General features: G+C 60.0%; 101 protein-coding genes, 1 tRNA gene and 2 riboswitches (2 of these 104 only partly in view). Of the genes, 49 read left to right on the top strand and 53 right to left on the bottom strand.

What is annotated here, in order from left to right; genetic code table 11:
• Positions 1 to 372: the 3' portion of a hypothetical protein gene (locus tag V8J85_RS08870; RefSeq protein WP_339953367.1), read on the top strand. The gene continues 96 nt to the left of window position 1, outside the view; 372 of the gene's 468 nt are visible here — the last part of the coding sequence; its start codon lies off the left edge, out of view; its stop codon occupies positions 370 to 372.
• Between the two features lie 169 nt (positions 373 to 541).
• Entirely contained in the window at positions 542 to 1,192 is a 651-nt protein-coding gene (locus tag V8J85_RS08865; RefSeq protein WP_339953366.1) for a hypothetical protein, read from the top strand.
• Here the strand turns inward: V8J85_RS08865 and V8J85_RS08860 are convergent.
• On the bottom strand, positions 1,158 to 2,018 hold the full coding sequence (locus V8J85_RS08860) for an SDR family oxidoreductase (protein WP_339953365.1): 861 nt from the start codon (positions 2,016 to 2,018) through the stop codon (positions 1,158 to 1,160). The genes V8J85_RS08865 and V8J85_RS08860 overlap by 35 nt on opposite strands.
• A gap of 320 nt (positions 2,019 to 2,338) precedes the next feature.
• On the opposite strand from V8J85_RS08860, the gene araD reads away from it, so the two are divergent.
• From araD to preA, 4 genes are all read left to right on the top strand, one after another.
• The gene (gene araD, locus V8J85_RS08855) at positions 2,339 to 4,093 is read left to right on the top strand and encodes an L-arabinonate dehydratase (RefSeq protein ID WP_339953364.1); all 1,755 of its coding nucleotides are present in this window, start codon (positions 2,339 to 2,341) and stop codon (positions 4,091 to 4,093) included.
• Positions 4,093 to 4,998 carry a Gfo/Idh/MocA family protein gene (locus V8J85_RS08850; RefSeq protein ID WP_339953363.1) on the top strand — a complete coding sequence of 302 codons (906 nt, stop codon included), beginning with the start codon at positions 4,093 to 4,095 and terminating at the stop codon, positions 4,996 to 4,998. The genes araD and V8J85_RS08850 overlap by 1 nt, the downstream gene beginning before the upstream one ends.
• A gap of 271 nt (positions 4,999 to 5,269) precedes the next feature.
• The gene (locus V8J85_RS08845; RefSeq protein WP_339953362.1) at positions 5,270 to 6,601 is read left to right on the top strand and encodes an NAD(P)-dependent oxidoreductase; all 1,332 of its coding nucleotides are present in this window, start codon (positions 5,270 to 5,272) and stop codon (positions 6,599 to 6,601) included.
• 1 nt (position 6,602) lies between these two features.
• Positions 6,603 to 7,907 (top strand): NAD-dependent dihydropyrimidine dehydrogenase subunit PreA, encoded by a 1,305-nt coding sequence (gene preA / locus V8J85_RS08840; protein WP_339953361.1) that lies wholly within the window; start codon positions 6,603 to 6,605, stop codon positions 7,905 to 7,907.
• Between the two features lie 54 nt (positions 7,908 to 7,961).
• Here the strand turns inward: preA and V8J85_RS08835 are convergent, their stop codons facing one another.
• The 4 genes from V8J85_RS08835 to V8J85_RS08820 are packed head-to-tail and all read right to left on the bottom strand — an operon-like array spanning position 7,962 to position 11,292.
• A complete protein-coding gene (locus V8J85_RS08835) occupies positions 7,962 to 8,207 on the bottom strand; it encodes a hypothetical protein (protein ID WP_339953360.1) in 246 nt (81 codons plus the stop codon).
• A 24-nt stretch (positions 8,208 to 8,231) separates the two neighbouring features.
• Positions 8,232 to 9,350, bottom strand: a complete 1,119-nt coding sequence (gene nagA, locus V8J85_RS08830; protein ID WP_339953359.1) for an N-acetylglucosamine-6-phosphate deacetylase — start codon at positions 9,348 to 9,350, stop codon at positions 8,232 to 8,234.
• On the bottom strand, positions 9,347 to 10,240 hold the full coding sequence (locus V8J85_RS08825) for a BadF/BadG/BcrA/BcrD ATPase family protein (protein WP_339953358.1): 894 nt from the start codon (positions 10,238 to 10,240) through the stop codon (positions 9,347 to 9,349). Before V8J85_RS08825 ends, nagA begins: the two co-directional genes overlap by 4 nt.
• 53 nt (positions 10,241 to 10,293) lie before the next feature.
• Positions 10,294 to 11,292, bottom strand: a complete 999-nt coding sequence (locus tag V8J85_RS08820; RefSeq protein ID WP_339953357.1) for an AraC family transcriptional regulator — start codon at positions 11,290 to 11,292, stop codon at positions 10,294 to 10,296.
• 199 nt (positions 11,293 to 11,491) lie between these two features.
• On the opposite strand from V8J85_RS08820, the gene V8J85_RS08815 reads away from it, so the two are divergent.
• The 3 genes from V8J85_RS08815 (at position 11,492) to V8J85_RS08805 (ending at position 13,444) form a co-directional block, all read left to right on the top strand.
• Positions 11,492 to 12,319: an NmrA family NAD(P)-binding protein gene (locus tag V8J85_RS08815; RefSeq protein ID WP_339953356.1), complete on the top strand. Its 828-nt coding sequence runs from the start codon at positions 11,492 to 11,494 to the stop codon at positions 12,317 to 12,319.
• A gap of 16 nt (positions 12,320 to 12,335) precedes the next feature.
• Entirely contained in the window at positions 12,336 to 12,764 is a 429-nt protein-coding gene (locus tag V8J85_RS08810) for a DUF4345 domain-containing protein (protein ID WP_339953355.1), read from the top strand.
• Between the two features lie 62 nt (positions 12,765 to 12,826).
• The gene (locus V8J85_RS08805) at positions 12,827 to 13,444 is read left to right on the top strand and encodes an anthrone oxygenase family protein (RefSeq protein WP_339953354.1); all 618 of its coding nucleotides are present in this window, start codon (positions 12,827 to 12,829) and stop codon (positions 13,442 to 13,444) included.
• Between the two features lie 5 nt (positions 13,445 to 13,449).
• Here V8J85_RS08805 and V8J85_RS08800 read toward each other — a convergent pair.
• Positions 13,450 to 13,526 (bottom strand) — tRNA-Met (locus tag V8J85_RS08800).
• Between the two features lie 60 nt (positions 13,527 to 13,586).
• Complete coding sequence (locus V8J85_RS08795; protein WP_339953353.1) at positions 13,587 to 14,492, bottom strand: LysR family transcriptional regulator; 906 nt, start codon at positions 14,490 to 14,492, stop codon at positions 13,587 to 13,589.
• Positions 14,493 to 14,598: 106 nt separating this feature from the next.
• On the opposite strand from V8J85_RS08795, the gene V8J85_RS08790 reads away from it, so the two are divergent.
• Both V8J85_RS08790 and V8J85_RS08785 read left to right on the top strand, forming a co-directional pair.
• Positions 14,599 to 16,137: a trimethylamine methyltransferase family protein gene (locus tag V8J85_RS08790; protein WP_339953352.1), complete on the top strand. Its 1,539-nt coding sequence runs from the start codon at positions 14,599 to 14,601 to the stop codon at positions 16,135 to 16,137.
• Positions 16,138 to 16,256: 119 nt separating this feature from the next.
• Positions 16,257 to 17,453 carry a hypothetical protein gene (locus tag V8J85_RS08785; RefSeq protein WP_339953351.1) on the top strand — a complete coding sequence of 399 codons (1,197 nt, stop codon included), beginning with the start codon at positions 16,257 to 16,259 and terminating at the stop codon, positions 17,451 to 17,453.
• A gap of 27 nt (positions 17,454 to 17,480) precedes the next feature.
• Here V8J85_RS08785 and V8J85_RS08780 read toward each other — a convergent pair whose 3' ends face one another.
• Positions 17,481 to 18,398 (bottom strand): alpha/beta fold hydrolase, encoded by a 918-nt coding sequence (locus V8J85_RS08780; RefSeq protein ID WP_339953350.1) that lies wholly within the window; start codon positions 18,396 to 18,398, stop codon positions 17,481 to 17,483.
• 146 nt (positions 18,399 to 18,544) lie between these two features.
• On the opposite strand from V8J85_RS08780, the gene V8J85_RS08775 reads away from it, so the two are divergent.
• Entirely contained in the window at positions 18,545 to 22,906 is a 4,362-nt protein-coding gene (locus V8J85_RS08775; RefSeq protein ID WP_339953349.1) for an ExeM/NucH family extracellular endonuclease, read from the top strand.
• Between the two features lie 5 nt (positions 22,907 to 22,911).
• On the opposite strand, the gene V8J85_RS08770 is transcribed toward V8J85_RS08775, so the two are convergent.
• The 9 genes from V8J85_RS08770 to V8J85_RS08730 all read right to left on the bottom strand — a co-directional run bounded on the left by V8J85_RS08770 (position 22,912) and on the right by V8J85_RS08730 (position 33,184).
• Positions 22,912 to 23,694, bottom strand: a complete 783-nt coding sequence (locus tag V8J85_RS08770) for a hypothetical protein (RefSeq protein ID WP_339953348.1) — start codon at positions 23,692 to 23,694, stop codon at positions 22,912 to 22,914.
• Between the two features lie 32 nt (positions 23,695 to 23,726).
• Entirely contained in the window at positions 23,727 to 24,089 is a 363-nt protein-coding gene (locus tag V8J85_RS08765; RefSeq protein ID WP_339953347.1) for a hypothetical protein, read from the bottom strand.
• An 86-nt stretch (positions 24,090 to 24,175) separates the two neighbouring features.
• On the bottom strand, positions 24,176 to 25,030 hold the full coding sequence (locus V8J85_RS08760; RefSeq protein WP_339953346.1) for a dynamin family protein: 855 nt from the start codon (positions 25,028 to 25,030) through the stop codon (positions 24,176 to 24,178).
• Positions 25,030 to 27,111, bottom strand: a complete 2,082-nt coding sequence (locus V8J85_RS08755) for a dynamin family protein (protein WP_339953345.1) — start codon at positions 27,109 to 27,111, stop codon at positions 25,030 to 25,032. Before V8J85_RS08755 ends, V8J85_RS08760 begins: the two co-directional genes overlap by 1 nt.
• A gap of 160 nt (positions 27,112 to 27,271) precedes the next feature.
• A complete protein-coding gene (locus tag V8J85_RS08750; protein ID WP_339953344.1) occupies positions 27,272 to 28,567 on the bottom strand; it encodes a hypothetical protein in 1,296 nt (431 codons plus the stop codon).
• Positions 28,567 to 29,661, bottom strand: a complete 1,095-nt coding sequence (locus V8J85_RS08745) for a PP2C family protein-serine/threonine phosphatase (protein WP_339953343.1) — start codon at positions 29,659 to 29,661, stop codon at positions 28,567 to 28,569. Before V8J85_RS08745 ends, V8J85_RS08750 begins: the two co-directional genes overlap by 1 nt.
• Positions 29,645 to 30,445, bottom strand: coding sequence for an FHA domain-containing protein (locus V8J85_RS08740; protein WP_339953342.1), 801 nt, complete (start codon positions 30,443 to 30,445; stop codon positions 29,645 to 29,647). The genes V8J85_RS08745 and V8J85_RS08740 overlap by 17 nt, the downstream gene beginning before the upstream one ends.
• 62 nt (positions 30,446 to 30,507) lie before the next feature.
• Positions 30,508 to 32,772 (bottom strand): protein kinase domain-containing protein, encoded by a 2,265-nt coding sequence (locus V8J85_RS08735; RefSeq protein WP_339953341.1) that lies wholly within the window; start codon positions 32,770 to 32,772, stop codon positions 30,508 to 30,510.
• Between the two features lie 82 nt (positions 32,773 to 32,854).
• Positions 32,855 to 33,184 carry a hypothetical protein gene (locus V8J85_RS08730; RefSeq protein ID WP_339953340.1) on the bottom strand — a complete coding sequence of 110 codons (330 nt, stop codon included), beginning with the start codon at positions 33,182 to 33,184 and terminating at the stop codon, positions 32,855 to 32,857.
• 45 nt (positions 33,185 to 33,229) lie between these two features.
• Here V8J85_RS08730 and V8J85_RS08725 point away from each other — a divergent pair, with 45 nt between their 5' ends.
• The 7 genes from V8J85_RS08725 to uvrC all read left to right on the top strand — a co-directional run bounded on the left by V8J85_RS08725 (position 33,230) and on the right by uvrC (position 40,062).
• A complete protein-coding gene (locus V8J85_RS08725; RefSeq protein ID WP_339953339.1) occupies positions 33,230 to 34,207 on the top strand; it encodes a type I glyceraldehyde-3-phosphate dehydrogenase in 978 nt (325 codons plus the stop codon).
• A 248-nt stretch (positions 34,208 to 34,455) separates the two neighbouring features.
• A complete protein-coding gene (locus tag V8J85_RS08720) occupies positions 34,456 to 35,382 on the top strand; it encodes an ABC transporter ATP-binding protein (RefSeq protein ID WP_339953338.1) in 927 nt (308 codons plus the stop codon).
• Positions 35,379 to 36,140, top strand: coding sequence for an ABC transporter permease (locus tag V8J85_RS08715; protein WP_339953337.1), 762 nt, complete (start codon positions 35,379 to 35,381; stop codon positions 36,138 to 36,140). The genes V8J85_RS08720 and V8J85_RS08715 overlap by 4 nt, the downstream gene beginning before the upstream one ends.
• 38 nt (positions 36,141 to 36,178) lie before the next feature.
• Positions 36,179 to 36,970, top strand: coding sequence for a S49 family peptidase (locus tag V8J85_RS08710; RefSeq protein ID WP_339953336.1), 792 nt, complete (start codon positions 36,179 to 36,181; stop codon positions 36,968 to 36,970).
• Positions 36,967 to 37,134, top strand: coding sequence for a hypothetical protein (locus tag V8J85_RS08705; protein WP_339953335.1), 168 nt, complete (start codon positions 36,967 to 36,969; stop codon positions 37,132 to 37,134). Before V8J85_RS08710 ends, V8J85_RS08705 begins: the two co-directional genes overlap by 4 nt.
• The gene (locus V8J85_RS08700; RefSeq protein ID WP_339953334.1) at positions 37,131 to 37,907 is read left to right on the top strand and encodes an SDR family oxidoreductase; all 777 of its coding nucleotides are present in this window, start codon (positions 37,131 to 37,133) and stop codon (positions 37,905 to 37,907) included. Before V8J85_RS08705 ends, V8J85_RS08700 begins: the two co-directional genes overlap by 4 nt.
• Positions 37,908 to 38,193: 286 nt before the next feature.
• The gene (uvrC, locus tag V8J85_RS08695) at positions 38,194 to 40,062 is read left to right on the top strand and encodes an excinuclease ABC subunit UvrC (protein WP_339953333.1); all 1,869 of its coding nucleotides are present in this window, start codon (positions 38,194 to 38,196) and stop codon (positions 40,060 to 40,062) included.
• Here uvrC and V8J85_RS08690 read toward each other — a convergent pair.
• The 14 genes from V8J85_RS08690 to cobN all read right to left on the bottom strand — a co-directional run bounded on the left by V8J85_RS08690 (position 40,059) and on the right by cobN (position 56,664).
• Positions 40,059 to 41,039: a 2-dehydropantoate 2-reductase gene (locus V8J85_RS08690; protein ID WP_339953332.1), complete on the bottom strand. Its 981-nt coding sequence runs from the start codon at positions 41,037 to 41,039 to the stop codon at positions 40,059 to 40,061. The genes uvrC and V8J85_RS08690 overlap by 4 nt on opposite strands.
• A 3-nt stretch (positions 41,040 to 41,042) precedes the next feature.
• A complete protein-coding gene (locus V8J85_RS08685) occupies positions 41,043 to 42,572 on the bottom strand; it encodes an acyl--CoA ligase (protein WP_339953331.1) in 1,530 nt (509 codons plus the stop codon).
• Positions 42,573 to 42,587: 15 nt separating this feature from the next.
• A complete protein-coding gene (locus V8J85_RS08680; protein WP_339953330.1) occupies positions 42,588 to 44,111 on the bottom strand; it encodes a tripartite tricarboxylate transporter permease in 1,524 nt (507 codons plus the stop codon).
• Entirely contained in the window at positions 44,111 to 44,602 is a 492-nt protein-coding gene (locus V8J85_RS08675) for a tripartite tricarboxylate transporter TctB family protein (RefSeq protein WP_339953329.1), read from the bottom strand. The genes V8J85_RS08680 and V8J85_RS08675 overlap by 1 nt, the downstream gene beginning before the upstream one ends.
• Positions 44,603 to 44,659: 57 nt before the next feature.
• Positions 44,660 to 45,637: a tripartite tricarboxylate transporter substrate binding protein gene (locus V8J85_RS08670; RefSeq protein ID WP_339953328.1), complete on the bottom strand. Its 978-nt coding sequence runs from the start codon at positions 45,635 to 45,637 to the stop codon at positions 44,660 to 44,662.
• 431 nt (positions 45,638 to 46,068) lie between these two features.
• Positions 46,069 to 47,493 carry a type IV pili methyl-accepting chemotaxis transducer N-terminal domain-containing protein gene (locus tag V8J85_RS08665; RefSeq protein WP_339953327.1) on the bottom strand — a complete coding sequence of 475 codons (1,425 nt, stop codon included), beginning with the start codon at positions 47,491 to 47,493 and terminating at the stop codon, positions 46,069 to 46,071.
• A gap of 235 nt (positions 47,494 to 47,728) precedes the next feature.
• Positions 47,729 to 49,318, bottom strand: coding sequence for a phosphate ABC transporter substrate-binding/OmpA family protein (locus tag V8J85_RS08660; RefSeq protein ID WP_339953326.1), 1,590 nt, complete (start codon positions 49,316 to 49,318; stop codon positions 47,729 to 47,731).
• Between the two features lie 219 nt (positions 49,319 to 49,537).
• Entirely contained in the window at positions 49,538 to 50,161 is a 624-nt protein-coding gene (gene bluB, locus V8J85_RS08655; protein ID WP_339953325.1) for a 5,6-dimethylbenzimidazole synthase, read from the bottom strand.
• Positions 50,161 to 50,523: a Lin0512 family protein gene (locus tag V8J85_RS08650; protein ID WP_339953324.1), complete on the bottom strand. Its 363-nt coding sequence runs from the start codon at positions 50,521 to 50,523 to the stop codon at positions 50,161 to 50,163. The genes bluB and V8J85_RS08650 overlap by 1 nt, the downstream gene beginning before the upstream one ends.
• Entirely contained in the window at positions 50,520 to 50,864 is a 345-nt protein-coding gene (locus tag V8J85_RS08645) for a Lin0512 family protein (protein ID WP_339953323.1), read from the bottom strand. The genes V8J85_RS08650 and V8J85_RS08645 overlap by 4 nt, the downstream gene beginning before the upstream one ends.
• A 47-nt stretch (positions 50,865 to 50,911) precedes the next feature.
• Positions 50,912 to 51,580, bottom strand: a complete 669-nt coding sequence (locus V8J85_RS08640; RefSeq protein ID WP_339953322.1) for a YrbL family protein — start codon at positions 51,578 to 51,580, stop codon at positions 50,912 to 50,914.
• A 56-nt stretch (positions 51,581 to 51,636) separates the two neighbouring features.
• Positions 51,637 to 52,245 carry a cob(I)yrinic acid a,c-diamide adenosyltransferase gene (gene cobO / locus V8J85_RS08635; RefSeq protein WP_339953321.1) on the bottom strand — a complete coding sequence of 203 codons (609 nt, stop codon included), beginning with the start codon at positions 52,243 to 52,245 and terminating at the stop codon, positions 51,637 to 51,639.
• Positions 52,245 to 52,886 carry a nucleotidyltransferase family protein gene (locus tag V8J85_RS08630; RefSeq protein ID WP_339953320.1) on the bottom strand — a complete coding sequence of 214 codons (642 nt, stop codon included), beginning with the start codon at positions 52,884 to 52,886 and terminating at the stop codon, positions 52,245 to 52,247. The genes cobO and V8J85_RS08630 overlap by 1 nt, the downstream gene beginning before the upstream one ends.
• A gap of 1 nt (position 52,887) precedes the next feature.
• Positions 52,888 to 56,664 carry a cobaltochelatase subunit CobN gene (gene cobN, locus V8J85_RS08625; protein ID WP_339953319.1) on the bottom strand — a complete coding sequence of 1,259 codons (3,777 nt, stop codon included), beginning with the start codon at positions 56,662 to 56,664 and terminating at the stop codon, positions 52,888 to 52,890.
• A 68-nt stretch (positions 56,665 to 56,732) separates the two neighbouring features.
• Between cobN and V8J85_RS08620 the strand changes: the two genes are divergently transcribed.
• Entirely contained in the window at positions 56,733 to 56,921 is a 189-nt protein-coding gene (locus tag V8J85_RS08620) for a hypothetical protein (protein WP_339953318.1), read from the top strand.
• Positions 56,922 to 56,923: 2 nt separating this feature from the next.
• On the opposite strand, the gene V8J85_RS08615 is transcribed toward V8J85_RS08620, so the two are convergent.
• The 3 genes from V8J85_RS08615 to V8J85_RS08605 all read right to left on the bottom strand — a co-directional run bounded on the left by V8J85_RS08615 (position 56,924) and on the right by V8J85_RS08605 (position 59,151).
• Complete coding sequence (locus tag V8J85_RS08615) at positions 56,924 to 57,376, bottom strand: GNAT family N-acetyltransferase (RefSeq protein ID WP_445285886.1); 453 nt, start codon at positions 57,374 to 57,376, stop codon at positions 56,924 to 56,926.
• Positions 57,373 to 58,431, bottom strand: a complete 1,059-nt coding sequence (cobW, locus tag V8J85_RS08610; RefSeq protein WP_339953317.1) for a cobalamin biosynthesis protein CobW — start codon at positions 58,429 to 58,431, stop codon at positions 57,373 to 57,375. The genes V8J85_RS08615 and cobW overlap by 4 nt, the downstream gene beginning before the upstream one ends.
• 78 nt (positions 58,432 to 58,509) lie before the next feature.
• A complete protein-coding gene (locus V8J85_RS08605; RefSeq protein ID WP_339953316.1) occupies positions 58,510 to 59,151 on the bottom strand; it encodes a HupE/UreJ family protein in 642 nt (213 codons plus the stop codon).
• Positions 59,152 to 59,261: 110 nt separating this feature from the next.
• A riboswitch (cobalamin riboswitch) is annotated at positions 59,262 to 59,478 on the bottom strand.
• Between the two features lie 235 nt (positions 59,479 to 59,713).
• On the opposite strand from V8J85_RS08605, the gene smc reads away from it, so the two are divergent.
• Positions 59,714 to 63,169, top strand: coding sequence for a chromosome segregation protein SMC (gene smc, locus V8J85_RS08600; protein WP_339953315.1), 3,456 nt, complete (start codon positions 59,714 to 59,716; stop codon positions 63,167 to 63,169).
• 147 nt (positions 63,170 to 63,316) lie between these two features.
• Positions 63,317 to 63,718: a hypothetical protein gene (locus V8J85_RS08595; protein WP_339953314.1), complete on the top strand. Its 402-nt coding sequence runs from the start codon at positions 63,317 to 63,319 to the stop codon at positions 63,716 to 63,718.
• A 46-nt stretch (positions 63,719 to 63,764) separates the two neighbouring features.
• On the opposite strand, the gene V8J85_RS08590 is transcribed toward V8J85_RS08595, so the two are convergent.
• On the bottom strand, positions 63,765 to 64,928 hold the full coding sequence (locus V8J85_RS08590) for a lytic murein transglycosylase (protein WP_339953313.1): 1,164 nt from the start codon (positions 64,926 to 64,928) through the stop codon (positions 63,765 to 63,767).
• Between the two features lie 505 nt (positions 64,929 to 65,433).
• Here V8J85_RS08590 and V8J85_RS08585 point away from each other — a divergent pair.
• Positions 65,434 to 66,399: a hypothetical protein gene (locus V8J85_RS08585; protein ID WP_339953312.1), complete on the top strand. Its 966-nt coding sequence runs from the start codon at positions 65,434 to 65,436 to the stop codon at positions 66,397 to 66,399.
• A gap of 165 nt (positions 66,400 to 66,564) precedes the next feature.
• On the opposite strand, the gene cbiB is transcribed toward V8J85_RS08585, so the two are convergent.
• The 3 genes from cbiB to V8J85_RS08570 are packed head-to-tail and all read right to left on the bottom strand — an operon-like array spanning position 66,565 to position 68,818.
• A complete protein-coding gene (cbiB, locus tag V8J85_RS08580) occupies positions 66,565 to 67,458 on the bottom strand; it encodes an adenosylcobinamide-phosphate synthase CbiB (RefSeq protein ID WP_339953311.1) in 894 nt (297 codons plus the stop codon).
• The gene (locus V8J85_RS08575; protein ID WP_339953310.1) at positions 67,455 to 68,450 is read right to left on the bottom strand and encodes a threonine-phosphate decarboxylase; all 996 of its coding nucleotides are present in this window, start codon (positions 68,448 to 68,450) and stop codon (positions 67,455 to 67,457) included. Before V8J85_RS08575 ends, cbiB begins: the two co-directional genes overlap by 4 nt.
• The gene (locus V8J85_RS08570; protein WP_339953309.1) at positions 68,447 to 68,818 is read right to left on the bottom strand and encodes a DUF1636 domain-containing protein; all 372 of its coding nucleotides are present in this window, start codon (positions 68,816 to 68,818) and stop codon (positions 68,447 to 68,449) included. The genes V8J85_RS08575 and V8J85_RS08570 overlap by 4 nt, the downstream gene beginning before the upstream one ends.
• A 199-nt stretch (positions 68,819 to 69,017) precedes the next feature.
• Between V8J85_RS08570 and V8J85_RS08565 the strand changes: the two genes are divergently transcribed.
• Positions 69,018 to 69,419: a response regulator gene (locus V8J85_RS08565; protein WP_339953308.1), complete on the top strand. Its 402-nt coding sequence runs from the start codon at positions 69,018 to 69,020 to the stop codon at positions 69,417 to 69,419.
• Here V8J85_RS08565 and V8J85_RS08560 read toward each other — a convergent pair.
• The gene (locus V8J85_RS08560; protein ID WP_339953307.1) at positions 69,325 to 70,350 is read right to left on the bottom strand and encodes a glutathione S-transferase family protein; all 1,026 of its coding nucleotides are present in this window, start codon (positions 70,348 to 70,350) and stop codon (positions 69,325 to 69,327) included. The genes V8J85_RS08565 and V8J85_RS08560 overlap by 95 nt on opposite strands.
• A 95-nt stretch (positions 70,351 to 70,445) precedes the next feature.
• On the bottom strand, positions 70,446 to 70,739 hold the full coding sequence (locus V8J85_RS08555) for a hypothetical protein (RefSeq protein WP_339953306.1): 294 nt from the start codon (positions 70,737 to 70,739) through the stop codon (positions 70,446 to 70,448).
• Positions 70,740 to 70,925: 186 nt separating this feature from the next.
• Here V8J85_RS08555 and V8J85_RS08550 point away from each other — a divergent pair, with 186 nt between their 5' ends.
• The 6 genes from V8J85_RS08550 to V8J85_RS08525 all read left to right on the top strand — a co-directional run bounded on the left by V8J85_RS08550 (position 70,926) and on the right by V8J85_RS08525 (position 78,422).
• The gene (locus V8J85_RS08550) at positions 70,926 to 72,335 is read left to right on the top strand and encodes an RtcB family protein (RefSeq protein ID WP_339953305.1); all 1,410 of its coding nucleotides are present in this window, start codon (positions 70,926 to 70,928) and stop codon (positions 72,333 to 72,335) included.
• 117 nt (positions 72,336 to 72,452) lie between these two features.
• Positions 72,453 to 73,232 (top strand): hypothetical protein, encoded by a 780-nt coding sequence (locus V8J85_RS08545; RefSeq protein ID WP_339953304.1) that lies wholly within the window; start codon positions 72,453 to 72,455, stop codon positions 73,230 to 73,232.
• Between the two features lie 3 nt (positions 73,233 to 73,235).
• The gene (locus V8J85_RS08540) at positions 73,236 to 73,373 is read left to right on the top strand and encodes a hypothetical protein (protein WP_339953303.1); all 138 of its coding nucleotides are present in this window, start codon (positions 73,236 to 73,238) and stop codon (positions 73,371 to 73,373) included.
• Between the two features lie 97 nt (positions 73,374 to 73,470).
• Positions 73,471 to 74,013, top strand: a complete 543-nt coding sequence (locus tag V8J85_RS08535) for a hypothetical protein (RefSeq protein WP_339953302.1) — start codon at positions 73,471 to 73,473, stop codon at positions 74,011 to 74,013.
• Complete coding sequence (locus V8J85_RS08530) at positions 74,010 to 74,405, top strand: hypothetical protein (RefSeq protein WP_339953301.1); 396 nt, start codon at positions 74,010 to 74,012, stop codon at positions 74,403 to 74,405. The genes V8J85_RS08535 and V8J85_RS08530 overlap by 4 nt, the downstream gene beginning before the upstream one ends.
• A gap of 96 nt (positions 74,406 to 74,501) precedes the next feature.
• Entirely contained in the window at positions 74,502 to 78,422 is a 3,921-nt protein-coding gene (locus V8J85_RS08525; RefSeq protein WP_339953300.1) for an AAA family ATPase, read from the top strand.
• Here the strand turns inward: V8J85_RS08525 and V8J85_RS08520 are convergent.
• The 3 genes from V8J85_RS08520 to V8J85_RS08510 are packed head-to-tail and all read right to left on the bottom strand — an operon-like array spanning position 78,419 to position 82,903.
• Positions 78,419 to 79,441: a hypothetical protein gene (locus V8J85_RS08520; protein ID WP_339953299.1), complete on the bottom strand. Its 1,023-nt coding sequence runs from the start codon at positions 79,439 to 79,441 to the stop codon at positions 78,419 to 78,421. The genes V8J85_RS08525 and V8J85_RS08520 overlap by 4 nt on opposite strands.
• A 2-nt stretch (positions 79,442 to 79,443) precedes the next feature.
• Positions 79,444 to 81,075, bottom strand: a complete 1,632-nt coding sequence (locus tag V8J85_RS08515) for a flavin monoamine oxidase family protein (protein WP_339953298.1) — start codon at positions 81,073 to 81,075, stop codon at positions 79,444 to 79,446.
• Position 81,076: 1 nt separating this feature from the next.
• On the bottom strand, positions 81,077 to 82,903 hold the full coding sequence (locus tag V8J85_RS08510) for a thiamine pyrophosphate-binding protein (RefSeq protein WP_339953297.1): 1,827 nt from the start codon (positions 82,901 to 82,903) through the stop codon (positions 81,077 to 81,079).
• Positions 82,904 to 83,024: 121 nt separating this feature from the next.
• Between V8J85_RS08510 and V8J85_RS08505 the strand changes: the two genes are divergently transcribed.
• The 8 genes from V8J85_RS08505 to V8J85_RS08470 all read left to right on the top strand — a co-directional run bounded on the left by V8J85_RS08505 (position 83,025) and on the right by V8J85_RS08470 (position 92,554).
• Positions 83,025 to 84,158 carry an SGNH/GDSL hydrolase family protein gene (locus tag V8J85_RS08505; protein ID WP_339953296.1) on the top strand — a complete coding sequence of 378 codons (1,134 nt, stop codon included), beginning with the start codon at positions 83,025 to 83,027 and terminating at the stop codon, positions 84,156 to 84,158.
• Between the two features lie 131 nt (positions 84,159 to 84,289).
• On the top strand, positions 84,290 to 84,817 hold the full coding sequence (locus V8J85_RS08500; protein ID WP_339953295.1) for a serine acetyltransferase: 528 nt from the start codon (positions 84,290 to 84,292) through the stop codon (positions 84,815 to 84,817).
• A 73-nt stretch (positions 84,818 to 84,890) separates the two neighbouring features.
• A complete protein-coding gene (locus tag V8J85_RS08495; protein WP_339953294.1) occupies positions 84,891 to 85,127 on the top strand; it encodes an acyl carrier protein in 237 nt (78 codons plus the stop codon).
• Positions 85,127 to 86,353, top strand: coding sequence for a type III PLP-dependent enzyme (locus V8J85_RS08490; protein ID WP_339953293.1), 1,227 nt, complete (start codon positions 85,127 to 85,129; stop codon positions 86,351 to 86,353). The genes V8J85_RS08495 and V8J85_RS08490 overlap by 1 nt, the downstream gene beginning before the upstream one ends.
• 40 nt (positions 86,354 to 86,393) lie before the next feature.
• Positions 86,394 to 86,480, top strand: a riboswitch (glycine riboswitch).
• Positions 86,481 to 86,632: 152 nt separating this feature from the next.
• Entirely contained in the window at positions 86,633 to 87,733 is a 1,101-nt protein-coding gene (gene gcvT, locus V8J85_RS08485; RefSeq protein ID WP_339953292.1) for a glycine cleavage system aminomethyltransferase GcvT, read from the top strand.
• 15 nt (positions 87,734 to 87,748) lie between these two features.
• Positions 87,749 to 88,108: a glycine cleavage system protein GcvH gene (gene gcvH, locus V8J85_RS08480; protein WP_339953291.1), complete on the top strand. Its 360-nt coding sequence runs from the start codon at positions 87,749 to 87,751 to the stop codon at positions 88,106 to 88,108.
• A 12-nt stretch (positions 88,109 to 88,120) separates the two neighbouring features.
• Positions 88,121 to 90,964, top strand: a complete 2,844-nt coding sequence (gene gcvP, locus V8J85_RS08475) for an aminomethyl-transferring glycine dehydrogenase (protein WP_339953290.1) — start codon at positions 88,121 to 88,123, stop codon at positions 90,962 to 90,964.
• A gap of 60 nt (positions 90,965 to 91,024) precedes the next feature.
• The gene (locus V8J85_RS08470; RefSeq protein WP_339953289.1) at positions 91,025 to 92,554 is read left to right on the top strand and encodes a malonate--CoA ligase; all 1,530 of its coding nucleotides are present in this window, start codon (positions 91,025 to 91,027) and stop codon (positions 92,552 to 92,554) included.
• Positions 92,555 to 92,716: 162 nt separating this feature from the next.
• Here the strand turns inward: V8J85_RS08470 and V8J85_RS08465 are convergent, their stop codons facing one another.
• A complete protein-coding gene (locus tag V8J85_RS08465) occupies positions 92,717 to 94,273 on the bottom strand; it encodes a hypothetical protein (protein WP_339953288.1) in 1,557 nt (518 codons plus the stop codon).
• A gap of 144 nt (positions 94,274 to 94,417) precedes the next feature.
• Between V8J85_RS08465 and V8J85_RS08460 the strand changes: the two genes are divergently transcribed.
• The 8 genes from V8J85_RS08460 to V8J85_RS08425 all read left to right on the top strand — a co-directional run bounded on the left by V8J85_RS08460 (position 94,418) and on the right by V8J85_RS08425 (position 100,434).
• A complete protein-coding gene (locus V8J85_RS08460) occupies positions 94,418 to 95,542 on the top strand; it encodes a phosphatase PAP2 family protein (protein ID WP_339953287.1) in 1,125 nt (374 codons plus the stop codon).
• Positions 95,533 to 95,736 carry a hypothetical protein gene (locus V8J85_RS08455; protein ID WP_339953286.1) on the top strand — a complete coding sequence of 68 codons (204 nt, stop codon included), beginning with the start codon at positions 95,533 to 95,535 and terminating at the stop codon, positions 95,734 to 95,736. Before V8J85_RS08460 ends, V8J85_RS08455 begins: the two co-directional genes overlap by 10 nt.
• A complete protein-coding gene (locus tag V8J85_RS08450) occupies positions 95,736 to 97,526 on the top strand; it encodes a S8 family serine peptidase (protein ID WP_339953285.1) in 1,791 nt (596 codons plus the stop codon). Before V8J85_RS08455 ends, V8J85_RS08450 begins: the two co-directional genes overlap by 1 nt.
• A gap of 70 nt (positions 97,527 to 97,596) precedes the next feature.
• Positions 97,597 to 98,046 carry a hypothetical protein gene (locus tag V8J85_RS08445; RefSeq protein WP_339953284.1) on the top strand — a complete coding sequence of 150 codons (450 nt, stop codon included), beginning with the start codon at positions 97,597 to 97,599 and terminating at the stop codon, positions 98,044 to 98,046.
• The gene (locus tag V8J85_RS08440; RefSeq protein ID WP_339953283.1) at positions 98,043 to 98,612 is read left to right on the top strand and encodes a hypothetical protein; all 570 of its coding nucleotides are present in this window, start codon (positions 98,043 to 98,045) and stop codon (positions 98,610 to 98,612) included. Before V8J85_RS08445 ends, V8J85_RS08440 begins: the two co-directional genes overlap by 4 nt.
• Positions 98,609 to 99,157: an SCO family protein gene (locus tag V8J85_RS08435; RefSeq protein ID WP_339953282.1), complete on the top strand. Its 549-nt coding sequence runs from the start codon at positions 98,609 to 98,611 to the stop codon at positions 99,155 to 99,157. The genes V8J85_RS08440 and V8J85_RS08435 overlap by 4 nt, the downstream gene beginning before the upstream one ends.
• The gene (locus V8J85_RS08430) at positions 99,154 to 99,615 is read left to right on the top strand and encodes a rhodanese-like domain-containing protein (RefSeq protein WP_339953281.1); all 462 of its coding nucleotides are present in this window, start codon (positions 99,154 to 99,156) and stop codon (positions 99,613 to 99,615) included. The genes V8J85_RS08435 and V8J85_RS08430 overlap by 4 nt, the downstream gene beginning before the upstream one ends.
• Positions 99,616 to 100,434: a prolyl oligopeptidase family serine peptidase gene (locus V8J85_RS08425; RefSeq protein ID WP_339953280.1), complete on the top strand. Its 819-nt coding sequence runs from the start codon at positions 99,616 to 99,618 to the stop codon at positions 100,432 to 100,434.
• 2 nt (positions 100,435 to 100,436) lie between these two features.
• Here the strand turns inward: V8J85_RS08425 and mdoH are convergent, their stop codons facing one another.
• From mdoH to V8J85_RS08390, 7 genes are all read right to left on the bottom strand, one after another.
• Complete coding sequence (mdoH, locus tag V8J85_RS08420) at positions 100,437 to 102,311, bottom strand: glucans biosynthesis glucosyltransferase MdoH (protein WP_339953279.1); 1,875 nt, start codon at positions 102,309 to 102,311, stop codon at positions 100,437 to 100,439.
• On the bottom strand, positions 102,299 to 103,831 hold the full coding sequence (locus V8J85_RS08415) for a glucan biosynthesis protein (RefSeq protein ID WP_339953278.1): 1,533 nt from the start codon (positions 103,829 to 103,831) through the stop codon (positions 102,299 to 102,301). The genes mdoH and V8J85_RS08415 overlap by 13 nt, the downstream gene beginning before the upstream one ends.
• Positions 103,789 to 105,012: an OpgC family protein gene (locus tag V8J85_RS08410; RefSeq protein ID WP_339953277.1), complete on the bottom strand. Its 1,224-nt coding sequence runs from the start codon at positions 105,010 to 105,012 to the stop codon at positions 103,789 to 103,791. Before V8J85_RS08410 ends, V8J85_RS08415 begins: the two co-directional genes overlap by 43 nt.
• A gap of 23 nt (positions 105,013 to 105,035) precedes the next feature.
• Positions 105,036 to 106,406, bottom strand: a complete 1,371-nt coding sequence (locus V8J85_RS08405; RefSeq protein WP_339953494.1) for a tetratricopeptide repeat protein — start codon at positions 106,404 to 106,406, stop codon at positions 105,036 to 105,038.
• Between the two features lie 120 nt (positions 106,407 to 106,526).
• Complete coding sequence (locus V8J85_RS08400; RefSeq protein WP_339953276.1) at positions 106,527 to 107,717, bottom strand: CaiB/BaiF CoA transferase family protein; 1,191 nt, start codon at positions 107,715 to 107,717, stop codon at positions 106,527 to 106,529.
• Positions 107,701 to 109,314 (bottom strand): thiamine pyrophosphate-binding protein, encoded by a 1,614-nt coding sequence (locus V8J85_RS08395; protein ID WP_339953275.1) that lies wholly within the window; start codon positions 109,312 to 109,314, stop codon positions 107,701 to 107,703. The genes V8J85_RS08400 and V8J85_RS08395 overlap by 17 nt, the downstream gene beginning before the upstream one ends.
• A 21-nt stretch (positions 109,315 to 109,335) precedes the next feature.
• The gene (locus V8J85_RS08390; protein WP_339953274.1) at positions 109,336 to 109,800 is read right to left on the bottom strand and encodes a DUF302 domain-containing protein; all 465 of its coding nucleotides are present in this window, start codon (positions 109,798 to 109,800) and stop codon (positions 109,336 to 109,338) included.
• Positions 109,801 to 109,976: 176 nt separating this feature from the next.
• Here V8J85_RS08390 and V8J85_RS08385 point away from each other — a divergent pair, with 176 nt between their 5' ends.
• From V8J85_RS08385 to V8J85_RS08375, 3 genes are all read left to right on the top strand, one after another.
• Positions 109,977 to 111,188 carry a GTP-binding protein gene (locus tag V8J85_RS08385; RefSeq protein WP_339953273.1) on the top strand — a complete coding sequence of 404 codons (1,212 nt, stop codon included), beginning with the start codon at positions 109,977 to 109,979 and terminating at the stop codon, positions 111,186 to 111,188.
• Positions 111,185 to 111,838: a DUF1826 domain-containing protein gene (locus tag V8J85_RS08380; protein ID WP_339953272.1), complete on the top strand. Its 654-nt coding sequence runs from the start codon at positions 111,185 to 111,187 to the stop codon at positions 111,836 to 111,838. Before V8J85_RS08385 ends, V8J85_RS08380 begins: the two co-directional genes overlap by 4 nt.
• Positions 111,839 to 111,921: 83 nt before the next feature.
• Positions 111,922 to 112,602: a cupin domain-containing protein gene (locus V8J85_RS08375; protein WP_339953271.1), complete on the top strand. Its 681-nt coding sequence runs from the start codon at positions 111,922 to 111,924 to the stop codon at positions 112,600 to 112,602.
• 6 nt (positions 112,603 to 112,608) lie between these two features.
• Here V8J85_RS08375 and V8J85_RS08370 read toward each other — a convergent pair whose 3' ends face one another.
• Together V8J85_RS08370 and gspD are read right to left on the bottom strand one after the other, a co-directional pair.
• Entirely contained in the window at positions 112,609 to 113,025 is a 417-nt protein-coding gene (locus V8J85_RS08370) for a VOC family protein (protein ID WP_339953270.1), read from the bottom strand.
• An 88-nt stretch (positions 113,026 to 113,113) separates the two neighbouring features.
• Positions 113,114 to 115,343, bottom strand: the 3' portion of a protein-coding gene (gene gspD / locus V8J85_RS08365) for a type II secretion system secretin GspD (protein WP_339953269.1). 134 nt of this gene lie beyond the right edge of the window; the window shows 2,230 of its 2,364 coding nt (coding positions 135–2,364); the start codon falls outside the window, past its right edge; it ends in the stop codon at positions 113,114 to 113,116.

Below are 115,343 nucleotides of genomic sequence, written 5' to 3'. Positions count from 1 at the left end.
GGTTCCATCAAGAAATTCTCTGGCAAGACGTCAGAGGCAACGATCAAATCGGCCCTGCAATGGGGAACCAAGCCGGATATCAAGCTGGTCAACAATCTGATCTGTGCATCGCAGAAGGCTTACGGTTGCTATCGCTGGGGATCGGACGTTCTCGAAATCGAAGAGCAACTCGTCGTTGATTTTGAGGCGGGCAAAGGTGTCAAACGCAGAACGACCAGCGGCGATTATGTCTATCTCCTGGGCGCGACCATCCTGCACGAACTGACCCATTGGGCCGATGCCCATGACAAAGTCGATGACCCCGTTCCGGGCGATCCCTCGAACGAAGAAGGCAATGCCTACGAAAAGGCAGTTTATGGCAAGGTGATGTAAACCGATCCGTGTCTGAATCGCGCAGGCGCGCAAGCACAGCTTTGCGAGCCACGGAACGTGTGTTGGTGAGGGCGGCGAAGGCACCCGACTTTCACTGATTGGTAACGCAAGGTCACTGTCGACCGCCGATATATCCGCAGTGCAGGCTGTAGACAATCGAAGGAGACCCATGCGCCCTGTCCTGATTTATCGGTGGATCGTGTTTTTGCTCGCGGCAGGCTATCTGCTGCGCACCTTCATTTTTGGTGATTTCAGCGATTTCGGTGGCCCGTACCGTTACCTGACGATCTGGGCACTGACCGCGTCGTTCTTTGCCGCCAGTCGCATGATGGCGCTTGAGGAAGGGCGCAGCACACACCGCTGGGATGGGTTCGTCGCGATGACCGCCGTCCTCAACACGATGGTCGTGTTCCTCTATTGGCGGCTTTACTTCGGCGACCCGGCCTCGGTCACCCGCGACGGGGAACTGGCGGCCTGGCATCTTGAAATGTACCTGCACCTGGTCGGGCCTCTTTTGCAATGGATCGACAGCATGTTCATACACCGCAGCTATCGCAGGCTCTGGCCGGCGGTGCTGTGGCTGGTCGGGGTGATCACGGCCTATCTGACATGGGCGGAATTGCTGGTCGGCCCCAACAACGACAGCCCTGTCGGCACGGTCACCACTGGCCTGCCGTATCCATTCCTGAACAATCTGGAATTCAGCGACAGGCTGGTGTTTTACGGCACCAACCTCGCCACCGGGCTGGTTTTGCTGCTGCTCTTCACGTGCCTCGCCTGGGGCGTCAGGCGCCGATTTCCTGCGCCAGTAGCGCCCTGAGCCCGGTCTTGTAATTCGGGTAAAGCAGATCAACCCCAAGTTCGTCCTTGATGCGATCATTCCGCACTTTCTTGCTTTCGGCATAGAAAGACCGGGCCATCGGGCTCATATCGGCTGTCTCGAAATCGACGGCGGGTGGGATCGGCATGTTCAGCAATTCGGCGGCATATGCGATGACGTCCTCCGGCGGTGCCGGGTCGTCATCACACACATTATAGACAGCCCCCGGATCTGGTCGCGCAATCGAGGCCGCAAGGACTCGCGCAATGTCCGCCACATGAATACGGCTGAACACCTGGCCCTCCTTGATGATCCGCCGCGCTGTGCCCTTGCGGACTTTGGAGAACGGGCCGCGACCCGGGCCATAGATCCCGGCAAGACGAAAGATATGCAGAGGCAAGTCGGGGATCGCAGCCCATGCGGCCTCGGCCTCGACCCGGGCGATGCCGCGTTTGGTTGCGGCCGTCAGGGGCGTCGTTTCGTCCACCCAATCGCCACCATGATCGCCGTAGACACCGGTGGTCGACAGATAGCCGACCCATTCAAATTGCCTGGCCCGCGCGGCAATCTCGTCGCGTAATTCGGCGAGCACGGGATCGCCATCCTCTCCCGGAGCCGCCGAAATCAGCACATGCGTCGCCGCATTTAGCGCTGGGTCCATATCCGCACCGGGCCAAATCCGCGGCTCGACACCCTCGTTCATCAGGCGCGGTGCCTTATCCTCGGACCGGGTCGTGCCGATCACGCGCCAGTCTTGGGGCAGCAACAGACGAGACAATGCACGGGCCGAAAAGCCGTGGCCGAAGGAGAGGAGTGTCTTTGTCATAGAGTCTTGGTGGCTGACTCGGGAATGAGAGGCAAGCCCCGGTATATTTGGAGAATGCTGATGCCTCCGGCGGGGATATTTTTAGCCAAAAGAGGTAATGGAATATCAACCATGTCTTGCGAACATAGTCGAGCGGTACAGGCGGGGACGCCGATGGCCGTGCCTGAAGAGGCCCCTCTTCGCCGATGGTGGGGAGGGGTCCATCCTCTTTTGGCTAAAAATATCCCCGCCGGAGGCATAGAATCTATTTGCCTGACCATCCCTCCCTTGGCTTCATCTGGACTGCGCGCTAATCAAGCCGCAACAACAGGAGGACGATCATGGCATTCACCCCCGCCAAATGGCCCCGCAAATTGCGGTCACAGGAATGGTTCGGGGGCACCGAAAAGGATGCGATCTATCACCGGTCCTGGATGAAAAACCAGGGCCTGCCAGCCGACCTGCTGGATGGGCGCCCGGTCATCGGTATCTGCAACACGTGGTCCGAACTGACCCCATGCAACGCGCATCTGCGCGATCTGGCCGAGCGGGTGAAGTTCGGTGTGTACGAGGCGGGGGGCTTCCCCGTCGAATTCCCTGTCTTCAGCCCATCGGAAAGCACGATCCGCCCCACCGCCATGATGTACCGCAACCTGTGCGCCATGGATGTGGAGGAAGCGATCCGCGCCAAATGCATCGACGGCGTCGTCCTGCTGGCCGGTTGTGACAAGACCACCCCCGCCCTTCTGATGGGCGCAGCCTCCGTCGATCTGCCTGCCATCGTCGTGTCGGGCGGGCCGATGCTGAACGGGCATTTCCGGGGGGAGCGGGTCGGATCCGGCACCCATCTTTGGAAATTTTCCGAAGCCGTCCGGGCGGGGGAGATGACCGCCGAGGAATTTGTCGAAGCCGAGGCGTCCATGTCTCGCTCCCCCGGGTCGTGCAACACCATGGGAACCGCCAGCACGATGGCGTCGATGGCCGAGGCGCTGGGCATGGCCCTGTCCGGCAACGCCGCGATCCCCGCCGTCGACAGCCGCCGTCGCGCCATGTCGCACATCACCGGTCGCCGTATCGTGCAGATGGTCAAGGATGACCTGAAGCCGTCCGACATCATGACAACGGAAGCGTTCGAAAACGCGATCCGCACCAACGGCGCAATCGGTGGGTCCACCAATGCGGTGATCCACCTGCTCGCCATGGCAGGCCGTGTCGGCATCGACCTCACGCTGGATGATTGGGACCGCTGCGGGCGCGACGTGCCGACCATCGTGAACCTCATGCCGTCAGGCAAATACCTGATGGAAGAATTCTTCTACGCCGGTGGCCTGCCCGTCGTGATCAAACGGCTGGGCGAGGCGGGCATGCTGCACAAGGACGCGCTGACCGTCTCGGGCGGGTCCATGTGGGACGAGGTCAAGGACGTTCAGAACTGGAACGAGGATGTCATCCTGCCCGTCGAAAAGGCCCTCACCCAATCCGGCGGCGTCGCCGTCCTGCGCGGCAATCTCGCGCCGAAAGGTGCCGTCCTGAAACCCTCCGCCGCCACACCCGAACTGATGAAGCATCGCGGCCGTGCGGTCGTGTTTGAGGATATCGATGACTACAAAGCGCGTATCAATGACGACGATCTCGACATTGATGAGACCTGCGTCATGGTCCTGAAAAACTGCGGCCCGCGTGGTTATCCGGGCATGGCCGAGGTTGGGAATATGGGCCTGCCGCCCAAGATCCTGAAAAAGGGGATCACCGATATGGTGCGCATCTCGGACGCGCGGATGTCGGGTACGGCCTTTGGTACTGTCGTTCTACATACGTCACCCGAGGCTGCAGTGGGCGGGCCTCTCGCCGTCGTGCAGAATGGCGACATGATCGAACTCGACGTAGAGGCCCGGCGCATTCATTTGGATATCCACGATGACGAACTGCAATCACGCCTCGATGCATGGAGCGCCGACAATTCCGGCGCAAATCCACGCCCTGAAAGCGGTTATGCTCAACTTTATCATGACCGGGTTTTGGGCGCCGATACAGGCGCCGATTTCGACTTCCTCGTCGGATGCCGGGGCAACGCGGTCGGCAAGGAAGCGCATTGATGACACCCGTCTGCCTTGTGGGGATCGGCAAGATCGCCGTCGATCAGCATGTCCCCTCTATCGCCGCCAGCGATGACTGGGAACTGGCCGCCACGGTCAGCCGGTCAGGTACGGTCGAAGGCGTCCCCGCCTTCACCGATTTCGACCGGATGCTGGCGGAAACCGATATCCCCGTCATCTCCCTCTGTCTACCGCCCGTGCCGCGTTTCGCCTATGCGGCCAAGGCCATCGCGGCGGGTCGTCATGTGATGCTGGAAAAGCCGCCCGGCGCGACGCTCGCCGAAGTCCACGCGCTGCAAGACATGGCCACTGCGAAGGGCGTCACCCTTTTCACCACTTGGCACAGCCGGATGGCGCGTGGGGTCGCCGGGGCCAAGGCCTTCCTCGCGGACAAGACGGTCACCGAAGGCCACATCACCTGGAAGGAAGATGTCCGCCGCTGGCATCCCGGCCAGGAATGGGTGTTCGAACCCGGGGGCATGGGCGTGTTCGACCCTGGTATCAACGCGCTGTCGATCCTGACAGAGGTGCTGCCCGCCGCTGTCCATCTGAAAGAGGCGACGCTGCACTTCCCCGAAAACCGGCAGACGCCGATTGCCGCACAGCTGCAATTCTCGGGCGGGATCAGCGCCGATTTCGACTGGCGTCAGGAAGGCGACCAAATCTGGGAAATGACCCTGCACGCCGGGGCTGACCGGGTCGATCTGAAGGATGGCGGCAACCGCTGCCTGATCAACGGGGAAGAGGCCGCACAGGCGGCGCTGGACGAATACCCGGCGCTGTACGCGCGGATGGCGGAACTGATGGAAACGGGCGGATCGGATGTGGACCTGACACCGATGGTGCATGTCTCCGACGCAATGACGCTTGGGCGGCGTGAAACCGTCGCGGCCTTCGATTTCTGAACAAACGTTAACCTTTTGCGGCGCGCGATAGGTTAATACATGGTCTTGGGCCAAAGCGTATGCACGCGATCTGCACGCTGTGTGTACGGTGTGTGTACGCAAAACATACCCTGAAATCAGGGCGTTAACTTTTGATTCCTCCAGATTTCATGGCGCTGAAGGTCAATCCGGGCCCGCCAGAGCGATGTTCGCCAACTGCCAAAAATTTACCGTTTGATAAAAAAACAAACTGTGGCAGACTTTTCGGATATCGCCACGACAGGAATTGCCCATGTCCAGCCCCATGACCCCCGGCATCGCCGCCGGTCGCCTGCCCGCTGATACGCTGGCCGAAAACTTCGACGACCTGCACGCCCCCTACGCCCCGCATGAGGCCGCAGTGGCCGCCGACCGCTGCTATTTCTGCCACGACGCGCCCTGCGTCACGGCCTGCCCGACCGGCATCGATATACCACTGTTCATCCGGCAAATCAGCACCGGCACGCCGGAAGCTGCTGCAAAAACGATCTTTGACAGTAACATCTTAGGCGGCATGTGCGCCCGTGTTTGTCCGACAGAGGACCTATGTGAACAGGCCTGCGTCCGCGAACTGGCCGAGGGTAAACCGGTTGAGATCGGGCGCCTCCAACGGCACGCCACCGATGCGCTGATGGCCCGCCAGGGGCACCCTTACGAGCGTGGGCCATCCACCGGTAAATCGGTCGCCGTGGTCGGCGCCGGACCAGCGGGCCTTGCCTGCGCGCACCGGCTTGCCATGCACGGGCACGACGTGAAAATCTACGATGCCGCCGATAAACCCGGCGGCCTCAACGAATTCGGCATCGCCGCCTACAAGACCACCGATGATTTCGCCGCGCGCGAGGTTGAGTGGTTGTTAGGGATTGGTGGTATAACCATGAAATACGGCGAACGGCTGGGCGATAACCTCTCGCTCGACTCATTGGTCGATGCCTATGACGCGGTGTTCCTTGGCGTTGGCCTCGGCGGGGTGAACGCCCTGCGGGCTGAGGGCGAAGATAAGACCGGCGTCCGCGACGCCGTTGATTTCATTGCAGAATTACGCCAGACAAGCGACCTTTCAACCCTCCCTGTCGGTCGCGATGTGGTGGTGATCGGCGGCGGCATGACCGCCGTCGACGCCGCCGTTCAATCCAAGCTGCTTGGCGCGCAGAACGTCACCATCGCCTACAGGCGTGGACGCGATGCGATGAGCGCGAGCCGCTATGAACAAGACCTCGCGGCCTCCAAAGGCGTGAACCTGATGTTCAACGTCCAACCCGTCGCGGTGCATGGCAACGGCGCGGTGCGCGAGATCGAACTGGAATACACGGTTGACGATGGCGGCCTGAAAGGCACCGGCGAAACCGTGCGGCTGAAGGCCGATCAGGTGTTCAAGGCGATTGGACAAACCCTTGAAACTGTTGCCGGATTGGACCTTGACGGACGCAAGATCGCGATCACCGACGCCGGTCGGACTAGCCGCGATGGCGTCTGGGCGGGGGGCGATTGCGCGAGTGGCGGGGATGACCTGACCGTGACGGCTGTTGCCGAAGGGCGCGATGCGGCGGAGGATATTCATGCAACCTTGATGGAGGGCGCGTAAAATGGCTGATCTCACAACAGATTTCCTGGGCATCAAAAGCCCGAACCCGTTCTGGCTGGCCTCTGCGCCACCGACGGATAAGGAGTACAATGTCCGCCGCGCGTTCGAGGCCGGATGGGGTGGTGTCGTGTGGAAAACCCTCGGTGCGGAAGGTCCACCGGTCGTTAACGTCAATGGGCCACGCTACGGCGCGATCTATGGCGCGGATCGGCGTCTTTTGGGTTTGAACAATATCGAACTGATCACCGACCGCCCCTTGGAAACCAATCTGGAGGAAATCAAGCGGGTCAAGGCCGATTATCCTGATCGCGCGGTGATCGTCAGCATCATGGTGCCGTGCGAGGAGCAGGCTTGGAGGGCCATCCTGCCCCGCGTGATGGACACCGGCGCCGACGGGATCGAACTGAATTTCGGCTGTCCGCATGGGATGTCCGAACGCGGCATGGGCTCTGCCGTGGGTCAGGTGCCCGAATACATCCAGATGGTCACCGAATGGTGCAAGCAGTATTACGACAAACCGGTGATCGTGAAGCTAACGCCGAACATCACCGATATCCGCAAACCTGCTGCCGCGGCCAAGGCCGGAGGCGCCGACGCGGTCAGCCTGATTAATACAATTAATTCAATTACGTCCGTCAATCTCGACACCATGTCGCCCGAACCGTCGATTGACGGTAAAGGCTCCCACGGCGGGTATTGCGGCCCGGCGGTCAAGCCGATCGCGATGTCGATGGTGTCCGAGATTTCGCGCAACCCCGATACCTATGGCCTACCGATCAGCGGCATTGGCGGCATAACGACTTGGCGCGATGCTGCAGAGTTCATGTCGCTGGGCTGCGGCAATGTGCAGGTCTGCACGGCGGCGATGACCTATGGCTTCAAGATCGTACAGGAAATGATCAGCGGCCTGTCGCAATGGATGGATGACAAGGGATATCGCTCGACATCCGACTTCATCGGCATGGCGGTGCCGAATGTGACCGACTGGCAGTATCTCAACCTCAACTACGTGGCCAAGGCACGGATTTCGCAGGATGATTGTATCAAATGCGGGCGTTGCTATGCGGCTTGTGAGGATACGAGCCATCAGGCCATCGCGATGTCGGAAGACCGTACCTTCACCGTCATTGATGAAGAATGCGTGGCCTGCAACCTGTGTGTTGATGTTTGTCCTGTCGAAGGCTGCATCACGATGGAGCCGATGAAACCCGGGGAGGTCGATCCGCGGACCGGTAAGGTGGTCGAAAGGGAATATGCTAACTGGACGACGCATCCGAATAATCCGGGGGCGGTCGCGGCGGAATAGGAGACTTTTCGTCACGAAAAGTCTGCGGCGTTTAAAGTCTTCGTCACGAAGACTTTAGCGATGGACCGTCAGGTGATCCGAGCGGCAGATGACGATGAACTGCCCGGCGCATTCCAAAAGGTGAAAGCCCCGGCGTTCGACCTCTGCAATCATGGCATCCCGCCCGACTTCGCGTTCAACGTCATGCACCGCGCGCCGGACGATACCGCCTTTCTGCGCCGCCTTCGCGCGAAACAGGTGATGGAAGAACGCGGGATTGCCACGGTCGAATCGGGTCGGTCGCAGTTGAACTTGTCTCATACGCCACCCTCTCACAGGTATGGTTTACAACGGCTTACACCTGCCATTGCGGCTAAAATGAACGCCGTGCCATGGCGCGCCCGGGGTGAACGCGCCAAATCCAAGCGGATCGTTCAGAACGCTTGCAGGTAAGGATGTCGCCATCCGCAACGCGCGTTGATGTGAAACACCGACCGCATCGATCAGGGTCGTGACCGCTTTGGCCATATGCAGATCGGCCCCCGCCAAGGTGCCGTCTTCCAGGGTCAATCGCCCGTCTTTGCGCAGAATGGTCCGGCCATTCAGCTGAAATGACGACAGATCGGTTCCTGTGGTCGCCATGGCATCGCTGACCAGAAAGATCCTGTCATTGGCCGCCAGTGCGGCTTCCATGGTCATCGGATGCACATGGATCCCATCGGCGATGAGGCCCGCTGCAATCGTCCTATCTGCCAAAGCGGCCCCGACAAGCCCGGGCGCGCGACTTTGCATCTGGCTCATGGCGTTGAACAGATGGGTGACGCAAGTCGCGCGGGCCGCAAAAGCGGCGCGCGCCGTGTCGCCGTCGCAATCCGTATGACCCAGCGATACGATCACACCGGCATTGGTCAGACGGGTGATCTGATCCAGCCCGACATTTTCCGGGGCCACCGTGACCATGACGTTGGGTATTCTCATCGCGGCGTTGCATAAAAAGTCTTCGTCTTCAGCCGTCATGGGCCGGATCAGGTCGGCCCGGTGGGCGCCCTTCCGTGCAATGGAAAGATGTGGCCCTTCGAGGTGGATGCCGAGAATTCCGGGAATACCTCGCGCGATGGCTATTTCGACGGCGTCGATTGCGGCGCGGGTGCGGTCCGGCGTATCGGTGATCAATGTGGGCATGATTGCACATGTTCCCATCCGCCGATGCGCGTCAGCGATGGTTTTGATGCCGTCCAGTGTCGTCTGATCATTCAACATGACGCCGCCGCCGCCATTGACCTGCAGATCGACCAATCCGGGCGCAATGGTACCGCCATCGACCTGTGTGACGACAAAGCCCGGGAGGATGGCGTCTTTGGGAATGATCTTATCGAAGTGCCCATCTTCGATCAGGATTGCACAACCTTCGTGGATCGCCGTCCCATCAAAGATATCCGCCCCGATATAGGCGTGACCGGTCATTGCGCTATCCCCGTTTCGTCCAGCGATTTCCGCGCAAGTTCAAGGGCACCATCCAGCGGGGTGCCTTTGGGTGATGTGATCTGCGGTTTCCACCGTTTGTCAACATAACGTTTGTAAAAGCCTCCTAATCCTTCACTGAAGCAAATAAGAACACTTTCATTCCAAGTGGTCAGTGATATGCAGCGTTGCAGGAAGTCGGCACCTTCGTGCATCAGACGCAACCCATGATCGTCGTCGGCTTCGGCCGCCTGCACGATCCGCGGCGCGAACGTCGCATAGTCCGCGGGCGTCGCTTGTGCGGCGAATGCGACGATTTCTGTCGGGTCATGGCTGAATCCGTCCATAACCTCGGTGCTCAGATCACTTGGGTCAACAAGGCCGTCATGAACCAGCAGGACGGTCTCAAGAAGTCGCCGTCCCAGCCATGCACCAGAGGCTTGATCCGACAGACGAAAACCCCATCCCCCAAGAAAACGGGTTTGCTGACCTCGTTTCACGCCGACGAAGGTGCCGGTTCCAACGGACAAAAGGACGCCATCATCCTCACCCAAGGCACCGGCGATGGCGGTCACCCGGTCTTCGGTCACGGTACAGTGCATCAGCGGCAATGCCTCGGCAACCGTCATGGCATGTTCGGCCCGCTGCACGCCGGCCAGACCCGCATGTGCCGCGCAGCGTGCCAGTTCATCGGGGCCTAACCCGGCTGCTTTGGCGGCCTGATCCATTGCATTGCGAATATGCGTGATCGTGCCATCGGGATCGCTGGTAAAGTTGGCTGGGCCGCCTTCGCCGTGCGCGATGATCACCCCATCGGGCCTCGCGATCGCCACACGACAACCTGTGCCGCCGCCATCTATGCCCATGATCCAATGTGCTGTCACGTCGCTCATGGCGCATTTAGACCGCAAGTCCGGTCCAAGGTGAACCGCAAAATAGGCTGACCCTAAGTGTGCGACTTGCGGTAGCTGGCCGGTGTCGTGCCAAGCCATCTTTTGAACGCGCGGGTGAATGAGCTTTGCTCGGAAAAACCGGTCAGAAAGGCGACCTCGGCCAGGGAAAGCTCTTCATCAAGCAAGAGACCCTTTGCCAGGTCGCGGCGCGTTTCTTTGGTCAGTGTCTGGAAGCTCAGACCATGTTCGGAAAGACGCCTGTGGAAAGAGCGTGCGCTGAGCCCGAGACTTTTGGAAATGTCCGCCATATGTGGCGCCCCCTCACTCAGCGCCTGTGCGATTGCGTCCTTGGCCTGACGTACGATCGCGGGCGGGCCTTCGACTTGGGCCAGCTCTGCATCAAGATGCGTGGCCAGGTAGCGTGATATGCCCTCATCACCCAGGATGTTCTGTCGTTCCATTGCCGCGTCCGAGATCAGGACTGCGTCAATATCGGCGTCGAAGGTGACAGGGCAGCCGAACCATTCTTCGTGAAAGACTTTGGACCGGGGCGGACCATGTTGCAGGAAAACCTCCAGCGGCGAAAACGGGACCGGGCAGACCTGCCTGCTGAGCGACACGCCACTGGCCAGCGTCGCCTCGTTCGACAGGCGCAGGCCAAGGCGGCGTTCACCCGACCGGTGCAGGATGAAAAGCGTCCCGCCTGCGACCTTGCGCAGTTCGTAGGTTACGACACCTGTCCAAAGCCGCGCATAGCGTTCGATGCGCGTGCATGACCCGAACAGCGTCGGTGCGGCCTTCCAGGCAAGGCCGAGTGCGCCGTATTCGTCGCATCGCATCGATGCGCCAACGTGGATGGGCAGCTCGGTCACGTCGACCTGTTCGGCCATGGTTTCAAGCATGTCGTAGTAGGCGACAGCGGGGATCATGACCTTGGGATCCCAAGGTGCGTCATGGTCGATGCCAACGGTCGCAAGCATGGCCTCTTGGTCGATGGCGGCACCGGCCGCCGCGACCATCTTGCGCGGGAAAAGAGAGGTTACATAGGCCATCGTGAGACGCAATTCATTGAATGAACCATTCGCATAACTGGATAATATGCACGACCCGCCTTGATGCCAAAGCGAACTGGACGTGGCCCCATGCGGCGTTCTTTGGCGGGCGCAGTCAAATTCTTGGCATTGACGGTCAATATCTACGTCTCCGGCACGGTCTATCCTTTGGTTACGAAACTGAACCAAGGAGATGAAAATGACGACCCCGCCTATTCTCGTGATCGGCGCCACTGGCAAAACCGGTTCGCGCGTCGCCACCAAGCTCGAAGAAAAGGGTGTCGCGGTTCGCCGCGGCTCGCGCCGTTCGGACATACCCTTTGACTGGGATGCGCCGGCTACCTGGGCGCCCGCGTTGCGCGGCGTGGCCAAGGCTTACGTGACATACTTCCCTGACCTCGCCTTCCCGGGTGCTGTCGAGACACTCGAATCCTTCACCAAAATCGCCGCAGCCAGCGGATTGCAACATCTTGTCCTTCTGTCAGGGCGCGGAGAGCATCACGCACGCCTGGGGGAGGAGGTGGTTCGCGCCTCCGGCATCCCGTTCACCATCGTTCGTGCGGCCTGGTTCGCGCAGAACTTCAGCGAAGGATATCTGCGTGACCCGATCCTGGCAGGTGCTCTGCCCATGCCGGGCGGTGATATCGCCGAGCCGATCATCGACATCGACGACATCGCGGATGTTGCCGTTGCGGCCCTGACCGAAAATGGTCATGTAGGTGCGCTTTACGAAGTGACCGGGCCGCGTCTGATGACATTCGCCGAAATGGCTGATGTGCTGTCGAACGCGACAGGTCGGTCCATCCAGTACATCCCGATCACGTTCGAGGATTTTCATGCCAACGTGGCGAAATCGGGGGGTGCGTTCGTCGCTGACGTCTTCACCGCGATTGCCCGCGAAACGCTTGATGGGCGGAATGCCCATACGACCGACGGCGTCATGCGGGCGCTTGGCCGAAAGCCGCGTGATTTCGTCGAATTCGCGATGACGGCCGCGGCTGGCGGCGCCTGGAATACGGCTGCCTGAAAAGAAAGGGCTTACCATGTCTCTTACACTTCTTGAAAAAGTCGTGCTTGGCCTCTCTGGCCTGACTTCTGTTGGTGTCGGTGGGTTCATCCTTGCAGCACCGCATGCCTTTTACGCCAGCTATGGGATCAGCCTTGGCGATGACCCAAATCTGTTGAGCGAGCTGCGTGCGCCTGCTGCGGGTCTGTTCGCGTTGGGTGTTCTGATGCTTGCCGGAATCTGGCGGGCAGCGATGGCGCAAATCTCCATCGTTTCGGCGCTGGTTGTCTTTGTGGCCTTCCCGGCGGGTCGGCTGATCGGCCTTGCCGTGGATGGGATGCCTTCGCAGGGGATCATCGGGGCCTTTGTGATCGAAATGGCCATTGCGGCGCTTTGCGTCTTTGCCTTCCGCGGACGCATCACGCGCGCCAACCGCGATCTTGCTGAAAGCTATGCCCAATCGTGATCCATGGGTGGTGGCACGTGGTCCCAATGTGCCACCGCTATGATCCAAAAGGAGAAATTCCAATGTCACCTGCCATTTTGGCACTTTTTCAGTTCTCGATCATCGCCTATGCGCTGGTCGGCGGTGTATTCTTGGCATTTTCCGACTTCGTCATGCGCTCGCTCGCCCGCACCGGCGGGGTGGGTGGTGTCGAAGCAATGCAAGTGATCAATCGTGAGGTCTTTCGGTGGGTCTTTATGACCCTCTTTCTTGGCATGGCGGCCATATCGGTCTTCATTGCCATCTATGCCGTGGTGAACCTGACCGGTGGACCGGCGACAATCATTCTGCTTGGCGCGATTATCTATCTGCTTGGCTGTTTTGCCGTTACCGTATTTTGCAATGTGCCGATGAACGCAGCACTGGCGGGAATGGACCTGTCATCCGACGCGACCAAAGACTACTGGTCCGGCATTTATATGCCACGCTGGACGATGTGGAACACAATACGGACGATCGCCTGTATCGTCTCTGCTGCGCTCATGCTCATCGGGCTGACCTGGTTGCCGCAGACAGAGCTGAAGCAAGGCCTGATATCGGATGATCGCCTCCCGCACTCATCCGCATCGATAAGTCACGACAATCGTCACATAAATGCAAAAAGCCCCCGAACGGGGGCTTTTGCACGACATCAGCGATAGTTTGTTGGTTGCGGGAGTAGGATTTGAACCTACGACCTTCAGGTTATGAGCCTGACGAGCTACCGGGCTGCTCCATCCCGCGCCAAGTTCGCATCGTTTAGAACCTTGTCCGGGGGACTGCAAGACCTGAGGCACAAATAATTTAGAGACCCGGCGTCACCGGTACGCCCCCTGTGCGCCGTTGCCGCGGCACGTTGCTCCGCGCGGTGAAATGGGCCTGTATCACGCGGGCGAGTTGTCGATAGACGGGGCGGTGCCGGTTCCGCAGGTGGACGCCGATGACCGACGGCTGCGTGATCACCGGGGCGTCTTGCACCAAGGCGCATGGACCATCCGATACCAACCGCGCGGCAGCCTGTTGCAGCACGTATCCCGTACCGCCCATCGACGTCAGCATGTCGATCATCGCCGTGTTCTGTCCCACAATCAGTGGCGCGTTGGTCAGATGCGGCAGCTGGGCGGCGTGGGATTGTGCAAAGGCCGGCGCGTAATTGGCAAGGATATAGCGTTCCGGCGCGATCTTTGCACATTCGGTCACGTCGGTCGATACCATCACGTAGCGGATCTCGCCCAGTGTCGCGTAATGCAGATCGGGGTGCGCGATGGGGGAATAGAGCACGGCGATGTCCTGCGTTCCCGCTGCGAGGTCGCTGCGCATTTGGACAGAGTAGTCCGCCTCGACATAAAAAATCGTGTCGGGCAGTGCCGCACGCAGGTTCGCGATCAGCAGATCGATATCGAGGCTGATCAGATCCTGTTGCAATCCGATCCGCATCGAAACGCCGGCCATCCCCGCATCTCGCGTCGCGGTAAGCGCCTTTACCCAGCTATGCATCAGGCTGCGGGCGTGGGGTTCGAAACGCAGGCCTTCGGTCGTCAATGCGGTTCCCGCGCGGGATCGTCGGAACAACTGGCGTCCGACGTTGGCCTCGAGCGTCCTGATCCGGCCTGAAACGGTGGACTGGGTGACACCAAGCCGTTCGGCGCTTTGATTGAAGCTGCGCGTTTCGCACAGGTCAAGAAAGGTTTCGATCAGTTCGATCTGCATGAAAGGCACCTGCTAATCGGTTTCCACGATCAATATCACATCGTGTGGCGAATTGAACGACCTGCGCATCGGCGCGATACTATCGCGTATCGGGGAGGATTCCGGCATGCCAGACACAGTTCGCCGCAAGGGCCGTAGTGGCGGTCGCGCCGCGCGGGTCGCTTTGCGCAATGCGCCGTTGGCCGAGGATTTGCGGCCCATCCGCCCCGGTTTGCCGGGTGGGCAATACAAACCACTCTCAGAGGCTGATGTGACCCGTATTCACCATGCTGCGTTGGATGCGCTCGAACAGATCGGGCTGGCCGACGCGCCGCCTTCCGGTGTCGAGATCATGAGGCAGGCCGGGGCTGTTCTGGGTGATGACGGTCGCCTGTGCTTTCCCCGTGCGCTGGTCGAGGACATGCTGGCCGTTGCTGCGCGCGATATCACGTTGCATGGACGTGACCCCAGGCATGACCTGCATCTGAGCGGCACGAATGTTCATTTCGGAACGGCGGGTGCCGCGGTCCATATGGTGGATGTGGAAACGAGCACCTATCGCGATTCGACTGCACAGGACCTTTATGATGCCGCCCGGATCACACAGGTGCTCGACAACGTTCACTTTTTTCAGCGTGCGCTGGTCGCCCGCGATATCCCCGACAATCTGCACCTTGACCTGAACACAATCTTTGCATGCTGTTCGGGCACCACCAAGCATATCGGCACCAATTTCAGCGAACCGCATCACGTGGCACCCTGTCTGGATCTGATCCATCGGATTGCGGGGGATGAGGCCACCTATCGCGCGCGCCCGTTCATCTCGAACACCAACTGTTTTGTCGTCCCCCCGATGAAATTCGCCGAGGAAAGCTGCGTCGCGATGGAACATTGCATTCGCGCAGGCATGCCGGTGCTGCTGTTATCGGCAGGGCAGGCGGGGGCGACGGCACCTGCACCCATCGCGCTGGCGATCGTGCAGGCGGTGGCCGAATGCCTGGCGGGTGTCGTCTATGTCAACGCGGTTGCGCCGGGTCATCCGGCAGTGTTCGGCACCTGGCCTTTCGTGTCCGACCTGCGCACGGGTGCGATGTCGGGCGGGTCGGCGGAACAGGCCCTCCTGACGGCGGGCTGCGCACAGATGCATCAATTCTACGGCCTGCCCGGTGGGGCGGCAGCGGGGATCACCGACAGCAAACTGCCCGACATGCAGGCCGGGTGGGAGCAGGGGATCACCAATGTCATGGCGGGCCTGTCAGGGCTGAACATGGTTTATGAGGCCGCGGGTATGCATGCCTCATTGCTTGGGTTTTGCCTCGAATCGTTAATTCTGGGTGATGACATCATCGGGCAGGCGATGCGCTGCGTCCGCGGGATCGATGTGACCGAAGACAATACGTCGATCGACGCAATGAAGGCGGTCTGTCTGGATGGGCCGGGCCATTATCTTGGTTCTGAACAAACGCTGAACCTGATGCAGACGGAATATGTCTATCCCACGCTCGGCAATCGGATGAGCCCCAAGGAATGGGGTGAGGCAGGTCAGCCGATCCTGATCGACCAAGCCGTTGCGCGAAAGCGGGAAATCCTCGCACGGACCAAGTCGTTGATCGATCCGGCCCTGGATGCGGCGATCAGGGCCGAATACAGTATTTACTTCCGCTGATTTGTTACGCTGCGTCGCAGCATTATGACGTTACGTCAATATGACCTTACGTCATCCGCGGAAATCAACCTTCTGTCGTTAGGCTTCCCTTTACGTCAATCAAGTAGGGAGGATGCGACGTGGGATGGTTTAGCTGGCTCAGGAAAAAAGTCGTCGAACCGGTGGTCGAAGCGGTAGAGGAGGCCGCAGAGACCTTTGTGGAAAAGGTTATCGAACCGGTTGTCGAGGTGGTGACAACTGTCGTTGATACGGTTGTGCAAACCGTTACAGCGACTGTGGATAAGGTTGTGGACGCGGTGACCGAGGCGGTCGGTGGGGCGATCGAAGGCGCAAGCGAAGCGGTGTTCGAGGCCACGTTGAACGTGGCCGACAACATCTTTGAAAACGACTATCAACCTATCAATCCGGATCTGAGCCGGTTCGAACCCGTGGCAGCGCTCGAAGATCAGGTGCAAAGCGTCACGATCGACAGCAACAACATGTCGGCAGCTGAAATCGTGGAATTGCGCGACGCGACTGTCGCGGCCCAAATCGGCTATGCCGATTATTCGGATCTGTTCGAGGCCGGTGCGGTCAATATTGACGGTTATGTCACCGATCTGGACCTGTTCTATGCTGAAAACGGCTGGCTCGACGGGCTGGTGAATTGGGCAAGCGACCGGTTCGAGATTATCCGCGTGCTCGAGGATGCAAGTTCCAGCCTGCTGGGCGGGTTCGAGGCGAATGTCACTTTGACCCAGAACACGGAAACCGGCGAATACTTCATCGGGATCGGCGGAACGGCGTCCTTGGGCGACGTGATCAGCGATATCAGCCTTGTCTTGGGCGAAGACACCGGCAGCAGCGAAGATGCGATCACCGGCATGATCGCGCAGTTCTTCGAAGACGACATTGCCGATGGTGCCATTGTCAACCTGACCGGTCATTCGCTGGGCGGGGCCGAGGCAGTGCTGCAATATCGGGATGACCCCGACCTGTTCGATCATGTCTATGCCATTCAGGCGGTCGGCATCGGTGGCTTCGATGGTACCTTCTATGACCGCAATATCTGGGACGGAGTGGGCGACGCAAACATCACCGAGCTGACAGGCGATGATGCAGGCACCGATTTCAACGATCTGGTCACGTCCTGGGGCCATATCGGCGCTGGCACGACATATCACATCGCTGACGTGATCACGGCAGAAGATGACGGAGGTTTCTTCCGCGATCTGGAAGTCGCGGATTCGCACCTGATCGACAATGTCTGGGCCTCGCTCCCCGGTGGGCAGGATCCGGTGGTGCCGACCACATCGGACATGTTCGACTTTGCCTGAACAAATGGCCGCCGCTTCGGTGGCGGCCTATTCCGGCGCGTTGGCAAAGAATTCGCGCCATGCCGCGATCACCAGATCGGGGCATTCCTCGGCCAGAAAATGACCGCCCGGCAGCGCCCATCCGGTCACATCATCGGCACGTTCACGCCATAGCGCGAGACAATCGAAATGCCGCTCGATCGCGCCATCCTTGCCCCACAACGCCAGCAACGGCATCGACAGCTTTGACCTATCCGCATCATCATGCGCGATGTCGATATTGACCGCCGCACGGTAATCCTCACATGCGCAGTGGATCAGCACGGGATCATCAAAACAGGTCAGGTATTCGTTCAACGCTTGCTGGACAAAGGGCGACGGGCGCTTCGCCCAACCCGACGCCTTGGTCAGCCAGAAATAGGCCGGGTCGGCACCGATCAGCTTTTCAGGAAAAGGTGCAGGCAAGGTCAGCCAATACCAATGCCAATAGGTATGGGCAAAGGCGCTGTCGCCCTCGCGATACATCTCGCGGGTGGGCGCGATGTCCAACACCGACAACGCCCGCACCCGATCCGGGTGATCCGCAGCCAACCGATGCGCCACCCGCGCGCCACGATCATGGGCACCCACCAGGAACCGATCATGGCCCAACGTGTCAATGACGGCGATAACATCCGCAGCCATCGCGCGTTTCGCCATCTGAGCATGCTCGGCGATGGTTTCAGGCTTCACCGACCGCCCATAGCCGCGCAAATCCATGCAAATCACGCGGTAATCCCGAGCCAGATCAGCGGCCACCGCATGCCACATGGCAGATGTCTGCGGATAACCGTGCAACAGGACCAACGGCGGACCATCCCCACCGATCCGGCAAAAAATCGGACCTGCGGGACCGTCGATAAAACGTTCCTCGAACCCGTCGAAAAAGTGGGCGGCAATGGACGCCTTTGCTGCTTCTGAATGCATGTTTTCCCCTCGTTGCCGCCTACTGACCCAACGTCAGAGCCCGGCGGTCGAACGCGCAGCTTGTATATTCGCGGATGCGCTGTCCAAAATAATGCTGTTACAAACTTCGCAGAGACAACAACAAAGTCCGACGATTGGGGGAAGACATGACATTTCAACGCACAAAATTTCAATTCGGGACATCCGGAGACGATGATCTGACCGGCACGGATGGCCGCGACATTGTATTCGGATTTTCCGGCGATGACGTGATTTTCACGGGCGCCGGGGATGATTGGATTTTTGCCGGACGGGGCAACGACATCATCAAGGCCGGCAAAGGGGATGACCGCATCTTTGGCGGTCTGGGCTTCGACACAGCCGATTATGAAGGGGCAATCGCGGATTACGAATTGACCATCGGTCAGGGGTTCTTTGGCCGCACGATTGTTGATGGCATCGACGGCAAGGACACGCTTTTCGGGATCGAGGCGCTTTATTTTGCCGCCGACGATTACCTGTTTTTCATCGACGGCACGAACAACGCGGTGCTCGCCGCTAATGATGATGTGACCATCGACGAAGACACAGTATTGGTGATCGCTGCGGCCGATCTTTTGGCAAACGACCGGGAATTCGATGGCGACATGATCAGCATCACCGCCGTTGACGCGACCAGCGCATCGGGTGCGACAGTCACCTTTGCCGACGGACAAATCACCTATGAGTCCGGCGATCTGTTCGACAGCCTCGGCGCAGGTGAAACGGCGACCGATACCTTCACTTACACCGTCGATGACGGCAAAGGCGGCACCGATACCGCCACCGTGACAATCACCATAACGGGCACCAACGACGCGCCGGTCCTGACGGCGAACGACGCCACGATCGACGAAAACACAACCGCGATCGACGCAGGCATCAGCGCGACAGATGCCGAAGGCGATACGGTCGCGTTCACCCTCGGCGGGGCCGATGGCGCATTGTTCACCATCGATGCGGCCACTGGCATGCTATCCTTCATCGACGCACCCGATTTCGAGGCGCCCGCCGACGCCGACACCAATAACGTCTATGACGTGACCATCATTGCCGATGACGGCAACGGCGGCACAGCCAGCGAGGATGTCAGCATCACCGTTGCCGACGTGGATGAAGGCCCCGCGCTTGATCCCCGGATCAACGAATTCCACTACGACAATGCCGGCGGAGACGTGGGCGAATTCATCGAAATCCGGACCAATGCCAGTGCGGATGCCAGCGGGCTGATGGTCGAGCTGCACAATGGCTCGAACGGCAGCGTCTACAACACGCTGAACATCGCGGATGCGACACAGACCACCGACGGGACATTCGACTATTACGTCTTTGAATTGCCCGCCAATGGTCTGCAAAACGGTGCGCCAGACGGCATCGCGCTGTCGAATGCCGGGGCGTTGATCGAATTCCTCAGCTACGAAGGCACGTTCGACGCGGTGGGAGGCGTGGCCGATGGGACGACCTCGACCGATATCGGCGTGTCCGAGAATAGCGGAACCGAGATCGGCGACAGCCTGCAGCGCAACGATGACGGCACATGGCGCGAGGCTGAACCAAACACGTCCGGTGCGGCGAATATCCCGGCGCCGATCGAATTGAATGCCCGGTTGAACGAATTCCACTACGACAATGTTGGTGGCGATGTGGGTGAGTTCATCGAAATCCGCACCAACGCCGATGCCGACGCCAGCGGGCTGCTGGTCGAGCTTCACAACGGCTCAAACGGTTCGGTCTACAACACGCTGAACATCGCAGATGCGAACAAAACCACCGACGGCACGTTCGACTACTATGTCTTTCAGCTGCCCACCAACGGTCTGCAAAACGGCGCACCTGACGGCATCGCCCTGTCGAACGCGGGTGAGCTGATCGAATTCCTTAGCTATGAGGGGTCCTTCACTGCCGTCGGCGGCGTCGCGGACGGGACCACCTCAACAGATATCGGCGTGTCCGAACCCGGCAGCACCGCGATCGGGGACAGCCTTCAGCGGCGCGAAGATGGCACATGGGCAGAGGCGGGCGCGAACACCGCCGGAACTGCAAACGCAATCGAGGCCGGGCCAACCACCGCGCAGATCAATGAATTCCACTACGACAATGCGGGCGGTGATGTCGGCGAATTCGTCGAGATCCGCGTCGATGCGGGTGAGGATGTCAGCGCACTGAACATCGACCTTTACAACGGTAATGGCGGCGGCTCTTACAACACCATCGCGGTCGGCAGCGTCACGCCAACGACCGACGGCACCTACGACTACTACGTCATTCCGACGCCGGGCATCCAGAACGGACCGGACGGGATCGCCCTGTCGAACGATGGGGCCTTGGTCGAATTCATCAGCTACGAAGGCGAAGTCACCGCGACAGACGGTCCAGCGGCGGGTCAAACGTCGACCGATATCGGTGCGTTTGAAACAGGCGACACGCTGGTTGGCCAAAGTCTGCAGCGCAATGATGACGGCACATGGGACGGGCCCCGCGCCGAAACGCCGGGCGAAGCAAACAACGTGGTTGTGCCACCTGCAACCGACCAACTGATCAGCGCGATTCAGGGCAGTGGAGATGCCTCTGAACTGGTCGGCGAAACCGTTCGGGTCGAAGCGGTTGTGACCCACGTCGTGTCCAACGGGTACTACCTGCAAGAAGAAGACAGCGACGCGGACGATAACGCCAGCACGTCCGAAGGCATTTTTGTCTTCACCGGCGATGCGGTCGCGGTAGAGATCGGCAACCTTGTCAGCGTCACGGCGGAGGTGCAGGAGCGATTCGGCCAGACCCAGCTGACCAATGTCACGAGCGAAGTGGTCACCATGCCGCTGGTCGCCACGCCCACCGCAGCCAGCATCATCCTGTCACCAACAGCGGCGCCCGACTACGAGGCCGTCGAAGGCATGCTGGTCAGTGTCACATCCGGGACGCCGGACCCGCTGACGGTCATCACCAACTTCAACTTCGACCGTTTCGGTCAGTTGGTCATCAGCGCGGGCGTCCAGACCCAGCCGACCCAACTGTTCGACGCCCAGACCGAGGCGGATGAGATCGCAGCCTTGCAAGAGGCGAACGAAAACAACCGTCTGATCCTTGATGACGGCGAAGGCAGCCAGAACCCGGATCAGTTCGAATTCGTTCCCGGCGGGCCGGGCGATAACGGCAACGGCTTCCTCGATGCGGGCGACGATTTTGGTGACAATGGGACGACGATCCGTTTGGGCGCAGAGATCAATGATGAGGTCACCGGGGTGCTGTCTTTCGCCTTCGGCGATTACCAACTGGTGGTGACCGAAACGCTCGACATCGATCAAAGCACCAATACCGGCGCGCGGCAGGACACGCCCGACGATGTAGGTGGCACCTTGCAAGTGGCCAGCGTCAACGTGCTGAACTATTTCAGCACACTGGACGAACCGGGCGCTGGTTCCGGGCCGAACGGGTTGGGCCCGCGCGGCGCGGATAATGCCGAGGAACTGGCGCGCCAGACCGACAAACTGGTCGCTGCGATCACCGGAACAGGGGCCGAGGTCTTTGCGCTGCAAGAGATCGAAAATGGGGGCTTCGGGGCGGACTCCGCCATCGCGACACTGGTCGGCGCACTGAATGCCGAGGCGACGGATACAGGCTCCGGCGCGTCCTACGCATTCGCTGATCCGACAACTGATGCGGGCTTCATCGGCACCGATGCGATCACGACGGGCATCATCTACGACCAAAACGCCGTCCGGCTGGTCCACACCGAATTCTACGTCTTCAACGAGGCATCGGCGCAGACGACCTTTGACCTGGCGAATGTCCTGGATACAGCGCTGGGCACCAGCGAAGTCGGCGACTTCCAGCGGAACCGCCCATCGGTCGCCGCCACGTTCGAGGATCTGGAGACCGGTGAAACCTTCACGGTCGTCTCGTCCCACTTCAAATCCAAAGGGCCTAGCGGCCTGACCGACCTTGCCGAAGCCGCCCAACGGGCGCTCGACAACGGCACCGCCACCGGGTTTACGCAGGCGGATGTCGACGCCCTGCGCAATGATCCGAACTTTGATCAGGGTGACGGTCAGGCCAGCTGGAACCAAGTGCGGTTGGATGCGGCCATCGAGCTCGGCGACTGGATCGAAAATGGCTACAACGGCGGCGGCACGACCAACTATGTCCTGCTGGGTGACCTGAACGCCTATGCCGAGGAAGACCCGGTGCAGCATCTGGATGACGATGCCGGTCTGGTCGATCTGATCGATGATTTCATCGGGCAGGACGAGGCGTACAGCTTTGCCTTCGACGGGCAGCGCGGCACGCTGGATCAGGGGCTCTCCGATGCCGAATTGGCGGCCTTCGTCACCGGGGCGACAGAGTGGCACATCAACGCGGATGAACCGGACCTGATCAACTATGACACGTCATTCAAGGATCCGGGGTTCTTCAACGACGGTGTCTTTGGCGCATCCGATCATGATCCACTGATCATCGGGTTGGACTTTGGCAATACCGGCGGGATCGCCTGAACGATTTAGCCCGTGATCGCCGCCCAAGACGACAAGATCGCGGGCAGATCGTCCGGCGCGTAGGAAAACAAACAGGCGTCATCGCCCTGAAGGGCGAGCGCCACGCCGATCTTTCCGTCGATAGCGTTGTCGAGGCAAATGATCACCGGGCCATCATCGCCCTGGCGAAATTTGTCGTGCCGCGCACGGAAATCATTGACCTGACCCGCCCAGATCGCCTGCAAGGGGGCGGCATCGCCGGTGCCATTGCCCACCTTGCCGCCGGTGACCGTTAACACGCCTAACATCGCCTCTGCATTCGCGGTCAGAAACCGATCTATCGCCGGGGCGGGGGTCGCATCCATATCGACGATCCACAGATCGGCGAGGCCGGATGCCGAGATCCCTGCATCGCCGCTGCTGCCGATGGGCCGGGTGGGCGTACTGCGAACGGTGATCCGGCCCGCCGCCTCACCCATACTGGCTAGCAATGACCCCACGGCCTGAACGGTTTCGGGTTCTTCTCGTGACAGAACCTCGCCCACCACGGCCTCGATCCCCGGCGCGTCACCTGCGACATCGACGATCCCCCGCAGGCGGCGCCCGGCTACGACGATATGCACATCGGCCTCACCCATGCCGAAGACTAGCGTTCGTTCCAGGACGGTATCGTCCACCTCGCGCAAGATGGCCGCAAGCGGCGCCGGTTCGCCCGCTTGGCTGATCACACGTGCGCCATCATCGGTGAACACGTCGTCCTCGGCCACCAGGGCCGCGAGTTTCGTGGAAAGCGCTGTCAGATCAGTCACGCAGGTTATCCCGATATCTGGTCAAAATGGTCTTAGGTCCCGCTGCTGATCTTTTCGAGACACGGGCGCGCATCGGACAAAAACGAAGCTACATCCATATCCGGTTTGCAGACGCAGCATAGAACATCTGCGGGTTCTCCGGTTGCCCGCAAATAGATACGTAACTGACCCTTCGTGGCGATGAAAGCGGCGCTGCTGGTCGTATCCCCCATCGCCAGCTTTTTCTTGGTGCCCAACGCTAGCGCCGCCTCAGCGCACAGGCGATCAAGCGCCTCGCGGCGATAATCGGTATCGCTGTTGGTGACCAGAATCATTTGCGTCGACAGGTCGGCAAAGGCCAGCGTTTCACACCCATCGAATTTGCCCTGAAGCGCGTCCAAATCTTCGACAACCATAACAAAACGCCCGCATTCCAACCCAGTTCACTTTGTGACTACGTGAAAATAGGCACAAGTGGAAGACCGTCAACGACGTCGTGGTATTAGCCAGTTCCGCTTTCCGGCGGGGCAGGGGGGCGTTCGCGCTTGGGTTTGTCGGCATCCAGCGGCCGCTGCACGCGGCGTGGTATGACAGGCGCGACGACCGGCTCGGGGACGCCCATACCATTGGCGATATTGTACAGCGGTTCCGGAGAACGCGCGGCAAGATCGGCCAGTTTCTGGATCGTTTCGATCAGATGATCGACGAATGGGCCGGCACCGCTGCCATCCCATTTGTCATAGTCATCACCCGCCTCCAGCGCCTGCAGCAATGAAATCGGGAATGTGCCGCCGAACTGACCATTGGTTTCCCGGCGCACGCGCTTGAACACGCGGCGGCGATCATTGACCGTCGTCAGCTTGTCATAGCGCGTGATCAACAGGATCGAATGTTCGCGAACAGCGTCGGGCATGTTTTCCCAAACCGCCGCTTCGGATTGACGCCACGCCTGGGTCGCGTGGGTACACCAGATCACGGCATCCACCTCGGGCAGGACCCGTTCCCACACGTCCGAGTCCATGTTGGGATCCGAAATGCCGGGAAAGTCGATCAGATCGATCACGTCGAGAATATCCGCTTCCATGAAAAGCCGGATAAAGCGGGTCTCCTCGACCGGAATGCCCTCAAGACGGTCAAGCGAAACAGGCTCGGTCGTGCCGTCCACATCTTCGCGATAAGGGGATTGGTTGCCATAAGACATCCAGACAGGCGACAGGCGTGTCGCCGTCACCTTTTCGGGCAAAGGGCGTGCGCCCAGCAAGAGATTGGATAGCGTACTTTTGCCGGCGCTGAATTCGCCCATCAACGCGATGCGCGGTTTCCGGGGCCCACCCGCCTGCTGGGCAGGATCACTCATTAACCTGTTCCTTCTGCTGCGGCCCCACCGTCGCTCAACTCTTCGAAAATGTATTCGAACATCTCTTCCCGCTCTTGCTGAGCGGTGATGCCGAAGATGTCTTTCAGATCGTCCACACCGACCTGAGATTTTTCACTGATATCGGTCAGGATTGCGCGCTGTTCGGCAAGGAAATCGGTCAGTTCGCGTTCGGCCATCTTGCGAATGCCGTCAGCCTGACGGACCTTCAACTCGTCCACGATCGGGGCCGTCTCGGCCTCGATCAGGTCGTAGAAACCACTGGCAAACGCGCGATACCCCTTGCGGCGTTTCCACCAGCCTTTCCACCAAGAGGTCTGCAAATCCAGCGCGATGGTTTGGCCTAGCGAGACCGGGGCAGGGATTTCCGGTGCGGCGGGCGGCGTGATCGTGAAATTTTCGACAGCCACACCAAAGGCCGCGCGATAAGTCTCGGCCAGATTGGCGGATGCTTCGGCATAGACCTGTTCACAAGTCGCGGCCACGTTGCGCCGCATGACCTGATAACTGGTGCGCAGCAACATCCGCAGCCCATCCGGGCTATACTGCCAAACCTGATCTTCACCATTCGTCTCAAGATGCTGCAGCAGCGACTCAAGCGCGCGATCAAGGAACCGCTTGTGCGATTGATCCACGCGCGAACCGAATTGCTGGAACACGATGTCGAGCCGATCGTTCAGCAGCTTTATGTTGCTCGCTTCCAGCTTGTCCAGATGCGCAACCAGCTCTGCATGCGGCATGACGTCGACACTGTCACCGTCCATCCGCATCGACACGACCGAGCTTGACGCGCGCACGCCACCGACCAGGTTCAATGCGCGCTTGCGCGAGGCTGAAAGGATTTCGGCACCGGGCCCTTCGACCACGCGATCGGACAACGCTTTATACAATGCCGGCACGCCGGACAGATGCCAGACCAACTCGTTCGTTTCCATGCCCGCCGTGTCCGAATCCAACGCAACCTCGGCCCAGTTGAACATCGCTTCGGCACTGTCGGCGACGATATCGTTCAGGTCCTCGGACAAGGCGATATTGGCCCAATAGGCGCTGCCAAAGATCAACTCGGGATTCTCCGGCCCGTTATTGTCCGCCAGCGTCTGGATGATGCTGTCGCGTATTTCGGGCACTTGCTCTGCCGGGTTCGACAATTCGTCGATCCGGTTGACGAAAATGATCACCTCGCGCGATTTGACGTTCGCGATCAGGCGGATCAGACCCATGTCCATCGAACTGAGCGCCTGGTGGGCGGACAGGACGACAACGCAAATGCGGCTGTCGCGCAGCGCGTTGATCGTGATCTGTTCGCGCATCATGAACGTATCGTTCACGCCCGGTGTGTCGCGCAGGCACAGCGGCATCGGGATCGTATCGGCCTTCAGATAAAGATCGGCCGATTTGGTGATGTCGGCGAACTGACCCTGCTGGTCCTCTTCGTCCAGATCTTCGAAATCATCGCCCATGCAGACGTAACGCTGCACCAACTCATCGCTCAACTCGGCATAGTTATGTTTCTGGCCAAGAAGCAATTCGAACTTGCGGCCCAGGCGCGCCTTTGTCTTTTCGCGCATCTCAGCGATCTGTTCGCGGACTTTCTCAAGCTCATCATCGGCACCCGCACGCGAGGACAGCTCACCGATTCGGCCGCCGTTTTCGACCAGATGGTCCCATTCCCCCTGGCTGAAGAACTGAAACGTCGCTGTCGGTGCGTCGGGCGGCAGCGGCGCATTCAGGTGCAATGATGTAACCACAGATGTCCACGGGTTCACATCCGCAGGCAGCAATTCCGGGCGACCGACCATCGCGTTCACCAGCGATGTCTTGCCCGACTTGATCTGCCCGATCATCGTGATGCTGGGTTCGAACATGCGTAACTGTCTGATAAGACGCGCTGATTTCTTTTCAGCATCCGAACCACCCAGTTTGACGACGTCAGCGAGCGTCGCCTCGAGGTCCGAGATTTCGTCGTGAAATTCTTCCAGCTTTTCCAGGCCAAGGCGCATGAAAGGGTGGTGCGCTGCCGGGACTTTGTATCCGTCCCCTTTTGTCAGCTCTTCCATTTTCATTCTTGTCCGTCCTCAATCAACTTCAGACACCACCTTTAACAGGAGATAGCCCCTGCTGCCAAATCCCGAGACTACATCAACTTTATTGCCATAACGGAAACAGAGTAGCAGGGCAAAAGTATGGCACAGTTTTCATAAAATTGTTAGCTGTTGCAGCGACTTAAGCTGCTAGATCAGCTTGCAACCCTCGCTTGAGCTGGATCATCAGGCTCAATGCTTCGATTGCGGCGCTATCACGCTTTTCCATCTGCATCAACTGAACCAGATCGGCGGCGTCCATGGCCATATCCCGGGCATTTTGCAGGGCCTGATCCGCTTCGTCACCATTCATGTTGAGATGGTCACTCAGCCACTGCACATGTTCCACAGTCTGCGCGATGATCATGGCAGGCGCGCTTTCACCGGCCTCTGCCGCCATCTCCCGCGCTTTGTCGATGATGTATGTGATGGCCTTTTCATAAGCCTCGCGCGAGGCAGGATGAAGTACCACGACATCCGCGCTGTCCGGCGCTGGCGGGGTCGTTTCAGCCGTTTCGGTTGGGGCAACAGTGGGGGCGGGCGCGGGTTCGGCGGCTTTTTGCTCAGCCGGTGCAGGTTTCGCCGGGGCAGGGGCCATCGCCCTGGCCTTTTCCAATATGTCGGCATGCTGGTGCAGCAATACGTCGGCCATATCCACCGCTGTTTGCCGCCCTTGATCCACCTGCTTGAGAATGGCGGAAATCAGGGCCGTCCCGCCGCTGGCACGCATCAGGTCCTTGTCGACGGTGCCGTTTGGGCGGCGCGCGCCCAAGGCACGCTTGGTGGCGATCGGAAGGACCTGCGCAAAATCATCCCCGGCATCGGCGCGGATCCTTTCGACCGTTTGATCCAGCATGCCGTTGGTTTCAAGGAAATCGGACTTGGTCACCATCAGAAATGCATGATCCTTGAGGATATCCGGCATAGGGGCCCAGGCGGCCTGTTCATGGACGTCTAACGACTGGGTGCACCACAGGGCGACCTCGCACCGTTCCGAGGCCCATTGGCTGGCGCGCTTCAACGCGGTCGGATCGTCAGGCACGACGACCTCGAGCAGGCTGATCTTGCCCAGGGCGGGCAAGGGCATGCGCATTTCGACGAACGCGGGGGTCATATCCGCGATCTTGTCCGAATTGGTGTGTGGCAACGTTTCTTTGCTGCCGTCGGCCAAGGTGCAGACTGTTTCTTCTTGGTCGCCATAGACCAGCTGGTAGGTCGGCATCGGTGCTTCGGGCGACACGGCGATTTTGCCCACCAGAAGGTTCAAGATGCTGGTTTTGCCCGACTCGGGGCGGCCCATCAGCGCAATGCGGACCGGTTTTTTCAAACGACCGAGCAGGGTTTCGGCACGCTCTTGAACGTCTTCAGGCAGCAGCCCGGAAGCCACTGCCTGTTCGAGGTCCTCTTGAACCCGGTTCGCTAAAGATCGATTCGACATTATTTGCCTCCGGCAGCCAGCTTAGCCGGTGGCGTCGTCTCATCAACCTCCTGTGTCTTGTCATCTTTGTCGCCGCCGTCCTTGGCGTCGACAGGTTTGATCGGTTTCACTTCCTTGATGACCGGCGGTAACTGCAGATCGCTGCTGATTTTTTCTCCGGTCTTGCCGACGGGCTTGCTTTTCGCGCCCATGATCGCGTCTTCTTTCTGATCTTCTTCGTCCATCTCGACGACGCGCGTGACGGTGCCGATATGGGTTTCGACATGGCCGATCGGCTTCGCGCGGATGGCGCGGATGACCGGCTTGTTGTGGTTCAGCTTGATGACCGAGAAAGAGCAGTTGTCCTGGTCCGGGTCGGCCAAATCCTCGATCGCTTCGAGCAAATAGCCGCAAATCTCTGCGCTTTTCCGGCGGCGATAGCGGTGCAGGATCTTTTGGATACGCTCATCTTCAAGGTACTGCAGACCGTCGGACGATACGACGACGATATCACCGACCTGCAACTCGAACGGCGTTTTCGGACAATCGGATTTCGCGACACGATCGCCAAGGATCACCGACGTCAGGCAGTTGCGGTCTGGATGGTTCTTACCTGCCTCGGGGTCCAGCAGGCCGGATTTGACCATAAAGTCGATCTGAGGCGCCATCGAATGGTCCTCGTTCAACTGCTGCATCTTGCCCGAGCGATAATGATAAAGCGGGCTGTCCCCGATGGACATCCAGAACATGCGGTTCTCGACCAGTACCAGCGAAACAAGGGTGGCGCCCATGCCGCGGGTTTCGGGGTGATCCATCACATGCTCGCGCACGCAATTATTGGCATTCACCGCGGCGGATGTCAGATACTGCGGGATCTCGTGTTCGAAATCCGAAAAATTCGCACTCTGGAACTTGAGCTCGCTGTAGACTTCGGTGACGACGATCTTACTGGCCACGTCACCGGCGGCATGTCCGCCCATACCGTCGGCAAGGACCACGACACCACTGTCCATTCCAAACGGAAAGTCGGTGACAATCGCGTCTTCTTGATAGTCACGTCCGCCCTGACAAATCGCCGAAGCGACGTCAAAGCGAGGTTCAGGCGATCGCCACATCTTCATCCTCCCCGTCTGCGTCCTTGTCGTCCCAGTTGAAGTCATCTCCACACAGGGCGACGAAACGCAGAACCGTCTCACCAATACGCATCACATCACCGGATTTCAGCGTTTCGTTGCTGATCAGCGGTTTATCGTTCAGGCGCACGATGTTCGACTTGCCACCGTGACCCAGGGTGAATTCCTTCTCCTCGGGGTCATAGACAATCGCCGCATGGTTCGTGCGCGAAATGGAATTGTCGCCGAAATCAAGCTGCACGCTTTGATCTTCGCCACGACCGATTTGGGACATGCCCGCGAAAAGGGAAAAGCTTTCGCCGCGCCCCGGGCCGTCTGCGACGACGATCCAGCCAACAGGGAACTTTGCGCGGGCGGCGACGGGGGCCGCAGCCGTTTTGGGCACATCGTTAAAGATATCGACGACGTCACCGTCCGACTTATCGAACCCGATCAGGCGGGTCTTGGTCCGGCGGGCGCGGGCGGGTGACCGCGACGCGGCGGCGGCGGCCTGCGATGGCGTTTTGGGTATTTCGCGCGGCAGCTCGGTGGAACCGCCCTTGTCGTCCATATCCCAGATATTCATGCCACCGGCGTCGGCCGCGTCGTCGGCATTCACCTTGCTGTTGATGTTGGTCAGAATGTCCGACACACCCATCTCGGCGTTTTGATTTTCGTCGACGATGGAACCGATCGTGTCACGGTAAGATTGCTCGAGCGACGCATTCTGCTGCGCGCGCGCGGCGTCGTTCTGTTTCTTACCAAACAGCTTCTTGAGGAAATTCATAATGACCTACCTTCCATTTAACACGCCAACCCGTCGCCGTTCAGCGACGATGGGGCGGCTGATCAGCCGCCCGCATAGTTGAACATCGCGACCCACCGATCGTCACCACGCAGCACATCAAAGATGAACAGTTGGTTCCCTTCGGCCAGTTCGCGCTCTACAATTTCCGCCACCGTGTTCCGGCCGTCGATCACATCCTCGCCAGAGATGAAGCCCTTGAGCACATCCCCGACCTGTAAATCACCGGTCAGACTTGCTGGCACTTCCGCCACACTTGTACGCCATTCCGTTCCTGTGAACACTGATTCGAACCGCAGACCGTTCAGCAGCTCGGTTTCCTGCACCACAGGCAAGGTCCAGTTGTAATCGGCCTCGGCACCGTTGGTCAGATCGATCGTGCCGAATTCGACCTCGATCTGGTCTGCCTCACCCAGCGATGGGTTCTGGCGCAAAGCTGCCGGAATGTCGTTGATCGCATCGACCGGCGTACCGTTGACCGACGTGATCGCAAGGCCAGGCTTGACCCAGACGGGCGAGATAAAGCCTACCTGACCGATCACGTTCGACCCGTCACGATCCGCCGCGAATGGGAGCTCGACTGACCAGTTCGTCTCGACGATCGATGGCTGCAATTCATTGCCTGGCACGACAGCCGCGATTTCTTCGACCGCCGGGCCGGTTCCGACCGCAGCGACCTCTGCCGGCACATCGGGCAGCGTCACCTGGGGTGTCGCCGCATCAGCGGTCAGTTGAACGCTGGGCTGATTGGGCAACGCGGCATTCGCTTCGGGCTCTACCGCCGTGGGGCGGGGTGTTTCGACAGGTTCGGGCAGCGGTGGCTCTTCGATGACAGGCGCTGCCGCCACAGAAAGATCTTCCGGCCGCGCCGATGGACGAATGTCGGGGATGGCCTGCTCTTCGCTTGCGACGGGGCCGGTCACGACAACCGGACCTGATGTGGTCTGCGTCGGTTCGGCCGGTTCATCAACAATCACCGGACGCGGCGTTTCCGCAGCAGATGGCGCATCCGTCGATGTATCGGCAACCGATGGTTCTTCGACGACGACAGGGGCCGGAGCGACCGTTGCGGGCTCTTCCGCCGCTGCGATCGTTTCATCCGCCGGTGCGGGCTCTGGTGTCGCGACAGGCTCGGCCACTGTCGGCGCGACCGAGGCAGTTGTGGTTTGCGTAGAGGCTGCAGGCGTTTCCGTAGACGCGACAGGGACATCTTCACCGCCAAGCATCACAAAGCCTCCGGCACCGATCAGCAATGCAACGACAGCCGCAGATCCCAGCAGCAACGGCATTTTGGACTTGCCACCGCTCTGCCCGGCTGCGCCGCCTTCTTCTGTCGCACTTGCGCCAGCATTCACGACGTTCAACGGGGTCACGTTGCCCTCGATGCCGTCCATCATGTTGATCCAGTCCTGTGCGGACTGAACACGATCCTTGGGCAGGACCGCCAGCGCCTTGTCGACAGCCGCAAGGAAATCGTCATCGTATTCGTCGAAGCGACCGATCAGCGGCACGTATGGATCTGGCTCACCCGATGCGATCGCGGCCAGACGGGCCTGCGAATTCGGGGGCACATCCTTGGCGATCAGGTGATGGAACGACGCGGCCAGCGCATAAAGGTCCGAACTCGGGCTTTGCTCTGAACCGGCGATATAGAATTCCTGCGGTGAATAGCCGTCTTTCACAACGCGCAGTGCGGACAGAACACGGCTTTGCTTGGTCGCTTCCTCGCGTGCGGCACCAAAGTCGATCAGAACCGGATGCAGTTGCGAATTGATCAGAATGTTGTCGGGCGAGATATCGCGGTGCAGAATACCCTGATCGTGGATAAAGCCGACTGCGCCCAACACCTCTTTCAGGATCTTCTTGATCTGGGGCGGGGTCAGGCCGTGGTTCGGATCCTCGATCGTATCCAGCAGATCACGGCCTTCGACAAAATCCAGCGCCATGTAGGCCGTTTCGTTGTCTTCGAAAACCTGGTGCACGCCCACGATGTTCGGGTGGTCCAGCTTGGCCAGGCTGCGCGCCTCTTGCACGAACAGACGAACGATGGATTTCAATTCGTTCTGGTGCGCGCGCGACCGAGCCTGCACGATGTAACGGCTGCGGCGGCAAAATGCGCCGGGGAAACATTCCTTGATCACAACCTTGCGGTCGAGGCTATCCTTGGCGAGATACGTGATCCCGAAACCGCCCGCGTTGAGGAAGCGCTCAATAGTATACTGACCGTGCATCAAACTCGTGCCCGGCTTCAGCTCATCGACGAAGGCATCCTTGTCTTCGCCATTGTCTTGTACTTGCGGCTTACCCATTTCACATCCAGCTTTCAAACGTCAGTGACGTCGCAGATTCCTTATTGCACGCCATCTAGTGTCTAGTCTCATTCAAATTGGGCTAAAAAGTGACACCAACTTGTTGTTTCGGGGCCGTTAATCCAGAAGATTGCTGGCCATTGCTCTCTGCCGAGAAACAGTGATAGGCGATTTTTCGCCGATAAATAAAGAGTGCCAGTGTATTTTTTCGCCTGCGGCGTCCCAACATCGCCAAGAACTCACCCATTAACCAAAGTGCAAAAAACGTCTGCGTTGCCCTACTTTCCCGATCCGAAATCGCGTCTGGTGTCTGAGCGGCGCTCCCGATTCGCGCTGAAACAAACGTTTTCGATTCCTTTACGATTTCCTGTATAGCCGCATCGCAGCATTTGGCAAAACCCCGCTTGTCCACCGTGACGCAACGGTGCAGCATCCGTGCAACGTCCAAAGAGGGGTCATGGCAAGGGTATTCATCAACGGGTTTGGCCGTATCGGGCGGACGACATTGCGGGCCTGGGCGCTTGGGCGTCGAAACGGGCTTGACATCGTCGGCATCAACGACATCGCCGCGGCGGACCTTTGCGCGCACCTTTTTGCATATGACAGCGTGTTCGGCCCGTTTCCCGGTGCGGTAACGCTCGATGGCGACCTTTTACGGATCGATGACCTGACGATCCCCATCTATCGCTCCGCCGATGCCGGACAAATCGACCTGGGCGGTGTGGATCTTTTGCTCGAATGCACGGGCAAGGCCAAGACCCGCGATATCGCGACCCGCGGGTTACAGGCCGGGGCCGGGCGCGTTCTGATCTCGGGGCCGTCGGATGCGGCCGACCTGACCATGGTGCTGGGGGCCAATGATGACCTGCTTGCCGATCAGCCGATCGTCTCGAACGCATCGTGCACGACGAACGCGCTCGCCCCGATCGTCCGGCTCTTGGACGATACGTGGGGCCTTCGCACCGGCTGGATGACCACGATCCACTGCTATACCGGCAGCCAACCCACGATTGACGCGCCACGCGACGATATGCTGCGCAGTCGCGCGGCAGGTCTTTCGATGGTGCCGACGACGACCTCCGCGCAGCCTTTGCTCAACGCGGTCTTGCCCGACATCGCGGGCCGGATCGAGGCTGCCGCCGTTCGTGTACCCACAGCTTCGGTCTCCGCCATCGACCTCACCGTGACGCTGGACACCGCCATCAGTTGCGATCAGGTGCACGATCTGATCCGGCAGCAATCAGGGATCATCGGACACACCGATAAGCCGCTGGTCTCATCCGATCTGCGCGCAAGACCCGAAAGCCTGATCGTGTCGCTGCCCGAAACCCGGGTCACGGCGGGCGGGCTGGTGCGCATCTTCGGTTGGTACGACAACGAATGGGGCTTTTCCTGCCGGATGCTGGACGTGGCGCGGTTGATCACACAAAATTAGGAAAAGTTAACACCCACGTAAGTTCGTATCATTAATCACCCATCCGGTCCGCAACCGGTCCGATGGAATTCCGATAGAATTCCGATGGTATTCCGATCGGCGAAAACGACGGTTTCGCCTGCGTTAACTACTCCTCCGGGGCAACGCCCGACGACCGTGCGCATTTGCACCGTACTCTCTCTTAAGACCCACCTTTTACTCTGCACCACGCGACACTACGTTGACGTGACCAAAGCAAAGGCACTCCCATGGCACCCATTGTTTCCGTCCAGAACCTGCGCAAAGCCTATGCAGGCGGGTTCGAGGCGCTGAAAGGCGTTAATCTCGAGATCGAAGATGGTGAGATCCTCGCTTTGCTCGGCCCGAACGGCGCCGGGAAAACGACCCTGATTTCAACGATTTGCGGGATCACGGTCCCGACGTCCGGTGCGATCACCGTCGGCGGATACGACACCCAGACCGAATACCGGGCCGCCCGCGACATGATTGGCCTTGTCCCGCAAGAGATCAATCTGGAGCCATTCGAGACCGTCACCAATACGGTACGCTTCTCTCGCGGGCTGTTCGGCAAACCGCGCGACGATGCCTATGTGGACAAAATCCTGCAGCAGTTGTCGCTTGGTGATAAAAAGGACAGTAAAATCATGGAACTGTCCGGGGGCATGAAGCGTCGCGTCCTGATCGCCAAGGCGCTCAGCCATGAACCCAAGGTCCTTTTCCTGGACGAACCCACAGCAGGCGTCGATGTCGAACTGCGAAAAGACATGTGGGAGGTCGTGGCGGGCCTAAAGGCTTCTGGCGTCACAATAATTTTGACCACCCACTATATCGAAGAGGCCGAGGCCATCGCCGACCGTGTCGGCGTGATCAACAAGGGTGAAATCCTGCTGGTGCAGGAGAAATCAGACCTCATGGCGCAGATGGGGCAAAAGCAGTTGGTCATCGAATTGACCGAGGCAGCAGACACGGTCCCCGATGCGCTTAGCAGCTACGATCTGACTCGCGCCGAGGACGGCCTTTCCCTGACGTATCAATATGATACAACCGCCGACCGCACCGGGATCACGACCTTGTTGAACGACCTGCAAAAGGCTGGTCTGCAGCTCAAGGATATCCAGACCAAACAAAGCAGCCTCGAAGACATCTTCGTCGGACTGGTGAAGGAGCAGGCATGAACCTCACGGCCATCAAATCCATCTACGCCTTTGAAATGGCGCGGTTCTTTCGGACGCTAACGCAAAGTTTCATTTCACCCGTTCTATCCACATCACTCTATTTCGTGGTCTTCGGCGCCGCCATCGGCAGCCGGATCGACCAGGTCGAGGGCGTCAGCTATGGCGCCTTCATTGTGCCCGGCCTGATCATGCTGTCCGTCATGACGCAGGCGACCTCAAACGCCAGTTTCGGCATCTACTTTCCGAAATTCATCGGCACGATCTACGAACTCCTCTCGGCGCCCGTCAGCTTTCTTGAAGTCGTGGCGGGATATGTCGGTGCGGCGGCCACAAAGGCCTTGTTTATAGGGGTGATCATCCTCATCACCGCCTATTTCTTCGTCGATATCCAAATCCAGTATCCCCTCGCGATGATGGCATTTCTCGTCCTCACCTGCATCAGTTTTGCGCTACTAGGCTTCATCATCGGCATCTGGGCGGGGAACTTTGAACAGCTTCAACTTATCCCGCTTCTGGTGATCACGCCGCTCGTTTTCCTCGGGGGATCGTTCTATTCCATCTCGATGCTACCGCCCGTCTGGCAAACCATCACGCTGTTCAATCCGGTTGTCTATCTGATCAGCGGCTTCCGCTGGTCGTTCTTCGGTACGGCGGATGTGGGCATCGGTGTTTCGCTTTTCGCTATCGCGTTGTTTACGGCCATTTGCATGGGCGTCATCTGGTGGATCTTCCGCACTGGCTGGCGCATCCGGCAATGAGGGTTGCGGGCGAGACAGTAAGATTTAAGTAAGGTGCTATGAAATATATCCCCTTTACAAAAAATCCGCCTGTCGTTGCCGTCATCCGGCTGCAAGGTGCGATCAGCAATTCAGGCCGCGGGCTGGATAACCCCGGCTTGGCCCCGGTGATCGAAAAGGCGTTCAGCCGTGGTAAACCCGCCGCCGTCGCCTTGGAAATCAACTGCCCCGGCGGTTCTCCGGTGCAGTCATCGTTGATCGCTTCGCGGATCAGACGGCTGGCGGACGAAAAGAAAGTCCCTGTTTTCGCCTTTGTCGAGGACGTCGCCGCCTCGGGCGGCTATTGGCTGGCCTGCGCGGCGGATGAGATATTTATCGACGACTGCTCGATCACCGGTTCGATCGGCGTCATCAGCGCCAATTTCGGCGCGCATGAATTCATCGGCAATTACGGGATCGAACGGCGCGTGCACACAGCAGGTAAATCGAAGTCTTTGCTTGATCCGTTCAAGCCGGAAAAACCGGCGGACGTGAAAAAGCTGAAAGGATGGTTGGAAGACCTGCACGCGACTTTCATCGACTATGTTAAGTCCCGGCGCGGCACAAAACTGACCGACCACCCGGACCTGTTCACCGGCGAGGTGTTCATCGGGCAGAAAGGTATCGATGCGGGCCTCGCGGATGGGATCGGACATCTGGCACCAGTGATGAAACAACGCTTTGGCGATGACGTGACATTCAAACGTTATGGCGCAAAACGGTCGATCCTGTCGCGGTTCGGATCACGCTTTGTAGACGAAGCCATTGGCGGCATCGAAGAACGCGTAGCCTTTGGCAGGTTCGGTCTATGATCCTCAAGATCATTGCGCTGTTTCTGGTGTTCATGGCGGTGCTGAGCATGTTCGGGAAACTCCGCTTTCCGGGGCAAGAGAAACTCCGCTCGGCCAAGTGTCCCAAATGCAATCGTTTTCGTATCGGCAAGGGCCCGTGCCAATGTGAAAAGGGCAAGGGATGAAGGCGCTGGTCACCGGCGCAGGTGCGCGGCTTGGACGCGCTATGGCGCTTTATCTGGGCGCGCGTGGCTATGATGTCGCGGTGCATTATGCCGGGTCGGCCGAGGGTGCTGCGGAAACCGTGTCGTCATTGAAGGCGGCGGGGCGGCAGGCAGCGGCACTGCAGGCTGATCTGTTGGATGAAACCGCGTCGCAGCGTTTGATCGATCAGTCCGTTGCAGCTATCGGTGGCCCGTTGACATGCCTGATCAACAATGCCTCGATCTTTGAATATGACAACGTGCAAACAGCATCTCGTCAAAGCTGGGACCGGCATATTGAGTCGAATCTGCGCGCCCCTTTCGTTTTGACCCAGCATTTCGCCGCACAGGTACCTGACCCTGCCATGGATGACCAAGGCGAACCCGTCGCCCGGGCGCTGATAATCAATATGTTGGATCAGCGTGTTCAAAAGCTGACCCCAGAATTCATGTCTTACACCATCGCCAAGATGGGCTTGTGGGCGATGACACGCACGACCGCCCAGGCGCTGGCCCCGCGCGTCCGCGTGAACGGGATCGGCCCCGGCCCCACGCTAAAGGGGCACCGGCAAAGCGACGATCATTTCAACCGACAGCGCGCCGCAACGGTTCTAAAGCGCGGCGCCGACCCCGCTGACATCACCGCCGCGTTGGGCTATTTTCTGGATGCACCCGCCGTCACGGGTCAAATGATCGCTGTAGACGGCGGGCAGCATCTGGCCTGGGAAACCCCTGACGTTCTTGGTGTAGAGTGACCCAACGTCTGAGTTGTGCACCTGCGCCCCGAGCCATTCACAGAACTGTCATAATTGACCTGTTTTTCAAGGCGTTAAGGAAATGGTAATAAAAATATCCAATGAAATCAGAGCCTTGAAAAAACGCCTAATTTTTAGGCAAACAGTCGAAGCCTGCCGAAAACAACGAAAATTTCCGGTTGAGAGAGTTTAACCCACGGACTTATCCACAGAATAAGTGGATGCCTTTCCTCTTGTCCTCGGTGCGTTAGCATTGCAGCAGCATCAGAATCATGACCATTCGCATATGACCGAACAGCCACTGACCTCATCCAAGACAGGCTATGCCTGTATCCAGGATTACCTGCGCACGCTGGATGCGTCGCCGGGTGTCTATCGGATGCTCGATGCCGAAAGCCGCGTCCTGTATGTCGGCAAAGCGCGTAATCTGAAAGCCCGGGTCAGCAGCTATGCGCGGCCCGGTCAGCATTCGCCACGGATCACCCGGATGATCCGCGAAACTGCCGCGATGATGTTCCTGACCACGCGGACCGAGACCGAGGCGTTGCTGCTGGAACAGAACCTGATCAAGCAGCTCAAACCGCGCTATAATGTGCTGCTGCGCGACGACAAATCTTTTCCGAATATTCTGGTGGCCAAGGATCATCCGTTTCCGATGATCAAGAAACATCGCGGTGCGAAAAAGCAGAAGGGTGACTATTATGGCCCCTTCGCGGGGGCTGGCGCAGTGAACCGGACGCTGAACCAGTTGCAGCGCGTGTTCCTGCTACGCAACTGTTCGGACAGTGATTTCGAAACTCGCACGCGCCCCTGCCTACAGTACCAGATCAAACGCTGCTCGGCCCCCTGCTGCAATCTGATCAGTGAAAAGGACTATGCCGCGTCCGTTCGCGATGCGGAACAATTCCTGCAAGGGCGGACGAAGGGTATTCAGGAGGCGCTGGCCAAACAAATGCAAGCCGCGGCGGACGATATGGCGTTCGAGCGTGCCGCTGCCCTGCGTGACCGGATCAAGGCGTTGACGCAGGTGCAGTCGGCGCAGGGGATCAATCCGCAATCGACAACCGAGGCAGATGTGATCGCGCTACACCGTGATGGCGGACAGGCCTGCGTGCAGGTGTTCTTTATCCGTGCGAACCAGAATTGGGGGAACCACGACTATTACCCGCGCATCAGCGGTGACGAGGACCCATCCGAGGTGATGGAGGCCTTTGTCGGTCAGTTCTATTCCACCCGCGAACCGCCACGGATGCTGATCCTGTCGCATGGTTTGGACAATGATGATCTGATGGCGGATGCCTTGGCTGAGAAAGCGGGCCGCAAGGTCGAGATCGTGATCCCGCAGCGCGGTGAAAAGGCCGATCTGGTGCAGAACGCTTTGCGCAACGCTCGCGAAAGCCTCGCGCGCAAAATGGCTGAGACGGCAACACAGACCAAGCTGCTGAAAGGTGTGGCAGAGGCGTTTGATATGGAAAAGGTCCCCCAGCGGATTGAGGTTTATGACAACTCTCACATCCAAGGCGCACATGCGGTCGGCGCGATGATCGTTGCGGGGCCTGATGGGTTCGACAAAAATCAGTACCGCAAGTTCAACATCAAGGACACGAAGATCGCGCCGGGTGATGACTTTGGCATGATGAAAGAGGTGCTGACCCGGCGTTTCCAACGGCTGCTGAAAGAGGACCCTGACCGCGAACAGGGCACCTGGCCAGACCTGCTGCTGATCGATGGCGGCGCGGGCCAAGTCAGTGCCGTGCAGGAAATCATGGATGATCTGGGCGTGGCGGACATCCCCATGGTCGGTGTGGCCAAAGGCGAGGATCGCGATGCTGGGAAAGAGGAATTCTATCGCACCGGCAAACCGGTGATGGCGCTGCGCCACAACGATCCGGTGCTCTACTTCATCCAGCGTATGCGGGACGAGGTCCACCGTTTCGCCATCGGCACACATCGGGCGAAACGATCAAAGGCGATCGGGGCCACCCCGCTTGACGATATCCCGGGTGTCGGGGCCACGCGCAAACGCGCCCTTCTGGCCCATTTCGGATCGGCCAAGGCCGTGGCCCGCGCAAATCTGGCCGATCTAAAGGCGGTGGACGGTGTCTCGGCCAACATGGCCCAGACCATCTACGACTACTTTCACGAGAACGGTTAACCGTAGAGGCCCGCCGTCTTGCCGCGCAGCTTGATCAACGCCAGCACGGTATCGATCGTCGGTGTCGGGGTGTCGGTCACGCGGCCCAGTTCCTGCACCGACCCGACAAGCGCATCGATTTCCATCGGACGCCCCGCATCGAGGTCTTGCAGCATAGAGGTTCGGTGCGCGCCCACCGCCGCGCCGCCATCGATCCGGCGATCGACGTCGATGGGGAATTTTACGCCCAGCTTTTCAGCGATCTCCTGCGCTTCAACCATCATGCCACGGGCGACCGCGCGGGTTTCGGGATCGGTGCACAGCACATCAAGGGTCGCGTGTGTTAGCGCGGAAATCGGATTGAAGGATAGGTTCCCCCACAGTTTCACCCAGATCTCATCGCGCAGGCGCGGCCTGACAGGCGCTTTCAGCCCGGCGGCGGAGAGCGCCTTTGACACGGCCAATGCCCGTTCCGATTTGCTGCCATCCGGTTCGCCCAGCGAAAAGCGATTTCCCTCGATATGGCGGATCGTCCCAGGTTCCGCCACCTCGGCAGCCGGATAGACGACGCAGCCCAACACGCGATCCGGGCCGAAGCCGTCCCACTGTGCATTGCCGGGATCGACACTTTCCAGCCGGGTCCCTTCCAGATCGGTTCCGATCTTGTGAAAGTACCACCATGGGACGCCGTTCACGCCGCTGACGATGGTCGTGTGATCGCCGATCAACGGTCGCATCTGGTCGACGACAGGCGGAACCGAATGCGCCTTGAGCGTGACGATCACGTAATCCTGCGGACCAAGATCTGCCGGATTGTTACTAGCGGTGACCGGGACAGTGACCGGGTCTGCCTCTTCCTCGATCAACGTCAGCCCTTTGTCTTTCATGGCCGCCAGATGCGGCCCCCGCGCGACAAGGCTGACATCCGCCCCCGCCTGCGCGAGCTTTACACCCATGTAACCGCCGATGGCGCCCGCCCCGAAAATACAGATCTTCATGGGTTATGCGCTTTCCACCAGACCCAGCTTTTCAGCCAGACCGATCCGCTGCATCTTGCCGGTCGCGCCTTTGGGGATTTCGTCCATGATGACGACTTTCCGAGGCACCTTAAAATCCGCCATCCGTTCGCTGGCAAAGCCGCGGATGTCTTTTTCGGTCGCTTCGGAGCCTTCATTGAGCACCACGGCGGCGGCGACTTCCTCACCCAGTTTGGGATGGGGCAGGGCAAAGGTGACGACCTGTGCGATGTCGGGATGGTCCAGTAGCACGCCGTCCACCTCCAGCGGGCTGATCTTTTCGCCGCCCCTGTTGATGATCTCTTTCAGACGGCCCGTCAGGTGCAGATAACCATCCTCATCAAACGCGCCCTGATCACCGGTGCGGAACCAGCGGGCGCCGTCAGCCTCAAAGAAGCTCTTGGCATTGGCTTCGGCGTTGCCTTCGTAGCCGGGGGTGACATTGGGGCCGGAGATGACGACCTCGCCGGTCCCTTCCATCAAGCGGTCTTCAGTTTCATGTGCGATACGGACTTTTGGCCCGGCCTCGACGCCAACAGCACCCGGTTTCTGTACACGCGGTGGCAGTGGGTTCGAGGCCATCTGGTGCGCCGCCTCGGTCATGCCATATCCCTCGATGACCGGAGCGCTGAATGTCTCTTGCAGCGCGACCATGACCTGCGCGGGCAGCGATGCGGAGGAGGAGCGGAGGAACCGCAGGGGGGTTTCAGCGATCACGTCGGTATTGCGGCCTGCCCGAGTGAGGATCGCCTGATGCATCGTGGGGACGGCAGTGTACCAGGTGGGCTGTGCTTCCTTCATGAAGCTGAAGAACCGCAAGGCGTCGAAACCTGGGGCGCACCAGATTGATGCGCCAGCGGCGAGGGATGCTGAGACGGCCGCGACAAGCCCGTGGATATGAAATAGCGGCATAACATTCAGGCAGCGATCATTGGCGGTCAGGTCCAGTGAGGCGCGGATGTGCTCGGCTGAGGCTGCGATGTTCGACTGCAAAAGCGGCACGATCTTGGGGCGGGATGTGGTGCCGGATGTGTGCAGGATCAGGGCGACGTCATCCGCCCCGGGGGGCGACATATCGGCGGTGCCAGACGTGTCCGAAGATAAAGTGAAATAACCGGCATCCGCACCCTTGGGCATCGACAACCGCACAATCGCCATGCCTGCCTTTTGCGCGGCGGCAAGGGCAGCGCCGTCGTAGTCGGCAGCGACAACCAGCGCCTTGGCTTTCAGATCGGAAAGATAGAAATCGTATTCTTCCGCACGATAGGCGGGGTTGAGCGGCGCCGTGGTCGCGACCTGCGCGATGGTCACAAAAGCCGTCGCCATCTCTGGCCCGTTCGGCAACACGATGGCCACCCGGTCCCCTTTTCCAATGCCCATGCCGTGCAGGCTGTCGCGCACCTCATCTGTCAGCGACCGCAGCCCATCGTAGCTAAGCCATGTCCGTCCGGGGGCGCCGATCGCTGGCGCCGCGCCATCATAACCGGACAAAAGTGCGTACATTGTTGTCTGCATAAGTATTATCCCTGTTTATTCTGCCGGATTGCCCGCCGCCCTACGGCGCATCGCCCGGCGTATGTAGCCTAGAAGCGGAAGAAGGAAAAAGATCGCGCTGATCACGATAAACGTGGCCGAGAGCGGACGTTCCACGAAGATCATGATATCGCCTTGGGCGGAGATGAGCGATTGACGGAAGCTCTTTTCCATTAGCGGGCCCAGCACCAGCGCCAGCACGAGCGGGGCCATTGGATAGTCTGCCTTGCGCAACAGGTAGCCGATCACGCCAAAGCCCACGATCAGCCAGACATCGTGCATCTTCTGGCTGGGGGCAAATCCGCCGACGATGCACAGGATCAGGACGAGTGAGCACAAGACTGTAAAGGGCATCCGCAGGGCCCAGACGAAAACCGGGATCAGGGCGAGGTTCACCAAAACCGCCGCTAAGTTGGCTGTGTAGAGCGACGAAATCAGTCCCCACACGAAATCCGGTTGATCAATGAACAGCATCGGTCCGGGAACAAGGCCCCACATAACCATACCGCCGAGGAGCAGTGCGGTGGTTGGTGAACCGGGGATGCCGAGCGTGAGCATCGGCAGGAGCGACCCGGTTGAGGCTGCATTGTTTGCTGTTTCCGGTGCGGCCACGCCTTCGATGTTTCCCTTGCCATAGGTCTCGGGCTTTTTCGACATCAGCTTGGACATGCCATAGGCCATGAGGGCCGCGGGGGTCGCGCCCGCGGCAGGCAGCATGCCGACGAAAAAGCCCATGAAAGATCCGAAACTCATCGTTTTCCACATGCGGTTCACGGCTTTGAGGCCGAGCCAGAGTTCTTTGAAGGTCAGCTTAGCCGGGGTGACGCTTGGCGCGGATTTTGACGTTTCGATCGTGTAGAGGATTTCGCCGACGCCATAGATGCCGATGGCGAGGACGAGGAAACTGATCCCGGAATAGAACCCGGGTTGATCGAAAAAGATCAGGCGCGGTTGGCCTGAGATGAGGTCGAGGCCGACCGTCGAGAGCACCAGACCGAGGCAGATCATGATGATTGTCTTGAGGATGTCATCGCCGCCCAAACCCACAAAGGTTGTGAAGGCCAAAAGGACCAATGCGAATTCTTCAGGCGGACCGAAGGCGAGTGCGACATCGGCCAGCGGTGCGGCGAAGAGGGTGAACAGGATGACAGAGATCGTGCCGCCGACGAATGACGCCGTCGCCGCAGCGATCAAAGCCAGCCCGGCCTTGCCCTGCTGGGCCATCGGTCGCCCGTCGAAGGTGGTCGCCACCGCCGTCGAAGCCCCGGGTATCCCCAGCAGGATCGAACTGATCGCGCCGCCATACATGGCCCCGTAATAGATCGCGGCCAAGAGAATGATGGCAGATGACGGCGGTACGATGAAGGTGAGAGGCAGCACAATGGCTACGCCGTTCACAGACCCAAGGCCCGGCATCGCGCCAATAAACAACCCGGCGGTCACGCCAAGGATCACGATCATGAGGTTCAGCGGCGACAGCGATGTGGCGAAGCCGTCGGCAAGATGTCCAAGCAGCTCCATCAGAAAAACATCGCGTAGAGCGGTACGAAGAGCGGCTGCGTGATGCCCTTGGGTAGCAAGATTTTCAGTGTGACTTCAAAGAAGAAGAACAGAAACACTGGTGTTCCGAGCGACAGCAAAAGGGTCAGGACCCAACCATGTTTGCCGAAGATTTTCAGATACCAGAACAAAAAGAGGGGTAGCGCGATATAGGCGCCTAGCCATGGCATCAGCGCGACTGTGGTTGTCAGCGCGATAATGACAGCAATGATCCATGACAGGGTCTCGGGGTCGAAAAACGGACCGGTATTGGCGGGCGTATCACGAAAGGATCGTACCAAAATTCCGCCGGCGCAGGCAAACATGACGAGTGACAGCCAGAACGGAAAGGCACCGCCACCGGGTCCGCCGGTCGCGCCGACCCACCCGATGGGCAATTCCTGCGCGTGCCACATAAAGTAAAGCGACATCAGCATAATGCCTGCCGCGATCATACGATCAGCCGTCAACATAGATACGTTCCGAAAAAAGAGGGGGCATGGCGCAACGCCATGCCCTTTTTGAAATGCTTAAGAGCCTTCGCCCATCGTGTTCAGCAGATCGGCATGCTTTTCCCGCTCTTCCAGGAAATAGGCCTGCAGTTCTTCACCGGTCAGAAAATCGGCCATCAGGGCCTTTTCCGCAGTGTAAGTCTGCCACTCTTCCGACTGGCTGAGCTGTTCGAACATGGCAGTGTAATAGGCGACCGCCGCCGGATCCATGTCCTTGGGTGCCACGAAAGACCGCTGCATCCAGTAGACCAGATCATGGCCCAATTCACCCATGGTCGGTGTGTCCGGGAAGGCTGCGATGCGTTCAGGGGTGAACGCTGCGATGGGGCGCAGATCACCGGCCTGGTAGAAACCAAGTGCTTCGGACGGGTTGTTCACGGACGAATCGATGTGCCCACCGACAAGATTGCGGGCCACGTCGCCACCGCCTGAGAATGGTACGTAGGTGACCGAGATGCCGAATTCGTTTTCCAGCATGGCCGTCACGAGGCTGTCTTCCTGGCCCGTGCCTGTACCGCCCATCTTCCAGCTGCCGCCAGAGGCTTTCACCGCTTCGACATAATCGTCCAGCGTTTCAATATCGCTGTCGGCATTGACCCACAGGACAAAAGTGTCCAGCGCCATACGGGCGATCGGTGTGAATTCTTCGATATCCACGCCGATATCGGTGCGCAGTGGCGTGGTATAATAGCTGTTCAATGTCGCCATGATCAGGTGGTTCTCACCCTCGTTGTCGGCCAGATAGCGCAGCGCCTCGGCCCCGGAACCGCCACCCTTGTTCACCGGCAGGATCGGCATGGTGGAAAGATTTTCTTTTTGAATGATGGATTGGAACAGGCGTGCCAGACGGTCCGCACCGCCGCCTTGACCTGCCATGATCACCATCTCGACGGGACGCTCGGGCGTCCAATCTTCGGCTGATGCCGTGCTGCTTGCAAGAAATGCGGCCGTGGCTGCCAAAGCCAAACCAACGCCACGGATTGAGCGAAAAGTCATGTAAATTCTCCCTATGACAAAGAGGCGTTTGTTCTTAACTCGTCAATTCGTCACGGGGCCAACTTTCGCCTCCGAGTAAAACTTTAGATCGCCGTTTTGAAACTACAACCCAAAAAAACTGTCTGGCGATACGAGATCAGATCAACCTAAGCGATTGTCACCTTCAAAGCCTTTGTTTTCATAGGCAAAATTCCGCCCACGCAAAGTTTTGTTAACATCCGAAATTCATTGGATTTTTTAATATGGCCGCTGCCATAGGCTGCAGTGATAGGCAATTCATCAACCTATGCAGTTAGGTGCGGGGCGTTCGTACAAATATGTGATGTGAGGAAAAGTTGTGCAGCTTCAGAACGGTTCCGGCGCGCGCCGGATAAGTCGGAAAAGCAGGCGCACCACCGGATACAATTATTGGGGGTGGTGCGCCTGTCCAATTACATCAGGCTTTGGATGTTGATCCCGAACGTGATCGCTCCGATCGGTTCATTCGTGGTGGGGTCGATGATCGGCATCGATGCCTGGGTTTGATAGAACCCCGTGCTGTCATCGAATTCGACATCACTGATATGTAGCCCGCCGTCTTCCGTGCCATATGTTTGCTGCCATTTGGCCTCATCCCCTTGCCAATAATCAGAGGTTTCGACGCTTTGGGCGACGTTCAGGCCCTTGTTGTCCATCACGAAAACCTCGGTCACCAGACCGGCAGTGGCGTTTTGCTGATCACGCAGCCAAGCGGAAACTTCACCACCCAAAAGCTCGGTGATCAACGGTCCGCCGCCAGCATCGGCTTCGGCCCGCCATGTTTGATCAAGTGCGATGATTTGATCTTCGGTCAGGTCGGTATGGGCGACATTCTGAGCGTTGATCGCATCGATCAGGGCCGGGTTAGCCAACCATTGCGCCAATTCGCTGTCGGCATAGGCCGTCAACGGCACACGATAGACGCCCTCCTGACCGGGAACGGCGATCATGTATAGCGTGATCGTGTTCTTGATATCGACGGATAGATCGCTGGCCAGCGCGTCGGCGTCGGCGACCATGTCGGTCGTGACTTCTTCACCAGCAAGGGCCGCATCGAAAACGCCTTTGCGCGCAGTCCATACATCATAAGCGGCGCTCAGGCTGTTTTTGACCGCGTCATTGGGCGGTGGGTTGATACCTGCATCAGGAAACCCGTCGCGCAGTGCGACAAGCGACCGTTCGAACAGATCGACCGTCTCGCGCAACTCATCGACGTCCCCCATATCCTTGGCGCCCGAGGCCAGACCACAGACGGCGCGGGTCATGCGATTGACGAATGTTTGCTGCCGTGCGGCAAAGTTCAGCACAGTCGCATCGCTTTGCAGCAATTCCTGTGGATCGGAATATGCGCCCGAGATGTCCGCGGCGAGCACGACGGTCAGATCGAACAGATCGCGATAGTTCTCGCTGACGATCTGCTTATCCTCACCCGATCCGCTGCCGTTGATCATGTTTCCCGTCGCCTCGTCGATCGGCGACCAGGCTTGGTTGACCTTTTCGAGCACGTTCAGATTGCGGGCATTGTTTTCCGCCGTGGGGATGCCCAACGCCGTGTTACCTTCTTTCAAGCCATTGAGGATGGTGTCGAAGTCCGACCGGATCATCTGCAGGTCCGCATTTGCGGCATCGGGTTCGACACCGGCATGCAGCCGACAGCTGGTGGCTGCCACCGCCTCGCTCAAGGAGCGGAGTTGCGCGGACAGATAGACGCGGGCCTTCCCGCCCTCGTAAAGATCAGGATCGAAGACCTGCGCACCTGCGGTTTGTGGCGCGACAGCTAGGGGAGCCAGCACGGTGGAAAGGGCGATCGCGGATGCGTATTGGGATGCTTTCAACATATTCTGTTTCCTGTTTTCGTCCGCCGACCCGCGCGTTCGGGTTGGCAGATAGTCGTTTCAAAACCCGGCTTCGGACCCGCCCGTAGAGCAGGCGGAATTGTATGTGGCCTATGGGCAGGAAGATACGGGCGTAATTTGGTCAAATCGTGGCTGCGCGGCGGCGTTCCCGCGTAAAACTTGGGTGCATATCCCGACATGCGGCGCCCGCCGTTTTCAAGAACCAGATCATGTGTGATCAACCCGCACTGTTCCGAATCCATACTTCGACGCGGCGATTGATGCGGCGGCCCTGATCCGTGATGTTGCACGCTGCCGGGGCGATCTCACCAAAGCCTGCCACATCCATCGTGACACCGCTCAGACGATTACCCGCAAACTCCCGCAACGTGTCACGGAACCCTTCGGCCCGGGCGATCGACAGTTCCCGATTGGACTGAAACGGGCCCACATCGTCCGTGAATCCGACCAGCATGATCGTGGTGTCGGCGGGCTGCTTTTCCAGATAACGCACAAGCCGTTCAAGGTTCAGCATACCCCGCTGCCCCAGATTTTCCGAACCCGTCTGAAAACGGAACGTCGTCGAGAGGCGATCGAAGTCGACCATCAATGACGACATCTCTTGCATGACGTTGCCTTCGAAAGCGTCGACATTTCGGTCGTTCAACTGCGCTGCCCGATCGCTGTCGGCAGCCTGCGCCCGTCGGTCGACACCCAGGTTGATAAAGCCAGCCTTGGTGATGACTTCCTCTGCCGGTGGCGAAATCGCGTAGTCCAGGAAACGCCGCACCGCAGGGTCACTATTGTCTTTGTTGTAAAGATAAAGGGGGCGCTGCAGGGCATATTCTTCGGTTCTGGCCGAGAAACTGTCAGGCGTCATGCTCAGGCCGCATTCATTGATCAGCTTAACCGGCTGGGCCCCACGCTGAAAGGCGAACCCGGAATAACCGATCGCGTTGACATCGCTATTCACGGTCGCAGCCATGTCGTTGTTGTTCTGCGCCACGATGCCGGATGTCGGCACAGCCGGGATGTCGCTATTGAAGACAGTATTATTGAAAACGTCGCGCGTATCGGACCCTTGGGCGTGATTGACGATCGTGATGGGCGCGTCGTTTCCGCCGACATCGACCCAGTTGGTGATCTGTCCCGCATAGATGCTGCGCAACTGATCGAGCGTCAGCGTCTCGACCGGATTGTTCGGGTGAACGATGACGACCAGCGTGTCGAGCGCAAGAATGTGTTCTTGCGAAGGATCGATCATGTTTCCGGCACCCTCGCTGCGCAAGGCGCGGGCTTCTTCGGGCAGAATGCGACGGGCGGACATACCGATCGCCGCAGAACCGTCAAGCAGGGCTTCGAAAGCGTCTGCAGACGAACTTGAACTGACAAGGTAGGCGCCCATCGGTTCTCCAAAGCCTTCATCGGCGACCATTTCGGCAAGCGTGCCGTTGCCATCGCCAGTTGATGTGATGGTGGCCAAGGCTCCACGTGACGCGGCATAGCCTGACAAGAGAAGCGGCATGATGCCCACGCCCAACGTGTCCGACCCCGCCAGCGTCACATCAGCTTTGGTCGTGCCGAATGTCGGGCAGGCATCGCCAATGCAGCTGACCCGGGAGGCCGAGACCCGGATGTCGCCCAGGCCAGTCTTGATGACATAGCTGTTGTCCACGAAGTCGACGAATTCACCGACGATGTTCACCGTGCCGTCCGCCGAGCGCAAAGTGATGTCCGCGGGCATCGCGACATTGGGAAGGACAAGGGCGGCCGACAAGGCCAATGCTGACGCAAGATTGTTTTGTGATGAGAGTCCGGTCCGCGACATCTCGTTCTCCTGTGCAATTTCTTTAGGGATTGAAACGGGGAACTCGTCATGCGGTGCCGATACCTACCCGTGCGTCGCACGGCATAGTTGTCTCACCTTACGTCAAGCTAGGAATGAAATATGTGCGAATTTGGGCGGAATCTGGCCCATTTGATGTGGCCGGATTTTCCGCCACGAATAACGTTGACCTATTTCCAAGAGGCGCGGGTCATTGTGTCGTCAGGCCTTGATCCAGGCGGAGTCAGCACTGGTTTGCCACCCCCGACGATGCAGTTCAGGCGTCTGGTTCACCTCGACGGGATAACCGATGCATAGGTAGGCGGTCAGTGACCATGTCTCCGACACACCCAACGTCCGGCAGACCGATTGCGGATCAAAGATCGAAACCCAGCCAACCCCTATATTTTCCGCCCGTGCAACCAGCCAAAGCGTATGGATCGCGGCAACAGTGGAATAGTTCAGCATTTCCGGCATGGTCTGCCGTCCCAACCCATGTCCGGCCTTGGGGGCGTGATCGGTGAACACTGCCAGATGCAGGGGCGCTTCACGCAGACCGGCCAGTTTGAGCGCATTGTAGGCCTGCTTGCGGTCATCGTCGTAAATCTCGCCCGCTGCTTCGTTCGCACCTTCGAAATTCGCGATGATCTGTTCACGTAATGCGGGTGTGACGACTTCGACAACCCGCCAGGGCCGGGCGTTCCCGACGGACGGGGCCAGATCCATCGCGGCCTGTAGGGTTTTCTTGATGCGTTCCGGAATCGGATCGGTACGAAAGTGCCGAACGTCCCGCCGCCAATTCAAAACATCCCAAAGGGCCGTTCGGTGCGATTCCGTCAGTTCCATCAGGCCTGTTTCCACATTCCCGCTTGCGACGGCAGGAATGCTTCGACCGCGGCTGTGGCGATGACCGCCGTGTCACCCGTTTCGTCATTGGGCACGTTCAGCCCGCCTTTGACCACGCTGACAGCCGCCCGTCCGCGCGGCAGACCCGATTTCAAGGCATCGGCGTCGATCTTGTCCGGCTCTTGCACGGCGATCGTGACCTGCACCCGCATGTCGCGATGATCCAGGCCGATGCTTGGAAAAATCGGCAAGGTCGAGTGCCGGATGGCATCTTCGATCGCGCGCCGGGCGGCCTTTTGGTAATCCATCCCGTGCAGATCGTTGCCCATGCCCATTTCGATGATGATGCGTTGCTCGGTCATGTGCGCTCCATCTCAAAAGCCACGTTGATCGCGACATTGGCGATGATCGTCGGGTTCCCGTCCGGGCGTGGCATGTCGAGGCCGCCATGTTCCGCGCGGATGGTGATCTGGCCATAGGGGAAGACATCGCGGAGCGCTTCGGTATCCACCTGATCGGGCTGTTGCACACCGATCTGCACGTCGATCAGCATCGCCTCTTTCGGAAATCCGAACAGTTCTGCCATGTTGATCGAATTATGCCAAAGCGCATCCTGCAAACCGCGTCGGGCCGCCTGGGTATAATCCTGACGGCGCAGGGACGTGCCCATCCCGAATTCGGTCAAAACGCGGTGTTTCGGCATGGTGCGTCCTTCTCTCTGTTTCGGGATGTCTTAGCGCAAGAACGACATCAGCGCGAGAACCGAAGCGTCTTCGGGTCCCAAATCAGACCTGTATTGCGGGCCAGCCGTTTGCAGCTGTCGGCAAGGCCCAACCGGTTCGACCAGCTGGCCATGGACCGGACCGGGATCGCGTGGATATCGCCGAAGCCATCCACCAGAACGCACTCCTTTGGTCCCAGGCCGCTGCCATTGTCGCGTTGGCCGAAAACAAAATTGTTCGGGTTCATATCGCCGGCCCGGACGCCGTGTTGGAACAGGCGCGCGATCGTGTCGTTCAACAGCGCGATGTGGTCGTCGGTCAGTGTCCCATTCTTGACCTTCCGACCCAGCGTTTCGCCCAAATTGCCATCGGGCGTCATCACGCGCTCGGTCAGGCAGCCAAGACCTGCGTTGGTCGAGACGAAACCGAACATGTGTGACATCGGCGCGTGAAAACCGGGCTCTGGATGGCGCAGCATCACCCGCAGATACTCCATGTATTCCTTGCGGATCTGGCGGATGCGGGTGCTGGGAAACCAACGGTCCATGAGGCCGTTGAACGTCTTGCGCCGGGGCTGGTCGCGATCGGGCTTCAGCACCTTGATCAGTTTGGTGGGATCCGTCGGATGCAGATACACGTCGCGCTGCACGCCGCTCGCCACGAGGTTCGATGGGGGAAGAAACAACGCATGTGTCATCGCCCCGTTACATACGAAGCGGGCCGGTCCATTCAAGTGACAAATGTCGACGCTGCTTAGAACTCAACACCGATCTGCGCGGCGACCCCTGACCTGAACGGATGCTTGACCAACTCCATCTCGGTCACCAGATCTGCCAAATCGATCAGATCCGCATGTGCGTTGCGCCCCGTCAGGACGACATGGGTCATCGTGGGCTTGTGGTCGCGCAGGAAGGTCACGACGTCAGCCGCGCTGACATAATCGTAACGGATCGCGATATTGATCTCGTCCAGCAAGACCATCTTGTTGGTCTCGTCCAGGATCAGCTCTTTCGCCTTGGCCCATGCGGCTTGCGCCATTTCCGTATCGCGGGATTTGTCCTGGGTTTCCCAGGTGAACCCTTCGCCCATCGTGTGGAAGGCGCAAGTATCGCTGAATTTGCCAAGGATCAGGTCCCGTTCGCCCGTCGACATACCGCCCTTGATGAACTGGACAACGGCACATTTCATGTCATGGGCGATACAGCGAAAGATCATGCCGAAGGCGGCAGAGGATTTGCCCTTGCCCTTGCCGGTATGAACGATGATCAGCCCCTTTTGGTCGGTCTTGGTCGCCATGATCTTGTCACGGGCGGCCTTTTTCTTGGCCATCTTGGTGGCGTGGCGATCTTCTTCTTCGGTCATCAGCGGGCTCCTTTCGTCTTTTCGGGCCAAGGGATAAAGGTCAATTCCGGCCAAAGCGCCATCTGTCGCGCGGCCTTTGTATCATGGGTGGCGCGGTTGTCGCGTTTGGTATGGGGCACGAGGCGAAAGCCGAAGACGTCGTTCAGGCCGAAAGGGGCGTAGATGGTGAACGTCTCGTCCGCGTTCAGGCGCATGCCGATTGCATGGGTCTTCGATGCAAAATTGTCGATACCGTCGGTGCTTTGGGTCAAGGCATCGTAGTCCTGACCAAAGTGATCCTTGTACCAAAGATGCACGCGCGCCTGATTGCGGACTTCAACGGGGACGGCGGTGTCGAAATGCTTTGCCGCCCTTTGGATCATACGATCTTCGGCGTCGTAGCTGGTATCAGGGTCGAAATAGAACAGATCGATATCCTTGACGCCATAAAGGGTGGGCCGTCCTGTCAGGTGGTTCCAGACCTGATTGTAGATCGCGCCCGAGACGATCCACCAATCCGGCAGGTCCAGATCTCGCGCCTGACAGAACGCCGTCATAAGTGGCGGGCAGGCGCTAACGATAGAGATCAAGGCCTGCTTTTGTGCCGCCTCGCCTTGATCCGCATATCGCAGATGGGGGCTGTAGGGTGGGTTCTGACCCATCCTAAATCAAAAGACCCGCGATGCGCGCGCGCGCAGAATTGGACTTGGGTTGCCAGAGGTTCCGGTCGATCGCCTCTTGCAGGCGCTGCGCGATTTCCCGCAGTGCGGGCGCATTGGCGTCGGCGATGAAATCACGTGTGGCCTCATCTGCGATGAACGCCTCTTCAACCAAGTCGAAGTGATGATTGTGCACGGCACCGGTCGTGGCGGCAAAGGCGAAGAGGTAGTCCACCGTGGCGGCGATTTCGAACGCACCCTTGTAGCCGTGACGTTTCACTCCGTCGATCCATTTGGGGTTCACGACGCGGCTGCGCACCACCCGCCCGATTTCGTCATCCAGCGTCCGGATGACGGGGCGTTCGGGGCGGGAGTGGTCGTTGTGGTAAATCGGGCGGTCCTGTCCCTGCAGCGTGCTGATGGCGGCCGCCGCCCCGCCTTCGAATTGATAGTAATCGTCGCTGTCAAGAATATCGTGTTCCCGGTTGTCCTGGTTTTGGACAATGGCCTCGGTTTGGGACAGGCGTTGTTCCATCGCACGGCGATCCTTGCGCCCTTCCGCCCCGGCACCATAAGCAAAGCTGCCCCATTCCAGATAGGCCTCGGCAAAGTCCGCTTTGTCGGACCAGATGCGTTCATCGATCAGGGCTTGCAGCCCGGCGCCATACGCGCCGGGTTTGGACCCGAACACCCGGGCCCTGTCCTCGCCACCTTTGGTTCTGGCTGCCGCGGGGTTCAGGTCAGCGGGCTCTTCAAGATCTTGGACAGCGCGTGCGGCTGAGTCGACAAGTGCGATCAGTTGCGGGAAGGCGTCGCGGAAGAAGCCGGAGATACGCAAAGTCACGTCGACGCGCGGGCGACCGAGCACGGTTTGGGGCAGGATCTCGAATCCCGTGACCCGCCTGTTGGCGCTATCCCAGGTGGGTTTGACACCCATCAGTGCCAAGGTTTGGGCAATGTCGTCACCACCCGTACGCATATTTGCCGTGCCCCATGCGGTGATCAGCATGGTCCGCGGCCAGTCGCCATGATCCTGCAGGTGTTTGTCGATCAGCAGGTTCGCAGATTTCCACCCCAATGCCCAAGCGGTCGGGGTGGGTACGGCCCGGCTATCGACGCTGAAAAAGTTGCGCCCTGTCGGCAGCACATCGAGCCGCCCGCGGGTCGGGGCACCGGACGGGCCCGGGCTGACGAAGTGCCCTGAAAGGGCGGTGAGGAGGGCCGACCCCTCTGACCCGCCGCAGGCCTGAATTGTCGGTAAGATGGTGTCCCGAATTTCTTGTAGGACGGCCAGTGACGCTCGCGGGGTGAACCCCACATCGCCCCACCCGCCGTCCCGCACGAGTTTTTGGCTGAAGTTTTCGAGACGTTCGATGGTGTCGCCGTTCGTGCGCCATGTGCTGCTGTTGGCGAGGATGCCGGGTTTTTCTTGCGCAGGTGCGGCCATGTCGCAATCGAGCGGGTCGATATCGAGGTTCAGGTCTTCGGCGAGCGCGCGCAGCAGCGATGCATTCGCCCCCTTGCCGTCCCCGCGCGGCACCCGCGCAAGGGCGATGGCAAGGTCACGTTCCTGCTGGCCTTCCGGCGATTGCCCGAAGACATGCAGCCCGTCCCGGATTTGCGCCTCTTTCAATTCGCAAAGATAGGCGTCGAGCTTCCCCAGATCACTGTCGCTGTCGCCGGTGAAGCCTGCGTCTTTGGCAAGCCCCGTGACCTCTGACAGCGACAGGATTTCGCGCCGTAGATGGTCGATCCGGCGCGGATCGACGCCCGCCGCCTCATAGTATTCATCGACCAGCGCCTCCAGATCGCGCAGGGGGCCGTAGCTCTCGGCACGGGTGAGTGGTGGTGTCAGGTGATCGACGATCACCGCCGAAGTGCGTCGTTTCGCTTGCGTCCCTTCGCCTGGGTCGTTGACGATGAACGGGTAGATATGCGGCGTGGGGCCGAATACGGCCTCGGGCCAGCAGGTTTCCGACAGCGCGACCGCCTTGCCCGGCAGCCATTCGAGGTTGCCATGCTTGCCCATATGCACGATCGCATCCGCCCCCCAATGGTGGCGCAGCCAGAAATAGAAGGCGAGGTAGTTGTGCGGCGGCACGAGGTCGGGGGAATGGTAGGTGTCGGTCGGGTCGATATTGTAGCCACGCGCGGGTTGCAGGCCGACGACGGCATTGCCGAAACGGTAGATGGACAGGGCGAAACCTGTGCTTGTGTCGGGGTTGGATGCCTCCGGCGGTGGGTGAACGGTGTCTTGCAAACGCTCCGGCGGAGCGTTTGAGCCGTGAACGGGCGGAGCCCCGGACTCTTTTGAACAAAAGAAGGGATCATCTTGCGCCTTGCCCCAACGGGTCGTGATTTGGTCCTTGATGTCCCATGGCAAGGCTTGGAAGTATTGTTGGTAGATGTCGAGCGAGAGGAATTCACCGCCGTCCTTGTCCGCCCGGTCGGTCAGCCAGTTGGTGGGGCCGTCCATGATCTGTTGCATCAAGACCGCGCTGTCTTTTGGGACGCTGACGTCGTAGCCCTCTGCCTTCAATAAGTTCAGAACATGAACCGTGGCAGCGGGCGTATCGAGGCCGACACCATTGGCGAGACGTCCGTCCTTGTTAGGGTAGTTGGCGAGGATCAGGGCGACTTTCTTGTCCTTGGCTGCGGTTTGCCGGAGTTGCGCCCAGTTTTTGGTCAATCGGCTCACGAAATCGATCCGGTCGCCGCGCGCCTGATAGGTCGCGATGGGGCATTCGGTGGCTTCGTCAAAGAACGCCTCGCCCTTGAAACTGACCGCGCGTGACAGGATGCGTCCGTCGACTTCGGGCAGGGCCACGTTCATGGCGATGTCGCGCGCCGTCAGCCCATGCTGGCCGTCGGCCCAAGTCCCCTCGGCCGCGCCGGACAGGATGACCTGAAAGATCGGGGCGTTGTTGGCGAGTAGCGGGTTTTCGGGGCTGTCTTCGCCATCATGGGGGGAGCCCACAGCAAAAGCGGTGCAGTTGAGGATCACATCCGGCGGGGCGGCATCGAACAGTGCCTTCAAGGTTGCGGTGCTGACCGGGTCCTTGAGGCTGGCGACGAAGATCGGCAGCGGGTTGAGCCCCGCACGGGACAGACTGCGGGTCAGTTTGTTGACCGGGTTCAGGCCGCCGCCCTGTACCAGTGCGCGGTAAAAGATGATGGGGACGATCGCGGCGTCTTTGGTCCATGACGCCTGAGCTGCGGCGAGGTCGGCAATCCCCGAACCGGGCCAGTAGACGCCGGAGCGCAAAAGCGGCGCGGGTGCGGCTGGTTTTTCGCCGCCATCCAACACCACTTGCGCATAGGCCAGCAGGTTGGCGCTGTTTTGCGGGCCGCCTTCGATCAGGTAGGACCAGAGCGTGTCGTAGTCCTCTTCGCTGACCGTCGACAGGCCGCGCAGCTCAGGGTCGGGTTTGTCATCACCCGGAAGGGCTGCGAAGGGCACGCCTGCCTCGCGCAGGCGGGCGGCATATTGGGTCAACCCGTATTTCCAATAACCAGCGCCACCGAGGATACGCGCGATGACCAGCCGCGATTTGGTCGCGCAATCGTCGAGGTGCAGATCGACCGACATGGGGTGGGTCAGGTGCATCAGATTGGCAAGGCGCAGGGTTGGCGGGTCGGCCATCTCGGCGCGCGCGTCGGAGAGAGCCGCGAGTTCTGTGTCGGCGGCGGATATGATGACCACATCGGCGGGGGTCTGGCCAAGGTCAACAGGCTCTGTGCCGTCGTTGATCGCGCCGGGGATTGCGGCCAGAAGGTGCATCAGGACTGGCCGCCCTGGCCGCGGGGCCTACCTGATGGTTGAAGAGAACGAAGCGCGAGGGTTTCGCAATGCCGGACGACAAAACCGAAAAGGTGGATGATTTGCGGCCGACTGCCGAGGAATTGAAGCGGCAGCAGCGAAAGGCACGCCAGACGGGCGCGCATCCGATGGACAGGCCCGCCGATCCTGCCGAACATATGGACGAGGATGAAGCGAAAGGTCGGACCTTGCGTGATCTGGACAAGCGTCCCGACTGACATCAAAGCGCCTTTTCCATGAAGATTGACCGCGTTGCCGTGGCATAGGGTCCGAACGCATCGCAAGTGGTGTAGCCGTTGCGTGCATAGAGTTTGAGCGCGGCTACGAGCGCGTCACCTGTTTCCAGCTTTATCCGGTCCAGCTTTTCCTCGCGGGCCTGATCTTCGATCTGACGCAAAAGCGCATCGCCGACGCCTTTGCCGCGCGCCTCGTCGGCGACAAACATGGATTTGATCTCGCCATAATCATGGCAGTTTTTCAGCGCGCCAGTGCCCACGATGGTGTCGCCTTCGCGCGCGGTGAAGAAATGGATGTCATGGGCAGCGAGGGCGTCGAAATCGAGAAAGAAGTTCTCTTCAGGCGGGAACAGCGATTGCATCAGCGCATGGCTTTGTTCCAGCAAGGCCATGGCGCCGGGGTGGCGGGGGTCGTTGCGCTCGACGATGATCATCATCGCGTCAAGGCGGCGGCGATCGCCGACTGATCAAGGCCCGCTTCGCCGATCACGACCAGCCTCGTTTCGCGCGGGGCGTCGCCGAAGGGCTGGTCGAAATAAGTGTCGACCCGCGGGCCAACGGCTTGCAGCGTCAAGCGCATCGGTTTGCCGGCGACCGCGACGAAGCCTTTCAGCCGCAGGATATCGTGCGCGCGGATCGTATCGGCGACCTGTACGGCGAAAGCATCGGCGTCGGCGATTTCGCCACGGGTCACCATGAAGCTCTCGAATTCGTCATGGCCGTGTTCGTGTTCATGATCGTGATGGTCATCGTCATCATGATGATGGTGATGGTGGATTTCATGACGGTTGGCGAGGTCGTTTTCCGCCCCCATGCCCTGACCCAGCAGCACGTCCACGGGCAAAGCGCCCATGGCGGTCTTGACGACCTGCACACCGTCGCGGGATTCCGATTTGAGGCGCATGGTCAGTGCGCCAGCCTCTTCTTCGTTCAGAAGGTCGGTTTTGTTGACGACGATCATGTCGGCGCAGGCGACCTGATCTTCGAACAGTTCCGACAGCGGCGTTTCATGATCGAGGTTTTCGTCCTGCGCGCGCTGCGCGTCGACCGCGGCGACGTTGTGCGCGAACCGGCCGTCGTGGACGGCGCGGCCATCCACAACGGTCACGACCCCGTCGACGGTCACCTTGGTCGAGATGCCGGGCCAGTTGAACGCGCGCACCAAGGGTTGCGGCAAGGCGAGGCCAGAGGTTTCGATGACGATATGATCGGGTTTGTCGTCGCGGGATAAAAGCTGTTCCATGGTTGGGATGAAATCATCTGCGACGGTGCAGCAGATGCAGCCGTTCGAGAGCTCGACGATGTCATCCTCGCTGCAGGTCTCGTTACCACAGCCTTTGAGGATGTCGCCGTCGACCCCCAGATCGCCGAATTCATTGATGATCAGCGCGATCTTTTTGCCTTCGGCGTTCTGCAGCATATGGCGGATAAGGGTTGTCTTTCCGGCGCCGAGAAAGCCGGTGACGACGGTAGCAGGGATTTTAGCGGGCATGAACCTGTCCTATGGGATGTGACCAAACGGAATGACGGTCCCTGCGGGACCGCCATGCGGCATGTTTTGTTTGGCGCTTTAGGCCGCGATCATCGCCACCAGCGGCCCTTCGACGATTTCCAGGGCGAGGAAGATACCGACACCTGCGACCATCGCCCCACCGAGGCGGGCGTTTATCGCAGAAGCCTCGGACGCGCCCAGCTTTTGGACAACCCAGCCGGCGGCGATGGCGATCAGGTATTGGATCACCCCCAAGCCAAGCAGATAACCGATCAGAACGGCGCCACCGACCCCACCTTCTTGTTCCGCTATGGATCCGCCGAAGGCAGAGCCGTGGAACAGACCGAAGATCGCGAAAAGGGCGACGGCGGTCGTCGTGCCAAGTGCTTTGCCAGAGAGGACAATACCGCCTAGAACGATCAGCGACAGGACGATGACTGTTTCCGCTAGCGGCATTGCGATACCTGCATACATCAGGCCACAGCCGACCAGCATTGCAGCGATGTAAGCGGCAGGCGTAATCAGCTTGCGCCCGGTGAAAAGGGCCGCGATGCCCATGGCCACGACGAAAAAGAAGTGGTCAAAGCCCAGCACGGGATGCCCAACACCGGACAGGACACCATGCGCGAATGTCTCCATCGGCATACCGTTCAGCGGATGGTGGGCCAAGGCAGGTGAGGCGGCGAGGCTGAGGCCCGCGGCGGTCAAGATACGTTTCATGTCGTCCCCTTTGGATCGCAGTAAAGGGGGAATTTCATGGAGTGGTCGCGGTGTTCACCCCGGCCAGAACCCCCACGGAACACCCCGTCCGTTGTTGTTATCCGGTGCCTTCCCGACGCCGGTGTATGGCTGGTCTCCTGGCTGGCGGGTCTGTGCGTGTTGCGGCCTTCCCAGGGGGTTCCCAGTGGCATTGTCGCAAACGCTCACCGCATACAGTCGCGGGGGCGGCTGTGGCTTGGGGCCTCTGATTTGGATCGACCCGTCCACATTCCCATTTGATCCCCTGATGCTTGGCATCGTCGGGGAACCATACGTGAAATGTTGTGCGCCTTTGCATGCTGCGGCGTCAAGGTGCAATGCGACTTTCGCAGGGTCGGAACCGGCGCGGGCGGCGAAATAGGGAGCCTCCGGCGGGAGTATTATGGCGAAATGATAAGGTGAAGCGCAATATCTTGTGGATAAATCGCCTGATTTGACCCTATCTAGCTTGCCTGCGTTGACTCGGGGGGCGGTGCGGGGACAGAATTTGTCAACTTGAGGGAATCAAGAGCAGGACATTGCCGTGCGGTTTAGCAAGCTACGACTCAATGGCTTCAAGAGTTTCGTCGATCCGACCGATCTGATCATCGCCGATGGTTTGACCGGGGTGGTGGGCCCAAATGGCTGCGGCAAATCCAATCTGCTGGAGGCTCTGCGCTGGGTGATGGGCGAGAACCGCCACAAAGCGATGCGCGGCGGCAGCATGGAAGACGTGATCTTTGCCGGGGCCGCGACGCGGCCTGCCCGGAATTTTGCCGAAGTGTCACTGATCATCGACAATGGCGAGCGGCTGGCGCCCGCGGCCTTTAATGAAAATGACAACCTGGAGATCATTCGCCGGATCACCCGTGATGCCGGTTCGGCCTATAAGGTTGGCGTGAAGGACGTCCGCGCGCGCGACGTGCAGATGTTGTTCGCAGATGCGTCGACCGGTGCCCATTCGCCTGCTTTGGTGCGGCAGGGCCAGATCGCGGAATTGATCAATGCCAAACCCAAGGCGCGACGCCGTATTCTGGAAGAGGCAGCGGGAATTTCGGGCCTCTACCAGCGCCGTCATGAGGCGGAGCTGAAGCTGAAAGGGGCCGAGACGAACCTGATCCGTGTCGATGACGTGATCGAGCAGTTGGCCAATCAGTTGGGTCAACTGGCCCGACAGGCGAAGCAGGCCGCGCGCTATCGCGAGATCGGAGAGAAGCTGCGCAAGGCCGAAGGGATGCTGTTGTTCCGCCGCTGGAAAGAGGCGGATGAGGCGTTGCTGGCGGCGTCCGAGCAGTTGCGTGAACGCACGACCGCCGCGGCGCAAGCCGAGAAAGCAGCGCGTGAGGCGACGAAAGGACGTCAGGTTGCGGAAGAGGCGTTGCCGCCCTTGCGCGAGGAAGAGGCAATCGCGGCGGCTGTCCTGCAACGTCTGCAGGTACAGCGCGATACGCTGAAGGATCAGGAAGAACGCGCGCTTGAGATGATCGAAACGCTGCGATCGCGGATCGATCAGTTGGGCCGTGATATGGAGCGTGAAAGCGGCCTGAACAAGGATGCGGGCGAGACGATCGAGCGGCTGGAATGGGAAGCGCGAGAGATCGCCAAGGTCGGCGAAGGCCACGAGAAGAGGTTGGAGGAGGCGCAGGCCGGAGCGCGGGAAGCGGCAGGTGTTTTGCAGGAACGCGAGGCTGATCTGGCGCAGTTGACCGAGGATGTGGCGCGGTTGGCGGCGCGGCATCAGTCCGCTCAAAGGTTGCTGGACGATAGCCGCACGACGCTGGAGAAAAGCGAAGGTGAGGCGGCGCGGGCCAAAGCGGCTATGGCCGAAGCGCAGGCAGCGCAGGAGAAGTCTTCGACTGACTTTGCGGCGGCGGGTGAGGCGGAAAAAGCCGCCGTTGCCGCAGCTGAAGCGGCTGAGATTGCGCTGACCGAAGCGGAAGTCGCGCGGAGTGAGACGCAGGGCCGGGAGAGTGAGGCACGTGGTTTGCGGTCCGAGGCTGAGGGTGAGGCGAATGCCCTGCGCGCTGAGGTCGCAGCACTCGCGAAACTGGTAGAGCGGGATACGGCTGAGGGTGGCCAAGTCCTTGATTTGCTGCGCGTTCAGGGTGGCTATGAGAAGGCGTTGGGTGCAGCTTTGGCTGATGATTTGCGGGCGCCTGCGGTGGATGGCGACGCGAAGTCCGGCTGGGCTTTGCTGCCTGGATATGCCGCGCCGCAGACCCTGCCGGATGGTGTGGCAGCCCTGACGAATTACGTCACCGTGCCGGAGGTTCTGGCGCGCCGTATGGGGCAAGTGGGTCTTGTCGATCAGGCGGATGGGCCACATTTACAGGCGGATTTGAAGCCGGGGCAGCGGCTTGTGTCGGTTGATGGTGATCTGTGGCGCTGGGATGGGTTCCGGGCCGGGGCCGAGGATGCGCCGTCGGCGGCGGCTTTACGGTTGCAACAGTTGAACCGCCTGACCGAGCTCAAGCGGGATTTGGAAGAGGCGAATGCGACAGCCGTTGGGGCGGCGCAGGCGCATGATGCGCTGACAGCGCTGCTGAAAGAGCAGACGGAAGCCGACCACGCGGCACGGGCGGCCCGTCGCGACGCCGACCGCGCCGTCACCGATGCGAACCGTGCGGCGAGCCGGGCGGAGGCTGATCTGAACCTTGCCAAAGGGAAACTCGAAAGTCTTGGCCTTGCCGTGACTCGCCACGAAGAGGAGGCCATGAATGCCCGCAAAGCCTTAACAGAGGCTGAAAAGGCCGCGCGCGATCTGGGTGATCTGGATACAGCGCGGGCGGGCGTCGAGGACGTGAAGATGACCGTCGAGGCCGCGCGCATCACCATGATGTCGCGCCGCTCGGCGCATGATGAGGTGCGCCGCGAGGGCGAGCAGCGGTTGAAGCGGTCCCAGGAGATAATCAAAGAGATTTCCGGTTGGAAGCACCGGTTGGAGACAGCGAACAAGCGGACGGCGGAGCTCGCCGAGCGCAAGGCCGCGTCCGAGGCGGAACTGGCCGAGGCGACGGCGGCGCCGGAACTGATTGCAGCCAAGCGCGCGGAACTGGCTGATGCGATCGATGAGGCCGAGGCGCGGCGCCAGGGGTCGGCGGACAAATTAGCCGCGGCTGAGAATGCCTTGCGCGATGCGGGCCATGAAGAACGCGATGCTGAGCGTTTGGCCTCAGAAGCACGCGAAGCGCGCGCGCGGTCCGAGGCCCGATCGGATGCGGCGAAGGAAACCGTTGCCTATGCCGCCGAGCGGATTTTGGAGGCGCAGGAGGTCACGCCGGACAAGCTGCTCGAGTCGTTGGGTGTTGATGTCGATAAGATGCCGGATGCCGAGGCGGTTGAGGGCCAGGTCAATGCGTTGAAAAGACAGCGGGATTCACTGGGGGCGGTGAACCTGCGGGCAGAAGAAGACGCGAAGGAAGTGCAGGTTGAGCATGACGCGCTTGTGTCCGAAAAGGCTGACCTTGAGGCCGCGATTGCAGCGCTGCGCAGCGGGATTGCTAGCCTGAACAAGGAAGGGCGCGAACGGTTACTGACGGCCTTTGAGCAGGTGAATGAGAACTTCGGCATGCTGTTTACCCACCTCTTTGGTGGCGGTGAGGCGAAGCTGGTGCTCGTGGAATCCGATGACCCGTTGGAGGCTGGGTTGGAGATCATGTGTCAGCCGCCGGGCAAGAAGCTCAGCACGTTGTCGCTGCTCTCCGGTGGGGAACAGACGCTCACGGCGCTCGCCCTGATCTTTGCTGTTTTCCTGGCCAATCCGGCCCCGATCTGTGTGCTGGACGAGGTCGATGCGCCGCTGGACGATGCCAACGTGAACCGCTTCTGCGACCTTCTGGACGAGATGACACGACGCACCGAAACGCGGTTCCTGATCATCACGCACCATGCGGTCACGATGAGCCGGATGGATCGGTTGTTCGGGGTCACCATGGGTGAACAGGGCGTGTCGCAACTTGTTTCGGTCGATCTGAAAAAGGCCGAACAGATGGTCGCATGACCGCCACCGCGCGGGGCGTTTACCAATCCCGGAAATGGCGAAAATCGTCGATCGGAATGTTATATGAATTCCATATGATTTTCATCGGACCTTTGCGCAAGGTGCTTGTGTTAACCTGTAACCCGTAGAGCAACGCAACGAGTCGTCATGGGTGAAGAGTATACATCGCTGACCGGTGCCTGGATGGGCCGTTATGACTATGATATCGGCGCGCGGCCCGTGTCGTTCGAGGCGCAAGTCGCCGAAGAGCATGGTCACCTGTCCGGGGATATGACCGAGCCCAATACATTTCGTGATGATATGGGCGTGCATCTGGCCGCGCGGTTATTCGGCAGCCGTATGGGCAGCGACGTGTCCTTTCGCAAAACGTATGACGGTTTCGATCAGGGCGACGATCCGATTTATGAAGGTCGGTTGAATGCGACGCTGACCCGGATCGACGGCATCTGGCGCTTTCCAAACGACCCCGGGATGCGCGGCCGGTTCATGATGGTGCGGGCGGTTGTATGTCGCGCGCGAACAGAGCAAAGCGCGGAGATTCCGTTCTGACGGGAGCCGCTCTTGCCTTTGGCAAGACGCCCCAACCGCCTTCCCGTCAGAGTTGGTTGAGCAAATCAAGTGTCGGCCAGGCATCGGCGGGAAGGCCAAGTCTGGCTTGTTCGGCTTGCACCGCTTCGCGCGTCTTGGCGCCAAGGATGCCGTCGATCCCGCCGACGTCATGGCCGCGGGTGGTCAGCTTTTGTTGGAGCTGCTGCATTTGCTGACCAGTAAGCGGGGCGCTGGGATTGCCGGCGTTGTAGATTTGCGCCCCTTCCAGCCGGGTGGCGAAATAGGCCGCTGTTGTCACGTAGACGAAGCTCTTGTTCCAGTCGAAATAGACCTCGAAATTCGGATAGGCGAGGAAAGCGGGGCCGTTCCGCCCCATGGGAAGAAGGACCGATGCCTGCAGGTCGGCGGGGCCGAGCGATCCCTGCCGTGCAGTCACCCCGCGGACGGCCCAATCGCCGACGCTGGCTTTGTGGTTCAGACCGGTTTGGGACCAGTCGAGGTTGTCGGGAAGCGTGACCTCTTGCAGCCATGGTTCATTGGGTCGCCAGCCGAGCGACGAGAGCACATTCGCTCCGGTCATCAGCGCGTCGGGGGCGGAGGTTTTGAGGTTGACCACGCCGTCACCGTCGCCGTCGAGACCTTGCTGGACGATCTCGCGCGGGAGTTTCTGGAGTTGCCCAATCTCGCCCGCCCATGCGCCTGTCGTCGTCGCAGGGTCCATGCCGCCGCGCCGGTAAAGTTCAATGGCGGCAATGAGTTGCGGGCGGAACAGGTCGGGCCTGCGGCAATCGTGAGCCAGTGTCAGAAGGGCGTTGCGCGTATTGAAGCTGCCCTGGACCTGGCCGTAATCCGTCTCGAACGCCCAAAAGGCGAGGAGGACGCCGCGCGGGATGCCGAAGCGTTGTTGAATCGTGTCGAAGGTCGCGTCGTAGCGGTTGCCGTAGATGCGCCCGTTATCGATCCGGTTCTGGCTTATCAGGGCGCGGGAGAAGCTGATGAAATCCTTCTGGAAAACGCCTTGGGCGCGGTCGGCCTGGATGACCTTTTGGTCGATTTGCGCGCCCGAGAAGAATTGATCAACCGTTTGGGCCGGGATACCTTGGGCCGTCGCCTCGGCCTTGATCCCGGCGACGAAGCTGTCCACCGGGCCGCCGCAAGTTTGGGCGTGGGCGGCTGTGGTGAGAAGGGTCAGGGCGAGGGCGAGGCGCATTTGGGGCTCCGATTGGTTGCGGGCGGAGGGTAGCAGGGGGTGTGGAGAGGGCAAGTGGTTAACGGGGCGGGCGGTGTGATGCGCGTCCGGCGGGGCGGGGGGCCGCTGATCGTGGTTAATCGCTTGCGGATAAGGGGTTTGGGCCCGTGTGCATTGCGTGCAGCAGGCGTACACACAGTGTGCGCACGTTTGTGCAGCTTTGGGTGGGTTAATGGGCCGTGCGGCGGGGAATGGTTAATGGGGTTGGGGGGGATGTTTTGAGGATTGTGGACGGTGTGGTTTGCTGACAAAGCGCTGTTCGCCGCAACCTCATCAATGTTCGGTTTTTGAAACCAATTTGCCTCCGAACACCGCTATGCATTACCTTGGATTGTAGATGTTCGGCTACGAACCCGTGAAACAACACTGTAGCTTCTAAGAACCGTTCGCAATCAAACTGCTTTAGAATACCGTTCGCATAATACTCACGACAGAATTAGCCCTACTGGAATTGGAAATCGGCGAAATGATCTGGAAGTCCGTTAAATTTCTGAAAGCCTTTGGTGTCCTGACTGTATTGACTTTCCCAATCGGCGCTGTTTCGCAAACAGACGAGGCGGGGATACAGGCACCCTCACCGTGTACTACAAATATTGGACCGAACGGGGAGCTCTTCACGGGCTATTTTGGATTAGTGTCAGTGCCGACTGGTGTTCACACTGTTGAGACATCCGACGACACCATTTACGCCGACCCATTGTACACGTTTGGCAACAGCATCATTGTCTTTCCAAAGGATGGCATCAAAAATGGCTCTGCTGAATTGCGATTTTTTGATGAAAATCGTGCAGAGATTTACGCCTGTGTTGTAACGCCTGAAGTCCACAATTTTGACCGAGATGGAGTTGAAGGTCTGATGTTCGGCGTTTGTCCAGAGCTAAGGCGCCCTCAACCAATGGCACCCGTACAAATAAACGTATTTGATTCGATTCGGCAAATTGGTAATTTCTTTGTAAACGACCCCCAGATAGCGGATGGCTCGATCCTTGAGGGAAGTTCTTTTTTTATCCAAACAAAATCGGTTGGGATAGCGCAATTTGTTTTTTTTGAAGACAGAGATTTTCTTGGAAATCAGAGGAATACTCCTAGGCGAGAAAAACGTTGGGCAGCGATGGCATCGTGCCCCATTCAAATCGCTGCTCTCGATGACCCATTGGTGGGGCCGGATGCCCCGACTTGCTTATTTGAAAATGGCGAACCCGCGCGGGCGCAGGCCGGCCAAACAGTAACCCTGCGATGGCCACTAGAAGCATCAGCTGGGCTCAGATACGTAGGCAAAGGTGCAATTTTCTCGAGAGACATAGACCTTAATCATGACCGGGAACGTCGAACGACTGATGTCTTAGCGCGGGTCGCTGGTACATATGATTTTTTGTTTCGATCAGAAACGGGCTACCAAGATGAAATATGCATGTTGGCGGTTGATCCTTAACATATTTATGGTGAGACATCGCGGTCTCGTTTCGGTCAGATGCTCCATATAGAAGCCGCAGAGCCGATGAGCGTGCTGTCGGGCGCGACAGTCATTCGCTGCACTGCAGAAAGCAAATAAGATGGACTCTAACCAGCCGACCGCCGCCTAACTCCGTCGTTTTTCTTAGACCGTCAAAATGATCACGGACAGCACGAGCCCCGCCCCCCACGCCTTCCACAGAACCTCAACCGTTTCATCGATGTGATCCGGTCCGAGGGTGTGCTCTCCCTCTGCATTCACGAAGGGGTAGTCCTTCACCTCCCCCTCATAACTTCTTGGTCCGCTGAGCGCGATGCCTAGTCCATGCGCCATGGCGGCCTCGGGCCAGCCGGCGTTGGGGCTGCGGTGGAGGGGGGCTTCGCGTAGGATCTTGCGGGGGTGGGGTCGGGTTGTGACCGCCCAGATCAGTGCTGCTGTCAGTCGGGCGGGGACGAGGTTCAGCAGGTCGTCGAGCCGGGCGCTGGCCCAGCCGAAATCTTCGTGCCGTTCGGTCCGGTAGCCGATCATGCTGTCGGCCGTGTTCGTGATCTTGTAGATCAAGAGCCCCGGCAGCCCGGCCACGGCGAACCAAAAGGCGGGGGCGATGACGCCGTCGGAGAGGTTTTCGGCGGCGCTTTCGATGGCGCTGCGGGCGACGGCGGCCTTGTCCATGTCGCGCGTGTCCCGTCCGACGATCATGGCGACGGCGCGTTTGCCGTCGCCAAGCGACAGGCGGAGGGCGTCGCCGACGGCCTGCACGTGCTGGACCAGCGATTTTTGCGCAAGCAGGACGGCGAGGATCAGGATGTCGATGATTGTGCCGGGGAATTGTTGGAGGAGCCAGCCGAGGAGCCCGGCGCCGAGACAGAGGCCGAGGATGACCAGCGTGCCGTTGAGCTGCCTATTGCCGCGGTTGAACGTCTGGTCACACCAGCCGATCAGCTGCCCCATCAGGACCGCGGGGTGTGGGATGCGAGACCAGAGCCAGCGTGGTTCGCCCATCATCGCATCAAGCAGCATGCCGAGGATGAGTGTCACAGGGCGGTTTCCAGTTGATCCCAACGATCCGGTGCGGGCAGGCCGAGCCGCAGCCAGGTTTTCGAGTATGGAAAAATCCGTGACCAGATATGGTATTTCGCAAGTCTGGTTTGCCACGCGGCTGCGTCATCGACCTTATAAAGGCGGAAGAGCGTCGTTCCACCGACGACGTTCGCCCCTTTTGCGGTGAAAAGCGCGTCCATCCGGGCCGCATCATGCGCAAGCCGCGCGCGTGTGGCGTTCGCCCATGCCGTATCTTCCAGCGCGCGCGCGCCGATTTCCAAGGCCACGCCCGAGACGGGCCACGGCCCAAGCAGGTCAACAAGGTTGCGGTCGGGTTCCACGGTGTAGGGTTTGGGGTTGGTCATCCGTGTGGGATATAGCGTTCCGCGCGAGCCAATGGCAAAGCCAAGACGCAGCCCGGCAAGGCCCCAGAATTTGCCGAAACTCTTGAGGATGACAATCTTGCTGTCCTCGGACAGGGCGATGTGGCTTTGATCAGGGATCGTGTCGCAAAAACTTTCGTCGATGATGGTGAGTTGACGGCCACCCATCACCTCTGGCCCCCATAACCGACCGTCGGGATTGTTGGGGTGCACATAGACATGTGTGTTGTCGCTGGGCCAGTCGGGATCGTTGACGAGGCGTCCCGCTTTTGAGAAGGCCGCGGCGTGTTCGTTGTAGGTCGGTCCGGGGATGTGGACGTCTGCGGTGTCCGTCAGGTCGGGCATCCGGGCAATCAGCGCGGAGGCACCGGGGGCTGCGATAATCTTAACCTCTTCGGGAACGGACCAGAATTGCCGGGCTGCCCTGATCAACCGGTCGGTCGCGGCCTGATCGGGGAGCCGTGTCCAGCTATCGGCTGGAAGGTCGCCGACCGGGTAGGGCACGGGGTTGATGCCTGTCGACAGGTCCAGCCAATCTGCCCTTTGCCCGCCGTACCGGGCGATGGCGGCGTCGAGGTTGCCGCCATGATCGCGGGGCGCGTTCATTCGTCCGGCAAAGGTGGGTGGCGGGTGACAAAGTGGCCTTTGATCGCCTCGGGCCATGTGCGGTAGGGAACCTGTCCCGTCTCGCTGCCTGCATGCGCCATGGCATAGGCGACGATACCCGACGCGGCCTCGGGCGTGGGGTCGAACCTGCCGAGCGTATAGCTGAGTTTGCCCGCTGCCTGGACAGCCACATTGCACGACCCGCTGCAGCCCATGAGGCACGACACCCGGCGTGTCCTGACGTCGCTCAGCCCGGTCGCGGCGGCCTCGATCAGGGTGGCGAGGTTTTCCCCGTCGGTCCGGGCCATGTCGCCGTCTTCCCAGCCATCGCGTTTGCAAGTGTCACAGATGGTGATCCATGTTGTCATGTTTTTGCCTGTTTTTTTGTCGTGCATATCAAGCGGACTTTCGCCGGAATCACAAGGTTTCGTGATGTTAACTGTCTTTTGGTACAGGTTTGGCCCCCCATTAACCCTTCATTAAGGATTTGGGCGGAGTTGTGGGCATAACAAGTCGCGTTAACGAGTCATTCATGTTGAATTAACGCTAGTAGGTTACGGAGTGGTCATGCGCGTTCTGATTGTACAGAGCAACACTAACCTTGGTGAATTGTGGAAGCGGCATCTGGAGCGTCTGGATGCGCGGGTGCAACTTGTCACGACGGGTGACGATGCGGTGTCGCTGATCGATGAGGCGGTGTTCGACGTCATCGTCCTCGATCTGGTTCTGACAGAAGGTAGCCCGCTGGCGGTGGCGGATTTCGCCCAGTTCCGCCAGCCGGACGCGAATGTGGTTTTCGTCACGGATACCACGTTCTTTTCGGATGGGTCGATTTTCAATCACAGCGCCAATGCGCGGGCGTTCATCGAAAGCGCTACGCCGCCACGTGACCTTGCGGCGATCGTTCAGCATTACGGGGATCAAGCCCATCACGACCGTGCGGCGCAGACCAGTCAATCTGCGGATTGATGGGGATGATCCGGTTTGGATTAATGCTTTCGTGACTGTAATGATAGTGCCGCACGATGTGGTCGAAATTGACCGTCTCGGCGACGCCGTCCCATTGGAATAGTTCGCGTGTGAATCCCATCAGGTTCGGGTAGTCCATGATCCGCTTGCGGTTACACTTGAAGTGCTGGTGATAGACCATGTCGAACCGGATGAGCGTCGTCCACAGCCGCCAATCGGCTTCGGTGATCCTGTCACCCATCAGGTAGCGGTTCTGGCTTAGCCGTTCTTCCAGCCAGTCGAGCGTGTCGAAAAGCGGGTGGACGGCCTTGTCATAGGCCTCTTGTGATGTGGCGAAGCCGGATTTGTAGACGCCGTTGTTGAGCGTGTCGTAGATCCTGTCATTCACCGGCGCGATGTCGTCGCGCAGTTCTTCTGGCCAGTAATCGTCATTGTTGCCGGTGATGTCGTTGAAAGCTGTGTTGAACATGCGGATGATTTCGGAGGATTCATTCGACACGATGGTCTCGCGTTGCTTGTCCCAGAGGATCGGGACGGTGACGCGGCCAGAGATGTTGGGGTCGGCTTTCAGATAGATATCGCGTGCGAAGGGCAGGTCATAGAGTGTGTCGCCGGTGGCACCTTTGTCATCGGTCTCGAACGTCCAGCCGTCGGACAGCATGTCGGGGTGGACGGCGGAGATGGTGATGTGCTCTTCCAGCCTTTTCAGTTTGCGGAACACCAGCGTGCGGTGTGCCCATGGGCAGGCGTAGGAGACGTAGAGGTGATAGCGGCCGGTTTCCGCTTTGAACCCGCCTTCGCCGGATGGCCCGGCCGATCCGTCGGCAGTGATCCAGTTGCGGAACTTGGCGGTTGAGCGTTTGAACGCGCCGCCGGTGGATTTCGTATCGTACCAGACGTCATGCCAGACGCCGTCAACAAGCTGGCCCATGAGATTTCTCCGTTATCTATTTGATAACAGAGCTAGCCGGTGAGCGGTTCCGAACAAAGGCCGATGAGGGCGCAGGGTTGGTGCGTGGGTGCACATCAGGGCTGGCAGGCGGCCCAGTCGAGCCCGAATTTGTCGAGGTATTTCCGAAGTCTGTCCGCATCGTTCCGGCTGGTTTTGGCCGCGCGGGAGGCGGCGAAAAGGGTGCGGCCCGCGGCGCTGAGGCTTGCCGATTGCTGGCAGACCCGGATCACGTGGGCAAGTTGCACGGCGTCGAACAGGTCGATGTCTTGTGCCTTGTCGCCTAGATGCGTGGTGAGGGGTTGCTGATCGGGGTCGCGGGTCGCGTCGGTCCATGTGGATTGGAGTGTCGTGATTTCGTCGTCTACCATGGCCGTCGTGATCCGCCCGCGCGGGGCGAGGGAAGCCGGTTGTGCTGATTGTCGATGCGGTAGCGATGTTCGCTGATGGCCTCGCATGCTACCAAGCGGACAACGGCGTCTGGCTGACGGATCACGTACCGTCGAAATACTGGAACGAAGATGCACCTTGATAGCGGGGTAGATGAGAGAAGAAAAATGACAAATGCAGAAATCACAGGCGAAACTCTTAAAGAATGGGGTCACATCCCCGGCAAGGAGTTCGGGCGCGCGTTGGAGATTGCGCAGGCTGCCGCAGCCGCAGGGTATGAGCTGGACCAGATCCGGGCGAAGTTGGAGGGGATGAAGCCGCCTCCGCCGCCGCCCACGCTGCCTTTGCAGAAGGCGGGCGATGTGCCGTTTCATTTCAATATCGAGGCTGCGGATGATCCTGACGAGGTCAAGAACCTTGCCGACGTGCGCGAGACGATGAAAGCTGTCGTGCGCACGCCGACGGTTGAGGCGGCGGCTGTCATGCCGGATGCCTGTCCGGCGGGGCCTCTGGGAACCATCCCGGTGGGTGGTGTCGTTGCGGCGCGTAATGCGATCCATCCGGGGATGCATTCGGCGGATATCTGTTGCTCGGTCATGATGACGGATATGGGCGAGATTGACCCCAAGAAGGTGCTGGATGCTGCAGAGCAGGTGACCCATTTCGGCCCCGGTGGGCGCCCGAATGGGCGCCGCTATACGATGTCGCAGAAGCTGATGGATGAGTTCCGGGAGAACCGTTTTCTGAACAACCCAAAAATCCTGCGCATGGCGGTGGAGCATCTGGGCACCCAAGGCGACGGCAACCATTTCTTGTTTGTGGGCAAATCCCGCAATACGGGGCGCACGGCTGTTGTGACCCATCACGGCTCTCGCGGGCCGGGGGCGGTGCTGTACAAGCTGGGGATGGAGGTTGCGCAGACCTATCGCAAACGGCTGTCGCCGGAGACGCTGAAGCAGAATGCCTGGATTCCGGCGGATAGTGAGGATGGTCAAGAATACTGGGCCGCCCTGCAACTGATCCGTAAATGGACCAAGGCGAACCACAATGCGATCCATCAGGCGACTGTGGAAATGTCGGGTGCGCAGCCGGGCGAGCGGTTCTGGAACGAGCATAACTTCGTCTTCAAGCGCGGTGATCTGTATTACCACGGCAAGGGGGCGACCCCGGCCTGGGGCGACTATGCCGCTGACGCGACAGGACTGACCCTCATCCCGCTGAACATGGCCGAGCCTGTCCTGGTCGTGCGCGGCAAGGATGCCGACCATGCGCTGGGCTTTTCGCCGCATGGGGCGGGGCGTAACTTTTCCCGGTCCGAGCATAAGCGCCGGATGGGTGAGGTGACGGCAGAACAGGCTTTGGCAGAAGAGACCAAGGGGTTGGATATCCGCTTTCCCGCCGGTGGGATCGATGCGTCGGAATTGCCGTCTTCGTACAAGAACGCGGCGAATGTCGTGCGCCAGATTGACAAATTCGGGCTGGCCGAGATTGTCGATTACATCGACCCATACGGTTGTATGATGGCGGGGGACGTGCCGCCGTTCTGGATGAACAAAAGGAAGAAAGGGCGCCGCTGATCCGGCGCCCTTATTGCCGTTGGTGGCCGACCGAGATGTTTCAAAATATAAACGACCGTGGCGTCGAAGGGCGAAACGTGCTACCATAAGGCAATTTTGATTTATTTGTTTTGAGCCATGCTGACGATTAGTAAGCAGCAGATGAAGCAATTCGAGGCCCTGTGCCTTGGCGCCTTTGTTCGTGAAATGAAAAGCCATTGCTGCACCCTTGCACCGCAAACCTGCGCGTCAGCGGGGCAGGATGCCGTGGGGCGTTTTGCATCGGGTGCGGTCGATCGTGCGATCGCCTTTGGGCTTGAGACCCGCTATGCCATCACATGCTTTGTCGAGGCTGAATTGCTGCTGGGCTGGGACATGGCCCGTGATCCGCAATATGCTTGGGTTGCCGAAGGTTTGATGCGTGACGGCGGAGAGGCTGCGCGCTTTCCCCGGTTTCACGATGATCTGGATGAGTTTTATGTCGCGTCCCGCGCACTTGATGCTGTATACCACAACGAACGGCTGATCACGCTTCGCGATATACTTGATTATGCGCGATGTCCTGAGGGCGTGGCGGTCACGCCTGAGCTTTGCTTGCGCCTTGCGTCGCGGATGGCGCCATTACGGGTTGCGGTCATCGAGGCCGGGCCTGTCGAGGCGCTGGCGCGATCGGTGATGGACCAAGCCGTGTTTTTGGGGATCAACGATCGGGATGACACCCTGCTGCTGTTTGCGGTGCATTTCGAGTTCGGGCGTTACGTTCTGAACAACCCCTTGTATCCGTGGATTGCCGATGCACTGACGGGATTGCCGGGTGGCGTTGATCCGCAAACGGGGCGGTTGCGCCGCCGGTTGCACGCCTGGCTGGTGGCGGCGATCGGTGACGCAGAGACGGGGGGTGCCGATGCCGTTTCTTAGCGGATGTTCGACACAATCGGGGAGCGGCAATTCCGGTGGGAGCAACGCACCGGGCGGGAACAGTGGGCCATCCGCAAGCGGGCAGGGCGGAACGCCGGCAAACTGTCCGATCGGAAACTGCCCCCCGGCAAATCCGTGTGATCCGGCCCGCATTGGACCGCAGGATCAGGCCCTGATCACCTGCCTGTTGCGGCTTTGCGCGACGGACCCGGATTTGTTGAGACGGGCGCGCTCTCGTGTGCGATTACGATCCCGTGACCCCAAGCATGTGGATATTCTTGAATACGACGGCAGCAACTGGAATGTTGCGCGACAGGTCACATCGAGAGGCACGGCGCGAAGCAATCCAGACGGTTCGCGCAGTGTATGGATCAATCGCGGGGAGGATTGCGCCCAAACGCAAGGCACGTTCTTTCACGAGGAATTGCATACGCGCCAACCTGCGACCATGTCGTCGCGCGACAAAGAGATCGAGGCCCATGTCGAAACCGAAAGATGGCAGATCGCCCGAGGTGTTCCCGGCAGCCCCAGCAGGCGGACGACGGATGCGCAGGGTCGGGAAGTTCCCGACGTGGCCGCGATCACCCGCCAGATCGACCGGTCCTACGGCTATTCGCAGGGTGCGCCCCGGATCATCGGGCGGAGTGCGAATGGTCAGACGGTTACACTTGAAGATGGAACAACACGTGCGGCACAATCGGGTGACCGCATGCAACGCCAAACGCCGGGTCAGAACCTATGCGAAGAACCCATAGACCCCGCCCTGTTGACCTGCCCATGATTGCCCGGCGCGCGATAATCTATGGTGGCTTGGCGCTGATTTTGCAGCAGTCCGTGATGCGCGGGCTGCAGGCGGAGGAGAAACAAATGACGCCGATGGAACGTAAACTCGAAGCGGTTCGCGCTGCTGCGCTGGTCTATCTTGACGCAACACGACCAGAGAAATGGGACGTTCATATTGCCGAACTACGATCGGCGCCTTTTACCGAGATCGATGGCAATTACCGGTTGGGTAACTGGATTTGGGACAATGTGAACGACATTCTGATACGCGACGCAGAACTGTTGCCGGTGACCGTTCGCTATGGCATGCGGTTCGACCGGGTCGATGCGCATGAATATGAAGTATCATCGGACTTTTGGGAGCGTGAAATTTTCGATTTCGAAGAATAGCGCGTTGTCGTTGCGCAACTGAATGCGGCGCTATGCAAGCGCTTTTGCACGAAAAACATGGCATTTGGAGGCGGGAAAGCCTTAAGACTGTCGCCTATGAACGCCTCATCCACAGATCGATTCCATGAAGCGCTGAGTTTTTTGCCGCCGGCCTTGCGCACGGCATTGGCCGAGGCCCCGGATGGATCGACCTGCGGGGCACTACCCGTGAGGGACGTTGCGCTTTTGTGGTGCGATATTTCGGGATTTTCGCGCCATACCGCCGCCTTTCTGTCGGCAGGGGCGGACGGGGTGGATGCCCTTTATCGTGAAATCGCAAATCATTATGACAAGGTGCTGGAGACGATCCATCGCAATGGCGGAGAGCCGGTGACCTTTGTCGGTGATGGACTGCTATCGGTCTGGCCTGCGGATGCAGATGGAATGGCGGCAGCGGTGGCGCGGGCCGCGAATACCGCGCATGATCTGGTAGCGTTGCGCGCACAGGGCGAAACCAGCTTTGATTTGCATCACCATATCGCCTGTGGGCCGTTTCATACCGTGCAACTGGGCGGGCGGCATGGCCGCTGGCTGGCGGCCTCGGTCGGGCAGGTTTTGACGGATCTGGCGCGGATCGCCGAGATCAAGGCGCCCAACACCATCTACCTGACTGCGCAAGCGGCGACGCATTGCCCGACAGACGTCGTTTCGGACCCCGTGAGTGATGACGGTGCCCGGATATTGGAGGGGCGGATCGCCGACGTGGTGATGCATGCGGCCGAACCGGCGGTGCCGGGGCCAGCCGCATGGGACGCGACGCTTGCCCGAGTGCCCCGTTTTGCCGCGGGCTGGATCGAGACGGTGGGTTCGCAATATCTGGCCGAATTGCGACCGGTTACAGCGATCAGCGTCGCCTTGCCCGGTTTCGATCAAGGTGCAATCGGCGGGGCGGAGCTGCTGGATGAGGTCGTCAAGAACATCCAAGATATCGTGCATGGTCGTGACGGTTATGTGGCCGAGGTGACGGTGGACGAAAAAGGTGTCTCGGTGATGGTGACGTTCGGCACGCCGCCCGATGCCCATTCGGATGATCCGCTGCGCAGCGTTTTGTCCGCGCGCGAAATCTACGCTGCACTGATGCAAAGGGGCGTGACCTGTTCCCTGGGTGTCGCGACTGGGCGGATGCTATGTTGCATCGTGGGCAATACCGATCGCCGTTGCGATCTGGTTTTGGGCGATGCGCTGATCCGTTCTACGCGCCTTGCGGCATCGGACAAGGCCCCGATCCTTGTCGACAAGAACACGATGCGGGCGACCGCGGACAAGATCGCCTTTGCCGATCGCCCCGTGATGCTTCGTTTCAAGGGCGAAGAGAAGGAAGCCCCGGGCTGGCCACCGGCAACGGACCCGGCGCACCACATGCCGTCACAGGCGATTGCGGGCCGCGAAGAAGAAAGCGCACGGCTCGAGCTATGCTGGGACAATGTTGCATCGGGCATTTACGGCACGAATATCATCGTCGAGGGCGAGTCCGGTCTGGGCAAGACCAGCATGGCGCTGCATCTGCGCGCGCATGTTGACGCGAGCGGTGGGCAGTTCCGACTGGAATCCGCTTCGGCCATAGCGCAGAATGCGCCGTTCAGTGCGCTGCGCCCGCTGGTGATGGATTTGCTGGGGGTCATGCCGTTGATGACCGTCGGGGCCCGGCAGGATGCGATCAGGGCGCATCTTCCTTATCATCTGCGCGACAGCGCACCGTTTCTGAATGCGCTGTTTCCGACGGGGCTGGAAGAGACAGACTATACCGCGTCGCTCGAAGGACAGGCGCGGGCGCTGCATATCCAGAATTTCGTCGTCGATATGTTGCAGCATGTGTTGGGCGAGCAGCTTGTCTGTCTGTGTATCGACGATGCGCAATGGCTGGATGCGGAATCGCGCCATGTGTTGTCCCGCCTGTCCGAGATCACGCGCAACCTGATGATCGTGATCCTGACCCAGCCGGGACAGGATGGCGAATGGGAGCGTTTTGCCCAGGATGCGTGCTTTGAACATTTGCGGCTGGGGCCGTTGTCGCGGCAGGGATTGCGTGACTTGGTGCGCCAGCGGTTGCGCTGCAAGCGCGTCGATGATGTGCTGATGGATAAAATCGCACGCCAGACCGAGCTGCATCCGTTTTATTGCGCCGAAGTGTTGCGCAACCTTGTCGATCGCAAGGCGATTGTGGTGACGGACGATATCGCCGTTCTTGCCCGCCCTGATGCGCTGGAAACGGCGGCCCTGCCGGATACGGTGCATGGCATGGTCCTGCAGCGCCTCGATCAGTTGGAACCGGGCGAGCAAGTGTCGCTCCGTGTGGCGTCGGTTGCCGGATTGTCGTTTCCGACCAAGCTGGTTTGCGACATTCACCCGCTGCGCAGCCCGGCCGAAGAGGTGGCGCTGCAGTTGAACCAGCAAGTGGTGAATGGGTTTCTGCTGCCACAGGCCACCGACGATTTGCCCGGTTTCGCCTTTTCCCACGGGATCGTTCGCGAGGTCGCCCATAGCCAGATGCCCGCTGGTCAAAGCCGTGCGCTGCATGCCGATGCCGCGATATGGATCGAAAAAAATGTCAGCGAAGACCGGGTCAGTCGGTTGCTGGAACTGGCCTATCACTGGTCCGAGGCCGGTGAACGCGAGCGTGCGGTACCGTTTCTGCTGGAAGAGGCGTTGCGTTTGTTCAGCCAAGGTTTTGCCGTGGATGCGGTGCAGGTTGGTCTGCGTGCGATGCGGACTGCCGGGTTGGCCGTGCCCACAGCGCCGGAGGCGTTCGAGGAGGAGACAAAAGCAAACATCGCCGAGATCGAGCGCCTGACCGATGGTCGTCATCCGACGGCGTTGCTGGCGGACATGCAGCCGCCGCCTGCCGATCTTGTGTTGCGCTTTCAGACGATCCTGTCGACGGCCCCGTTCGCGTTTCAGTCGAACCAATTCGGCATCTTTGCCTGGGCCGCAACGACGGCCATGCGCCTGGTCATGGAAAACCGCGCCGGGCCGCCGCATGCCTTTTCGATGTATTCCATCGTTCGATCGCTTTTGACCAATGACCGCGCGGCGGGCGCCGCATGGTCCCGTGCGGCCCTTGATCTGGATGCCGCGACCCGGGGGAGCGCCCTGCCAGCGGCGGGCTTTATCGACACGTGGTTCCATGGCCATTGGCGCGCGCCTTTGGCCGATAGTCTGCAAACAAACCGTGCTGCTGCCGCCCGTGCGCTGGCGGATGGCGATATGCAATATGCCAGTTACAACATTTCCGGCGCGGCGATCCTGAAGGCGCAGATGGGTTATCCACTGCGCGACGTGATTGCCGAGGCGCAGGCGGCGCTGGCCCATCCGCTGACGCGCAACGCGCGGATGCATGCCGTTCTTGAAATGCAGATGGCCCGTGCCCTGCAGGGCGAGACGTCCGGGCCGCTGTCGTTCAGTGATCCGGCGATCGAAGAGGCCAAGGATATCGGCTGGGTCGCCGAGACCGAGTTCGCCAATCAGATCGGGTTCTATCACGCCGCGCGCGCTGTATTGCATCGCTATGCGGGCGATCACGCTGGTGCGCTGACCTGGTATGAGCGCGCCGGGCCGGTCCGTCCGGCGATTGCGGGGCAGGTGGTGGAGTTTGATCTGGTGCTGCATGCGCTGCTTGCCCGTTATGGTGTGATCCTTGCCGATCGGTCGGCGCTCGACAGCCATGCGGGCGCCATTCAGGAGGAACTGTCGAATCTTGCCGGATGGGCGGCGCTGCAAGAAGCGAATTTCGCCCATAAGTCCGCCATTGTCGGCGTGATCTGGGAAGGATTGCGTGGTGCAGGTGATGCCGCCGACCGCCTGACCGCGTTGGCCGAGACGCTGGGCCCCGATACATGGCTGCAGGACCGCGCGATCGCGCTGGAATATGCCGCGTTGCTTGACCCTGTGTCCGAACGTTTCATGACCGCCGCGGCGGCCTATGATGACTGGGGTGCGAAGGGGACCGCGGACCGGCTGCGTGGTCTTGCCCGGACCTAGAAGTCATTCCGGCGCAAGAGCATCGCATTGGCGTGCATGTCGGGCCCGAGACACAGGACGACAACCCAATCCTGCGTGAATTCCGGCACGTTCTGCATCCCCCAGGACAGGTTGAACAGCACGCTGCATTGCACGATGTTCGCATATTGGGCGATGGTCTGGATGTAGTAGCCCGGATTGATCACCTCTTTCCAGTGTTCCATCAGTTTGGTGCTGGCCTGGTGGGTCAAAAGGCAAACGTCACTGGCATCAAGCCTGTGTCGTTTGAGAAGTGCGGCGACGGCATCGGGCGATTTCCTGACGCCGAATTCGGTGAACCCTTTGATCCCCTTGTCGGTGATGTGGAAATAGGCGTGCGAATAATCGCCCGTCTCGGTCAGGGATGGTGCGGCTTCTTCCCCGTCGTGGATCAGGTCAGAGGCCATATACATCGATCCGTAATAGGACGTGTCGGCGATGGTGATCTGGTCGACGAATTCCCATTTCGAGGTATTGTTCGTCGGCCCGATCACGCAGGCCGCTGCGCCGTCGGCGGCGGAAATCGCCTGGGGCGTTTCATAGCTGACATAGCGGGTCCAGTTGTCGCCAAGCGCGATCAGGATATGTTCCGCGCGCTCTGCCCGGATCAGCGCATCGGCATACATCAATGCTGCGTTGAATTGTGAAAAGCTGTTTTGCAATGGCAGCGGCCATGCCCGGGCGGGCAGGCCTAACCGGTGGTGTAGTTCGCTGATCGTATTGGGCGTCCGGTATTTGCCGACCGACCCGTCCCCGATCAGCAGATCGACCTGATCCGCGGTTATCCCGGCATCCGCCAGTGCAAGTTTGGCCGCAGGCAGCATGATGTCGATCATCGTCTCGCCGTTCGACAGCACATGTCGTTTGTCGTAGCCCGCGAACAGGTCGGAGCCCGGCGGCGGGTGTTTGCGCAGATAGTCGAAGACCGGATCGTCGTTGTAGCGGACCTTGCCCGGGACGGTATGGCCCGTCCCCAGGATCCGTGGTGTTTTCTTCGTCATGTTCAGGTCCCGGTTGCCAGCCAGCTTGGCGTGTCCATGCCCAGCCTACCCAGCGCGATTTCGGATGTCTCTAGCGCGCCTTCGACCCATGTCTGGCTGGTCGAATAGGCCTCGCCCACGATAAAGGCGTTCACATCCTCTTTCGGTTGGGGAATCTGGTCGACCATTTCCCATGATTTGTAGCCCGGATTCCAGAAATGGACGGCGCCACCATAGGGGGCGTTCATCCAGTCCATATAGGCGGCATCGATGGGGAACGGTGCCTCGACCACCTGATGCATTTCCATCAACTGGCGGTGCATTTCGACCACCATTTCGTGGGGCGCCTTGTGGGCCTTCCAGTTGTCGAACCGGCGTTCGCTCACGCGGTCGCGTGGTGCGACCCAATCGTCGTGGCGGCTTTGGAACGGTTCTGGTCCTAGCTGTGGCCCGTTTTCGCGTGCGTTACGTGGCCCCAGGGGGCCGGTCTGATAGCCGCTCCAAAAGCTCGAGCTGGCCTGATCGTTATAGGCCATGATCGCGGAGTAGTCGTTGTCGTTCGTCGACCAATAGTAGCATTGGCGCACGGGAATGTCGGTCACGGATCGGCCTTGTGTCAGCCCGCATTGTTCTTTCCACCATGGTCGTTCGTAGATCAGGAAGAGCTTGTAAAGCGGGATGCCTTCGACGGCGTGCAGCATGTCCTGCACCTTGCTGCAGCCCAAAAGCGGTCCGGTGCGGCGCAGCGCCTGAATGGCGGCCTGTGGCAGGGCCAAGACAACGGCCCGGGCATCGACCGTTTCGTCGTCTCGGAAGGTCAGGCGCATGCCGTCTTCGGCATTTTCAAAACTGTCCAGCACCCGTTCCATATGGATTTTGCCGCGAGCGCAGAATTGCTCGGCCAAGGTCCACAGCAGGCTTTCGAACCCGTCATCGAAGAGGTAGTATTTCGTGTCCGGCGTGAAGTCGAAATTTTCCGAGATGATATCGACCGCGTTGGCATTGGCCCCCAGAACGTCATAGCCGATGGTCGTGATCGCAAGTTGTCGCCCTTCGTGGCTGAGGTGTCGGGACAGCAGGTTCCAGAAACCCACATCATAAAGGTCGCGTCCGCCGACCTTGGCGGTCTTGAGGAAATCCACGAGATCCTCGTGCGGCATGCCGTTGATTTCGGGGAATTCCTGGAAGACGGCCCAAAAGATCAGTTCGGCCGGGGATTGGGTGGTGCCTGCCTGCACGACGGCCTTTTCTTGTTCGGTCAGGTTGTAGGGCAGTTGTGCCTTGGGCAGGGTCATTTCGAATTGCAGAAAATGCTTGCGCCGCAGCCAGGCGTAATTGTTCGGTGCATCCACGACCTGTTCGCGGTGGGTGATATCCAGCTTTTTGACCAGATCACGGACAAGCGGCTGGCTGTCGAGAAACCGCATGCCGCCGAGTTCCATCGGCGTGTCCAGCATGCTGGAGGGCGAGGCCGACAGAAGTCGCCCACCGATCCTGTCCGACCCTTCGTAAACCGCGATTTTCAAGGGGCCCCGGCCGCCGATCTTGGCGCGGATGCGGGCGAGTTCCTTGTCCGTCGCTTGCGCAAGCCGCCACGCAGTGTAGATGCCGGATGCCCCGCCGCCGATGATTGCAAAGTCGAGAAGATCGGTCATGTCACTGCTCCGGTTTGATGATTTCGCGCGCTTCGGACCGGGTCGGCGCATAAAGCGGGTTGTAATAGGGGGGTTCGGCCTTGCTGTCGATTTTGGCGATGATCACCTGGGGAATCTGGTCTTTTTCGGCCTTTTTGACTGCCTTTTTCAGGGCCTTTTCCATATCTGTCGGACTGTCGATCGTGTAGGCGTCAGCACCCAGCCCTTCGGCGAATTTCGCGAGGTCGGGTGTGCCGAGCGAATAGAGGTCTTTCCAGACCTCTGGCTCTCCGCCTTTGAAATGCTCCATCCCCTGGCTGACCATGGAAAGGTCATCATCCTGCAGCACGACCCAGATCGCCCCGATCTTGTTGCGCTGCGCGGTCGAGATTTCGGTGCCTTGCATCATAAACGCACCATCGCCGGTTAAGGCGACGCAGGTCGCGTCTGGCCGGGCGATTTTGGCACCCACGACCGCGCCCGAGGCAAAGCCCATGGGCCCCATGTCGAGCGATGAATGCACGTCGAAACCTGGTTTGGAGACAAGGTAGTGCGCGCCCCAGCCTACGCAGTTGCCCGCGTCGAGCATGATGATCGTGCCGTCCGCAGGCAGCACCTCTTGCATCACACGGCACAGGGCGGCGGGCTGGATCGGGCGGTCTTCCGACTGGTAATCCGCGTCGGATAGGAAGGGTGAGTGATCCTTTTTGATCTCGGCGATCTTGGCCTTGCGTTCGCTGACCTCATCCGGGGGCGGTGGTGCCGCGCCCGATAGCCGGGCGAGCGCGTTGATGAACCCCCCGGCCTCACCAACGATGCCCAGATCGACGGGGAAATCGCGGGCGATCATGCGTTGGTTGGCGTCAAGCTGGACCAGCGGCCCCTTGGGCAGCAGCATCGGGTTCCATTTGTTCGTCGCCAGTTCGCCCAACCCCGAACCGATGACGACCAGCGCGTCATAGTTCGGGTCGGTCTGGGTCATCCAATAATAAGGCCACATGCAGTTCGCGATGCCGAACATGCGCAGCGACAATTCGTGATCTTCGGGAAAAATCCCCTTGCCGTCGGCGGTGGTGATGACCGGGATACCCCGGCTTTCCACAAAGCGTGTCAGCGCGTTCAGCGTGACTGGATCGCGCAGCGCCTCACGGCAGCCATTGCCCAGCATGATCAGTGGGCGTTTTGCCCCGGCCAGGATTTCGAGCGTTTTCTGTACGTCGCTTAACGGTGCCGCTGCCGGGTCGCTGCGATAGCGGGCGGGGCTGTCGGGCATGTCGATCGGTATCCTGTCGGTCTTTTTCTTGCTGAGCTTGATGGCGGGCGCCGATGTCACGTCGACGGGCAGCGACAGATGCGCGGCGTGGCGCGGCGTTGCCATCGCTGTGCGCAGTGCGGATTCGATCAGCCGCTGCGCGCTGACGCCTGACGACAGGATCGTGGAACTGGCGACAGAGGCTTGAAAAATGCGGTTGATATCCAGCTTGCCATCGATCCCTTCCTGCAGGTAACCGAGCCCGGCATAGACCTCGGCGATTTCGCCGGTAAGGGCCAGCACGGCAGACCCACCCGCTTCGGCGTTCATGACGCCGGTCAATGCGTTGGTGGCACCCGGGCCGGTCGTGACCATCACAACCCCCAGCTTGCCCGATACCCGGTAATAGCCGTCGGCCATATAGGCCGCGCCGGTTTCCTGGCGGCAGATGACATAGTCGATCTCGTCCCGTTGTTTTCGAAATTCATCCAGCATTTCGATCAGCCCCCCACCGGGGACGCCGAAGACATGGGTGACGCCTTCGAGTTTCAGATAATCAATCAGAACCTGTGCAACATTTTGAATTTTCGGGATCATTCTTGACCTCAGTGCCTTGCGTGAAATGCCGCAATAAGGCGCTGCCGGTTTACCTTAAGTCAATGCGTTCTGGCACAGAATTAGGAATTTCGGATAGGTTGGGGTCCGAAGGGGGAATGCGATGCGTCTGGCGGTCGGTGCTGTCGTGGTGGTCATTGCCGCGATTTTGGGGGCTTGGTGGATGCTGCCCGGAGAGGCGGAGGACCTGCCCGTGGTCGAGGCGGTGGGGGGCGTTTCGGCGACAATCGCCGGGACCACCATCGATGGATTGGCGCCTTTGGAACTGACGGTCGTGGGTCGCACGACGAAGCATCAGGACGGGTTTGCCCATCTTTGGCCCGCCGTCTACGCGAAAGCGGTATTCGCGGGTGATGGTGTATTCATCGCCTTTCGCGATACGATCAACCGCTACCGCGTTTTCGTGGATGATGCCCCGGCACATGTGGTGACGGTGACACGGCCGGGCGATGCTGTGATCCGTTTGACCGGTTTCGGCCCGGGGCCGCATGCCTTGCGGATCGAGAAGATCAGCGAGTCGTTTTCGGATGATGGCCGGGTGTTGGGTGTTTTCGTGGCGGATCCGGGCAATACGCGCCCCGCGCCCCAGTTGCTGGATCGTCAGATCATGTTCATCGGCGATTCAGACACTGTTGGGTTGGGCAATTTGTCCAAGAGCCGGGATTGTCGCGGGGACGATGTGTTTCGCCTCACGGACACCACGCAATCATTCGGGCCGCGTGTCGCCCGTCATTTCGATGCTGATTATCAGATGATCGCCCGTTCGGGTATCGGGTTGATCCGCAATTACGATGGGGTCAGTCCGGGCACCGGGATGGTTGCGGTTTATGGCTCTGGCGGTGCGGATCATCCGACGTGGCAGCCGGATTTGATCGTAGTGACGCTGGGATCGAACGATCTGGGTGGTGATCTGTCGGCTGAGGAACAATGGGCGGACAAAGAGGCTTTGACAGCGGATTTCGTCGCGCAATATCGCAGGTTTTTGACGGACATGGGGGCGGCGTATCCCGGTGCACAGTTCATCCTGCTGACAATCGCGAATTTCGGGCCGGGTTATCTGACGGCGCATGAGGCCGTGATGGTGGATTTGCCGGATGGGATTGCCAGTCGGACCCACCTGCGTGCCGTGCCTGCGATGACCCAGGAAGGTTGCGGCTGGCACCCTTCGCCGTCCGATCACCGGATGATCGCGGATCATCTGATTGCCTATCTGTCCGACAATGCCCTGTTGCCCTGATGGCGAAAAATCGCCCCTTTCGCCCCGGAGGCCCTGAAATTGCTGGAAAAGAATGCAACCATCGCGAATAAATTACTGATACTTTGCGTAACCAGTACGAACCATTTGTTTGGCCTTGTTGAGGGCATTTGATGTTTGAATTGATCAAGGGCGATTATCACCGCCACGGAAGCTCGATTACCGAGCCCGCCTTTGTTTCCCTTGCCATCTATCGCTACGGCCGCTGGGCCATGCACCGCAAGAACCCGGTGGGGCGCTGGTTCGCCAACAAGCTATATGGTGTGTTTCGGGTCTTTATCCTGAACGTCACCAAGGTCTGGATCCCGCCCGAGGTCACGTTGGGCGAGGATTTCCATATCATCCATGCCGAGGGCAGCCTGTCGATCCACCCCGACGTGGTGATCGGGGATCGCTGCGGGGTTATGCACAATGTCACTATTGGCACGAATATGGGCGAAGGCGCACCGGTGATCGGGGACGACGTGTTCATCGGGGTGAATTCGACTGTCTTGGGTGAAATCAAGATCGGGGATCGCGTGCGGATCGGGGCGAATACAGCGGTCAGTACGGATGTGCCGTCGGATTCCACCGTGATCGGGTCGCCCGCGAAGATATACCCACGCCTGTCGATAATGGCGAAACCGGCGAAGGATGATTGAAAACGTTGCCAAATCCGCGAGGGACCGGCAAAGTGGGCTGTATTATTTGTTTATGTGTTGAGGATGATTTCGAATGAGTTTGACCACCGAAAAATTAGTGACCTACCTGAAAGAGACATTGCATCTGGATGATGTCGATGCGCAGACCGAGTTGTTTTCATCCGGTATGCTGGATTCTGTCGCGATGATGAATGTCATCGGTTTCGTCGAGGAAACCGCCCGGTTTGAGGTGCACCCGGCGGATGTGACCCTTGAAAATTTCGATACGGTGGAGCGGATCGTGCAACTGGCGGAAAGCCAAAAGGCCTGATGGCCGATCTGGATGACCTGTTGGGTGAGGCGGCGGCCCGGTTCGGGACACCGTCTTATGTGTTTGTCACTGATCAGATTGCCGATCGGCTGGCCGAGATAAGGGCGGCCTTTGGCAATCGCTTTGCCCTGAGCTATGCGGTGAAATGCAACCCCAACCCTGGGCTGTTGCGCTGGTTGGCGCAGCATGTGGAGCTGGTGGATGTCTCTTCGATCGGGGAATTGCGCCTGACCAATCTGGCTGGGTGGACCGCAGCGCAAGCCAGCTTTACCGGGCCGGGCAAGCGCGAAGCGGAACTGGCAGAGGCCATCGATGGTGGCGTCGGCGAATTGGTCGTGGAGAACCTGCAGGAGGCGGTGGCGGCGGACCGGATCGCGGGAGAGCATGGGTTGGTACAGGATATCCTGATCCGACTGGCCCCGGACACGGTGCCCAAGGGGTTTGGGGATCACATGGCGGGTCGTCCGAGTGCGTTCGGGATCGATATCGAAGATGCGCCGGAGGTGCTGCCGCAGATTTTGGCATTGACCAATCTGAAGGTTGTCGGCCTGCATATCTATTCCGGCACCCAATGCCTGAAGCCGGATGCGATTTGCGAAAACTATCGCATCTTCATGCGGGTCTTTCGCGATACCTGTGCCGCGCATCACATCACGCCGCATAAGCTGGTTTTCGGATCGGGCCTTGGTGTGCCTTATCATGCAGGAGACACGCCGCTGGATTTGCAGGCGGTCGCGGATGAGATCGGGCCGGAACTGGATGCGTTGCGTGGTGAGGACCGGTTCAAGGACACGAAACTGATCCTTGAACTCGGTCGCTATCTGGTCGGCGAAGCCGGGTATTTCCTGACCAGCGTGATCAAGGTGAAAGAGTCCCGAGGCACGCGGATTGGCATCTGCGATGGCGGGATGAACAACCATCTGCCCGCCTCGGGCCATTTCGGGATGGTTATCCACCGCAATTACCGGATGCACCGCGTTGGTGGCGGAGAGGGCGCGGAAAAGATCAATCTGGTCGGGCCGCTTTGTACCTCGATCGACCGGCTGGCGAGCGGGGTGGAGCTGCCCCCGCTCGACGCCGGTGATGTGGTTGCCGTGCATGCCAGCGGGGCCTATGGCCTGACGGCGAGCCCTATTCACTTCATCAGCCATTCCCTGCCGCGTGAGATATTGGCCGAGGGTGGTCAGCTGAGCGATGTCAGTCGTGATTTTGGCGCCGATGGTTAAGGGGGCTTGATCGGACCTGAAAATCGGTCAAAAATGCCGCCCATCGACATTGGGAGAACCAGCAAAGCTGGTGCCGAAGGAGCAACCGCCCCGGAAACTCTCAGGCCCATAGGACCGGTGCCGATGACAGAACTCTGGAGAGTGACGCAATAGCGTCCGCCGAAGGGATAACGATCTCAGGCGAAAGGACAGAGGGGGCATCACGCGCATGATCGGATGCGCACAGGTGGTGCCGTGTTTCCTGACAGGATGATCGGCCAGTGTGATGAGGGCCGCAATATGTCTGACCTGCTGCAAACTCCGCTGCATGATCTGCATGTGGAATTGGGAGCCAAGATGGTGCCGTTCGCGGGCTATGCGATGCCGGTGCAATACGGTCTGGGCGTGATGAAGGAACATCTGCATACGCGGGCGAAGGCCGGGCTGTTCGATGTCAGCCATATGGGGCAGGTGATCGTGCGCGACGGTCCGGTGGCGTTGGAGGGGCTGGTTCCGGTCGATATCATCGGGTTGTCGGAGGGGCGGCAGCGCTATGGGTTTTTCACCAATGACCATGGCGGCATCATGGATGATCTGATGCTGGCCAATCGCGGCGATCATATCTTTGTGGTGGTCAATGCCGCCTGCAAGGCCGCGGACATTGCCCATATGCGGGCCCATCTTGGTGATGTGACCGAGGTGACGGATCGTGCCTTGCTTGCGCTGCAAGGGCCAGCGGCTGTGGTCGTGTTGGGTGAGTTGAACCCGGCGGTGACCGAGATGGCGTTTATGGATGTCCTGACCATTAATTTGAATGGCGTTGAATGTTGGGTATCCCGGTCTGGCTATACGGGCGAAGACGGGTTCGAAATTTCGGTGCCGCGGTACGCCGCTGTCGATCTGGCGCGCATCCTTTTGGCGCATGACCATGTGGAGCCGATTGGGTTGGGCGCGCGCGATAGCTTGCGGCTGGAGGCGGGGCTTTGCCTTTATGGCCATGACATCGATACCGACACGACCCCGGTGCAGGCGGCGCTGACATGGGCCGTTCAGAAGGTGCGCCGCCCCGGCGGCGCCCGCGCGGGCGGGTATCCGGGGGCGGAGGCGATCGCATCTGAATTGGCCGAGGGCATAGCGCGCAAACGTGTGGGGTTTTTGCCCGAAGGGCGCGCGCCGATGCGGGAAGGTGTTCAAATTTATGCTGATGCCGAAAGTAATGCGGCGATTGGCCGGATTACATCGGGCGGTTTCGGGCCGACGGTCGAGAGGCCTGTTGCGATGGGGTACATCGCCACGGCCTATGCCACACCCGGCACAACCCTTTATGGTGAATTACGCGGCAAGCGTCTGCCTTTGACTGTGGCGAGACTGCCCTTCACCCCGGCCAATTTCAAAAGATAAGACAGGGAGACCATCATGAAATTCACCGAAGAACACGAATGGCTGCGTGCCGAAGGCGATGTGATTGTCGTCGGCATTACCGAACATGCAACGACTCAGTTAGGCGATATCGTCTTTGTCGAACTGCCCGAGGTTGGTGCGGACGTGGCCAAGGACGAAGAGATCGTGGTGATCGAAAGCGTCAAGGCGGCGTCCGACATCATGGCCCCTTTGGATGGTGAGATTGTCGCGGTAAACGAGGCCCTCGCCGATAACCCGGCATTGGCCAACGAAGACGCGATGGGCGAAGGCTGGTTTTTCAAGATCAAACCGTCCGACCCGTCCCAGATGGACGTTTACATGGACGAAGCCGCCTACAAAGCGATGATCGATTAATGGAGCCGCGCGATGACCTTCACCCCCACAGATTACCTGCCTTACGACTTTGCCAATCGCCGTCATATCGGCCCGTCCCCGGTTGAAATGGATGAAATGCTGGGCGTCGTGGGGGCCAAGGACCTTGGTGCGCTGATCGACGACACCCTGCCTCCGGCGATCCGGCAGAAAGATCCCCTGGATTTCGGAAAGGCAAAGTCGGAACGCGAATTGCTGCACCATATGCGCGAGACGGCAGCGAAGAACCGGGTGCTGACGTCACTGATCGGGCAAGGCTATCACGGGACGGTCACGCCGCCAGTCATCCAGCGCAATATCCTTGAGAACCCCGCCTGGTATACGGCCTATACCCCCTATCAGCCCGAGATTTCGCAGGGGCGGCTCGAGGCTTTGTTGAACTTTCAGACGATGGTCAGCGATCTGACGGGGCTCGAGATCGCCAATGCATCCTTGCTGGACGAGGCGACAGCTTGCGCGGAGGCGATGACGATGGCGCAGCGCGTGTCGAAATCGAAGGTGACGGGGTTCTTCGTCGATGAAAACTGCCATCCGCAGAATATCGCGGTGATGAAGACCCGCGCGGCACCTTTGGGGATCGAGGTGATCGTCGGCAGCCCGGACGATCTGGATGCGGGCGCGGTTTTCGGGGCGATCTTTCAGTTTCCGGGGACCTATGGCCATTTGCGGGATTTCACGCCGCAGATCGCGGCGCTGCATGAGCAAAAGGCGATTGGCATCGTTGCAGCGGACCCGCTGTCGCTGACCTTGCTGAAAGAGCCCGGTGCGATGGGCGCCGACATTGCTGTGGGGACGACGCAGCGGTTTGGCGTGCCGATTGGCTATGGTGGGCCGCATGCGGCCTATATGGCGACGAAACAGGCCTATGCCCGCGCAATGCCGGGGCGGATCGTCGGGGTTTCCATCGATAGCCTTGGAAACCGGGCGTACCGGTTGTCCCTGCAAACCCGCGAACAGCATATCCGCCGCGAAAAGGCGACGTCGAATGTCTGCACCGCGCAGGCTTTGCTGGCGGTGATGGCCGGCTTTTATGGCGTGTTCCACGGACCCGAGGGGCTGAAAGCCATCGCGCAGCGCATTCATCGCAAGACGGCGCGGCTGGCGGAGGGGTTGAAACAGGGTGGCTTTGACGTGCGCCCGGCTACCTTCTTTGACACGATCACGGTGGATGTGGGTCTGCTGCAGCGTGGCGTGATGCAAGCGGCGGTGAATGAGGGCGTCAATCTGCGCAAGGTGGGCAAAACCCGTGTCGGGATCACGCTGGACGAACGCACCCGCCCTGCCACGATCGAAAAGGTCTGGCGCGCCTTTGGGATCGACCGGGATGACAAGGACTATACCCCACATTACAACATGCCGGATAAGCTGATCCGCCGGTCGGATTTCATGACCCACCCGGTGTTCCACATGAACCGGGCCGAGACGGAGATGATGCGTTACATGCGCCGTCTGGCGGATCGTGATCTGGCGCTCGACCGGGCGATGATCCCGCTGGGGTCTTGCACGATGAAGCTGAACGCGGCGGCCGAGATGATGCCGGTCAGTTGGCGGGAGTTTTCGCTGCTGCATCCCTATTGCCCTGCTGATCAGGCCGAGGGTTATCGCGAGATGATCGACGATTTGTCGGCCAAGCTGTGTGATATCACCGGATATGCCGCGATCTCGATGCAGCCGAATTCCGGGGCGCAAGGGGAATATGCGGGCCTGCTGACCATTGCGGGTTATCACCGGGCGGGGGGTGAGGGGCATCGCAACATTTGCCTGATCCCGATGTCCGCGCATGGCACGAACCCGGCCTCGGCCCAGATGGTGGGCTGGAAGGTCGTGCCGGTGAAATCGGATGACCGCGGCGATATCGATCTGGCCGATTTTCGCGCCAAGGCGGAACAGCATGCCGACAATCTGGCGGGTTGCATGATCACCTATCCCTCGACCCATGGCGTGTTCGAGGAAACGGTGACCGAGGTCTGCAAGATCACCCATGATCATGGCGGGCAGGTCTATATCGACGGGGCGAACATGAACGCGATGGTCGGCCTGTCCCGCCCCGGCGATCTGGGTGGCGATGTGAGCCACCTGAACCTGCACAAGACGTTCTGCATCCCCCATGGCGGCGGCGGGCCGGGTATGGGGCCGATCGGGGTGAAAGAGCATCTGATCCCGCATTTGCCGGGTGATCCGAATACGGGCGAGGGGGCGGTGTCGGCGGCGGCGTTCGGATCGCCATCGCTTTTGCCGATTTCATGGGCCTATTGCCTGATGATGGGCGGTGCGGGGCTGACACAGGCGACGCGGGTGGCGATCCTGAACGCGAACTACATCGCCAAGCGGCTCGAGGGGGCGTTTGACGTGCTTTACAAGGGGCCGACGGGGCGCGTGGCGCATGAATGCATCATTGATACGCGCCCCTTTGCGGAAAGCGCGGGTGTGACTGTGGACGATATCGCCAAGCGTCTGATCGATTGCGGCTTTCACGCGCCCACGATGAGCTGGCCGGTGGCGGGCACCCTGATGATCGAACCGACCGAGTCCGAGACCAAGGCGGAACTGGACCGGTTCTGCGACGCCATGCTCGCTATCCGGACCGAGATTGCGGATATCGCGGCGGGGCGGATTGATCGCGATAACAACCCACTGAAGAACGCGCCGCATACGATGGAGGATTTGGTCAAGGATTGGGACAGGCCCTATAGTCGCGAGGTTGGTTGCTTTCCGCCTGGTGCGTTCCGGGTTGATAAGTATTGGCCGCCCGTGAACCGTGTTGATAATGCCTGGGGCGACCGCAACCTGACCTGCACTTGCCCGCCGATGGAGGATTACGCCCACGCGGCGGAGTGACCTTGCGATTTGGCGTGGCCCCGGTGCAATAACGGGGCCGGGCCAGCGTAAGGGAACGATATGGGCAATCCGCTATTCGACCAGCTTTTCGCGCCGCATCGGGGGAGCGATGCGGTGTTTCTGACGCTGCCGGACGGGCGGCAGATCACCTATGGCGGGTTTCTGGAGACCGTCGGGCGCTATGCCAACCTGTTGACGTGGCTGGGTTTGAAACCCGGTGATCGGGTGGCCGTGCAGATCGCGAAATCCCCTGAGGCTTTGGCCGTTTACGCCGCTTGCGTGCAGGCGGGGTTGGTGTTTTTGCCGCTTAACACGGCCTATACACCGGATGAGCTCGGCTACTTTGTCGGTGACAGCGAGGCCGGGTTGCTGATTTGCGACGATGCGGAGGTTGATGCTTTGCGGTCCGTCGCGGGTGAAGCGGCGGTCGAGACGCTGAATGCCGATGGGTCGGGCAGTTTTGCCGTGAAGGCATCGGAGACGTCCCCGGATTTCGCCACCGTCGCGCGGGATGAGGATGATCTGGCTGCGCTCCTCTACACCTCCGGTACGACGGGCCGGTCGAAAGGCGCGATGCTGAGCCAGCGCAACCTGTTGTCGAACGCGCGGATCTTAGCGGAGCATTGGCGGTTTACGGGCGATGATGTGCAGCTGCATGCATTGCCGATCTTTCATACGCATGGGCTGTTCGTGGCGACGAATATCGCGCTGCTGACGGGTGGGCAGATGATCTTTCTGCCGAAATTCGATCTGGATGCGGTCCTGCGGCTGTTGCCCCAGGCGACCGCGATGATGGGCGTGCCGACGTTCTATACGCGGCTTTTGTCGGATGATCGGTTTGATCGCGATCTGGTGCGGAACATGCGCCTGTTCATTTCGGGCAGCGCGCCGTTGCTGGCGGACACGCATGTGGCGTTCGAGGAACGGACAGGGCATCGCATTCTCGAACGGTACGGGATGACCGAGACGAACATGAACACGTCCAACCCTTACGATGGTGAGCGGCGTGCCGGGACCGTTGGAATGCCGCTGCCGGGGGTCGATCTGCAGATCATCGATGATCATAGCGACCCAGTTCCGCAAGGCGAAATCGGGCAGATCATCGTGCGCGGACCGAATGTGTTTCAGGGCTATTGGCGGATGCCCGAGAAGACGGCGGAGGAGTTGCGCGAGGATGGGTTCTTTCTGACCGGCGATCTGGGCTGTGTGGATGCGGATGGCTATGTCCAGATCGTGGGGCGGAGCAAAGACCTGATCATCTCGGGCGGATACAACGTTTATCCGAAAGAGGTAGAGTTGGTCTTGGATCAGGCCCCCGGCGTGTTGGAAAGCGCTGTGATCGGTGTGCCGCATCCTGATCTGGGGGAGGCGGTGCTGGGTGTTCTGGTGGCGGACGGCGGTGTGCTGGACGAAAGCGCCATTCTGGACGGGCTGCACCAAAGCCTCGCCCGGTTCAAACATCCCAAAGCGCTGACGGTTTTGCCGGAACTGCCCCGCAATGCCATGGGCAAGGTGCAGAAGAACATTCTACGCCAGGAACTCGCCGATTTCTTTGAAAGGGAGAGAGGTCAGCGACGCCGGGAAGAATGAAATGCTACTGAAAATGGACTCTGCCCGGGTGTTGCGCCCGGGTGACGCCGCTGACCTACCAACAGTAAATGTTGGTTGCCCTGTTTTGGCATGCGGCTGTGAAAGCAGCGTGAAAATGACCCCGGGTAAACGTGAAAAGGGCAGATATTCGGAAAAATTTCCTTAAATTAGTCCTGATTTCGTGACGCCCAGCAGGTCTGACGCCCGTAATGACGCTACCGGATAGCTGTCGCTGGCCATCAAGGCGAGCGAGAAATCGGGTTCGATGGTGTGCAGTTTTTGCAGGGCGTCGGCCGTTTTCAACTCATTTCCTTGCTGAAACTCCAATGCGGCCAGAAATCGCAGGGCGGGCCTGTAGTTGGGCGAATAACCGTGCGCCATCTTCGAAAAGCGCAGCGCTTCGGCCATCTTGCCCGCTCGCACGGCGCTGACCGCGCAGCGCATCAGCCAGGTGGCGGGGCTAAGCGCGGTGATGGGCCCGGCGCGTGCCTTGATCGCCTCTTGAAAAGCCTGCATGTCTTGCCCTGCCTCGGTCAGGGCCGACGACAGGCTGTAGCGGGACAGGGGGTTATGCGGGTCGGCCTGTTCGGCTTGCCCGGCAAGGTCCAGCGCGAGGTCCACGTTCCGGTTGCGGCATGCGATCATTGACGCGACGGACAGGATGACGGCGTTTTGCGGGGCGAGCGAGAGTGCCCTCGTCGCCAGGTCCGTGGCCTCGGCCAGTGTTTCGCGTGGATCATCGGTGAACCGTTCCAGCAGCATCGTGTTGCGGATATAGGCGCGCAGTGCAAGGCGGATCGCATCGCTGTGCTGGTCGTTTTCATGGGCAAGCAGACCGTCGGCAATCTGCAGACGGTTCTCGGCAAAGCTGAATACATCGCGGAGCGACAGTATTTCGGCCAGCGGATCATCGGTGGCAGGACCCCAGCCCGCATTCAGAATGGCCAGGGTCAGGGCCCCGGTCAGCGCATCGAACTGACCCCCGAGGTTTTGGATCGAGCCGGTGACGGTGCGGTTCCAGATTTGCTGATTGGCGGCGCGGCGCTTGAGGGTGAATTGCAGGTTGGCCATCTGCGGGATGCCCGTCGCGTGGCAGGACAGTTCCAGCGCGAAAGGCGGCGCGTCGGCCGATGCGTCGCCCTGCAGGATCGTCGCGGGCACAAAGGATGCCGCGCGTGCGGCCCCGTCGCGCAGGATCATTTCCGCCAAGGCCGCGATGTCGGATTGGGTCGCTTTCGACGGCTGGATGACGAGGACAAGGTCGTGTGTAGCGACCGCTTCAGGTATGGATTTTCGCCACTTCGCAGCGAAATACTGTCGTTGTTCGCGCAGCCAATCGTCGAATTCGGGGTCACGGATATCCAGGTCTTCGGCAAATTCCACCAGATCAGGGTTGCCTTGCCGACCGGGCACCAGATCGACGTCAACCCGCGCCTCGTCCAGTGCTGCCCAGCCAGCGCCGGAGAGCAGCGCATCGCGGTAAGTCGCGAAACTGCGCCTGATTTCGGTCAGCGCCTGCCGCAGGCTGGCAGCGCCCTGCTCCTGTCCCCGATCGCTCCATAACCGGTCCTGCAGCTTGGCCCGGCTTGCCCGCAGCTGGTGCGACGTGCCGAGGATCGCCAGCAGTCCCCGGCTTTTCATACTGGCCGGAGTGAGGTCCTGCTGATGCGGACCCATGACCGTCACGGGCCCGGCCAGATGAAGCGTGATGTCCTTCATAACAGCAGGATTGTGCGCCTTTCAGCGGAATGCGCAACGGAATTAGTGTTTGCACAAAACGACATACCGCCCCTACACTTGCATTATCCGGGACGCTGCGCGCCCATTTTTTCGTGCGGCACGCTATTTTAAAGGGGATTGGATTTGTCATTTCTGAATGCCGAAAACGCTGAAAACGCCGAGAATGCAGAGAACGCGGAAAATGCCGAGGGGCGGGGCCGCATGGGTCATACCGGTGGGCGGGCCTCACCGCTTTTGTCTACGGCTTTGGCCCGGGCGCGGGACAGTATCATCGGGACCGAACTGGTCGAAGGCGCGCTGGGGCAGGTGAAAGAGATACCTTTGGGCGATCGTCTGGCGCGTTTGTCGCCCGGGCATCGATCGGCGGCGCTGAGTGCGGAATTGTTGGGCGATCTGACTTTCAGCGGGGATGCGACATCGTCCACCGTTCACGCGCGATCCGCGGTAGGGGAAGAGGGCGGCAAGATCACAGCCACCTTTGCGCCGCTCGCGAGCCTGCACCGCCCGTCTGACGAAGACTTCAAACGTGATCTGTCCCTTGTCGCCAACTATGCCGACCTGCGCGGTGATCGGCTGGCCGAGGTGCATACGCAGCTGACCGATGTTTTGTCGTTCTTCGGCTCGATCGTTTATCTGCAGCCGCATCGCGCGAAATGGATCATCGCGCTTTTGAATGCGGGGCTGGATCTGGCAACGGTTGTGTCGCAGCAGATGAAACTGGCGCTGGGTTGCCCACGCCCGATTGTCTTTTCGTCGCAGCTGCAGCCCATGATCCAGACGCCCGATCACGGGACTTATCCCAGCGGGCATGCGACGCAGGCCTTTATGGTCGCCACGATCCTGACTGAACTGGATGGGGGCAACGGGGCCGTGCTGCCCGACAGCCAACTGTTCCGCATGGCGTCGCGCATCGCGATCAACCGCACAGTCGCCGGTGTCCATTTCCCATCTGACAGCGCGGCGGGGGCGATGCTGGGGATTACTTTGGGTCACTACTTTGTCGCCCGCGCCAAGGGCGGCGGCCAGAAGGCCTTGCATCGCAGCTTCCACGGCGCGCGGTACAAGGATGGCGAGGCGGCGCGCGATTTCCATTATGAAGAGCTGCGCAAGCTGCTTGATCCACCGGTCGATCTGGCCGAGGAGGCGCGCCCTGCGACGACGGGTGCTGATTTCGTTGTGCAGGATGCGCCGCTTTTGGCGTCGATCTGGACCCGCGCCGCGGAAGAATGGGCGCAGAGATGGCGTTGAAATGGGTCAAACCCGACCCTTCGCGGGCTGCCACGTTTTCTGCCAACGATTCACCTTATGGCCATTTCTGGTTGGATCAGCAGAACATCGCGGCCCCCCGTAATCGGGTCGACGTCAAACAGCGCAGCGTCGTGCAGGTGGCCGAACGGCTGGACCTGCGCCTTGACGATCTGATCAAACGGGCGTTCGAATAATGATCGCGACCGAGACATTCAGCACCTTTGCAGGCCTTCTGAACAATATGGATCAGTTCGCACAACCCGATACGATCCGATCTGATGTGGGCGATTATGATGCGTCGCTGGAGAGTGACCCGGCTCTGGCATTTCTCAGCGATGGCGCGATGCCGGACGACCTGTCGCAAACCGCGGTCATTGGGATCATCGATGATGCCGTGCCTTTCGCAAATCAGCGACTGACCATCGGCGGAAAGGATGCGCGCCTTGCCGGCATCTGGATGCAGGATGGGGCGGTGAAACACGCGCTGCATCCGGGTATCGGCGCTGATCTGCCCTTTGGCACCGAATTGCGTGGCGCGCAGATATCGGGTTTGCTGGATGATCTGGTCAATGGTCGCCTTGCGGATGAAGAAGCGATCTATCGCAAGGCAGGTGTTGTCGACTTTTCCCGTGGCAGCACGCAAAGCGCGGCGTTTTTCGGCAACCACGGCGCGGCGGTGGCCGATCTGGCGGCTGGGTTTTCGCCTGATGACGCGCTGGCGCGCAACTTTCCGGTCATGGCCGTCAGTTTGCCGCCAGAGGTGACGCGGGACACGCTGGGCACCTTTGCGCCGGTCTATATCCTGACGGCGATCCTCTATCTGATCCAGCGCACCCGGCGGCTATGCAAATGGTTGGAAAGCAAGCATGGCTCACCGGTCCGTCTGCCGCTGATCATCAATATCAGCTATGGCATTCTGGCCGGGGCCAAGGATGGCAGTTCGCTGGTCGAACGTTTTCAGGACGCGGTCAGCGACAATGACCATCCTGAGGTGGGGCCGATCCACTTTGTCCTGCCCATGGGCAATCACCGGCAGTCACAGACACATGCCGTGTTGCAGGCCGATGGGGCGGATAAGTTGGATTGGGAGCTGAAACCCGACGACAACACACCCAGTTTCGTGGAAATCTGGGGGCCGATGCGGGATAGCCCCGAACCGCCCGAGGCTTGCATGCAACTGGTGCTTGGACGCGGGGCCGGGGATTTGGAGCGGACTGGTTTCACCACCCACGGCACATTTGAAGACCTGCGGCAGAACGGGCGTCCGGCTGGCAGGGCGTATCTGCAATATCGCAGGTTTGGTGGGGGCGGCCGCGAAGTGGTCACGCTTGCCATGTATCCTACGCTGCCGTCGTTGCCCGGCGCCGATTATGTTCAGCCGGGCCTGGTGCGGATCGGTGCGGTTTTGCCCGATGGCGATGCGGTCGATGCGTATATCCAGCGCGACGATTCCATCCGCCGATTTCGGTCGGGTGGGCGGCAGTCGAAGTTTCTTGATCCGGGATATCAAACCCATGACCCTGCAGGCCGCGAACTACCCTTTGACCAACGCGGTGCGGATACGAGCGTGATCCGCGCTGGCACGGTGAATGCCTTTGCCTGCGGGTTCAACCAGATCAGGGTTGGCGGCACTTATGGCGATGAAGATACCGTCGATGGCCAGCCGACAGGTGATGTCGTGCATTATTCCGGGCTGGGTCTTGTGGGTGATGGGCGGATCATCACCGGCGACGTGACCGCGCCTGCCGATCGCAGCCGTATCCGCCCCGGGATCGTGACGATGGGCGCGCTGTCGGGTAGCCGTCAGGCCGTATCGGGCACGAGCATGTCGGCCCCCAGCGTGACAATGTCGCTGGCCCGCATCCTTGCCGAACAGCCCGATGGTTTTGAAGTGACGCCGCAAAACATCGCCGCCGTCTTGCGTGGTGGTCCACGTCCGCGCACCGCTGGGCCGCAGAATACCAAGGGGACCAAACGGTTCTAGGCTTTGTTTCAAAGGAACGTGAATTGCTTGGTGGCCTGACCTATGGTCAACTTTAGTAAGGGGGGCTGATATGAAACGATTTTTGGCGGCAATGGCCGCGCTGACGCTCGCGACACCGGCCTTTGCGGCTGAGGGTGAGCGGATCAGCGTGAAGGGCGAAATCATCGATACGTGGTGTTACTTTTCGGGCGTCATGGGTGGCCCCGACGCCGTTGTGGGCACGGCGCATCACACTTGCGCGCTGTGGTGTTCGGCCGGTGGTATTCCGGTGGGCCTGCTGGCAGAGGACGGAACCGTTTACATGGTGCTCAAGATCGAAGACAGCGCAGATAGCGCCAGTGGTGACACACAACTGCGCCTTGCCAGTCACGTGATCGAGGCGGACGGGCTGCTGTATGAACGCGATGGTCTGAACTATCTGATCGTCGAAGAGGTCGTGAATGATCTCGATATTCAGGTCCTGAGCCATGACAGCTATGGTCCCGTGCCACCATTCGCCATACCGGGGGCGGATCAATGAAGCATTTCATGATGACATGCGCGGCGTGCCTGCCGCTGACCGCGACCGCCCAGAATTTCGAAGAAGGGTCCGAGGCACGGTCTTGGAACCTCTACGCCGAAATCCCGGCCCGGTTCGAGGCGACCGTAGTGGATATCCTTTGCGAGCTGACCGAGGATTGCCCGGAGAATTGCGGTGATGGGAACCGGCAGTTGGGTCTGGTGCGCAGCGTGGATGATGTGCTGGTGTTCCCGAACAAGAACAGCCAACCGGCCTTTACCGGCGCGGTGAAGGAGCTGCTTCCTTATTGCGGTCAGGTGGTTGAGGTGGATGGTCTGCTGCTGGAAGACGAATTCGTGGGTGCCAAGAATATCTACCTTGTCCAGACGATCCGCGCAGCGGGTGAGGATGAATGGGTGAAGGCCAATACCTGGACCAAGAAATGGCAAGAGGCGCACCCCGAAGCTGCGGGCGGTGGTCCATGGTTCCGACGGGATCCGCGTATTCTGGCCGAGATCGCCGAAGAAGGCTATTTCGGGCTGGGCCTTGAGCAAGACGAGGAAATCAAGGACTTCCTGTTCGAATGAGGCTGGCGCTGGCATTTGCGCTCATGGCTGGCCCCGCGCTGGCCGAGGGTTTTCCGTTCAACATCGGCGGGCCGTTCGCCCTGACGGATCAGCGCGGTGAGACGCGGACACAGGCGGATCCGGACGGGCACTTTCAGCTATTGTTCTTCGGCTATGCGAATTGCGAACAGATCTGTTCCGCCGCACTGCCGATGATGGCAGATATCGTGGATGAGGTGGCCGAAACTGCCAAGGTCAAACCGGTGATGATCACCGTCGATCCGGCGCGCGACACCGTGGAAAGCATCGGCGCTGATCTGGAATACTATCACCCGGAGTTTGTGGGCCTGACGGGTACAGAGGATGCGTTGCAGGTCGCCTATGACGCCTTCTCGGTCGAGCGCGAGGTCTTGTTCACCGACCCGGCAGGCGGTGATGTGCTGGCCCATGGCAGCTTTCTCTACCTGCTGGATGGGGCAGGGGACGTTCTGACCCTGATCCCGCCGGTCATGGATGTGGATCAGGCGGTCGGGATCGTTATGCCTTATCTGTTGGCCGCGAAATGAGCTTGACGCGCTGGATCGTCATCGGCGCTATGACGATCGCCGGTGCATTGGGCGTTGTCGCCTGGGCGAACCCGAACCTCGCCTATTCGCTGCTGACGGAAGAGGTCGATGGCGAAACACTGACCGCGCCCGAAGCGCATGAAGCCGCCGTCGCAGGCGACATCTTTCTGATCGATATCCGCCGCCCGGATGAATGGGCGGCCACCGGCAGCGGCGAGGGGGCGCATCGGCTGGATATGCGCCGCGACGACTTCACCAAGGCGTTGACCGAGATCGCCATGGACAAGGACGCCCCTATCGCGCTGATCTGCGCCCGCGGTGTCCGGTCGGCCCGCACAGCAAACCGGCTGATGGAGGCTGGCTTCACCAACATCATCGACGTCCCGGAAGGCATGCTGGGTTCGACCGTCGGACCGGGTTGGCTGCGGCGCGGGTTGCCTGTGGTGAAGACCCCCTAGATGCAGCGATTGATCGGTTTCCTTGCCGCGATGACGATTGCGGACGCGGCAAATGCCGGATGTGCAAACGACCCTGACCCCTGCGCGCTCGACAATGGCACGTACCACATTGCCTTGCCGGATGAGGCAAAGGACGCCCCCGCGCTGATCTGGTTACACGGTGCCGGCGGCTCTGGCGTGGGTGCGGTTCGGAACAACGGCATGGTCGACCAGTTCCTCGACCGCGGTTATGCCTTTATCGGGGTCGATGGTCACGAACGACCGGAAAGCCGTTTTGGCGCGGGCTGGTACTTTTACCCTGACAGGCCGCAAAACCGGGACGATATCGCGTTTATCGCCGCCGTCGCTGATGATGCCGCCGCCCGGTTCGATCTGGACCGGTCGCGGATGGTGCTGGCGGGATTTTCCATCGGCGGATCGATGACCAGCTACCTCGCCTGTGCGACGCCTGATGCCTTCATGGCCTACGCGCCGGTTGGTGGATCTTTCTGGAAGCCCGAGCCAACGGATTGCAACGGCCCGGTGCGGCTGCTGCACACCCATGGCTGGCGCGATCAGACTGTGCCGCTGGAGGGGCGCCCGCTGGGTGGCGGGCGCATCTATCAGGGCGATGTCTGGCAGGCGATGCAGGTTTGGCGGGCCGAGAATGGGTGCGACCAGTTACGCCCTGATGATTTCGAGATCACCGATGATTATTGGCGGCGCATCTGGCAGGATTGTCAGCCGGGGACGGCGCTGGAATTCGCATTGCATCCGGGCGGTCACGGCATCCCGCGCGGCTGGTCAGCAATGGTGCTGGATTGGGTTGGCGGGCTGTGAGCCTATTCCGCCGGGAACTGGGTGCCAGCTTCCAACGCACGCGCGGCATGCCGTCGCTCGACCATCGCGCGGCGGATGATCGGTGGTGCATTGATGATCTCTGGCGTGCCCATGTAACGCGCGGCCCAGCGGCGCTTGGATAGGTCCACGCCGCTGAGGGCGGAAAGCGGGATTGCCAGTGCGAGGCTGAGTGCGATGGGCAGCAACCACAGGGTTACCAGCCCATAGGCCATGCCTAACAGCGCAGCCCAGCCCATCAGCGTTTCGACCCAATGGAACTTGGCCATATCACCCCAAGAATAAGCACCACCGCGCCGGTTTTGCGGGTTCCAGTGGACCTTGATGCCGAGGAATTTGAACAGCACAGCTTTGGTCTGCTGCACCATCATCACCGGCGCATAGGCGATGGACAGGATCACCTCGACTGAGACCGACAGAAGGAACTGTCCGATGCCGCCCATATCGCGCAGGCGCAGGCCCGCCTTGTGGATGACCCCGGCGCCGAGCACTTTCGGGGCGAGCAGCATTGCGTACATGAAAACAAGGATGGCGAGGCTGTTGCCCATCGTCATCTCGGGCCAGTTCACCTGTGCGTCGTAGCCGCTGAAATAGCGGACGACGTTGTCCTGTTTGCCTTCGCCGACCATCGCCCAGATGATCAAAAGCGTAAACCATGCGGGTGACATCAGGTATCCCATGGCCCCGCTTATCAGGTGAAAGCGCGACATGGCATGGAAGCCGCGCGAGGACAGCAAGCTGAGATGCTGCAGGTTCCCCTGACACCAGCGGCGGTCGCGCAGGATATAGTCGATGAGCGTCGCGGGGACCTCTTCATAGCTGCCTTGGACGCGGGGCAGGAAGCGGACCGCCCAGCCGGCACGGCGGAGCAGCCCGGCCTCGACGAAATCGTGGCTGAGGATCAGATCGCCCTTGCCGTTCCGCATCCGGGGCAGGCCCGCGCAGGACGCGAAGGCGCGGGTGCGGATGATCGCGTTATGGCCCCAGTAATTGCCCTCTTGGTCGGTCCAGCGGCTGAGGCCCTCTGCCAATGGCGCACCATAGACGCGGTTCGAGAATTGCTGGACGCGGGCAAAGAGTGTCCGCGCGCCGAAGATCGTGGGGAAGGACTGGATCAGACCAGCGGCGGGCTCAGCGGCCAATGCATCGGTCAGTGCGACAATCGCCTCACCGCTCATCAGGCTGTCGGCATCAAGCACCAGCATGGCGTCATAGCCGCCGCCCCAGCGCTCGACCCAGTTGGCGAGGTTGCCGACCTTGCGATCGATATTCAGAAGGCGACGGCGATAGAAGATATTCGCATCGGGCAAGCGGTTGCGCAGGTTGTAGAACGCGCGCTGTTCGAGCGCAGCGATGCCTTCATCCGTCGTGTCGGACAGGATGAACAACGAATAGCGGTGCGTCGTGTCGTATTCGCCCAGCGCCCGCATCATCGCGGCGGCATTGCCGAAGACGTCGGAAGGTGCCTCATTATAAACCGGGACCAGCAGCGCCACATTCTGCGGCGCGCCGACGGTTCCATCGGCGGCCTGTCGGGTTTTCAGGAACAGGCTGCTGATGCCGACCAAGGTTGTTGAGAGCGACAAGGCGATCCAGAAGAACGTGACCGTGATCAGGCCGATGATTGCATATTCCAGCGGGTAAAGGCCCGCCATCGCGAACCAATCGACGATCAGGCCGATGACGACAAAGGTGATGAGGATCGCGGGCGCAAAGGCGAACAGTCGCCACCACCGTGTCATCGCCTGATCCACCGCGCCCGGCGCGGTTTCGTCCCGGTGCGGTTTGTTCAGCACCTGGATCGGGCGCGCCAGCGGCATTTCCGGCGGCATGGTGGGGGGAGGGGTCACGCCGTCCATCGGTATAACCATACTTCGGTCACAGGTTTGCCGTCGCGATAAAGCTGCGCGCGCAGGTCGATGAACCGCGCATCACCCGGCAGGATCGAAAAATTCATGCGCAGCCCGCCAGTTCCGGGGTTCTTCTGCAGGATCGCGGGCGAAACTTCACCCGACGTCCCGCGCAGGATGATGTTGACGTCCTCGACGTCGCCTTCCAGATCAGGATGCGGGGCAAAATCAATCGCGATGACCGTCTTGATCTGGTCAAAGCCCTTGCCGATGCGCGTATTGATCACGCGCGCCACGTCGGGCAGGCCGTCGGGTTCATCACCCCAGGCCATGTTATAGGTGAAGTCCTGTCGCGCACCCGTCGGCATTGGCGCGCGCGGGCGCCAATAGGCGACGATGTTATCATAGATTTCTTTGTCCGCCGGGATCTCGACCAGTTCGACGGCGCCCTCGCCCCAAGCCTCGCCCGGTGTGATCCAAAGTGACGGGCGCGCCTCATAATGCGCCTCGAGATCGGCATAGCTTTCGGGGTCGCGATCCCGCTGCATCAGGCCAAAGCCTTGGGGGTTCTTATCCACAAAGGCGCTAACCTCAACGCGCGCATGATTGCCCAATGCGCGCCACAACCGTTCGCCATTCCCGTTGACGATCATCAGCCCTTCGCTGTCATGCACGGCGGGGCGGAAATCGTCGAAGCGGTGACGATTGGTTTCGTCAAAAAGGAACATCGATGTGAGCGAACCCAAACCCACATGGGTCAGGTCCACGCGGGGGAACAGCGTTGCGGTCACCTGCATGCGGGTCGTCGCACCGGGTGTGATCGCAAACTGATAGGCACCGGTAACCGATGGGCTATCGAGCAAGGCATGCAAGATGTATTCGCTGGTGCCATGAGCCGGCGCCTCGATCCAGAAGTCGGTGAAATCGGGGAATTCCTCGCCATTCGGGTCAGCTGTGCGCAGGGCCAAGCCGCGGGCGGACAGCCCGTAGGTCTGGCCGTTACCGATGGCGCGGAAGTAGCTTGCGCCCTGGAAGACAGCAAATTCCTCGAAGATTTCGGGTTTGTTCAGCTCTGCCCGCAGGCGCAGGCCGGAATAGCCCATGGTCTCATCGATCGGTAGGTCGGGGAACTGATCGGTGCGGTCGAAGAGAGAGATGTCGTACTCGAGGGTTGTGGCTTGCCCGTTTTCGACCAGATGGATCTTGACGGGGCGTTCGACATAAAGCCCGGCGGTGAACAGGTCGATATGCAGCGGGCGTTCCGTATCGGTCCAGATGCCTTTCTGCGAATTGAACCAGATATGCTGGAACTCGTCATAGGTCAGCTCGCGCCACGGCTCGGGGATTAGCGGGCGGGCGACATAGTCTGATTTCGACAATTCCTCGGCGCGGCCAATCAGCCAATCGCGTGAAAACCCTTGCGCCTCACCGCGCGCGGGCGAGGCGGCTGCTGCCGCCATCAGTGCCATAAATGTCCGACGATCTATCATGTCTTCGCTGGCCCCCGCCAAGGTTGGCTTTTGAACCATGCGGCGCCGTAAGCGGTGGCGAGCAGGATCGCGAAGCCGATCACATTCCAAAATGCCGTCGGCCACGGATCGTTCCCTGTCATGTCCAACGCAAAGCCCAAAAGGCGCGACAGCACGATGGAAACGAGGAAAACGGCCAAAGATTGCTGACCCACCTTGGTGATTTGCGCAACAATCCCCCGCCACAGCTTGGCCCCTGCGGACGCACCTTTGGCCATCAAATGCCGTCCCTGCGGCCCGGCGATGACCCAGCCGAAATAAGCGATGGCGAGGAAGTGGATATAACGGATGACTCCGCCATCGGTCTTGGTGATCCACATCCGGTTGTCGCTGCGCCATTCCCGCGCCCAGTCTGCGCCCAGTTCGCGCATGGCGACGCTGGACACGGTGAAACTGGCGATCAGAACGATGGCTACGAGGCCAATCATCAAAGCATTGACCGGTGGTGCAGGGATCCAGCCCCGCATCAAGGCGAAACCGGTGAAAAAGACAAGCTGCCAGGCGAAGGGGTTGAAGAACCAGGGACGGTCCGACCACGGCTCTGCCGGAAGGTCGATTTCCAGCCAGCCGATGCCGATCGCGTCGAGGATACCGCCCTGACCCATGAACCAGACGATGCCGACGAAAGCCGCAACCAGCCACAGGCTGACATTGGACAGCGCCATCACGATCGGCACCATCAGCAGGATCATCATGTACATCGGCAGGATGTCGAAGAAATTCGGCACGTAGGTCAGCGTGAAGAGACCCACGAGGTTTTGCCCCGGCTCTTCAAAGAACCGGCCAAGGTTCAGCGACCCGACATAGCTTTTCTCGAAATCGCCGTACTGATCAATGGCCACCAGCATCATCGCGGTGAACAGGAATGTTGCGATATGGGCCCAGTAAATCTGCCAACAACGGAACAGGATGCGTGAAGTCCCGAGCAGCCAGCCGCGCCGGTCATAGGTCCGCCCGAAGGCCACGGCAGAGGCCATGCCCGAGCAGAACACGAAAATCTCGGCGGCGTCTGAAAACCCGAACCGTGCCGGAATCCACTGGTTCCACCAGTTCCCGGGCGTGTGGGCCATCAGGATGATGAACATCGCCATCCCGCGATAAAAGTCCAGCCGCGGATCGCGGACGCTTTGCGCTGGCGTTGGGATCGCACCGGTGGCCGTCATATTGGGCGTCATCTTCATGTCACTGACCGGTGCGAGGGATTTCAAGCGACGACGTGCGCCGCACCACCGGCAGCGCGGCGCCCATCTGAGATCAGCTTTTGCCGCGCTGCAGCGTAGCCGTCAATACGACCGTTGCGCTGGGCGGTCCGTTTGGCAAGAATCGCCTCTGCCTCATCCAGATAACCGGCCCGGATGCCGCTATCGATCGTCAGGCGCTCAAACACATCGCGCTGGGCATGGCTGCCGCCTGCGGCTTGCAAGTTCTTGTTGGCTTGGGCGAGGTTGACGAAAGCGGTTTCGAACTGCGCTTCGCCAAAGGCCTCGAGACCTGTTGCCGCGGCCATTCCGGGGCAGGCCATCGCCTTTTGCATGTCGGTCCGGCTTTCTTTGGCGTCGCGATGCAGGCGGCCCATCATCGAGGTGATCGCGTCATCACGCTTGCCGCCGACAAGGGCGAGCAGATAGTGCAGGTCAGCGAAAATCAGACAGCCATCCTCGGTGCGGTTGGCGGACAGGTCCGCTAATTCGTCCCAACGGTCGCCAACATCGATGCCGTCCAGCTCCAACCGGCTCAGCAGCGATGTTGCGTTCGAGATATCGCGATAATCGTCTGTTTTGTCCTTGCGGATCTGTTGGTCGTAGAGGTCGAGCACAACCTCTTTCTCGCCCAGATCGAGGTGCATCAGCGCCTTGTGCCACCACACGTGATAGCGGAAATTGTTGCAATGGGCCCAGGCCTCTTCCCGACCGGTCAGCCACTTGATCCCGCCGGCGGCATCGGCGGTCATGTCGTGAACATGGGCCACAGCATGCAAGCCCCAGGCGTCATCGGGGGCGAGCAGCAACGCCTCACGCCCTGCAATCTGTGCTTGATTATAGGCGCCTGTTTCTTCCAAAGCGAAGGCGTGACAGCCCAGTAAATAGCCATAGCCCACATGTGTGTTGGAATAAGCTGGTCGGACTTTTTCGATCATCCGGCGCATGCCGGTGCTGTCGCCAAAAACAAAGCGCAGGGCATGGTCGAGTTTCAGTGCGAAAATATCGGTCGGATTGTCATCGATAGCGGCTTCGAAATGGAGCAATGCCTTTAGCGGCTGCCCGGCCATCCACTCGCGCAGGGCGTTCAAGAAATGCATCTCGCGTTTGCTGATCGGTTGCGCCTTGGCACCCGCCTCGGCGGCGGCAAAAGCCTCTTCCGCGGTTGCCAGCAACTCTCGCCGGCCCAGCAGGATGTAGAACATTGCCTTCGCCACATGACCCAGCACAAAATGCGGCTCTGCCTCGATCGTCACACCCAGATGCGTAGGTGTGCTCGCCCCATGGGCGAGAAATGCAAGCTGCGTCTTGTTCCAGCTGTCGAGCGCCTTGGCGTCCGTCAGCGTGGTCTCTTGCCCGAAAATATCCTGCATTATCCGATCCGTCCGCTGGTAGATGTCAGTTGTGCGTAGCAGTCACATTGGGTGAGCACATCACACAGACCCGTGATTGACGTATCTGTCATAAGTATTTCAGATGGCGTAAGTTCCTTATTCTCAAGGCTTTACGTTAAGTCGCGCGAGAATTTCGGCCGTATCCTGCCCAAGCTGCGGCGGCGAGCGGCGATAAGTGACCGGCGTCGCCGAAAATTTGAGCGGGTTGCCGATCAAACGGACGCTGCCATCATGGGCCGCTTGGCTTTGCATTTCGACCATCATGTCCCGCGCGGCGACCTGATCCGAGGCGAAAACCTGATCCAAGGTCTGCACGGGGCCTACGGGAACGCCTGATTCTTCGAGGCCCTTGATCATCGCATCCGTCGTCAGCGCCGCGATCACGGGTGTCAGTATGTCGATCAATGCGTCGCGATTGTTCAGCCGGGCGCTGTTGTTGGCAAAGCTGTCGTCCTCGGGCAGGGCGTCCAGGCTGAGGAACGTGCAGAAACGCCGGAACTGGCTGTCATTCCCGACGGCGACGATCACATGACCGTCGCTGGTTGCGAAGACCTGATAAGGCGCGATGTTTGGGTGTCCGTTACCACGCCGGATCGGTCGCTTGCCGGTGGTCAGATACCCCGTGCCCTCGTTGATCAGCCACGCCACCTGACTATCGACCAGCGACAGGTCGATCTGCTGGCCGTCACCCGTCTGGTCCCGATGCCGCAATGCTGCGAGGATACCCACGGTCGCATACATCCCGCACATCACATCCGCGATGCCCACGCCGACCTTCATCGGCTCACCCTCCGGTTCCCCGGTCAGCGACATGATCCCGCCATAGCCCTGCGCCATCAGGTCATAGCCGGGTTTGTGCGCGTTTGGCCCGGTCTGGCCATAGCCCGAGATCGAGCAATAGATCAGCGCTGGATCAATGTCGCAAAGCGTCTCGGCGTCCAGCCCGTATTTCTTCAGCCCACCTGGTTTGAAGTTCTCGATGACGATATCCGATTGCGCAGCCAGCGCCTTGATAATCCGCTGTCCTTCGTCGGTCGCGATATCGACGGTGACCGAGAATTTGTTGCGGTTCGCGCACATGAAATAGGAGGACAGAGACGGGTCGCCGTTTGGATCGGTCACAAACGGAGGCCCCCATGTGCGGGTATCGTCACCCCCTTTCGGGTTCTCGATCTTGATGACCTCAGCCCCCAGATCACCGAGCAGTTGGGTGCATGTCGGCCCGGCAAGGATGCGGGACAGGTCGAGGACGCGGATGCCGTTCAGAGGTCCCACATTAAATCCGCCCGTCATAGGCTTTGCGGTCGATCTCAACCGCAATGAGGGTGAAACGGTCGGCGTTTAGGGCATCTTTCAAGGCGGTTTCCAGCCCTGCGCGGTCATTCACAGTCACCCCATGGCCACCAAAGGCGCGCCCGATAGCGGCATAATCATGCGGTGCGAAGTCGACGCCTTTGTTGTCCATCTGGCGCTGGCGTTGTTTGAGTTCGATCAGGGCGAGAGACGAGTCCACGAACACGACGAAGATCGTATTCTGCCCAAGTTCCGCTGCCGTCGCTAGTTCGCCTGCGACCATCAGCAGTCCTGCGTCGCCAGAAAAGCTGACAACAGGTCGGTCGGGAGCGCCGATCTTTGCGCCCATGGCAAGCGGGACGGCGCAACCCATAGTGCAAAGGCCCGAAGATTGCAGCAGTGTCTTGGGGGCAGGGCAGGTCCACATCTGCGACAGCAGGATGCGGTGTGCGCCGCTGTCGACCGTTGCGATCGTCTCAGGCGGTAGAACCGCGCGGCAGGTGGCGATGGCTGCCCCCGGTCCCCAGTCTTCGTCCGTTGGGAAGGCGGTGGCCAAAGCCTCTTTGGTTTTGGCGATTTGACCGTCGATCCATGTCTGTCGCGGGGCGACGCCGTCGGACAACGCCGCCAAAGCGGCGCCGGTATCTGCAATGAAGCTGAGGGTCGCGTGATGCATGTAGTGATGGTTTGGTGCAGCGTGGATGTCGATGACGTTGGTCAGATGTGGGTCCCACGGGTCGCGCCAGCCGGTGCGCATCTCGATCGGATCATAGCCAATGGATAGGATCAGGTCTGCCTCGGCGAGGAGAGGGATCAGTTGCTTGTCCGCTAGGGGCGACAGCCCGGCCCCGCCAAGTGCCAGAGCGTGATCTTCTGGGATCACGCCCTTGGCCTTGTAGGTGGTCACGACCGGCACGCTGTAGGTTTCGGCGAAATTGCGCAGCGCATCGGTCGCATTGTCTTTCAACACATCCAGTCCAGCCACAATCAGTGGACGCTCCGCCGCAGCGAGCCAGCCGCGTGCGGTCTCGAGGTCCGGGCCAGCAGGGGCAACCGCGCTCGGCGCCACACGCCGTACCTCTTTTGCCACCACCGGCGCGTCAGCGACCGAAATCGGGACGTCGATATGCACCGGCCCGGCCCGGCCTTCGGTTGCGATGGCGACAGCCTTATCCGCGATCACATTCGCTGCGTCTTTGTCCAAGGTGAACGTCGCTTTCGTGATCGGCGCAAAGACCCCGCGGTGATCAAGCACCTGATGGGTATAGGTCTCGGCCTCTGCCGCATCCACGCAGCCCGTCAGAACGATCAACGGCACGCGGTCCTGTTCGGCGTTGGCGATCACGTTTACGCCGTTCATCGCACCCGGTCCGACGGTCGCCACCAAAATCCCCGGCGCGCCGTCCATATGATGCACCCCTTCGGCCATGAACCCCGCGGCATTCTCATGCTTGATCAGCACGAAGGTGATCCCGGCCTTTTCCAACGCATCAATCAGCGTCAGTACTTCGCCGCCGGGCATGCCAAACGCATAGCGGCAGCCTTCGGCATACAAACGGCGGGCCAGAATGTCGGCGGCGCGCAGAGTCTCTTGCATCGTTTATCCTTCAGAAATGGGTCAGCGGGTCGCTGCGGTCGCGATAGCGCTGAAAACCGTGTCCAATTCGCCCGCAGCTACCATCAGGTCATCGGCCGCGTCCAGCGCATAGGGCTGAAAGACAAAACCGGGGGTTTTGTAGGACAGGGTGGTGCCGACTTCATCCTCGGTCAGGTAGAACCGGATCGGCGCTTCGATCATCGCGGAGACCGAAGCCTCGAGAATGCGCACGGCGTAGATGTTGTTGAACACGCCGACGACGCGGTTGTTCGGGATTTCAATACCCCGGTTGCGTGCCGCACCTGTTGGACCAGCCTGTGTGACAACGGCAAATGCGTTGTCCTTCACCGCCGCTTTAAGGTCATCAAGCAGTTGCGCAAAGGGTTTATCCGTGTGGATCACGACCCAACCTTCGCGAGGTGCGACAGATTGCGCCACGGCCTGACCGACCCACAAGACCAACAACAAACACCAAAGATATCGCATCGCGTTCCACCACGTCGGTTTTCGCCACAGCCATAATCCAAAAACATATTGCAGGGCATCACATCGGCGTGTCGGGACGTCCAAATTCCGCCTGCCAACACCCTTGCGGAGAGTTATGTTATAACATAACACTCAAGGCTAAGATAACGCGCATCGCTGTCAGAAAAGGAACCTCCATGACTGATCACCGCCTCCCCGTGACCGTTCTGTCCGGCTTTCTTGGTGCCGGGAAGACGACACTGCTGAACCGTGTCCTGAACAATCGCGATGGCAGACGAGTCGCGGTGATCGTCAATGACATGTCAGAGGTGAATATCGATGCCGACCTCGTGCGCGCCGATACAGAACTCAGCCGGACGGATGAAACACTGGTCGAGATGTCGAACGGCTGCATCTGCTGCACCCTGCGCGATGATTTATTGGATGAGGTGCGCAGGCTCGCCGCCGCGGGGCGGTTCGATTATCTGCTGGTCGAGTCTACGGGTATCTCGGAACCGCTCCCCGTCGCCGCGACCTTCGATTTCCGGGACGAATATGGCGACAGCCTGTCCGACGTCGCTCGGCTGGATACGATGGTCACGGTCGTCGATGCGGTGAACCTGCTGAACGATTTCTCGTCGCACGATTTCCTCAGCCACCGCGGTGAAACGATGGGGGAGGAAGACGAGCGTACCCTCGTCCACCTGCTGACCGATCAGATCGAATTCGCCGATGTTGTGATCCTGAACAAGGTCACCGATGCAGGCCCCGAGCGCGTCGATGCCGCGCGCAAGATCATCCGCAGCCTGAATGCGGATGCCGAGATCATTGAGACCGACCAATCCGATGTTGCGGCCGATGCCATCCTGAACACCGGCCTGTTCGATTTCCAGAAGGCGCACGAACACCCGATGTGGGCGAAAGAGCTGTACGGATTCGCCGACCATACGCCCGAGACCGAGGAATACGGCGTCACATCCTATGTCTATCGGGCGCGACAGCCCTTTATCCCCGAGCGTATTCTCGAGGTATTGGACGGCGACATGCCCGGCGTCATCCGTGCCAAGGGACATTTCTGGATCGCGACGCGACCCGATTGGGTAGCAGAATTTTCGCTTGCCGGGTCGCTGTCCAGCGTCAAACCGCTGGGCACATGGTGGGCCGCCGTCCTGCAAGAACGCTGGCCCGATCACGAAAGCGCCCGCGCCTATATGGAGGCGAACTGGCAAGAACCATGGGGTGACCGGCGGCAGGAAATTGTGTTCATCGGGGCCGGGATCGACTGGCCCTCGCTGAAGGCGCGGCTGGATACTTGTCTCGTTCCTGCGGTCGTGACGACGGACGTCGCCACACTCCCCGACTATCCCGACCCGTTCCCGAACTGGCGGCGGGCGGAGCAGGCGGCGTGAGCACTATTACCAAAACCCTCACCGATGCCGCGATCGGGGTCGGTATCGCCGATGACCCCGCCGCGCTGTCTGTGTTCAAGAAACCCGGTTGTGCCGCCGCGATCTGGCGCCGGCAGATGCCGCATGATGTTCAGGACTGGCTGGCGCATCTGGACCCCGATCATCTGCCCAGCGGGCGGATCATCCTGCGGCCCGACGCGGTGCCGCAGGCCGTCACGCATCTTTGCGACATGGCCGAAATGCCGGAATGTGCGGAGCGGGATTGGCTGCAGGCGGACATCGCGCGCATGGCTGACCTGTTCGCTGATCTGATGTCGGTGGCTTATCTGCGCGTCCGGTTTGGTGTTGTCACGACCAATGCATGCCGCAAGTTCCATATGGACGCGGTGACCGCCCGCTTGGTCTGCACCTATCGCGGGTCTGGCACGCAATACGGCATCTCGACCGATGGCCATGACCCCCGGCGCGTGTTTCAGGTCGCCACCGGCGCGCCGATCCTTTTGCGCGGATCGCTTTGGCCCGAAAACCCGCCGTCAGGCCTGCTGCACCGGTCGCCGCCGATCGAAGGCACAGGTGAAACGCGGCTTGTCCTCGTGTTAGACCCCATCTTCGACCCCGGCGAAGAGGATGCGTATCTGCATGTCGGGTAACAACACGGAAACCTGATCCCCCATCGTATTGACGAATGACCGCTGCAATTCCAAAGCTGGTTTGCAGCGGAAAGGGTCATGCCATGAACATCAACGCGGATTTCAGCAAGCGGGTGGTCGTACATTCAACGGAATTGGAATGGCAGTCCTCGCCCATGGCAGGCGTGGACAGGCGCATGCTCGACCGGATCGGGGATGAAGTCGCCCGCGCGACGTCAATCGTGCGCTATGCGCCCGGCAGCCACTTTTCCGCCCATATCCATGGCGGCGGGGAAGAATTCATCGTGCTGGACGGTGTATTTCAGGACGAACACGGCGATTACCCCGCCGGGTCGTATATCCGCAATCCGCCGACATCCTCCCACACACCGGGGTCTGACGGCGGCTGCACGATATTCGTCAAACTCTGGCAATTCGACCCCGATGACCGGACACAGGTCAAGATCGACATGAACAAGATGGAGGCGCTGCCCATCGCCGACCGCCCCGACGTCACCGCGCTGCCGCTGTTCCAAGACGCACGGGAAACGGTGCGGGTCGAGACATGGGAACGAGGCGCGCAGGTGGCGATGGACCTGCCCGATGGCGGAGAGTTTCTGGTGCTGGACGGTGGCTTTATCGAAGGGACTGACGGGCTGGGCGCGGGCTCTTGGCTGCGTCTGCCTGTGGGATCACAGCTGGCGGCACAAGCCGGATCCGATGGCGCGAAAGTCTGGATGAAACTGCGGCACTTGCGTCATGCGACGGCTGACGCACCGGTCTAACCACCTTCAATCATCGCGGCCCGGCTCACTCGGATCGCTTGAGAACAAGGCGATCTTGTTGCCCTGCGGATCACGCAAATAGCCGACGTAGAAACGCGGGCCATAAGCCGCGCGAAACCCCGGTGGGCCCTCATCCGTTCCGCCCGCCGCCAGCGCAGCGGCATGCAGATCACGCACCTGCGCCTGATTGCGCGCCTTGAACGCGACCATCGCGCCGTTCCCGGCCGAGGCTGGACGCCCGTCGAATGTCGGTTTGACGTAGAATTCCGGGGAAACCGGCGACTGTCCGTCCGGCACCGGCAAGGCGTAGCTCAGCCCTTCAGGCCCTTCTTCCAGGCCATAGCCCAACGGCGGCAGCAGCACCTGATAGAATCGCTTTGCTGCGACAATGTCATCGGCCCCGACAGTCACATAAGAAATCATATCGTGCCCTTTCGTGGCATCATATCGCAGCCGACAAAAAAGGGGACCCGCAGGCCCCCTTGGGTGAGTGGCAGTTCTGGCGGTGGTCTTAACCGCCCGCGTTTGTCGTGTAGCAATCCGATCGGACCTGCACGCAAATCTGCGTCGCGCGGGTTTCCGGCACCGGGCCAACGGCCACGCTGACCAGTGATCCATTCGCCGTGAAACGCGGTGTCAGACCGGCCAATGCCGTGGCCCCGCCTTGCGCAACATTCGCCCAATGCCGCCGCGCGGCCTCTTCGCTGCTGAACGCGCCGAGATAGGCGAAATGGGTTCCGCCGCCGGTGACTTGCGGTGCCGGTGTCGCAGCCGCCTGCACAGCGGCTTGGATATCTGATTGTGGCGCGGGCGTTGCCGCCCGCGATGAAATTTCGGCAGAGTTTTCTGTCCGCAGCGATGGCACGCGCATGGCATTGCCAAGCGATGCGTCGTCAAGACGGATATTCTCCATCCGGTTGCGTAGGCTGCGGGTGATCCGGCGGGTATCGACGGCGTTGTTGACGATACGTGGCGTGATCAGGACCAAAAGCTCGGTCTGATCCCGCTGCCGCGACTGCCGCCCGAACAGGCCACCTAGGATCGGCTGGCGGGCGAGACCCGGCAGACCTGCGCTGGAACTCGTGCTGCGATCCTCGAACAGACCGCCCAAGGCGATCGTCTCACCACTATCCACCGCGACAGAACTGGAAATCGTGCGCTGCGAAATGATCGGGTTGCCGGTCGAGGCGTCGGTTTCGCCGATCGTGCTGACCTCTTGCTGAATGCTCAGCACGACCGAGCCTGACGAATTGATGCGCGGCGTCACCTCGAAGATCACGCCGGTATCTCGGAATTCGACCGTCGATACAAATACGTCCGGGTTCGCGTTGGCGTCCTGTGCCGTCTGGATCGACACGGGCACCTGATCGCCGACAACCAGTCGTGCGGATTCGTTGTTCAAGATCATCAGGTTGGGCGAAGACACCACGTTCACGCTGGTCACATCATCCAGCGCGTCGATGATGACCGAGGGGTTCGGCACGTCGAAGACGGCGTTGAACCCCGGGACTTCGGCCGAAATCCCGGTGGTGGCGTTCGACCGGGTCAGACCGTAGCGGTCACCGCCATCTTCAAAGAAGTACTGCACGCCATACCGCAATTCATCATTCAGCGACACTTCGACGATGGTCGCCTCGACCAAGACCTGACGTGGTGGCACATCCAGACGATGCAGCAAGCCCAGCACCCGCTGATATTCGTCGTTGGTCGCGTGGATCAACAAGGTGTTTGTCGCCTCACTCGCCACGATCCGGGTGGCATTGATGTCCTGATCGAAACCGCCGCTATTGAAGCTGGCCTCGACGACTTCGGCGTCGGCGGCAGGGCCTGTTTCGACCTCGATCCCGAGGATTTGCGACAAGGTTGGCGCGATATCGGCGGCGCGGGCATATTTCATATCGTAGGAATAGACCTGCGCGTCGTTGGCCCCTTCCTGCGTCAGGCGACGAATCCATGTGGACACATTCTGCAAGGCGCTGGGTGTCTTGGCGACCGCAAGGATCGAGTTGTTTTCGGGGATGACCTCGAACACGACGATCGGCTGGAAATTCTCGTCCGTCTCGACCAGCAACTCCATCCCGTTGACGATGGATTGCGCCGAACGGCCCCGGATCGGGAAGACACCGACCGAACGGTTGGCGAGCCAATCGACATCGAAACTGTTGATCGTATCCTGCCACGCGCGCTGATCGGCAGACGTCCCCGCCAGCACGATGATGTTCCGTTGCGCGTCGATGCCAACGATGTTCGCCCCCGCAAACGGCTGCAGGATCGTCGCCATTTCCTGCGCCCCGATATGGCGCAGCGGGATCACGCGCAGGGAATAGCCCAGCGGCACGTCGCGGCCGACGGAGGCGCCGATGCTCAGATCGCCCGACAAGGGCACGATGGCGAATGTGTCGCCACGGCGGACCAAGGCGGCGTTGTTCTGTTTAAGCGCCAGTTCGAACACCTCGATCGCCGTCGTGCGGCTGATCGGCTGGCTTGATCGGATGTTGACGGTGCCTTCAACCCGTGGGTCGAGCACGTAATTCTCGCGCAGCAACTCGCCGAGGATTGCGGCGGCAGCCTCGGCGATCGTCACATCGACAAGGTTCAGCGACACGGTTCGTTCACCCGACGAATTCACGAAATCGCTGTCGCGGAACAGTGGCTGACGGCCGGGATAGATCGTCCCTTCGCCCGCCTGCACCAGCTGCCCGCTGGTCACACGCCCATCGCGGCTTTGCGCGGTTTGTCCG

The sequence above is a fragment of the Yoonia sp. 2307UL14-13 genome (genome assembly GCF_037572755.1).
GTDB lineage: Bacteria > Pseudomonadota > Alphaproteobacteria > Rhodobacterales > Rhodobacteraceae > Yoonia.
Note: the sequence above shows the minus strand (reverse complement) of the source record. Positions and strands in the feature narration are given on the sequence as shown.

Bases quoted from the DNA above. Each gene is read 5' to 3' on its own strand.
- V8J85_RS08865 (WP_339953366.1), top strand. From the start codon at position 542: ATGCGCCCTGTCCTGATTTATCGGTGGATCGTGTTTTTGCTCGCGGCA.
- V8J85_RS08860 (WP_339953365.1), bottom strand. From the start codon at position 2,018: ATGACAAAGACACTCCTCTCCTTCGGCCACGGCTTTTCGGCCCGTGCA.
- araD (WP_339953364.1), top strand. From the start codon at position 2,339: ATGGCATTCACCCCCGCCAAATGGCCCCGCAAATTGCGGTCACAGGAA.
- V8J85_RS08850 (WP_339953363.1), top strand. From the start codon at position 4,093: ATGACACCCGTCTGCCTTGTGGGGATCGGCAAGATCGCCGTCGATCAG.
- V8J85_RS08845 (WP_339953362.1), top strand. From the start codon at position 5,270: ATGTCCAGCCCCATGACCCCCGGCATCGCCGCCGGTCGCCTGCCCGCT.
- preA (WP_339953361.1), top strand. From the start codon at position 6,603: ATGGCTGATCTCACAACAGATTTCCTGGGCATCAAAAGCCCGAACCCG.
- V8J85_RS08835 (WP_339953360.1), bottom strand. From the start codon at position 8,207: ATGAGACAAGTTCAACTGCGACCGACCCGATTCGACCGTGGCAATCCC.
- nagA (WP_339953359.1), bottom strand. From the start codon at position 9,350: ATGACCGGTCACGCCTATATCGGGGCGGATATCTTTGATGGGACGGCG.
- V8J85_RS08825 (WP_339953358.1), bottom strand. From the start codon at position 10,240: ATGAGCGACGTGACAGCACATTGGATCATGGGCATAGATGGCGGCGGC.
- V8J85_RS08820 (WP_339953357.1), bottom strand. From the start codon at position 11,292: ATGGCCTATGTAACCTCTCTTTTCCCGCGCAAGATGGTCGCGGCGGCC.
- V8J85_RS08815 (WP_339953356.1), top strand. From the start codon at position 11,492: ATGACGACCCCGCCTATTCTCGTGATCGGCGCCACTGGCAAAACCGGT.
- V8J85_RS08810 (WP_339953355.1), top strand. From the start codon at position 12,336: ATGTCTCTTACACTTCTTGAAAAAGTCGTGCTTGGCCTCTCTGGCCTG.
- V8J85_RS08805 (WP_339953354.1), top strand. From the start codon at position 12,827: ATGTCACCTGCCATTTTGGCACTTTTTCAGTTCTCGATCATCGCCTAT.
- V8J85_RS08795 (WP_339953353.1), bottom strand. From the start codon at position 14,492: ATGCAGATCGAACTGATCGAAACCTTTCTTGACCTGTGCGAAACGCGC.
- V8J85_RS08790 (WP_339953352.1), top strand. From the start codon at position 14,599: ATGCCAGACACAGTTCGCCGCAAGGGCCGTAGTGGCGGTCGCGCCGCG.
- V8J85_RS08780 (WP_339953350.1), bottom strand. From the start codon at position 18,398: ATGCATTCAGAAGCAGCAAAGGCGTCCATTGCCGCCCACTTTTTCGAC.
- V8J85_RS08775 (WP_339953349.1), top strand. From the start codon at position 18,545: ATGACATTTCAACGCACAAAATTTCAATTCGGGACATCCGGAGACGAT.
- V8J85_RS08765 (WP_339953347.1), bottom strand. From the start codon at position 24,089: ATGGTTGTCGAAGATTTGGACGCGCTTCAGGGCAAATTCGATGGGTGT.
- V8J85_RS08760 (WP_339953346.1), bottom strand. From the start codon at position 25,030: ATGAGTGATCCTGCCCAGCAGGCGGGTGGGCCCCGGAAACCGCGCATC.
- V8J85_RS08755 (WP_339953345.1), bottom strand. From the start codon at position 27,111: ATGAAAATGGAAGAGCTGACAAAAGGGGACGGATACAAAGTCCCGGCA.
- V8J85_RS08750 (WP_339953344.1), bottom strand. From the start codon at position 28,567: ATGTCGAATCGATCTTTAGCGAACCGGGTTCAAGAGGACCTCGAACAG.
- V8J85_RS08745 (WP_339953343.1), bottom strand. From the start codon at position 29,661: ATGTGGCGATCGCCTGAACCTCGCTTTGACGTCGCTTCGGCGATTTGT.
- V8J85_RS08740 (WP_339953342.1), bottom strand. From the start codon at position 30,445: ATGAATTTCCTCAAGAAGCTGTTTGGTAAGAAACAGAACGACGCCGCG.
- V8J85_RS08735 (WP_339953341.1), bottom strand. From the start codon at position 32,772: ATGGGTAAGCCGCAAGTACAAGACAATGGCGAAGACAAGGATGCCTTC.
- V8J85_RS08725 (WP_339953339.1), top strand. From the start codon at position 33,230: ATGGCAAGGGTATTCATCAACGGGTTTGGCCGTATCGGGCGGACGACA.
- V8J85_RS08720 (WP_339953338.1), top strand. From the start codon at position 34,456: ATGGCACCCATTGTTTCCGTCCAGAACCTGCGCAAAGCCTATGCAGGC.
- V8J85_RS08715 (WP_339953337.1), top strand. From the start codon at position 35,379: ATGAACCTCACGGCCATCAAATCCATCTACGCCTTTGAAATGGCGCGG.
- V8J85_RS08710 (WP_339953336.1), top strand. From the start codon at position 36,179: ATGAAATATATCCCCTTTACAAAAAATCCGCCTGTCGTTGCCGTCATC.
- V8J85_RS08705 (WP_339953335.1), top strand. From the start codon at position 36,967: ATGATCCTCAAGATCATTGCGCTGTTTCTGGTGTTCATGGCGGTGCTG.
- V8J85_RS08700 (WP_339953334.1), top strand. From the start codon at position 37,131: ATGAAGGCGCTGGTCACCGGCGCAGGTGCGCGGCTTGGACGCGCTATG.
- uvrC (WP_339953333.1), top strand. From the start codon at position 38,194: ATGACCGAACAGCCACTGACCTCATCCAAGACAGGCTATGCCTGTATC.
- V8J85_RS08690 (WP_339953332.1), bottom strand. From the start codon at position 41,039: ATGAAGATCTGTATTTTCGGGGCGGGCGCCATCGGCGGTTACATGGGT.
- V8J85_RS08685 (WP_339953331.1), bottom strand. From the start codon at position 42,572: ATGCAGACAACAATGTACGCACTTTTGTCCGGTTATGATGGCGCGGCG.
- V8J85_RS08680 (WP_339953330.1), bottom strand. From the start codon at position 44,111: ATGGAGCTGCTTGGACATCTTGCCGACGGCTTCGCCACATCGCTGTCG.
- V8J85_RS08675 (WP_339953329.1), bottom strand. From the start codon at position 44,602: ATGTTGACGGCTGATCGTATGATCGCGGCAGGCATTATGCTGATGTCG.
- V8J85_RS08670 (WP_339953328.1), bottom strand. From the start codon at position 45,637: ATGACTTTTCGCTCAATCCGTGGCGTTGGTTTGGCTTTGGCAGCCACG.
- V8J85_RS08665 (WP_339953327.1), bottom strand. From the start codon at position 47,493: ATGTTGAAAGCATCCCAATACGCATCCGCGATCGCCCTTTCCACCGTG.
- V8J85_RS08660 (WP_339953326.1), bottom strand. From the start codon at position 49,318: ATGTCGCGGACCGGACTCTCATCACAAAACAATCTTGCGTCAGCATTG.
- bluB (WP_339953325.1), bottom strand. From the start codon at position 50,161: ATGGAACTGACGGAATCGCACCGAACGGCCCTTTGGGATGTTTTGAAT.
- V8J85_RS08650 (WP_339953324.1), bottom strand. From the start codon at position 50,523: ATGACCGAGCAACGCATCATCATCGAAATGGGCATGGGCAACGATCTG.
- V8J85_RS08645 (WP_339953323.1), bottom strand. From the start codon at position 50,864: ATGCCGAAACACCGCGTTTTGACCGAATTCGGGATGGGCACGTCCCTG.
- V8J85_RS08640 (WP_339953322.1), bottom strand. From the start codon at position 51,580: ATGACACATGCGTTGTTTCTTCCCCCATCGAACCTCGTGGCGAGCGGC.
- cobO (WP_339953321.1), bottom strand. From the start codon at position 52,245: ATGACCGAAGAAGAAGATCGCCACGCCACCAAGATGGCCAAGAAAAAG.
- V8J85_RS08630 (WP_339953320.1), bottom strand. From the start codon at position 52,886: ATGGGTCAGAACCCACCCTACAGCCCCCATCTGCGATATGCGGATCAA.
- cobN (WP_339953319.1), bottom strand. From the start codon at position 56,664: ATGCACCTTCTGGCCGCAATCCCCGGCGCGATCAACGACGGCACAGAG.
- V8J85_RS08620 (WP_339953318.1), top strand. From the start codon at position 56,733: ATGCCGGACGACAAAACCGAAAAGGTGGATGATTTGCGGCCGACTGCC.
- V8J85_RS08615 (WP_445285886.1), bottom strand. From the start codon at position 57,376: ATGATGATCATCGTCGAGCGCAACGACCCCCGCCACCCCGGCGCCATG.
- cobW (WP_339953317.1), bottom strand. From the start codon at position 58,431: ATGCCCGCTAAAATCCCTGCTACCGTCGTCACCGGCTTTCTCGGCGCC.
- V8J85_RS08605 (WP_339953316.1), bottom strand. From the start codon at position 59,151: ATGAAACGTATCTTGACCGCCGCGGGCCTCAGCCTCGCCGCCTCACCT.
- V8J85_RS08595 (WP_339953314.1), top strand. From the start codon at position 63,317: ATGGGTGAAGAGTATACATCGCTGACCGGTGCCTGGATGGGCCGTTAT.
- V8J85_RS08590 (WP_339953313.1), bottom strand. From the start codon at position 64,928: ATGCGCCTCGCCCTCGCCCTGACCCTTCTCACCACAGCCGCCCACGCC.
- V8J85_RS08585 (WP_339953312.1), top strand. From the start codon at position 65,434: ATGATCTGGAAGTCCGTTAAATTTCTGAAAGCCTTTGGTGTCCTGACT.
- V8J85_RS08575 (WP_339953310.1), bottom strand. From the start codon at position 68,450: ATGAACGCGCCCCGCGATCATGGCGGCAACCTCGACGCCGCCATCGCC.
- V8J85_RS08570 (WP_339953309.1), bottom strand. From the start codon at position 68,818: ATGACAACATGGATCACCATCTGTGACACTTGCAAACGCGATGGCTGG.
- V8J85_RS08565 (WP_339953308.1), top strand. From the start codon at position 69,018: ATGCGCGTTCTGATTGTACAGAGCAACACTAACCTTGGTGAATTGTGG.
- V8J85_RS08560 (WP_339953307.1), bottom strand. From the start codon at position 70,350: ATGGGCCAGCTTGTTGACGGCGTCTGGCATGACGTCTGGTACGATACG.
- V8J85_RS08555 (WP_339953306.1), bottom strand. From the start codon at position 70,739: ATGGTAGACGACGAAATCACGACACTCCAATCCACATGGACCGACGCG.
- V8J85_RS08550 (WP_339953305.1), top strand. From the start codon at position 70,926: ATGACAAATGCAGAAATCACAGGCGAAACTCTTAAAGAATGGGGTCAC.
- V8J85_RS08545 (WP_339953304.1), top strand. From the start codon at position 72,453: ATGCTGACGATTAGTAAGCAGCAGATGAAGCAATTCGAGGCCCTGTGC.
- V8J85_RS08540 (WP_339953303.1), top strand. From the start codon at position 73,236: ATGTTCGACACAATCGGGGAGCGGCAATTCCGGTGGGAGCAACGCACC.
- V8J85_RS08530 (WP_339953301.1), top strand. From the start codon at position 74,010: ATGATTGCCCGGCGCGCGATAATCTATGGTGGCTTGGCGCTGATTTTG.
- V8J85_RS08525 (WP_339953300.1), top strand. From the start codon at position 74,502: ATGAACGCCTCATCCACAGATCGATTCCATGAAGCGCTGAGTTTTTTG.
- V8J85_RS08520 (WP_339953299.1), bottom strand. From the start codon at position 79,441: ATGACGAAGAAAACACCACGGATCCTGGGGACGGGCCATACCGTCCCG.
- V8J85_RS08515 (WP_339953298.1), bottom strand. From the start codon at position 81,075: ATGACCGATCTTCTCGACTTTGCAATCATCGGCGGCGGGGCATCCGGC.
- V8J85_RS08510 (WP_339953297.1), bottom strand. From the start codon at position 82,903: ATGATCCCGAAAATTCAAAATGTTGCACAGGTTCTGATTGATTATCTG.
- V8J85_RS08505 (WP_339953296.1), top strand. From the start codon at position 83,025: ATGCGTCTGGCGGTCGGTGCTGTCGTGGTGGTCATTGCCGCGATTTTG.
- V8J85_RS08500 (WP_339953295.1), top strand. From the start codon at position 84,290: ATGTTTGAATTGATCAAGGGCGATTATCACCGCCACGGAAGCTCGATT.
- V8J85_RS08495 (WP_339953294.1), top strand. From the start codon at position 84,891: ATGAGTTTGACCACCGAAAAATTAGTGACCTACCTGAAAGAGACATTG.
- V8J85_RS08490 (WP_339953293.1), top strand. From the start codon at position 85,127: ATGGCCGATCTGGATGACCTGTTGGGTGAGGCGGCGGCCCGGTTCGGG.
- gcvT (WP_339953292.1), top strand. From the start codon at position 86,633: ATGTCTGACCTGCTGCAAACTCCGCTGCATGATCTGCATGTGGAATTG.
- gcvH (WP_339953291.1), top strand. From the start codon at position 87,749: ATGAAATTCACCGAAGAACACGAATGGCTGCGTGCCGAAGGCGATGTG.
- gcvP (WP_339953290.1), top strand. From the start codon at position 88,121: ATGACCTTCACCCCCACAGATTACCTGCCTTACGACTTTGCCAATCGC.
- V8J85_RS08470 (WP_339953289.1), top strand. From the start codon at position 91,025: ATGGGCAATCCGCTATTCGACCAGCTTTTCGCGCCGCATCGGGGGAGC.
- V8J85_RS08465 (WP_339953288.1), bottom strand. From the start codon at position 94,273: ATGAAGGACATCACGCTTCATCTGGCCGGGCCCGTGACGGTCATGGGT.
- V8J85_RS08455 (WP_339953286.1), top strand. From the start codon at position 95,533: ATGGCGTTGAAATGGGTCAAACCCGACCCTTCGCGGGCTGCCACGTTT.
- V8J85_RS08450 (WP_339953285.1), top strand. From the start codon at position 95,736: ATGATCGCGACCGAGACATTCAGCACCTTTGCAGGCCTTCTGAACAAT.
- V8J85_RS08445 (WP_339953284.1), top strand. From the start codon at position 97,597: ATGAAACGATTTTTGGCGGCAATGGCCGCGCTGACGCTCGCGACACCG.
- V8J85_RS08440 (WP_339953283.1), top strand. From the start codon at position 98,043: ATGAAGCATTTCATGATGACATGCGCGGCGTGCCTGCCGCTGACCGCG.
- V8J85_RS08435 (WP_339953282.1), top strand. From the start codon at position 98,609: ATGAGGCTGGCGCTGGCATTTGCGCTCATGGCTGGCCCCGCGCTGGCC.
- V8J85_RS08430 (WP_339953281.1), top strand. From the start codon at position 99,154: ATGAGCTTGACGCGCTGGATCGTCATCGGCGCTATGACGATCGCCGGT.
- V8J85_RS08425 (WP_339953280.1), top strand. From the start codon at position 99,616: ATGCAGCGATTGATCGGTTTCCTTGCCGCGATGACGATTGCGGACGCG.
- mdoH (WP_339953279.1), bottom strand. From the start codon at position 102,311: ATGGACGGCGTGACCCCTCCCCCCACCATGCCGCCGGAAATGCCGCTG.
- V8J85_RS08415 (WP_339953278.1), bottom strand. From the start codon at position 103,831: ATGGTTCAAAAGCCAACCTTGGCGGGGGCCAGCGAAGACATGATAGAT.
- V8J85_RS08410 (WP_339953277.1), bottom strand. From the start codon at position 105,012: ATGAAGATGACGCCCAATATGACGGCCACCGGTGCGATCCCAACGCCA.
- V8J85_RS08400 (WP_339953276.1), bottom strand. From the start codon at position 107,717: ATGACGGGCGGATTTAATGTGGGACCTCTGAACGGCATCCGCGTCCTC.
- V8J85_RS08395 (WP_339953275.1), bottom strand. From the start codon at position 109,314: ATGCAAGAGACTCTGCGCGCCGCCGACATTCTGGCCCGCCGTTTGTAT.
- V8J85_RS08390 (WP_339953274.1), bottom strand. From the start codon at position 109,800: ATGCGATATCTTTGGTGTTTGTTGTTGGTCTTGTGGGTCGGTCAGGCC.
- V8J85_RS08385 (WP_339953273.1), top strand. From the start codon at position 109,977: ATGACTGATCACCGCCTCCCCGTGACCGTTCTGTCCGGCTTTCTTGGT.
- V8J85_RS08375 (WP_339953271.1), top strand. From the start codon at position 111,922: ATGAACATCAACGCGGATTTCAGCAAGCGGGTGGTCGTACATTCAACG.
- V8J85_RS08370 (WP_339953270.1), bottom strand. From the start codon at position 113,025: ATGATTTCTTATGTGACTGTCGGGGCCGATGACATTGTCGCAGCAAAG.